Genomic DNA, 115,343 nt, shown 5'->3' on the forward strand with positions numbered 1-115,343 from the left:
AAAGAAACAGTAAGCGGTATTCGTGAGAATCCGCATTATCTCGATGTGAGTATGTTTAATCACATTTTGAGTGGCAGCAGCAGCTTGATGTGGAATTGTAAGTTCGGAGCTAAGTCAGGCGGATATTCCCGATCCGCTTCGTTGCTTGCTCATAACCGGATATCAACCAGATACCAACTGGATGTCAGAAATGCCGCAGGCTTCAAAATGGCTCTGCGGCATTTCTGTATATTTCTATTTGTTTCTGTCTGCTTCTGTAAGTTTCTATATGCTTTTGTTGTTTCTATATGTTTTTCTGTTTACGGGCGGATCACTTTTCCTGCTTTTGTGAGCTTTTCCGCTATGGTATACATATTTGTTACGGTTCCCACTGCCGGTTCCTTCAGTCCGTAGAAGTTCACACAGGTTCCGCAGGTCAGGATCTCGGTTCCCTGCTCCTGTAAGGTCTTAAGGTCTTCGATACATGGTGAATCCTGTGCGGTAAGTCTGGCTCCGCCATTATAAAACAGCATAACTGACGGCGGTGTCTCCAGCTGTGTCAGTGCATACACAAATCCCTTGATCAGGATCCCGCCAAGCTCCGGATCTCCATCTCCCATCTTATCGGAAGTGATGGCAACGGTATAATCTCCCTGCGGAACAGCCGGTGTGCAGACGATCTCAGGCTCTGCCTGACTTCTTGCAGCAGGATCAGATTTTACTGTCATATTGATCTCGTAACCACCTTCTGTTTTTCTGGATACGAAGCTGCATCCGGTACTTCCGGCAAGTCTGCTCAAATTGTTTACTGCTGTTTCATTATCTACCAGGATCAAGATCTCGTCTCCCTGCTCTGCCTTGTCAAGGATCTTCTTGGTCATCACAACCGGGATCGGACACTGTTTCCCCATTGCATCTACTGTGTGCTTCATACTCACTCCTCCTGTATTCTGTGATTTTTTATAATTGCTGTTTTATCATTATTGCTTTTTCGCTGTTTTCTTTTCTTTGATCTTTTATTTCTGCTCCAGCTCATGGGCCTGTTTGAAGATCTCACAGGCGCCTGTGTTTACACATCTTTCATGTGCGCAGTCCATAAAGGTCAGCTTCCTGCTGCTGTCCTCCTGCCGTGTATACTCACAGCAGACGGTTTCGCCCCCGTTCATGGTACGGCAGAAACCGGATATAAATTCCTCTTCGATCTCCATTCCTATCCCTCCGTCGGATTCTCAGTAATCTGGGCAGGTGTGATCTCCTCCAGCATTCCTGTTTCATTGTAGGCTTCAAACTGTTCCTCGATCTTTCCAAGGATATCTGCATACTGACAGAAGGCCTCCGCAAGCTCATCCCTGTGTTCCGGAAGCTTCTTGTAACAGACACGGTGCTCCATGCTTGCCCAGAGATCCATGGTCATCGTCCTCAGCTGGATCTCCACCGGAAAATACTCCATGGTATCCAGATAATACACCGGAACTGCAATGATCACGTGAAAGCTGCGGTATCCGTTAGGCTTGGGATTCTGTATGTAATCCTTTTCCCTGATAAAGATCAGCTCACTCTGCCGCTTCAGCGCATTTACAAGATTGTATATATCATCAATAAAGTAGCAGATCACACGGATCCCGGCGATATCCCGGAGATGATCCTTGGCGTTCTGCACACTGTCCGAATGTCCCAGCTTCTCCAGCTTCTTTTCGATGCTCTTCTTGGATTTGATCCGTTCCTGGATATTGTGGATCGGAGATACGGAAGACTTCTGATACAGGCTTCCGTTGAGCACCTCAAGCTTGGCGCGCATGATCTGACATGCGTTCTGATATGGCTGGATACAATCGTAATACTGTTCGTTTGTCATGAAAACCCCTCTTTCGCGTTTGCTCAGCATATACTTGTATCTTACCGGACAAATGTGAGCAATCTGTAGTGATTTTCTAAGATTTTCCTGACCATTTTATTAAAAATCTATAAAACCTCCGGCATCAGTCTGAAAGCTTATGGATAAAAAGACCACTGCGGAGCTTCGGTTCAAACCAGGTGCTCTTTGGCGGCATAAGCTTACCCTCGTCTGCGATCGTCATCAGCTCCTCCATGGATGTAGGATACATGGCAAAGGCAGCTCCTCCTGTCTCATCTGCAGCTGCTGCCAGATCCTTCAGCCGGTGGTTTCCTCCCATAAAGCGGATCCTCTCATCGGTACGCGGGTCACTGATCCCCAGAACCGGACCCAGGACCTTATCCTGAAGAATAGATACATCCAACTGACCTACGCTGTCTTTACCCGCATAGATATCCGGATATGCCTTCAGATGGAACCATTCTCCGTCTACATACAGCCCGAAGCAGTGTTTCTCCACCGGTTTACATGGAAAGCCCGGCATTGCCATTAGCTCAAAATTAAATTTCATGCTTCCGATAAAGGCTTTGGGTTCCATACCCTTGATATCCTTTACGATCCTGTGATACGGAAGGATGGTCAGCTGGTCATACGGAAATACCACTGACAGGAAAAAGTTAAATTCTTCTTTTCCGGTGTAGTCCGGATGCTCCGCTCTTCTCTTCTGTCCAACCTTTACTGCGGAGGCTGCTCTGTGGTGGCCATCTGCAATATAGATAGAGGAGATCCCGCCAAAAAGACTATGTATAGTCCGGATCTTTTCATCCTCATCTACGATCCATACACGATGTGTGATCTCATCATCGGAAGTAAAATCATACACCGGAGCATGTGCATTTTTCCATTCTTCCATAAGAGTAAGAAGCTCTGCCGGATATCTGCACGCCAGAAAAATAGGACCTGTGTTAGCATCACAGACATCCACATGACGGATGCGGTCCTGCTCCTTATCCTCTCTTGTAAGCTCATGCTTTTTGATCACACCATTCATGTAATCATCAATGGAACTGACACCTACGATCCCGGTCTGGGATCTTCCCTTACGGATCAGTTCATACAGATAATAGTTCGGTTTCTCATCCTGGATCAGGATCCCTTCTTTCTGGAAACGATCCAGATTTTCCCTTGCCTTCTGATAAACCTTCGGATCATAAAGATCGGTTTCCGGATCCAGATCCATCTCTGCACGGTCTATATGGAGAAAAGATTCCGGATTTTTTTCCCCGATCTTTCTCGCTTCCTCTCTGCTGACTACGTCATAGGGAAGTGCAGCCACCTTTTCTGCTTTTTCCGAAGCAGGTCTTACTGCCCGAAATGCCTGAAATAAAGCCATTATATTTTCCTCTCATTCCTGTCCGGCTATACGCCGGCCCTTCTTAAGATTTCTGCTTAGTTTGCAGAAAAATCATCCTGTCCATTCTAACACATATCAAAATTTCCCGCAAACCTTTATCCGGCCCGTCTTATGCCTTACGTTTATTCAGCTCCGGCAGTACCGTCGCCAGCATGGTGAAAAAGCATGCACAGCCGCCTACAAGGTTGGAAACCGGTTCCGCCCAGAACACGCCGTCTGTTCCCAGGCCATTCACATGAGGCAGCAGGACCGTCAGCGGCACTACGATCACTACCTTTCGAAACAGGGAGAAAAAGGTGGCCTTTTTTGCCTTTCCCAGTGCCACGAACACGCTTTGTCCGGTAAACTGCAATGCCATAAAACAGAAGCCGAAAAAGTAAATATGAAGGGCGGGAACTCCCTTTTCCAGAAGCCCGGGATCGCTGTTAAAGATCCGGATAAAAAATTCCGGAAGCAGCTTCAGGATCCCCCAGCCTGCCAGGGTATAGATCACACAGACAGCTGTAATAAATTTAATTGCTTTTTTGACTCTGTCGTATGCTTTTTCTCCATAATTGAAGCTCATGACCGGAGAAGCACCTGTGGTAAGCCCATGGACCGGCATGGTGAAAATGTCACGGACAGAATTTAAAACTGTCATGACACCAACGTAGATATCACCCCCCCAGGTCTGGAGTGTGGCATTGCATACCACCTGCACAAGACTGTTTGTAAATGCCATAAAAAAGCCGGACATACCCAGACTTACGATACTGCCCACTCTTTTCCAGGAGATCCTCATGGCGTTTTTTTTCAGGTTCAGGATCGCCTTTTTTCCTGTAAGGAAGCGTAAGACCCAGATGGCGGAACAGAACTGGGAAATGATAGTCGCCAAAGCCGCTCCCCGGACTCCCATGTGCATTCCAAAGATAAACAGGGGATCCAGAAGAATGTTCAGTACAGCACCGATCAGTATCGTGAGCATCCCTGTGTTTCCAAAGCCCTGGCTGTTGATAAACGGGTTCATTCCCAGAGTGATCATCACAAACAGGGTTCCCAGAAGATAGATCCTTATGTAGTCTGACGCATAGGAAAAGGTTACATCACTGGCGCCAAAGGCATAGAGGATCGGTCTGTAAAAGATAAGGCCAATGGCTGTCAGGATCACTCCTGTGCCGATCAGCATCACAAAGGTGTTTCCCATGAGCATTTCTGCTTCTTCCCGGTTTCCTCTTCCCCGTTCCATAGAGCAAAGCGGTGCTCCTCCATTTCCAAAAAGATAGGTAAATGCGGTGATCAGGGTAATAATAGGAAAACATAGTCCCACTCCTGTCAATGCAGTGGCTCCGATCTCAGGAATCCTTCCGATATAGATCCGGTCTACAATGTTGTAAAGGAGGTTCAGGATCTGTGCAATGATCATCGGCACAGCTACCTCCATAATGTTACGATAGACATTTCCTGTTGAAAAGTCTGTTTGATGTGTCTGCATTTCTTTACACCTTCCTGCTTTTTTACTATTGTAAATAATACTATATCTGATATGCAAAGTAAATATTTCCCTGTAAGGCTGCTGTGGAAATATCAGACGTTACTGTTTGTTCACTGTAATATCCCGCAAACTGTTTTTTGTGAGCGAAGATCACAGAAAACCCGAGACATACCGCGCGAACTTATGCGATCAGCATAAATTCTGTACATCGCGAAGCATGTTGCTGAAAACGGAATGGACAGTAACTATCTGATTATCCGTGTATTTATTTCTTGCTATTTTTGTCTAAAAAAGTTATAATAAAGCCATAAAAACGGTAATGATTCCACGTAAAATCGGTCAAAAAACCACATTACTGGAATCTGTTCCGCATGGAGGTATTTTTATGGATAATAATTATAAGGGCATGGCTGTAGGTGTTTTTGAGCTGGATAACCTGGTTGCCTGTTTTGTTGCTCTTGATGCTGCTTCCAAAGCAGCCAATGTCAGGATCCAGAGTGTTGAACGTAACCGTCTGAAGAGTGGCGCCTGTGTCAAGATGCGTGGTTCTGTTTCTGACGTTAATGCAGCTATGGAGGTTGCGCTGGAGGCAGCCAAACCTCTTGGTAAGGTTGTTTCTCATACTGTGATCGCTTCTCCTTCTGAGGATACTGAGATCGCACTGAAGATGACGATCAATAAATAAAGGGGGGCGACGGATTTATGAATTATGGTGCTTTTGGTTTAGTTGAGGTTGTTGGCAGCAGTAATGCGATCCTGGTGATCGACCAGATGCTGAAGACTTCTGATGTTTCTTTTCTTACCTGGCAGACGAAGTGTGGTGGTCATGCCACTGTTTTTCTGACTGGTGATGTATCTGCTGTTACGGCTGCCGTTGACAGTGTAAAAGGGAACCCGCCTTGTGAGATCATAGCTTCAGCAGTGATCTCCAATCCTTCCGGTGAGACGGTTCGTCTGGCTGAGGAAGAAGCGGCTAAGAATCACTTTATGTAGGAAATATCTATATTATAATAACGAACGTACGCAGGGAACCGCCCTGGCGTAGCGGGAAGGGTTTCGTCGTCCGCTGGCTTCTAAGGTGCTGCGGCTTCTGCTAAAACCATTCCAAAAAGTTCTGAACTCGCGTCAAGCCGCTCAGACAGCAGAACTTTTTGGAATAACGCAGAAACCACACCACCTAAGAATCAGCAGGACTCCTGCAGAACATCCCACTACGCCAGGGCGGTTCCCTGCTGGCTTTTGTATAAGTGAAAATTGTCTCAGACACGGTGATTTCACACATCAGCCGGTGCTTTCATCATCGATGCTCTGCTTCTACAAACTTCACACTTTCACTCTAGCCTATCTCCCCTTTCGCACGTCAGCAACTCTTTTCGCTATATTCTTTAAACTCACGCCTTCACTCTAGCCCTCCACTCCTTCGCACGTCAGCCGGCGAGGTAGCGTCTGGTTTGGGCTGGCTCTGCAGGAGAGGTGCGCTTCTTAGGCGGTGGGAATCTGCGTTGCTGGAAAAAATCCAGCTGTTTGAGCGACGCAGGAGCGAGTTCTGGATTTTTTTCAGCGGTTTTAGCAGATTTCCAGCGCCTTAGAAGCCAGCCCCCGACGAAGCCCCAGCCCAAACCAGACGGTACCTCACCGGCGTCCGTCCGCAAAAACCACATCCACATCCACCATCTCCCGTCCATCTTCCACCTTCATCACAGCCACATCCCCTCGATGTGCCACAACCACCCTCTTCCCTCCAACATCACCGGAAAGCTTCATCAGCTCCCCATAATACTTCTTCGAAAAAACACAGGGATTCCCCGTCTTCCCATCATGCTCCACACAGGCGATCCCCTTCCCCTCTCTCAAAAACACATCCACCAGTCCAAAAACCGTCTCCCACCGCAACCACGGCTGATCTGCCACCGTAAACAAACAAGCATCCATCTCCCGGTTGACCCGCAGCCCAATCTTCAGTGAGGAAGATATCCCCTCATCCGGATGCAGATTATAAAGAAACCACGCGCCAAGCTTCTCTGCTTCCTGCGCGATCTCCTCATACTGTGTGACAACTGTGATCTCACACCTGTGCCCCTGTTCCTCCAGTGCTGCTTTCACTTTTTTCAGTTCCAGGAGAATATGCCTGTACATCGGCATTCCGTCTATCCCGTACAGCAACTTATTGCTTCCAAACCGCCGGCTGTTTCCTGCTGCCAGCATGATCAGTCCCAGCTTCATATCACCGCTCCACTTCCTTTCGATTCTAGTACAGCGAATATTAAGTAACCGCCATATTGACTTGCCTGATTTTTCATCTGCTGCGTTGTCGTCAATCGTCGTAGCCACCGCTACGCCTCATTCCTCCGCCTTGCAGATGAAGAAATCATCCTGCGTCAATATAGCAGAAACTTAATTTTCGCTGTACTAGCTGTTTACACTTCTCTGCAGGCTTCCACAGATCACCATGATCCCAGACTCCTGACCTTGTGCCATAAGCTTCTCCACCACACAAGGATACTCCAGAGTATCTGCCTTGTTCAGATACGCAAGAAATCTTCGCCCGTCCACTCCTTTTTGCAATCCGTCTTCAGACCGGATGATCTTCCACACATCCATCCATGTCACAGGCTCATCTGTACGCTTTCCCAGAAATCCCGCCACATCATCCGGACGGTGTGCCGTATCACAGATCCTTTTACCGATGCAGTCAAGACCGATCACTCCTACTACCATATCTGCAAAAGAAGGGATCACCGGCTCATGAACAGCCGGCACTTTAAGGGGTCGGCGCCTGGATCCGTCAGCTTCCACAAGAAGAAGATCACAAAAGCCGGGCAGCTTTTCCAGGATCTCCTTTTCGGGGCCGGAAATCTTTGGCTGCACGGCCTTGTGATGAGCCGCGATGACGTATCCGTATTGTTCTATAAGCCGGCATGCTCCCGGAATGTCCTCTGCCTCCGCAAAAGGACGTTCCGGTTCCCATGCCATATGCGTGGTTGTGGTCACGATCACACGTTTTCCCTGTCCGGAAAATATTTCTGCCAGTCCAAGGATCAGACTGGTCTTTCCGCCGCCTCCTGTGAATGCCACAGTAAGCGCTTTTTCATTTTTCTTCATGACACACTCCATTTATCTTCTAACTTCTTTCAGGGACACCAGGCTCTGTATCGGTCACAGATTCTCATTCCTCACAGCTTTCTCTGTTCCCGGAAGCACTCCGCAGGAAAGCAGCACCTCCAGTACTCCCCCTGCGATACACCTTGCCTTGTCTGAGATCGTAAAACAGTTTTTCTTCTGTTCTGCCCTTGGGTCGATGTCCGCGATCTTCATTCCCTCAAAAACAGGGTAGCCGTCCCGGATCAGTCCCCGGATCACGCCGGAAATGGTAGCCTTCACCGGCGTATCACCTACCATGGCGATCACCTGGTCTTTTTCAACAAGATCTGCGATCTGACAGATGTTTTTCATGTTACCGGCTGCCGGTGAATGGATCACACGTTCCTTTCCGATCCCTGCGATCAGTCCCGGCACTCCGGTATTCGGCAGGGCACTGCCTTTTTTTATGATCCTTCCCAGCTTATGGCCGCGCATGGTCTCGATCACGTAATCCACATCCTCCCCTGCGGTAAAGCCCGGGCCAAGTCCCACAGTCAGTGGTGCCATATCCCTGCTGGTCCCAAGATTCTTTTTTGCAAGGATGGCATCGATCACTGCCTCCGGCTCCAGTTCGCGGATATGTTTTCCATGGGTATCTGTCAGAAGGGGGATCTCTCCCTGTGTCCAGCATTTCCTGCACTGGGTCCGGATATCGTTCTCCGTGATCCTCCTGCACACAACGCCTTCTACCTCTGCAGTTCCGTCATAAACAGCTTCACAGAAGGCCACATGACGGCGAATGGCACTTGGACGGTCACATTCCAGGATCAGGACCTGATAGCCACTCTGATGAAGCTTGTGGATCACTCCTGTGGCCAGATCTCCGCCACCTCTCACAAGGATCATTTTATCCGTATATGCCGCTGCTTTCATCTTCATACACCTGCTGTCCGTTTCCCGGCATTCCTGCCGCAAGAGTATCATAAAGCTCCGCATAGGTTGCATCCTTATACGGGGATACATAAAAGAGTCCCGCGATCCCGGCCGTAATTGCCGAAAGGACAGACCAGGGAATAAAGGAAAGATCCAGGATAAAGGTATCCATCTTCTGTCCGTTCATCATCTCACGGCTTTTTGCAAACACTTCCTTTGTGCTCATATCCGGATATTCCGCAAGAAGATAAGGGATCATCTTATATTCGTAGGATTTTACCACTCCGGGAATAATAAAAAGCAGCGTCCACAATACAAGATACAGGTCCCGTAAAAACATGGTTTTTACGATATTACCGTAATTTCCGGAACGAAATACACTGAGGAGCTTTCCGGGCCCGGGTACAGAATAAAGGTTCTCAATGTAAAAATCTCTTCCGCCTACCTCCAGAACATTTCCCACAAAGAAATGGAAAAGGACCCCGATCAGAGCCACCGTTACCATGGCACTGGCACTCAGAAGCGCAAAAAGCACTGCCAGTGGGGAACGAAATACATGACTGGCATAAGAGGTAACACCATTGATATCCGTACCCAGATGATACGTTGTAACACCGTAGTCCGGACTTACCGCATTTCCGGCACTGCCTGTGGCCGCACCGCTTCCGCCGGTTGCCATCACAATAGCCAGCACCAGACTTACCAGTACTGCTGACCAGTAATTTTTTTTGAATGCCTGTTTTCCGCGCCATTTCAAGTCACTGCGTTTCCAGCTGATCTTCTGTTCATTCATAACTTAACCCTCCATATATGCTTCACGGACACAGAACTCTCTTCGTCCCTTCTGCCACAGCGCAGGCTCCAACTCTGCCAGATAACCGCCGCCGTTTTTTACATGCCATTCATAAAAAGCCCTGGGTCTGTCCGCATATTCTTCCATAATGTTCATGATCGTACCGCCATGTATCACAAGAGCCGCTGTCTTTATGTTGTTACGGATACACTGTGTGACAGCCTTCTGAAATCCTGTAAGGCTCCGGCACTTAAACGCTTCTCGACTTTCTCCTCCCGGAAAAGGAAGCGTTCCATTGCTGTCGATCCACCTCTGATAATCCTGATTTCCGGAAAGCTCTTTATAATTTTTATTCTCAAACTCTCCAAAATCACACTCGGAAAGCTCTTCGATAATATGAAAGCTTTTTCCCGGAAAAAGGATCCCCGCAGTTTCCACACAGCGGCAGAGCGGACTTACATAAAGGGCCTCCGGCATGGGATAGGTCAGCTTTTCCAGAAATTCCTTTCCCTCCGTGCTCAGCGGTTCATCCGTTGTTCCGATATAACGCTGAAGCTTATTTCCGGGTGTCTGTCCGTGTCGTATCAGATATAATCTAATCATCCTTCAGCACCGTCCCGATCCCGCATACCACTCTTGTGACCCTTCTGCTTTTTGCAGCCAGTGCAGTGCACACCCGGCCAACAGCTTCTCGATACTGCCGTTCAAAAGCATCCGCCGGAACGATCCCGTAGCCTACCTCCTCACTGACAAGGATCACATCCGGATCCTGCTGTGCCAGCTTTTCTGCCAGGCCGGTGAGATCTTCTCCTGCCTTCAGAGCTTTTCTTATGTATTCCTGAAATCCCAGAACACCCGCTGCCTTCAGAAGCTCCTCTTCTGTGATCTCTCCTCCGAATTTCCAGTCCACATCCGGGAACTGTGCTTTTGCATAGGCAGCTTTTCCCTGATATGCGCCTCCGATTATCATTTCCATATCTTTTTTACCTCATCCAAATCTTCATTACAGATTAAACGTGCCACCAAGAGCAAGCACCAGTGCCATCACAACCTCGCAGATGCAAAGGAAAAATCCGGAAAGATCACCTGTGGTCCCTCCAAAATATTTCAAAGCCATATAGTGATACCACCAAAATACCAGAAGTGCGCTGACAGCTGCCAGAACACCCAGGACCGGATCTACCCATATCATCAGCGCTGCAAGGATCACAAACATCGTGATAAGAACATTTCGCACTACGATCTCTGACGCATTTCTGGAAAATTCTGCCACAGTCCCGTCTGTCCTTGCCTTGGGAAATGTGATCACACCGATCCCGGAAAGACATCTGGACATCATAAAGCCCAGGCTCATGATACAGATCCCGTTATAATTTCCAAGGAGCTGATCCCAGGCTCCCAGCCAGAGGATAAAATATACACAGGCTGTGATAATGGCAAATGCACCTGCATGGGAATCCTTCAGGATCTCCAGCCTCCTTGTGCGTTCCTGCCAGGAGCTTAATGCATCTGACGTGTCCAAAAGCCCGTCTACATGAATGCCGCCGGTAATAAATACCGGGATCACAGTAAGGATCACAGCGAGAAAAAATGGCTCCAGAGCTACGTGTACACCGAGGACCCCTCCTGCAAGCCAGGTCAGGATGCCGATGGCAGTCCCCACAAAGGGGAAAAAGCACATCATATATTTTATGTTTTCCTTCTTCCAGTCCACCATGGGCATAGGAATCTTTGAAAACATGGCAAAGGCTGCCTTAAAACTGTTCCATAAGCTTTTCATGCTTCCTTTCCTCCTTTATGCCATACAGGGATCCCGTATACGACTTCCACAACCTCTTCTGCCAGCTCTGCCAGCTTCTGATTGATCTGTCCCAGTTCTTTTTTATACTGTTCTGATTCTTCCTCGTAGAGGATCCCGTCTGAAAAGATCTCGTTGGTGACGATCACCACATGCTTTGCCTGGGAAAGAAGATTTTTCACCCCTTCTGTGATCTTTTCTGCCACCTCCGGGTGGAAGCCGCCTTCCCGGAACATCTCATTTGCAACCAGATTGGACATGCACTCCAGAAGGACCACGCAGTCCTTCGGGATGAGCAGCTCATCCAGCTCTGTATATCTTTCAATTGTCTCGAAGCCTTTTCCTGCACGCATGTGCCGGTGTCTGCGGATGCGCCTGTGGCTTTCTTCGTCAAAAGCCTGCATGGTGGCGATATAGATCCTTCTGGCTTCGCCAAGGGAAAGTACGGTTTCTTCCGCAAAAGCAGATTTTCCGCTTCCGCTGCCTCCTGTTACAACAACCAGCATATTATTTCAACTCCTCGTACTGTTCTACATTGATATCACCAAAGGTACTCATGGAATTATATACTGCACAGGACAGATCCATCATCGGAAACAGTGCCACAGCTCCGGTTCCCTCGCCCAGGCACATGCCTGCGTGGATGATCGCTTCCTTGCCAAGCTCCTTCAAGATCAGCTGTGCTGCAGGCTCTTTGGATACATGAGACGCAAGGATATGATCACTTACCTGCGGGCAGATCTTTATTGCGATCAGTGCAGATACGCAGGAAATAAATCCGTCCATGACAACCGGCATTCCAAGTGCTGCTCCTCCAATGAATACTCCTGCCATTCCTGCAATATCCAGTCCACCTACCTTTGCCAGGACGTCAATGGCATCTGAACGATCCGGATTATTCAGGGCGATCGCCTTTTTGATCGCATTGATCTTCCGGACAAGCCCTTCACTGGTCAATCCGGCACCACGTCCGGTCATATCTTCCACCGGTTTTCCGAGAAGCACAGCTGCTACCGCACTGCTGGTGGTAGTATTTCCGATGCCCATCTCGCCGGTTGCAAGAACCTGATAGCCTTTTTCCTTCAGCTCCTCTGCCATGGCAATTCCGGCTTCGATGCCACGGATCGCCTGATCTCTTGTCATTGCCGGCTCTCTGGTCATATTTCTGGTCCCATAGGCAACCTTAAGATCTGTACGGACCTTTGTATCTGTGACCATTCCCACATCTACAGGAAAAAGCTCTGCTCCACACTGACGGCACATCACACAGCAGGTAGTAGTCCCTTCCAGAAAATTCTCAGCCACAACAGCCGTCACTTCCTGTCCGGTCTGGGTCACCCCCTCTTCTACAACTCCGTTATCCGCGCACATGGCAACCACTGCTTTTTTCTCCACACGTACCTCCGGTGTACCTGTGATACCGGCGATCTGTGTCAGCATATTCTCCAGCTCTCCCAGAGAATGCAGAGGCTTTGCAATACTGTCCCATCTCTTTCTCGCCCCCTCCATAGCCTTTTCATCCAGAGGGCGGACTTTCTTCACTGCCTCATCCAAAGTCATCATTTGCTACCTCCAATCCTTTTACCTGTGGTAAAAATAATAAATTTACTAAAGATATAATTCAACGCCAGCACGATAAATTGTGTGCAGAATTTTGCAAACATATCCCGGAATCCCAGGATCTCCGCCAGAAACCATACGCCACCTACCTCAATGACCATGGTCACCAGACGGGCACTTATAAATTTCAGAAAGGGCCGTATATGATCCCTCCATGTTTCACAGCGGTCATGAAATACAAATCTGGAATTCACAACATAGGCAAACAGGATCGCCAGGATGATCGATATGATGTTGGCACTCATCAGCGGGATTCCCATTGCCCTCATGATATAAAAGCTTAACAGATTTACGAGAGTCGTACAACCACCCCAGAAAATATAACAGATCACATCATTTTCATAGAATTTAAGGATCCACTTTTTCATTGGTATCTCCTCCTCGTATGATCTTTGATACGATATATCTTGGACGACGTTTTACTTCCTCATAGATCCTGGCGATATAATATCCGATGATCCCAAGGCTCATCATCACAGCACTTCCAATAAAAAGCATCACGATCAGAAGTGTAGTATAGCCTTCCACCGCATGCCCGGAAAAATACCGGACCAGAGAATAAACCAGAAGGAGCAGGGAGCACCCAAAGCAGCCCACAGCACCGGCTGTTACAAACTGCAGCGGAAGTGTTGTAAATGCCACGATATTCCGAAACGCATAGCTGATCAGCGTTCCTGCAGACCATTTGGATTCTCCGGCCTCACGCTCCTGCACCTCAAAAGGTACGGAGATGCTTTTGAAGCCTATCCAGGATGATGCCGCCCGGAAAAACATGCTGCGCTCAGGCATGGCGAGAACACTCTCCACCGCTTTCCTGTCCAGCAGCTTGAAGTCGGAAGCGTTTTCCATATCAAAGCCGGTGGCACGGGACATGATCCGATAGAAAAATCTGGCACTTTTTCTGTGAAAAAGAGTTTCTTTTCCCCGGTTTTTCTTGATGCCCTCCACAACCTCGTAGCCCTGCTTCCAGAGCCGGTACATTTCCAAGAGGATTTCCGGCGGATGCTGCAGGTCACAGTCCATCACTGCCACCGCATCTCCGCATGCCTGTGCAAGGCCGGCCACAATTGCTGCTTCTTTCCCGAAATTTCTGGAAAAATGCACACCTGTCACATTTTTATCTTCCCTGGATACTTTTTCTATGGCTGCCCAGGTCCCGTCAGAGGAACCGTCATCTACCAGGACCAGTTCATAACGGATCCCGGCCTGCCCCAGGAGCTCTCTGAGAGTCCGGCAGGTTTTCTCCACCATCGGTTCCTCGTTACAGGCAGGCAAAACTATCGATAATCGGCTCATTTCTCCTGTTTTCCCCTTTCTTTTTGTTTTCCCTGGCGCCGGTAAGATATCACGATTCCGGCAAACAGGATCAGGCCGATCACCGTCAGTATCATTCCGGGCACAATATACGGTGTACAATATCTAAGTGCGATCGTATGCCTGCCCTTTTTTAATTCCAGCCCCATATACATACTGTTTGCCTGCACAAGTTCTGTTTTTTCTCCATCTACATAGGCGGTAAAGCCAGCGCTGTATGGAATGGAAAATACCAGGATCTTATCGGAAGTGGTTGTGATATCTCCACGAATGCAATTTGTCTCCGTTTTGATATTCTGAAGACTTTCTTTTCCAAGCTCCTCTGTCTGTTCTTCAACAGAAGCCATGGGCTGACATACCACATACAGATCATCAAAGGTATATTCTCCCGGCATGGAAAACGTCAGGGTCATGGTTCCGGCAGAATAGTTTTTATATCCCATATTCAGAAGAAAATTATGTCTTCCGCTGTAGCCGTTGTATTTATCTGTAAAGATCCGGATAGTCTTGTCCACGGAGCCCAGCGAAACATCCACTGCTGATTCCTTGCTTTCTTTCCAGTAGCGCCAGTTATTATCTTCATAGCGCACAGTATTCTTCTCATATTCTGTCATGGAATCCCATTTTTTATCACTGACCACTGCACGTGGAGAATAGGCATTAAAATCCAGATTTTTTGCCACAAGATAAACCTCTGCCTCCGGCTCTCCCTGATATCCGATCTGTACGGTTGCTCCTTCTTTGGCCACAATGATCTTTCCGTCTTTGATCTTACAGCCTTTTCCTGCTTCCAGTGTAAAATCTGCTTTCTTATCATCAAAGGTGAGGTCTGTCTCAGGAAGACTGCTGTCCTCAAGGACTGCCCCCTGCAGGAGCGCCTGCTGCTTTTCGGTCACAGAAAGCTTTTCATACTTTTCTCTGGGGATCCAGGAATCATAGGTATAACCAAGAGGAAGGGAATCCTCGTCTTCGTAGATCCTGTATTTTTTTGTGACTTCTGCTTCACTGTCATAGCCGTATGGCAGATACCCATATCCGCTTTTTTTGATGGCAAAATATTTCACCGAGGCAAGACGATCCAGGATACTCCGTCCGTCCAGGCTGCTGTAATGATAATCCCAGGGGGTATTCAGATACATCTCATCAAAGAAACGGCTGATATTTCCATTGGCCACACTGAAATAATAGGAAGTACTGTTGGTTCCCATATACATGGCAGTGTTTACATAAGAGCCCGTTTTGTACTGGTCATATCTGGTAACCGCTGAATCGTCCATTGACCGGATTGCTTTGTCCGGTCCGGACTGAAGCTTCTCCAGTGCCTGATCCTTTTCCTCAAATTCTGACAGATAATCTTTTTCGTAAGAATACTGGTATGAAACATTCAGAAGGATGCTTGTCACAAGCACGGCCACGATCATTCCACAGAGATATTTTCCCTGTGTAAATACGTTTCCGTAGGAAACCACTGTAAACACAGCCAGGACCAGCATCATCAGTGCCATGATATTGCGTTCCGTACGGGCGGATTCTGAAAACAGTGCCAGCACGCCATATATCAGCAGCATCACAAATATCCGTCGTTTTTCCCTGATGCCCAGCGTAAACAGTTCCGGATATGCCTGTACCAGGATATATGCGATCAGCATTCCATACGCCCAGATCCATCGGTTGGACACGTATGAAAATCCATTCAGTACATGACCTGCAAAGGGGATCAGCAAAAACAGATTCAGAAGCACAAATCCCAGCTTCAGTCCCGTATATTTTTTCTTTTTGGAAAAGATCACAAACACGCCTGCCATTGCGACTGCGGAATATCCAGCAACTCCCCACTGGATCATATTTTCGCCGATCAGACAGCCGAGATATTTTTCGTAGTAAATGCGGTCATATAACAGCGGCACATAATTCTGCGCCTGAAAGCGCTCTGTTCCAAACAGAGTCATGACCACAGGTAAAAAGATCAGTGCAGCGATCATAAGTGCGACCAGATAAAAGCCAGCAAATTTCAGGAACCACTGAAATACATCTTTTACTGAACGCTTGCGGAATATTCCAAAATACCGGAAAGCTGCATACAGCACCATAAAGATACTGATCATATAAAAGAAATAAAAATTAGACATTGCCGCTACAGCCGTCGCACAGATAAAAAGGTATGGCTTTTCTTTTTTGTAAATCTTTTCAATTCCCATAAGGACCAGCGGCAGATAGATCATGGGATTGGAAAAATATGGATGCTTCATAGACGCATAAATGGTCCATCCTGCAAAAATATAAACAAGGCTTCCAAGAAATGTGGCCTGTTTGGGATTCTTGCGGTAAAAGCAGTAAATGCTGAATGTGATACCCGCCAGATAAATGCGGAGAAAGATCAGAATCTCATATAAGATCTCTGTGTCTTTTTCCGGTACAAAAACGGACAGTAAGGTCAGCGGATCACCGATCGCATAATAATGAAGTGTTGTAAGGATATCGGAACCGTATCCGATATGCATATCCCACATAGGAAGGGAAAGCTTATGCTCCGTCACCAGCGTCTGCAGAACATTCCGCAGATATTTTCCATAATAGGCCAATGCATTGATGTGCTGCGGAACACCGTCATGACTCCAGATCAGGGATTTTCCATTGAAATAAAAACAACTGTAAATAAACAGCGAGATCGCCGCAAAAACAATCGTATACAGAATATAAAAATCTGCTTTTTTCTCTTTCCGGGATTTCTCCTTCGAAAAAATTCTCTTCATATATGTCTCTCCTGTATATGAAAAAAGGCCTGCGGTGCGCTAAACACCGCAGGCCTGTCACCTAATGCTTAATCAGCAAGCACACTGTATAAACAGTAACTATTGATCAATAATTAGTCTTCTTTCTTATCTGCTCCGTAAAGAGTGATAAGTTTCTGCAGATACTCATATCTAGCCTGAGCCTCAGACTCGTTCTTAGCAAACAGTCTTGCAGCTTTCTCAGGATTCTGACGCTGCAGAGAATTGTAACGAACCTCACCGTTCAGGAAGTCCATATAGTTCTCCATATCCGGTGTCTTGGAATCAAGGCTGAACTTGTTCTCAGCAGCCGGGTTGAATCTGAAGTTGTGCCAGTATCCGCACTTAACTGCCAGCTCTTCCTCTGTCTGAGCTTTGCTCATACCTTTCTTGATACCATGGTTGATACATGGAGCGTAAGCGATGATCAGGGATGGTCCCGGATATGCCTCTGCCTCTGCGATTGCTTTTACAGTCTGGTTGAAGTCAGCACCCATGGAAATCTGTGCTACATATACATAGCCATAGCTCATTGCGATAGATGCCATATCTTTCTTCTTAGTCTCTTTTCCGCCTGCTGCGAACTGAGCGATCGCACCTGTCGGTGTAGATTTGGAAGACTGTCCGCCTGTGTTGGAGTAAACCTCTGTATCGAATACCATAACGTTGATGTCACGTCCGCTTGCAAGAACGTGGTCAACACCACCGAATCCGATATCGTAAGCCCATCCGTCACCACCAAAGATCCACTGGGATTTCTTGGAGAGGAAGTCTTTCTGTGCAAGGATCTCGTTAGCCTTGTCACATCCGCAAGCCTCAAGAGCTGCAACGAGTTTCTCTGTAGCTGCACCATTTGTTGCGCCTACAGCATAAGTATCCAGCCATTCCTGACCAGCTGTCTTAACATCCTCGTTTGTTCCGTTAGCTACAAGGTCTTCGATCTTCTCTTTCAGACCGCCACGGATCGCACGCTGTGCAAGAAGCATACCATAACCGAACTCTGCGTTATCCTCGAACAGAGAGTTTGACCATGCAGGTCCCTGTCCCTTAGCGTTTGTTGTGTATGGTGTAGATGGTGAAGAGTTACCCCAGATAGAGGAACATCCTGTAGCATTTGCAATGTACATTCTGTCACCAAAGAGCTGTGTGATCAGCTTAGCGTATGGTGTCTCACCACAACCTGCACAAGCGCCGGAGAACTCAAGGAGCGGCTGTTTGAACTGGCTGCCTTTTACAGTTGTCTCTTTATATTTAGCGATAACGTCTTCCTTCTGAGGAAGTGTTACACCGTAATCGAAGAATTTCTGCTCTTCTGTGTTAGCTTCAAGCGGAGCCATCTCAAGAGCTTTGTTGCCTTTCTTTCCTGGGCAGACATTTGCGCAGGAACCACATCCTGTACAGTCAAGAGCGGATACAGTCATTGTGAATGTATAGTCTTTCATTCCTGTAAGTGGAAGTGTCTTGATTCCCTCTGGAGCGTTAGCTGTCTCTTCTGCTGTCATAGCAACCGGACGGATTGCAGCATGCGGGCAGACGTATGCACAGCGGTTACACTGGATACAGTTGTCCGGAACCCATACAGGAACGTTAACTGCGATACCACGTTTCTCATATGCAGCTGTTCCGGATGGTGTTGTACCATCTACATAATCCTTGAATGCAGATACTGGGAGGCTGTTACCTTCCTGAGCATTGATCTTGCACTGGATGTTGTTTACGAAGTCCTGAGCTTCCTGAGCACCGTGGGATGCGTGAGACATGAAGAGTCCCTCGTCCTCAGCGTTCTTCCAGCTCTCCGGAACCTGAACCTCTACAATCTGTTTAGCACCGGCATCGATAGCTGCCCAGTTCTTCTTAACAACGTCATCACCTTTACGTCCGTAAGTAGCTTTAGCAGCAGCTTTCATAAGCTCGATAGCCTGCTCCTCAGGAATGATTCCTGTAAGTTTGAAGAATGCGGACTGAAGGATTGTGTTGATACGTGTTGGTCCCATGCCAGTCTCAATACCGATCTTAACACCATCGATGGTGTAGAATTTGATATTGTGGTTAGCGATGAAAGCTTTAACCTGTCCTGGAAGATGTTTCTCAAGTCCTTCCATATCCCAAGCACAGTTCAGAAGGAATGTACCTCCGTCAACAAGCTCCTGTACCATGTTATATTTGTTAACATAGGACGGATTATGACATGCAACGAAGTTTGCTTTGTGGATCAGGTATGTGGATTTGATCGGTTTCTTACCGAAACGAAGGTGAGACATTGTAACACCGCCGGACTTCTTGGAGTCATAATCGAAGTAAGCCTGAGCGTACATGTCTGTGTTATCACCGATGATCTTGATGGAGTTCTTGTTAGCACCTACAGTACCATCAGCTCCAAGTCCCCAGAACTTGCAGTTTGTTGTTCCCTCTGGTGTTGTAACAAGTGGTGCGCCTGTCTCAAGAGAAAGGTTTGTAACATCATCAACGATACCGATTGTGAATTTCTCTTTCTCAGTGTTCTCATATACTGCTACGATCTGTGCAGGTGTTGTATCTTTGGAACCAAGTCCGTAACGTCCTGTAAAGATCTTAACATCGCTGAACTTGCTGTCGCGAAGAGCTGCAACAACATCAAGATACAGAGGCTCGCCAAGAGCTCCTGGCTCTTTTGTTCTGTCAAGAACAGAGATCTGCTTAACTGTATCCGGGATTGCATCGATAAGAGCCTGTGCACAGAATGGTCTGTAAAGACGAACTTTAACAACACCGACTTTCTTGCCAGCTGCCATAAGGTAATCGATGGTCTCCTCGATGGTATCGTTTACGGAACCCATAGCTACGATGATGTGCTCAGCGTCAGCAGCTCCGTAGTAGTTGAACAGTTTGTAATCTGTTCCGATCTTCTCGTTAACTTTGTCCATGTACTCCTGAACAACTGCCGGAAGAGCGTCATAATATGGATTACATGCCTCTCTTGCCTGGAAGAAGATATCCGGGTTCTGAGCGGAACCTCTCTGACATGGATGGTTCGGGTTCAGAGCACGGTTACGGAACTCTGCGATCGCGTCCATATCTGCCATATCTTTCAGATCTTCATAGTCCCATGTCTCGATCTTCTGGATCTCATGAGATGTACGGAATCCGTCGAAGAAGTTGATGAATGGAACTTTTCCTTTGATTGCTGCAAGATGAGCAACCGGTGTAAGGTCCATAACCTCCTGTACAGAAGACTCACAAAGCATTGCACATCCAGTCTGACGACAGGCCATAACGTCGGAATGGTCACCGAAAATACAAAGTGCGTGGGAAGCAAGTGCACGGGCAGATACGTTGATAACTCCCGGAAGCTGCTCACCAGCGATCTTGTAAAGGTTCGGGATCATAAGCAGAAGACCCTGGGAAGCTGTGTAGGTTGTAGTCAGGGCACCTGCTGCCAGAGAACCGTGAACGGCACCTGCTGCACCTGCCTCAGACTGCATCTCTGTAACCTGTACTTCCTGTCCAAAGATGTTCTTTCTTCCCTGAGTTGCCCACTCGTCTGTAGCCTCAGCCATTACAGATGAAGGGGTAATCGGGTAAATAGCAGCTACATCAGAAAAAGCGTATGATGCATGAGCGGCTGCATGGTTACCATCCATGGTTTTCATCTTTCTTGCCATTGTTTTTTCCTCCTTAAAGGTTTGTTAAAAAATATATTATTTAGGCTTATGAAGGCCTAAAATTCCATTGGTTATTATATCATAGATTCCCAGTTATGTCCATTTTCTTTCATTGTTTTTTGTATATTATCCTGTACAAACGCCGTTATCTTTTTCACAAATAAAAAAGAGCTGTTCGGAATTTTTCCTCTCCAAACTGCTCTCCTTATCATCTCATACGCTTATCCCAACTCACATCCGGGAATCACTTCTCCTCTTTTCCGAAAAGATCCTTCATGGATTTCCGACGGAGCATTGTCCACAGCTGATCCTGGATCTCCTGAAGCTCATCATGTGCATGGCAGGGAACTCCGTCCTGTCCGTTCCTTGGACACTGATATGTGCCGTTCAGGCACTCAATGATGGACATATCCGGATCGATCGCACTGTATATCTCATATAATGACAGTTCTTCCGGATCTCTCTTCAGCGCGTAACCGCCATGAACTCCGCGGTATCCTTCCACGAGCCCTGCATTCTGAAGCTTCTTCAGTATCTTGTATGCAAAGGGTGCTGTGATCGATTCCCTCTCACAGATCTCGCTGACGCTCAAACGCGGCTCCCACATCAATGCGCGGATAACCCGCATCGCATAATCGCTTTCTCTGGTGATAAACATTTTTAACCTCTCTTCTGTTCAACTAAGCTGCTGATTTATGATAGTTTCCGCATTCCATCCGATCTGCCACGTTCCTGGGTGTTTCTGATGTGCCAGAGAGCCGGATATCCATATCCCCGGAATACTTCATTACCACATACGACAGTATAACCCATTTTTTTTATATAATAAAAGGTTATTATTTTCCTGTGATTCATAGTAATCCCCTGTTTTTCCTTTATTTAGCCGAAAAAAAGAAAATACAGCTTGCAAATTTTTCAGTTTACGGTACAATAGGAAACGATTGTAATGCTTTCGTATGTAATTGAAACGATATTTATTTAATGAAAAAAGAGGTATGATATGATTTCAGCAAATAACATCACACTGCGCGTTGGAAAAAAAGCGCTGTTTGAAGACGTTAACATCAAATTTACAGAGGGTAACTGTTATGGATTGATCGGCGCCAACGGCGCAGGAAAATCTACATTCCTCAAAATCCTTTCCGGTCAGCTTGAGCCTACCAAGGGCGACATTGTGATCACCCCCGGTCAGAGACTTTCTTTCCTACAGCAGGATCACTTCAAATATGATGCTTATCCGGTTCTGGATACTGTCATCATGGGTAATGAAAGACTCTATCAGATCATGAAAGAGAAAGAAGCCATTTACGCAAAGGAAGATTTCACAGACGAAGATGGCATCCGTGCCAGTGAGCTTGAGGGTGAGTTTGCAGAAATGAACGGATGGGAAGCAGAGTCCGATGCTGCTACTCTTCTCAACGGTCTCGGCGTCGACACCGAGTTCCACTATACACAGATGGCAGACCTTACCGGTAGTATGAAGGTCAAGGTTCTTCTTGCACAGGCTCTTTTCGGAAATCCTGATATCCTTCTTCTTGATGAGCCGACCAACCACCTGGATCTTCCTGCTATCGAATGGCTGGAGGAGTTCCTGATCAATTTTGACAATACAGTTATCGTAGTATCCCATGACCGTTATTTCCTGAACAAGGTCTGCACACATACTGCTGATATCGATTATGGCAAGATCCAGCTTTATGCCGGAAACTACGACTTCTGGTTTGAATCCAGCCAGCTTCTGATCAAGCAGATGAAAGAGGCCAACAAAAAGAAAGAGGAGAAGATCAAAGAGCTCCAGGAGTTCATCTCCCGTTTCAGCGCCAATGCTTCCAAATCCAAGCAGGCGACTTCCAGAAAGCGTGCCCTGGAAAAGATCCAGCTGGATGACATGCGTCCTTCCAGCCGTAAATATCCATACATCGACTTCCGCCCGAACCGTGAGATCGGAAACGAGGTCCTCATGGTGGAAAATCTGTCCAAGACCATTGATGGAGTAAAGGTTCTGGACAACATTTCCTTCACTCTTGGTCGTGAAGATAAGGTTGCCTTTGTGGGCGCCAACGAGCAGGCCATCACAACCTTCTTCAAGATCCTTACAGGTGAAATGGAGCCGGATGAAGGAAATTACAAATGGGGCGTTACCACTTCCCAGGCATATTTCCCGAAGGATAACACACAGGAATTCGATAACGACCTTACTATCACCGACTGGCTGACACAGTACTCCGAGATCAAGGACGCAACCTACGTCCGTGGATTCCTTGGCCGTATGCTTTTCCCTGGTGAGGATGGTGTAAAACGTGTCCGTGTTCTTTCCGGTGGTGAAAAGGTTCGCTGTCTTCTTTCCAAGATGATGATCTCAGGTGCCAATATCCTGATCCTGGATGAGCCAACCAACCATCTGGATATGGAGTCTATCACAGCACTGAACAACGGACTGATCAAATTCCCGGGAGTGATCCTTTTCACTTCACACGATCACCAGTTTGTACAGACAACTGCAAACCGCATCATGGAGATCCTTCCTAACGGCAAGCTGGTAGACAAGATCACCACTTACGACGAGTATCTTGCCAGCGACGAAATGGCCAAGAAGCGTCACGTATTCCAGGTTAACGAAGAGGACGCACAGGATAACTAAATCCCATGCTTCTGTAACAAAAAATCTCCCCTGCTTCCGCCTTTACAGGCAGTCAGGGGAGTTTTTTTATCTGTTTTATATGCGCTTACTCCATGGTGATCGGAGCAAGCTTGCCCTGTGTTACATCCAGAAGATCTTTAAGCGGTACCTTCAGGGTAAGGCCTACTCTTCCACCACTTACATAGATCTCATCAAAGTTTTCGGCAGACTGGTCAAACACCACCGGATAATTTTTTTTCATTCCAAGAGGGCTGCAGCCTCCGCGGATATAGCCCGTGATCTTTGTAAGATCCTTTACATGGATCATATCTACTGTTTTTTCGCCTACAGACTTTGCGGCTGCCTTACGGTCCACCTCTTTCTCGATCGGAACTACAAACACATAGTAGCCGCCGCTTTTCCCTTCCATGACCAGGGTCTTAAAGGACTGATCATGAGGGGCTCCTGTAATGTCTGCACAGTGGATCCCATCTATGAACTCTCCACAGTCATATGTGAGTGCTTCATATTTTACTTTTTTTCGATCCAGCATTCTCATCGCGTTTGTTTTGGCTTCTTTTCCCATTTCTGTCACTCCTCGGATTTTTCTCAGTTGTCTTTCCACTCATCAAGCTCATCCAGATCCTCATCATTCATCAGATCCGGGTCATTCCTGTAATTTCCATATTCTTCCTGCTCATCAAAATCCGCCATATTTTCAATATCCATCCGGCGTCTTTTCTGCTGCAGTTTTTCAAAATCTTCATAGCTGTCCCTGTTTTCCGACTCATCAAAACGATCATAGTCTTCATGATCCTCCGGATCTGCATAGCGGGATCTGCTTCCCGTTCCTGCATTCCTTCGTTCCCTGGTGCTGCTGCTCTGGCTGTATCTGCGGCCTCTTCTGTCATCCGAAGCATAATTTCTGTCGGATGTTCTGTTTCTGCCGGATGTTCCGGAAGTGCTTCTTCTTTCAGTGGAACTGCCTTTGCTGTTTCTTTCGCTTCCGGATCTTTTTCGGCTGTCTGCATAATTTCTTTCTCGTCTGTCAGAGTTGCGTCCTTCTCTGTCAGATGGTCTGCGGGAACGTCTTTCACCCCGGCTTTCCCGGTCATCGTTTGCCCGGTTTTCGTATGTATATCTGTGATCGTCCCTGTTACGGTCAGAGGTGTATTCACGACTGTTTCCTCTACGGTCCCTTCCTGCCGGCTTCCTGGTCTCCTCCGGCAGAGTTCCATCGTCGTCATCCTCTTCTTCGTCATCTTCCTCATCGTATCGGTCTTTGTTGATGGCGAACTGGATCAGCATACCAAGGATCGCAATTCCCGCTGCCATACCGACGCCATATGGAAACTGCGCCAGCCCTGCGATCTTTGCAATGGATAATCCTGCCAGAACACCACCCAGTATACTGGTTCCGACAATGATCACTCCTTTCGCATAACGCATAGCAAGTACTCCCAGTCCCACGCCGATAAGGATGCACAGGAAAAAAGAAAAAGAACTGGTCGGATGGACCAGATAGATACTCAATGTTATTCCGATACCAAATCCCAGTACAAAGATTCCTGCCCTGTAGATCAGAAACGAAACAACAGCCAGTACGATCCCCAGTCCCGCCATGGCACCTGCGATCACCATTTTATCCTGAACACCGGACATATAGGTTACACCAAAGCCGGCGCCTGCTCCGATGATAAATCCAAAGATCATCATCCAGAACCGGAGGATACGATATCCCAGGATACAGTTCAAAAGCCCGAAAACGCAGAGCACTCCATATACGATCACCATCAGCTGGCTGATCTGTTCCATACCTCCTGCTCTCTGCAGTATGTCAAATCCTCTTGACAACATATCCATATTCATAACTTACTCCTCTCTTTCCAAAACCTCCGGAAATCTTCCCGAAGATGTTTCAGAAAATAAAATATATGGTATAAAAATTATCCATCACTCCATAATGATACTCCACCTGACCAAGTCCGTGAAGTTTCATATAATACTGTGCCACATTCTGTACCACGCCATCATCCAGCAGTTCCTGACAGGCTTCGGAAAAAGCTTCCTGACTGCCAAACTTGAAACGCACTACAGCCGCACCATTATCCAGTCTCATCTTACAATAATCATATATGTCCTGCCAGCTGTAATCTTCAAAGTACCCCTGGTTCAGCACATAAAAATCCAGATCCTTCGCAGTACATGCCGGAACTGTCAGTTCTTCCGATGGTGTATAGGTTTTTTCATATTCTTCCGGGAAAGGGCAGAGATAATCGTAAATGATCGTCTTATGTTCTTCCAGCTGTGCGGCATCTCCATTTAAAAAATCCGGCTGATCCCCATTGGTAGCATCTACATAATAATACTCCTGGCCTATTTTTACAATATCCCATGCATGACCCTCTGTACTTCCTTTTGTGCTTCCGTCCACATAAATACAGGGAATATCCAGCCTTTCCAGAAGATACTGGACAGCTCCTGCATATCCGGCACAGACTGCAGATTTTTTCCAGAAAACACCTGCTATGCTCTGATCATCCTCCCCAGTCTGATACTGGGTATGGTCAATAACATACGTATAAACAATGCGTACCTTCTCGTAATCACCGGCATCCTCCGGGATCAGGGCTCTGACCTCCTGAAAGCTCTGCTCCATGGCCGTCTGTATCTCATCGATCTCGCTGTCTGTATAAGTATAGCCCGGAGTAAAAACGCAGTAATCACTGTCTGAATACGTAGTTTTGTAGATTTTTTCACGATTGTGGACCCAGAATATCTCCGGGTGGTCTTTCAATACTGCATGATAGCTTCTGTCAATACTGTCATCATCGGAGATCGTCAGATAAAACTCCTTTTCCCGGGCACGGATTCCTTTCAGCAGCTCCCGATATACTCTCTGCTCTTCTTCCGTAAGCTGTTTGAAATAATATTCCTGATGCCCTTCTTCGCTCTGGGCAACCTCCATCTGACGCAGTTCCTCTACTTCCTTTGGTTCGCCTGAAATAATGCTCTTTGCTATGGAGCGGATCTGACCCAGTGCCCCTGCCGAAGTGCTAAAGGGCTGAAGGATCACTGCAGCTGTAAGCACTGCGGCTGCCATGGGGCAGAAATTTCTTTTTTTCATAATATCATGTCCTATGTCTGAAGCAGCGATTGTAAGAAAGGGCAGCCTCCCGTGGGAGACTGCCCTTATCTTCAATCGCTGTCCCTTAGTTTTCCATTTCCAGTGTTTCTACATCATCATCAAATGTATCCACTGCATCGTCCATGGTCTCCTGATCCAGAGTCAGCGTCTCAACTTCATCTTCTTCCTCATCCTCCTGCAAAGCCTTATTCTTAAAATCTGCAAGAAGGTCACTGGAAACAGTATCACCGGATGCCAGTGCATCCTTCAGTGCATCAGATCTAACCACATCCGTGAGGAGCTTTTCTGCACTCTCCTCTGTCAGAACATCATTCTCTGTAGCTGTGGTCTTATTTTCCTCCGCTGTTGTATCCTGATAGAAGGATGGCTTTCTGATATAACGGAAGCTTGCACTGTATGCCTCACCAACCGTTACACCATTCTTGCTTGAGGAACAATGTACTGCAATCCAGTCGCCGGAATCCGTCTTTCCGCACAGGATACCAACGTGGTTGTTGCTTCCTGCTTCCGGTCCTCTCTGGAATACCAGATCTCCTGGCTGTGCATCTGCTTCGCTGACAACACCGGCCTTCTCCCATTGGTCAGAGGTTCCGTCTCCAACTGCTGCCTGCATTCCCTGATCCTTATATCCATTGATCACTGCCCAGGTAACAAAGCCGCTGCAGTCCAGACCATATGCACGGAGCGTACCGGAGCTTCTGCTACCGTCTGCTGATACCTTCTCAACGGAGCCCCAACTTGGATCTTCTCCGATCACCGTAGATTTGCCGCCCCAGAAATATCCGACCTTACCAACCAGTGAATACGCTGCGGTGATAACATCTACACGATCCTCAGAAACATTGTCTCCCACGCTTTCACGGACAAAGCCTTTGGATGCGGTAACTACCGCACAGAGAAGCTTACAGTCTGTCTCCACATATTTCTTAAGGACGCTTCTGTCTTCCTTTGCAATATTGTTCTTCTTGATGTAGTAGTTGATCTTGCGATTTCCGTAGGATATCTTGGTAATATCCTGCTTGTCCCTGACGATGGGGTTCATCTCCGCAAAAATCCTTGCCAGATCATCCTTACAGGATGCATCCAATGTAAATGACGTTGCTCCTGCTTTGCTCTTTTCGTAAATATAAACAGCAAGAATATCCTGCCAGTTTCTTACCAGAAGTGTGTTCTCCGTATCGGTAAGCTTGTTCTTCTCTTTATATTCTCTTTCGATCTCTTCCATTACAGAAGCAAAATCATCGGAGAAGGACAGATGATAATTGCTCTTAAGACTATCCAGATAAAAATCCTTGCCCGCATGGAGATTGGATACCATATTTGTCACATAAACAGGATCTCCGATCTGTGTTGCTGTGGCGTTATTTCCATCTGTGATCTCTGTATTCTTGTTATCTTCCGTGCTGCTATCATCTTTTTTGTTATCTTTTTTGTTATCACTGTCGTTCTTGTCGACAGCTGCAAGCTTGGCTTCTGCCTCAGTCAGGATCTTATAATTCGTAACCTTGGCCTTTTCTGTATTAGACAGTGCCTCATAAGCTGCACGTACGCTATCTATCTCCGCTTTATCTGCTGCTGTGATCGTTCTGCCTGCCAGTGCTTTGATCTTCCGGATCACCGCCTGTACCTTTGCAGAGTCATCCCTGGCCGGTCTTGCCGTCGGTGCAGGTGTTGCGGTTGGCTCCGGCGTTGCCGTTGGTGCAGGTGTCGCTGTCGGTGCAGGTGTTGCCGTTGGTGCAGGTGTCGCTGTCGGCTCCGGTGTTCCCGTCGGCGCAGGTGTTGCAGTTGGCTCCGGTGTTTCCGTCGGCGCAGGTGCAGGTGTTGCGGTTGGCTCCGGCGCTGTAGTTGGTTCCGGGTCAGGTGCAGCAGTTATTTCCGGTTCCGGTGCAGCTGTCGGCACCGGTTCTGTCGGAACTTCTGGTTCCGGTTCACTTACCTCGCTCCCGTCTCCTGAAACACCTTCCTCAGCAACAACATTATCTGCTTCCTCGGCGGCTTTTACTCCGGTTGGAACTGCCAGTACCATAGCTGATAACATCGTGATGCAAAAAAACTTATTCAGGTACTTGTTCTTCATATTTATTAAGATGCTCCCTTCTTTCCTTGAACATCCCTTTACTTCCCCTATAATAAAGGTCTGCCTTAAACCGTTTGATAACTTAAAGTTTAATTCAATTTATTTTAGCATACGAAAATCGTGAAATCAACTGTTCTGGTAGGATATCTCCTTCAATTCATCTATTTTTCACTTTTTATTCACATTTTTGTAAGATTTTTTAGAGTTTACCATAACGTAAAAAAGCCACAGTGCTCTCACACACTGCGGCTTTTTATATACTGTCAGACAGTCACTGCCGGCTGTCCGCCCATATGAAACTGTTTTCTGACACAGAGCTGAAAAATCCCCTGTACAACCTGATAGCACACCCGAAGGATAAAACGGATGTCATCGGCAATGCACCGCGGGCTTTCCAGATAATATGCATGACGCTCACGGATATATTCCACAAGTTCCTCAAAGCTTTCAAACTGCTTCGCTTCTTCCAGCTGGCTGTCTGCTGCGCCGCTGAGGATACATTCTCTCAGGCGGTTCTTCAGCTCAGCTTCATAAGAATTATGTGCTGCAAGATTTCCTTTGTATGTTTTGTTATGAGGAAAAGTAAAATAATCAGCCATATAATGCATGACCTCACCGAATCTTCTCCAGTATACTCTGGCATTCTCTTCCTCCGGGTTCTTCTCGACAAGCGCCCTCATCTTACTCTGGAGGTGATCGAATGTTCCGAAAAACTCATGTCTGGTGGTGAGAAACGATGGTTTCAGATCAGGCATGATATTGCCCAGGCAAAACGCTTTTCTGTGCTGCTGGAGACTGTACACCTCAGACATCTGGTCAGCCAGGTATCTGCCTAACAGTATATGTGATTTTTTACGCAATTTTTTCCCTCTTCCTTCTTTCCTGATCCAGATCCTGACCGGTCAACAGTAATTTGGTTCCGCCCGGTCCTCTTCTGGGATCCATAAATCATCCGTTTACCGGAACCAACTTTACTATAGCACTGTTTTTTCAAATAATCAAATAAAGATTATGTAAATTTTAATCCAGATCAAAAAGCTGCCGCTGCTTCAGATCAATAGATGCCCAGACGGTACTTGTCTTCGATTCTCCGCAAAGATAAACCGTGCTGGAAACCTGAGCAGCATATATAATTCACTTTTTGTTCCAATCCCTCCGTCAAGTCCAACACTGTTGTGCGCAGCTTCAACCAGGGTCTTTGCCCTATCTTCAGTAACTCCTCTGCCACGCATCTTTTTATCATGCCAGATCTTTCAGATCCCATTTACTCCAAGCGCAATCACATCTTTTGGCAATGGTGCTTTTTCAAGCACTGCCAGGCCGCTTATTGCATCAAATCGTGTATATAATCCCAGATATTCCGGGAAATGTATTGCAAGCCATCTCTGAATCCTGTTTGCAGATATGTTGTGCTGCTTCATGATCCCGTCACGGCTGTATACCAGGTCTCTTATCAGAACTGCAATCTTTTTATTATCAGTCTTAAGTGTCTCTGCCCAAAGGTTGAAAGAATTGAACCCTTCCAGATCGTTATGAAAAGAAAAAATACGTTTTGTAAGTTCGCGTCCTCTGTTATCAAAAGCTCTTGCATAATGTATCTGGCTTCCGATATCAACTCCGACAACCATTGTTGAATCTGTTACTTGCTCAATCTTTTCATTCTGTGTATAATTCATTTGGAACCTCCAGTGCTTGATTGTTTTGTTTACATCCGCCAAGATGCAACTCAATCATACCTTGAGGTTCTTTTTTATTCAATTGGCGCTTTTAATGAATTCCATATACCTCTTTATTATATTTTTCAATCTCGTCATCAATAATTGAATCTACATGAGGGAACAGACAACCGGGACCTCCATAGGTAATACATGGAATGAAATGTCCGTGTGGTGCATACTCCTCACATGCTCTTCTGACCTCCTTGCGGATCTCTTCTTCTGTGGAATCCACTCGGTCTACGATCGAAGCATCGATTCCGCCCATAAGTGTCATTCTTCCGTTCAGCTGTTTCTGGAGCTTCGGAATATCATTCTGCGGAAGTGTTCCCTGCCAGATGTCAATCCCAAGATCAACCATATCCTCTATGATCGGTTCCATGAAGGAATCTGCGTGATGCATGACGATCACTCCATGGTCTTTCATATATTTATAGGATCTTTCATACTGTGGTTTGATAAATTCTCTCCATGTGTCCGGACTGATGAACAGGGACTGCTTGGAACCCCAGTCATCGTGGGAAAGGATGATATCCGGGTGGAGATTATCAACGATCAGCTTTGTAAGCTGGAACCGGTACTCCCCAATGGCATTGCAGAGATCCATCATATCCTCCGGCTCAAGAAGGAAGTTCACCAGCATATCCTCAAATCCCATCAGGAAGTGAAGCCTCTCAAAAACACCTGTAGGCATAAATGCCATGAAAAGGCTTCCTGAATCCTTTATCTCCTGTGCCTTCTGTTTAAATGGTTCCCATAAAGCCGGATCCGAGCACTGACCGACAATATCCGGGATCACCAGCTGCTCTTTCCATTCTGTGATATCATCAATGACCTTGTTGTCCTCTGTTACATGTGGCATTGCAGCCAGCTGTTCCTGGGGCCAGAGGATCTCAGTTCCGAAAAGATCCTTCATAGGCTCCATACCACGGTGACGGTTTCCACGCACATAATTATTTGCCGGGTTCGGCGGGTAAAAGGTCGCACCCTCATACTGTCTCAGAAGTCGTTCCGGCCTGCCGTCCTTTTTTATCGTTTCAAGTAAAATCTCCGATGCTTTCAACATAATGCTTCCTCCTTTATTATCCTGTGATCTTTCAAAATACCCGATCACTTATCTTTATGATCTTGCGTCAATCTCAGCCTGATACTGAAGAACCTTTTCCTTTGTGATCTTAAATCCAAACACGAGAAGCAGAAGACCTGCCAGACAGAAAATAGCTGGAACAAGTGCAAAGGAAATCGTCATTCCCTGACGGGCCGTTCCCTCAAGAACAACTCCGGATTTCCAGCCTACCGCCACAAGACAGGCGCTGAGGATCGTTCCTCTTAAGAATACGGCAATCTTCAGCGGAAGATTCTGTAATCCCATGATCCATCCGGATGCATCTTTTCCGCTCTTCCATGTTGCATACACTACAGTGTCCGCATAAAGTGCAGGTGAAGCTGCAAAAGCCATACCATAGAAGAACTGGGCAAGTGTCATAAGAGCGATCACTGTCATTGCATTTCCATAGAAAATATATACAAGGAACAGTGATACTGCCATTCCTGCATAAGCAATGATCATAGTTGTACGGGACGATATTGCTTTTGCAATGTATCTCATGGAAAAAGCTCCGATGATGGCACCGATGGCAACACAGAGAAGATAAGTGGTCATCAGTCCCGGATTTCCCATTGCATCCCTGAAATAGTAAATAGCAGATGCTGCTGTTACAAATTTCACACACCATTTTGCAAGGTCTGCCAGCATCAGGACCATAAGAGGCGGATTCTGAAACAGGGAAGCAAACATCTCTCTGATCGTGATCTTTGTTTTGTCATTTTTCTTTCCTGCTGTTTCCGTTTCAATCTCTTCATAGCCTTCCGTCATCTTGAAATGGGCAAAATAGGTTACGACCATCAGAATACCCAGGCAGAAAGCTGCTGCTGCAAATTTATTTTTCTCACCGACATATCCGGCAAGAAGTGTTGCAAATGGAAGACCCATATAGGAAAACAACAGACCGCCTATGTTATTCCAGGTTGCCCTGGAGGATGCAAGCGTTGCTTTGTCTTCCGGTGTTTTACCAACAATACTGATCAGGGTTGCATTGGCAACATAGCTAAAATTCCATGCCACATGAGATGCGATGGATGCGGCAATGATCACCACTGCCGAAAGCCATTCATTATCACTGACACGTATGAACATGAATGCGTACAGAAACGGCACCATCCACGGAACCATGATCAGCCAGGAACGATAACGCCCCCATTTCTTTGCTTTTGTGCCATTGATGATTCCTCCGTAAAGCCAGGACAGACAGGCATCAACAATGGTAAATACGGAATTGATCACACCAGCCACACCAGCTGCAAAGCCTGCCAGATCCGTCAGAAATGTCATAAAGTAAAATGTCTCGATATTACTCATAAGAACAAATCCGGCATCACCAACACCAAAGAAATATTTCAGGGCATTTGTAAGACCCTTTTTCTGTTTCGGATCTTGTTTCGGTATTTCATTTTTACTCATTTTCTTTCCCCCTTCGCTGTTTTTTTGTGGGGCCGGCCATTTCCACAACTTCACGTTACCTTTGATGGTTATAGTATAGTTGTTTTTTTCTTGTTCGTAAATCCGCACACTTCTTCATTCTTTCTCCAATGCTTCATACTATTTGTACAGTTATTATTGTAAATATGCACAAATAATTTCCTCTCCGTTTTCTTTTTATTTTCCGTCTAATATGTTATAATTTCCTATAAATACAAGGCTTTTATGAATTGGAGGAAATATTTTGAACAAAAGAGAGCATTTCGTGAATAGCCCGCATACAGGCTTCCATCTTAATCTCCAGATCATTGCTGACGATTTTGCGGAGAAAAAAGAGGATGTTTCCATCCTCTGCCGTGAAGACCCCCTGACGCTGGATGGTCTTCGCATATATCAGGCAGGAGCCCTGCTAAAGCCATGCTACCTTTATCTTGTCTTCGGCAATTCTCTTTCCGAAAGCTTCCTGCGATACCAGAACATCGCATTTGTAGTGGTGGGCTCCGGTGATCTTTCCTGCTTTTCCGAAAGCTGCAGGATCCTTCACATTAAGGGAACCCTTTCTTTTTCTGAGGTCTTCAACCAAATACAGCAGACCTTTGACAGATATTCTGACTGGGACAGTAAACTCCAGCTTGCACTTGGAAGTATCGATCCGCTGAATGAGATGCTGGAAGCCAGTCTGGATATATTTCATAATCCGGTTTTTGCCCACGACACCAACTTTTATATCCTTTCTTCTCCCCGGCACGTAACCGGTATGTCCGAATGGGTCCATGACCAGCGTACAGGTAGACTCATCGCACCTTTAAGCCTGATTCAGGATTTCAAGCTTGATGCCGAATACCAGCGCACACTTATCACCCACGGCGCCAATATTTATTCCGAAGAGCTCCGCGGTTACCGTATCCTCTACATGAATCTCTGGGTCAGCGGCAATTATCAGGGCAGGCTTTGTGTAGATGAGCTCCAGACGGAGATACAGCCCGGACATTTTTCTGCTCTTGAGTATCTTGGCTCCTTTATCGAGCTATGCATCCGTCGGCACAATCTGTTCCAAATCTCAATGGGAAATGACTCCCGGCAGTTCTTCACGGAGTATCTTTCCGGAAAGCTCACAGAACTACAGGCAGTTACCGATCAGATCCAGTATCTGAACTGGAATCGCCATGACCGGTATCTTGTACTTCGTCTGGAAACCCAGCAGCAGGATGACCGTATGCACTCTTCCATCGCCACACTGGGACACATTGAAGCCCAGATCCCGGAAGGTCTGGCTTTTACCTATCAGCAGGGAATCGTTGTGATCGTTAATCTGTCCTTTAAGCACTCTGTATCTTCCGATGTTATCAGTTCACTTGCGATCATCCTGCGCGAAGGGCTTTTTAAAATGGGAGTAAGCTCTGAATTTCGTGATTTTCTCCTGATCCCTCAGGGATATATTCAGGCTGTTTCCGCCTTGCGCCTGGGCAAAAAAAGTCAGAGCATGGCCTGGTGCTATCATTTTGATGCTTATCTTCTGGAATATATGCTTTCCCAGATCAGCCATCAGATCAGTCCCGAGCTTCTGGTCTCTTCACGGCTGGATGCACTGCAGAATTATGACCGAAAAAACAATACTGAGCTGTATCACACACTCAAGGTCTATCTGGAGCATGAACGCAATTCTCTTCAGACAGCCCGTGAGCTTTTTATACATAGAAGTTCCCTGACCTACCGTCTGGAGCGCATCCAGAAACTCACAAAGGTTGATCTGGATAATCCGAAAGACCGGCTTCTTCTGCAGCTCTGCTTTCTTCTGCAGGAAAAGGACCAGACTGTCACCTGACAACCTGGTCCTTTTTTCTGCTTATATCTGTAAAAACTCCAATCCGAAATAATGTTCCATCCATAGCCTGATGGTTTCTTCCGAATCGCTTATTTTCGTTTCAATGGATCCATCTTCCTTCTGGATTGTAAGAACATCCCCGGTCAGCGCAACACTTCCTTCCGGTCTGCAGATGCTCACCACTCTTTTTCTGGTAATTAATACATCTGGAGATTTTGCACAATAGAAATTCAGCAGTTCAAAATCTGCTTCTACTGTAGGAGTCTGTGAAAATCTGAGTATTGGCAGATATTTTTCTTCTTTCCTTCGTTCAACAAGTATCTCTCCGTTTGTATTTCCCGGCTTCATGTTAACACGGTACCATCCGTTTTTTTCTCTGTGGATACCATCCTTCATAAGAACCGGCTTCTTGGGTCCGGGACCTCCGTATCCTACATCACAGTAATAGCTTCCTTCCTCAAAAATAACAAGGGTTGCCCGGTGCAGGACCGGCGGAAGCTCTTCCCGGTTCCACAATATCCTTACCGCCACAGGGATCACACGGAAATCCAAAGCTTTCAGAAGCTCATAAAACAATTTATTCAGCTCAAAGCAATATCCGCCTCGTTTTCTGACAATGATCTTCTCATAAATATCTTCCGACCTCAGAGAAGGAATCCTTCCCTCGTCAAAAACTTCCAGATTTTCAAAGGGAATACTGCAAAGATGAAGGTCCATTATCTTTTCCAGACATTTTTTATCTGTTCTTAATTCACCCTCATATCCGATCCTGTTCAGATATGCCTCCCGTTCTCTGTCATTCATTTTTTCACTCCTGTTCTATTCAAGAAGATAACAGCTGGTATAGGCGATCGTACAGGGACCATAATAGTATTCCAGACCATTTGCCTGGCATACCTGTGTTACCAGCATTCCATAGGCTTCCATCGAAGAAAATGCCTGTTCGGGGAAACGGCATGGAGCATCCGGATATGTACACGTTTTACATTTTGTACAGCACCCAGCCCCTATGGGGAGCATGCCCGGCCATCTTTCTCTGAGCATTTTTTCAAATTCATAAAAATTCTGTTTATGAACCGCTTCGGTCTCCATCATCGTCTCTCCGTCCAAAGGATCCTCCAGTTTCCCCACTGTCTGGACAATAATGCCTTCCCTGTACTTTTCTATCTTTTTTCTGCATACTTCAAGATCTCCGCATCCGGGAGGACAGCTCCAGCGTTTTGCATACATATGGCAGGTATTATTTTTGCACATTTCCCTTACCTCCGGCATAAGCTGGATCGAATCGCTCTTCAGAAGTGCTACATAAGAAAATCCTGCCTTTTTTCCCATCTCTTCCAGTTCTTTTATATTAAGCATATCCATTCTCCTCGCATTACGGAAAGCATAAGCCATCCACAAAACAGTCCTGGAACTCCGGCGAAGCTGCCAGCTCCACAAAATCCATATTTTTGACAGTTCGATCCATTTCTTTTCTTTCCTCTTCATTCAGGAGTGCGATCCTGGCACCTTCGCCTGCCGCATTTCCCACCGGCTGTATCCTGGGCAGCAGCTCAGCCGGGAACATCCCGATCGCCGCCGCACTTTCCGGATTCATGTAATTGCCGAATGCACCGGCAAGATAGACCCGTTTAATATCCTTTTCTGTGATCTCCAGTCTTTTCATAAGAAGAAAAATTCCTGCTGCGATAGCCGCTTTTGCCAGCTGCACCTCTCCGATATCCTTCTGTGTCAGATAAACGCCCCTGTCATTTCCCGACTTTTCCGGAGGTACCAGCACAAACACTCCCGCCTTTTCCTGGCCGCTTTCCAGATGACCACTTTCATCAATAAAGCCAGCCAGGTACAGCTGTGCCACAAGATCGATCAGACCTGAACCGCATAAGCCTGCCGGAGCCTTATTTCCTATAGTCGTGTATTCCCATTTTCCATCTTTGTATACTACATGATCTACTGCTCCTGCTCCTCCGCGCATCCCGCACTCGATCTTTGCACCTTCAAATGCCGGACCGGCAGCTGTTGAACAGCAGGCTAATCTCGTTTTATTTCCAAGGACCATCTCCCCGTTCGTTCCAATATCGATCATAAGGCTGATCTCGTTCTGCTGATCCTGTCTGAGCGCCAAAATGCAGCCACAGGTATCTGCCCCTACATACCCGGCTATATCAGGCAGCATAAGCAGCTGCCCCTTTCTGTGGATATGGAGCCCATATTGCTCTGCATTCAGTGTAAGCCCCTGACTGATCGCCGGATTATACGGTGCATGGACCAGCGATGCCGGAGAAATCCCAAGAAAAAGATGATGCATGCAGGTATTTCCTACCACAGATACCTGACAGATATCTAATGTGCTTCTTCCTGCTTCCTCTGCCAGTTCCTGGAGCATTTCATCAACCGCATTCCGTATGCAGCCGGTCAGCTGCTCTACGCCATGCTCCAGAGCATGATCCGCCCGCATGATCACATCTGCGCCATACTGAGTCTGTGGGTTCATTCTGCTCTTGAGAGCCAGCTGCTTCCCGGTCAATGCATCCATAAGATAGCCGACCACCGTCGTGGTACCTATATCAAAAGCCGCAAAACAGATTTTTTTCTCTTCTCTGCTGATATCCAGGATCTCATTTCCTGCACAGATCACATACCATTCTTCTGCTTCTTTTCTGCAGCCGTAAAGCTTCGATGCAATTTCAGTATCAGGCAGAACAGGTTTTTCCACATCCAGCTGTTCTGTCAGCCGCTCCCATTCAGAGCGGTTGTCTCCTGTCTCCGGTTTCTTAAGAATCACTTTTTTCTGTTTCAGATCAGGCCTGAACGCAACCGGTCTCTGCATTCCTTCTGTAAGGATCTCCTCTTCCTGGCATCCGGACAATGTATCTACTTCAAGGTCACTATGGATTTCCGTCTGACATGCAAGCACCATGTGATCTTCTATTTTAACACGACATTTCCCGCACTTTCCCCGGCCTCCGCAGGGTGCATCAGGAACCAGCTTTGCTTTTCTTTCCGCCTCAAGGATCCTGGTACCCGGTTCCACCAGGATCTCCTTTTCCTCCCTGATAAATTTTATTCGGTACATTTTCATCCCTCCGATGGTCACTGTAAAGCAAAAGCCGCTCTGCCGTCTATGCCATGCACAGACAATACAGAGCGGCCCGTTTTATTTTCCCTTATGCTGCCAAAGCTTTTGCAAGAACTGCTGCGCTTGCTGCATCTTCTGAATATCCATCTGCGCCGATCTCATCTGCAAACTCCTTCGTGATCGGTGCTCCTCCAACCATGATCTTAACATTGCTTCTGAAATCTTCCGCATTAAGTGCTGCAACTGTATCTTTCAGAGCCGGCATTGTAGTTGTGAGCAGCGCTGAAAGTGCAATTACCTTAACATCCGGATTTTCTTTGTAACATTCAATAACCTTCGATGCAGGTACATCAACACCGAGATCAATAACTTCAAAGCCGGCACTTTCGATCATCATCGCAACAAGATTCTTTCCGATATCATGAAGATCTCCTGCTACAGTAGCGATGATAAGTTTTCCCATACTTCCTGTAGCGCCGGATGCAAGATGTGGTTTCAGAACCTCAACACCCTTTTTCATTGCACGGGCTGCTACCAGCATTTCCGGAACAAAGATTTCTCCGTTCTTAAATCTTTCACCTACAACAGCCATTGCATCGATCATGCTGTTAAGAATCTCTGTTGCCTCACAGCCTTCATCAAGAGCTGACTGTACAGCTGCACCTACAAGTTTTGCTTTTCCTTTTTCTACCAATTCTGCTACTTCTGTGATTTTTGACATAATCAAACACCTCCGCTTTTTATCCGCATTCCGCATATGCGTTTTATTTATTTTTTTACAGGTCCGATCAGACCTTCTCTGTATGCTCCGATGTATTCCATACAGTAATCATCCAGACCAAGCAATGCCTCTGTTGCATATACAAGTCCAAGCATATCTCTGTTTGTAGGATCCATGATCGCACTGTCAAGGCCGGCATTCATTGCAAGTACCACAAATCCGAAATTGATAAGCTTACGTACCGGCAGATTGAAGGAAATGTTGCTGATCGCCGCTGTAATGTGGATCATTGGATACTGTTTACGGACACTTGAAATTACTTCCACGTTCATCGCAATACCATCTTCAGATGTACAGAGCATCTCAACCAATGGATCAATATGGATACGATCCGGTGAAATTCCGTACTCTTTCGCTTTTGCCATGATCTTGTCAAATACCTTCAGCCTGTCTTCCGCACTTTTGGGGATACCTGTATCATCGCTTAGAAGTGCGATAACCTGCCACCCTTTATTTTCAGGCTGTGCCATAAGAGGAAAAATCTTATCGATCTTATCCCCTTCACCGGATACAGAGTTAAAAATACCCGGTTTTCTGCAGAATTTGTAAGCTTCTGTAAGAACATCTGCGCTGGGACTGTCTACGGAAATCGGAAGATCTGTCACTTCCTGAATACAGTCGATCATCCATTTCAAGGTTTCTACTTCTTCTGCTTCCGGAACAGATGCGCAACAATCGATATAGCTTGCTCCTGAGTTTGCCTGAGCAAGTGCCCGCTGCTTGATGAATTCTGCATCTCTGTTTGCGATCGCCTCCGCCACAGAGGGGATGGATCCATTGATTTTTTCACCTATGATTATCATACTATTTATCCTCCCGTTAACATATTCTGGCCTGCATCAAGAATTGTTACTGTCCATTCCGTTCTCAGTAACACGCTACGCAGAATATTACCAATGAACAGTAACCAAGAATTCTTATTTCAGTTCCATGTCTTTTATATAATGATTGTATCAAAATAAATGCAAAAGACCAGCCGCATTTCATACCATAAACATTGCATTTATTCCTACATTTTGTAGGAATGTTTTTCAGTGTTAAAGTCCGCTTGAAACAGCCAACCTAAGACCAGCAGAAACAACCAATCTGAGTCCAACAGAAAAAGCCACTCCGAGTCCAATTAGAAAAGCCATTACCATATTAATTCATGTTTTCTTCCTACTACACTATGAGTTGGAAACACTATAATACAGAAACTAAGAAAATCGAGGTTGTAAGAACTCTTGTCGGTGACATGGAGCAATTCGGGGCAATCGTTATGGCGGAAGATACATGGAATGTAATCTTGCAGGTCTCAGAACGTGTGCCATGGAGCAAACAGTCACGCATGAATACATTTGTTGATGATCTTCTTTTGATACTGGAACGCAAAGAAAACGAAACCGGAGATCCTTTTATCAGCAGACCATACAATTATATTATTCACATTGCACTTGATCCTGACGCTCAGAAAGATACTGCTCTTATCAGTGTTCAGAGAAAAAGCACCTATGAGTTTGTATGCAAAGATATCAGCATCCCATTGAAAGAATTATAATCTTCTCTCCTGCTGCCGGGTTCACTCTCTGGCAGCAGGATTTCCAAGGCAATAGAATCTATCAGAAAGGCGGTATCAATTATGAGGAACTACATACTTGCGGAAAACAGACCTTATACAGCTTGTCCCATCTGGAAAAAAGATCTCAGAAAGCTGATGATTGATTTCTGTATACCGGAGCCAACCATTGACCAGATCATTTCTCAGGCTGAACAGGAAGCGAAGCCAACAGAAACAGCTCGACAGGTTTATAACCGTGCATGGCATAAATTCCGTAAACATCTGCTGACAAATTAGTAGTAAAAGTAAGGTAGTATGCAAAAAGTAGTAAAACCATTACCATTTCAGGCTCCAAGGCAGTCTTATTACAGTGTCATTTTAAGGGAGCCTTAAATTTACTACAGGAAGGGAACATCATGAACAGATATTTTGGTTACGCAAGAATCAGCACACCACAGCAAAGCATTGAAAGGCAGATCAGGAATATCCTTGCTGCATATCCACAGTCTGAGATCATCCGAGAAGTTTTTACCGGAACGAAATTTCAGGGACGAAGAGAATTTGAAAAACTCCTGAAAAAGCTCAACGCAGGTGATACCATTATCTTTGATTCGGTTTCCAGAATGTCCCGTGATGCAGAAGAAGGTTTTACCATGTATGAGGATCTTTTCAGCAAAGGAATTAATCTTGTATTCCTGAAGGAACCACACATAAACACAGAGACCTATAAAAGTGCGCTGCAAGGTGGCATCCCAACAACAGGGACCGACATTGACTGTATTCTGGAAGGGATCAATAAATATTTGCTCCTGCTTGCCAAAGAACAGATCCGGCTTGCTTTTGAACAGTCAGAAAAAGAGGTTCAGGATCTCAGGCAACGTACTAAAGAAGGAATGCAGACAGCAAGACTTTCTGGTAAACAGATCGGACAGGCTTCCGGTTCAAAGCTTGTAACGAAGAAATCTATAGCAGCAAAAGAAATCATCCTGAAGCATAACAAAACGTTCGGCGGATCACTCAACGATCTGGAAACCATTACTCAGGCCGGGATTACCAGAAAGACATTCTATAAATATAAGAAGGAACTGCTCTCTGAGATGATAGAGCAAACGAATCAGCGTTGAATGTTTTGCTGCAATCCGTTATAATGAGAACAGGGACATGACTTATTAAGAAGGGAGTGTGAAATATGCCATTACTCAAAGAAAATACTTATACTATAGAAGATATATATGCACTTCCAGAGGGAGAACGTGCCGAACTGATTGACGGACAGATTTATTACATGGCTCCGCCTAGTCGCAAGCATCAACGGATTTCAACAAGGCTCACCAGTATTATTGATCGTTACATTGAAGATCATCAGGGACAGTGCCAAGTTTATGCTGCCCCGTTTGCAGTTTATCTGGATGAATCCACGAACACATATGTTGAACCGGATATCTCTGTTATCTGTGATCCAAACAAGCTGAATGATAAGGGCTGCAATGGTGCTCCTGACTGGATTATAGAGATCGTTTCTCCTGCAAGTAAACGGATGGATTATTATACCAAGCTCTTTAAGTACAGAACGGCAGGTGTAAAAGAATATTGGATTGTTGATCCTGACAAGAGCAGAATTATTGTATACAATTTTGAACAATCAACAATGGACGAGTATTCCTTTACGGATTCTGTTAAGGCTGGAATCTATAATGATCTGCTGATTGATTTTAATGTGTTAAGTTTTTAACATAGTCATGTGCTGACCATGCTCAAAAATTGAAGCTTTTCTGAAGAAGAAAAGTTGGCGTAAACCCTTGCTCTATATAGGGAATCGCCAACTTTTTTATTATATCTCTGATGAAATTTTGAATTGCTACAAGCTGCATATGGGATATTTCTGGATCATACTAATCCGTCCTGATCGTAGAAGGATAATGTGATCCAGTCTGAAAAAGCTTGTATCTGGCAGCAGAAATTACTTACAGTGAGGAATAATACTGTAATCTTCTGCTCAAATGGTAGCTCAAAAAATTGGTTATCGTACTCATATTCTGTGGATGTATACATATGAACACCCGCTCACATGTTAAGAGTTTGTCAATCCCACCGATCCATCACCAACCAGGCACATCTCATTCCGCTCACCTGCCAGATCCAACTCGGCCCCGATTTAACAATATTCATCTTGGATTCTTCTATCTTCCAGTCCTCAGATTTTACTCCAACCATCCAACCCGATCCGTCCTCTCACCACCACAACTCCGTCCCGGCTCCACCGCAGCTCCATCTCACACTTAGTACAGCTATTTCTCCTAGATCTTCCCTGCACTTTCTACAGATCTGACCTTCTTTTCATCCTCTCTGAATCGACCTTACCGGAGCAACAACAGCTGCACGATAACTTAAGCTTAATACAACCTGCTGCCGTTTGCTCTTTCCGGTGATTTTCTGGTCGATTCTGTTCAATTCCAGTGATCGAATTTTACACCACTCAGGACGAATAAACTGAGTGTTTTAACGGATTTTCCGATAGACTAACCGACAAAAATTTTGAGGGTAACAATCGGAATAATCGGTGTGATTGCTGGGAAAATTGGAAATATGTTCACATCATCATTCCTATAATTAAAAAACTTTTTGTTCTTCCATAAGATTCAAATTGTGTTTGAGCATGTAAAAGATATACTTTATGAAATGGGACGGGGTCAAGTTTTTTACATATATCATTTGGTGAAATAATGGTATATATTCTTTTTTCACAATCTGGATTCTCTCGATACAACCTATAACATTCTTCAGCAACACCACCTGTATCAGTTTCATTTGTAATCGTATAATTTTTTAGATTTGTTATTAAAACTCCTGAACGTTCCCATTCTCTCAAATTTATAAAATTTCTCATAATAATAAGATATCCTATATTAGTATCTAAAAATAAATAGTCTTTATCCGAATGCTCAAAGTCACTCATTGCTTTTTTGTACTGCCATATATATTTTTTAACATACTATTTTGTGATGTAATCCTTCTTGTTAATTGGAGAATGTTGAGATCAATCATGTTCTCATAATGTTCTATAGCTTCTATTTTTTTTTGCAAAGTATTCTTTACTTTTTGATGTAATTTTAACAGATTTTTAAACTCTCCATTCTCAACATTTTCCACAGACATATTATCTAACATTTTTATTAGTTTATATTTATTAAGTGAATTCTTTTGAACATCATCCATACATTCATTCGAAACAGTTATATACCAATCTATATAACTATCTTCTTTATGCTTTAAAGATAAATATTCACTGTAATAATCATTACTTTCTTTTTCAATTTTTTTCAGTTCTTCAGTATATATTTCCTCTTGAAGTTCTGTAAATGACATTTTCCCCATATTATTCTCTCCCCTTGTTATATTACTTTTACTTCTTAATGTACTTATTAATGATCCTCTTCTCCAATGTTTTTCCAGAATCCCGGTACCATGGCAAGATCACGCCGCAGTATTCCTGTACTCTCATGGAGTATATCTCGCCACATATCATAAACACAATTAATCCGATTGCAGCAATCAGTCCTCCGTTGGCCACAATACATAATAGCAGACATGGTACAACCCAATACCAGTTATATGAGAAATGACACCATTTCACCAGCCATTCTTCACTCATCATATCAAAACGTCTAATCTCATCCTGAGATAAAGAAGTCTTAGGAGGATTTGCAGCTGCCTTGCGTCTCATTAATTCAGCATAACCAACCGTTGGTTCGTCCGGGCTGGTATATTTCTTAACATCCTCCTGCATCTGCTTTATTCTGCGTTCTTCCTCTTCTTTCTTCCTTCGCAAACTAGGACTGTTCCTATATTTAAACTCCTCATACGTGTTTCTTATTAACTGTTCCATCTGTGGAGGAGTTCCTGATTTAGTACAAATTTGATTATAAATATACTTCATCTCTTCAAGCTCTATATATGCTTTAGGGACGCTGTAACGTTCATAATAATTTTTCATACTTTCCGTTTGGCGTTTTGCTCCTTTTACAGCATCTTTTACATATCGCACATAGTCTTCGTAATGTTCTTTATTTGTTATTATACGATCACCGAACTGAATAATACAATTACATTTTGCATTTGCCTCTTCAGGAGTAAGATTATTAACAATATCCTCACACTTTTTAATCAGGTCGTCCGTAGAATCTGCATACTCCTTATAATTCTGTGCATCTTTAAAACTCATAATCATAAGTGTTTACCTCCCTTCCTTTTGTATTAGTAGTCCTGTATGTGCTTTCTGATTTTAATTTCAAAAATATTCTGAATTTATTTTTTGGTGTAAAAAAAAGATACACTATACCTGTGTATCAAACAATCACTTTATTTTTACTTTTGCTTACCTTAGCAAGCGGTGTTCTTCTATATGACATGGCATAATAATCCTCAACGTGGCATATCCCGCATGGCATATACACTACCTTCTCAACGAGCGCAAAGAAGGAATATACATTTACTAATTATTTTCCAAGACTTTGTAAGGTACGCTTACAGCACATTTCTTCTGTAATCATTTTAACCATAGCACCGTTAGTTGAAGTTGTAAAGAAAATTTATATATTTCAGCAATTAGTCTAAAAACGGATCGTAATTTTCGGTAATTATTACCAGATATCAGTATTGATATTTTTAGTTCATTTTGTTCTATGAGATAAGATTTTATCCTCTTAGTCCTCAAAAAATTCCTCATAGTCTACAGCAAATAATTTCTGCAATGCTTTAAGATCACTGGCTTTTATGTTTCTTCTGCCCGATTCAATATTAGCAAGTGTACTTCTGGACATACTGCTTCCCATCAACTGTAACTGACCTACGACTTCAGCCTGTGTCATGTTCTTTTTCATCCGTATGTTCTGGATATTTCTACCTATTGGAACGTCCTGTAAAATCCACTGCATAAGATATACTCCTGTGACTAATTAGTAACTTTTGTATTGAGTATATCTGGAAAACATGATATTATTGTCACTAGATAGAAACAATCGTATTAGAGAGGAATATAGCATTATGGATATCATAGATCAGCTTTACAACTCACATGTAAGTGCAGCCACACTGGACACCCTGGACAAGTACCGTATACATAAGGATCAGGCTTTACATGGTTATCATGTTCTTAAAGAACAACTCACAGAAGATCAGGCGGCCGCTCTGGATCAGGTCATGAATGAGAACCTTAATCTTCTGACAGACGAGTTGGAGCAGAATTTCAGAAACGGCTTCTGTCTTGGAGTGAAGATGATGTGTGAGGTGTTTGGGAAAGATGTGTAAGTATGCTATAATATATAAAAAGCTGACCTGTCAAATCGACGGTGCAGGTCAATAAGTAAATTTGGTGGCAGGGTACGCAAATTATATAAAACCTTATACCTAATTCAGGTATCTGGTTTTTGTACCCCTTCTTCCACTTCCCAGTGCGAAATCTTTAATCATCCAGAATTCGGAAATCTGCGCTGCATTGAGAAAGATGGAGAACCTTGGTTCGTGGGAAAAGATGTGGCAATGGCGTTGGGATATAGTAATACAAGAGATGCATTAAGTCGTCATGTGGATGTCGAAGATAAGGGCGTCGTGAATCACGACACCCCCTCTGGAATCCAGAAAATGACCATTATCAATGAATCCGGTCTCTATTCTCTCATCCTCAGCAGTAAACTTGAATCTGCAAAACGTTTCAAACGCTGGGTAACATCTGAGGTATTGCCGTGTATCCGGAAACATGGTGGATACTTAGAAAATTATTTTTACCTTGTTCTCCTTCATCATTTGCAGTATTCTTATGATATCAAGAATCATTGAAGGAGGAAACATCTATGAAAAAGAAGCTCAAAAAATCACTTATCATTCTTTTGTCTGTTATCATGATCTTCTCACTCCCGATCTCAGCATCAGCAGCCACCAGAAAAGACGTAACAAAAACATACCGCAAATCGGTTACTAAGATGTTAGAAGGATTTGACAGTTATTTTGCTTACTGTTGTGGTAGAAGGCAATATTTCAAATTCGATGATTACGCCAGAACAACCATGGTAACTATGAAAAATTACAATTTGTGGGAGAAAAATATTTCTTACGTAAAGAAAAAAATTCAGCCACAACTGAAGCTTTACTTCAATACTTCTACCGTAAAATTTACGAAATTTACAAAATATGGTATCCCTAGAAATCCTTCTTACTTGCTTTGTAATAAGAATGGTAAGATTGTTTATACTGGCGGTAACTGGGGCGAAGATTCTCCAAATGGTGTCGTAAAAAAGATCATGAAAACAGGTTCCAAGACATACGAAGTAACATATAATCTTTACTTTTATAATTGGATGACCAAGAAAAACTATGGGTATATGGGAACATACAAAATATATTTAAAAAAAGCCAATAACAAAAACGGCTTCATTATTACCAATATCAAACAAACTGTAAATAAAAAGAACTCTCTTTAGTCTTTTCATAGAGGGGCAGATTCCTAAATCGGGGATCTGCTCTTTTTTCGGCCTTGTAATTCGTCCTATAATCCGTTTTTATTTTTCAAGCGAACAAATCCTCGTCTTAACGCTTTCAATCCCTTTACAGATCAAATACGTACTCACAGGGCAGCTATATATGCAAGTCCCGGTGAAGATGTGAATACTGGATAAATAACAGATAAACGATATGAAAATTTGGCATAAAAGTTCAGAATAAAAAGTAAAAAAAGGCTCATGACTTGTCCGCAAACTGTACCTCTACAGTCTCGACTTATCATGAGCCTTGAAATTCGTCTCTCATATACTACGACAGATGGGTTATTTGCTGAAAAGGTTCCATCGTATATGTAGGATTTTCTCTACGCCATTTTTTCTTGTTCTTTACGCCATTTTTACCCCATTTTTGTAAAAACTTACGTGAAATTACGGTAACTTACGTGAAGTTATTCGCCCTCGGACTTTTTTGTGTCAAATCTCGGGAAATGGCTCAACCATGCGGGTTTCATATTCCTTAAATTTCCCTGAAATCCGGTGTCCCGTACAGGTCATACGGAGTACTCTGGTATACGTAATAATTCAACCAGTTCGTATACAGGTTGTTGGCATGGGCCCTCCAGGTAAGGAGTGGTTTGTTGTTTGGATCGTCATCTTTGTAATAGTTCTTCGGGATTTCAATAGGCAGACCCTTGGCAAGGTCTCTCTTATATTCGCCATCCAAAGTCACGCGGTCGTATTCCGGATGTCCCATAACAAAGATTTTACGTCCTCCCTCTGCCATTGCAAGGAACAGACCAGCCTCTTCGCTTTCCGCCAGGACCGTAAGGTCTTTGCATGCATGGATATCTGCAATAGGAACTTCTGTGTGTCTGGAATGCGGCGCAAGAAATACATCATCAAAGCCCCGGACCAGAGGGATCTTACGGTTCAGTACCCTGTGCTGGAAAAGTCCGAACATTTTCTTATCCAGAGGTTTTTTCTCCAGGCCATAAAAATGATAAAGACTGGCCTGCGCTGCCCAACAGAGAAAGATCGTGGAAGTCACATGCTTCTCAGTCCAATCCATGATCTCAGTCAGCTCATTCCAGTAATCCACTTCCTCAAAAGGCATCTGCTCCACCGGTGCTCCTGTGATGATCATTCCATCAAATTTACGTTTCTTTATATCGGTGAATGTTTCATAAAACTTGTTCAGATGGCTGAGAGATGTATTCTTGGCTTCATGGCTCTCCACAGCCATAAATGTCACATCCACCTGCAGCGGTGTATTGGAAAGAGAACGCAGAAGCTGCAGCTCTGTTTCTTCTTTCAGCGGCATCAGATTCAGGATCAGAATATGGATCGGACGGATATCCTGGTGCATGGCACGTTTTTCGTCCATTACAAATATATTTTCTCTCTCCAGGATCTCCTTTACCGGAAGATCCCCCTGTGTTTTGATCGGCATTGTTTGCCCTCCTTATATATAAAGCGTCTCTTATAAAGGAGCCGCTCGGCTTTTTTCTTCAGATAAAAAGTATCTCCAGTCTGTACGGCCTTTACTGCACTCCGGCAAGTTTCCGAAAATCTTCTTCTGAAAGGATCGGAATCCCCAGTTCTCTTGCCTTTTTGTTTTTGGATGAATTGGACTGGATGTCGTTATTGATCAGATAATTGGTCTTTTTGGTAACTGAACCGGTAACCTTGCCTCCCAGGGATTCGATCAGCTCTTTGGCCTCACTTCGATTTTCAAAGTGCACCAGACTTCCTGTGATCACAAAATTCATTCCTTCAAAGATCTGTTCCTGTTTGGGACTGTCCTCCTGAATATGAAGAAAGCTCATCAGATGATCCAGGCGGCGATCATTATCCTCATCCCTAAAATAAGCTACCAGATTTCCGGCAATGACCGGCCCGATGGTATCAATATCACTGACCTCTTCCAGACTGGCATGACGTATCCTGTCCAGATCATTGTCAAAATGGCGGCAGATCACTTTTGCATTAGCCAGACCGATATTTGCGATCCCAAGACTGTAGATCACTCTTGGAAGTGTAGTCTCTTTCGCCCGTTCCAGACTTTCCATAAGATTATCATAGGATTTCTGCCCAAAGCCTTCCATTTCCACGATCTCATCTTTATACCGGCTGATCTCAAAAATATCGCCAAAGTCATGGATAAATCCCCTGGCAATAAATTTCTCCAGTGTTGCCTCGGAAAGTCCGTCGATATTCATGGCATCCCTGCTTGTAAAAAGCCCAAAGGATTTGATTTTCTTGGCCGGGCACTCCGGATTGACGCAGAAAAGACATTCCACATCGTTTTCTTTCTTCACTACCGTTTCCTGTCCGCAGGCCGGGCAGGTATGCGGGATCGGTGCATTACCGCTTCCGGTCAGATTTTCCGCGATCTGAGGAATGATCATATTTGCTTTGTATACACGAATGGTATCTCCAATCCCCAGCTTCAGTTCCTTCATGATACTGATGTTATGCACACTGGCCCTGCTCACTGTGGTTCCTTCCAGTTCCACCGGCTCAAAAATTGCTACCGGATTGATCAGTCCGGTCCTGGACGGGCTCCACTCAATCTCCAGAAGTCTCGTATCACGCATCTCATCGGCCCATTTAAATGCCATGGCGTTCCTTGGAAACTTGGCCGTAGTTCCCAGAGATTCTCCGTAAGCAATATCATCATACAATGCCACAAGCCCATCTGACGGAAAATCATTGGTCGTAACTGCTTCCGCAAAGTAATCCATCGCTTCATCCAGAGTTTCAGCTGTGACTTTTCGATATTCCACAACCTCAAAGCCCTGTTCATTCAGCCACCGGAACTGCACCTCCCTGGAATTCCGGAAATCTACGCCTTCCGCACTCACTAAAGAAAAAGCATAAAACCGAACGTTTCTCTTCGCTGTAATTTCGTTATTCAGCTGGCGGACAGAACCACTGCAGAGATTTCTGGGATTTTTGTATTTGGCATCTGCATCTCCGATAGTTTCGTTGATCTTTTCAAAATCCGAATAGGTAATGATGGCTTCTCCGCGAAGTACCAGTCTCCCTTTAAAAGAAATTTTCAGAGGTATGTTCTTAAATACTCTGGCATTATTGGTAATAACCTCTCCCACAATACCATTTCCTCTGGTAACTGCCTTTATAAGCTCTCCGTTTTCATAGGTAAGCACGATCGTTAAGCCATCCAGCTTCCAGGATAAAAGTGTAGGATGTTCCCCGATAAACTCTCTCAAAGCTTCTCTCTCTTTGGTCTTATCCAGAGACAGCATCGGTCTCTCATGTTCCTCCTTGGGGAGCTGCTCCACTGCCTCATATCCTACATTAACGGTTGGACTGTCTGCCAGAACGATCCCTGTTTCTTTCTCCAGTGCGCTCAGAGTGTCGTACAGGGCGTCGTACTCCACGTTGGACATGATCTCCCTGTCTTCCTGATAATAGGCCCTGGACGCTTCCCGGAGCTTTTCTCCCAGCTCCTTCATTTTTTTTATGGATGATTCGTTCATGGCTTCCTCCCGTCCTTTTTTCTGATTTTTCGGAGGAAAGCATCTCCTCCAGTTCTTTTCGTTCTTCCGGCCGGATCTCACGATATTTCCCCTCTTCCAGGCCATTAATATACAGATTCATGATCCGAACACGTTTCAGTGTTACGACTTTATATCCGAAATATTCACACATACGACGGATCTGGCGGTTCAGACCCTGGGTAAGGATGATACGAAAACTGTTTTTCCCTGTTTTTGTAACCTTGCAGGGACGTGTGACCGTATCAAGGATCGGCACTCCGCCGCCCATACCACGGATAAATTCTTCTGTCACCGGTTTATTCACGGTCACCTGATATTCCTTTTCATGGTAGTTCCCCGCCTTCATGATACGGTTCACCAGATCTCCTTCATTGGTAAGGAGAAGCAGTCCTTCGGAATCTTTATCCAGCCGTCCTATGGGATAGATCCGCACCGGATAATCCAGATATTCTGTTACTGTCATCTCATTCCGCTGTTGTCTGGTGCTGCAGACAATACCTTTTGGTTTATGAAAAAGAAGCAGGATCTTTTTTTCCTGTTTTTTTACAGGCTTTCCGTCAATACAGATCTCCGCATCCGGAAGGATCTTCATTCCTGTGGAAACCAGTTCTCCATTAGCAGTAACTCTCCCCGCTTCTGTCAGTCGGTCTGCCTCTCTTCTTGAGCAGACTCCTATATCGCTTAAATATTTATTGATTCTGATTTTTTCGTCCATTGTTCTATTATATATTTTTTCCCACGTGTTCGCAACCGGTTATTTTTCTTGTATTTTCTTTCTCATTATTGTATGATAAACAGAAATATACTTAAATATCAGGAGGAAAAACATGTCAGAGCATACTCCACGTATGAACCGGCTGCTGATCTTTGTCGCTGTTTTCCTGTGTCTGATCTGCGGTATTCTCTTTACCCAGTCATCGGCCGGTCCTTTTGAAAGCAGCAGTACTTCCGTAGTTTCCATAAATACCAGCGATATTTCGACTATTGAACCAAGTTCAGATCGCGATCACCATACAGATGCATCGATATCTTCCGGCGCTCCCTCACCTTCCGCCACACCGTCTCCTGTTTCCACAGAGATTCCCGAAACAGAAAAGGTTTCGCCGGAGGCAGAAAACGGAGTCTGGACACCGGATGGCACCAACTGGAAATTTATGGTTGACGGAACCGCCTATACCGGATGGCTTACCGACACAGATGGTCATCGTTATTATTTCAACAAGGACGGAATCATGCAGACCGGCTGGATCACCCTAGGCAAAAAACGTTATTATCTGGACGAAGACGGAATCATGCAGACCGGAACCATCACCGTAAATGGAAAAAAATACTCATTGGCAGCAGACGGTTCACTCAAAAAATGATCTTTCGTTATATCAGGGCAACAAAAATGCAGGTTCTTCCGGAACCTGCATTTTATTAACCCTTATTATTCTAACAGACCACTATAGACATAACCGGTCTGTCCATCATAATCAACCTGTATCCAGTCGCCTTCCTGCCCTTTCTTTTCAACTTCCGTTCCTGCAGAAAAACCACCGATAACCTCACCCTCTGAATCTGCGGAAGCACGAACATTACAATCCTCTGTAACTGTAAGCATTGTTCCTGCATCTGCGGAAGCACTGGCATCTTCACCAAGGCCCTGAAGGAATTCTGCCAGAGAGGGATCACTCTCCTGCGCAACTTCATAGTCCGTCTTTACCTTTGTGATAAGCTCCTGCACATCCTTCTCAGATTCCAGTTTTTTCACATAGGCACTGATATCTGCATCGTCATCAGCACCACCTTTGATCTTCAGATTGCCGTCACTGCCCGTCTCCACATAAAACTGGCTCAGTGCCGGAACCGGAGTCTCAATTCCAGTACAGATATAATTAAAGACTACATAAACGACATACGAATCGTCCGTCAGTCCCTTCTTAGCGTAAACATTCTGTACCTCATACCCATCAATATAATCCCTTGAATTAATCTGCGACTCGTCAGCCGGCGTAAATCCGTCCTCAATCGTCTTAAGTGTTGCAATGTCTTTTTCCCCAAAAGCTTTATAATAGCTCTGAATCAGCTCGGTTACTTCCGTGCTGGCTTTTTCCATGGTTGTCTCCGCATCCGTATCTGCCGCGGAACTGGCGTCTTTCTTCTCGTCTGTCTCCCCATCATTTGCCGGAGAAGAAGGATCATTTTCCTGGTTACTTTGGGCTGTTGTCTGATCTTTATTGGAATTCCCCTTCTTACCTCCAACACAGGCGCGGACGCCAAAGATCAGAACAAGCACGATCACCAGAATGGCTCCGCCTAACATAAAATAGCGAAGGTTATCTGATAACCATTCTCTGAAATCATCCAAGTTCTTGTCCTCCTTATCATAACAACACGCCGGAACAATTCCCACTGTTCCGGGTAACACACCTGAAGGGAATCGAACCCCCGCACATGGTACCGGAAACCACTGCTCTATCCACTGAGCTACAGGTGCATAATGAAAAACATAACTTCTAAATCAGGTATGAAATTATCAAAGTTGGCTTACACTGTCTTTGATTGTAGCACATAAACATAAAATTGTAAAGATTTTTTTAAACAGTGTACATTCATCACACATTTCATATTATTTCCGGTACAGATTCTGAAGTAAACTGTACCAGAAACATATTCATTTATATTTATCACACGAAAATATATAATACGGACTTACCGTATCCAGAACCTGGTAGCCGCCGGCCACCATATCCAGAACAAAATTTTCATCCGGAGGTACCATCACCACATATGTACAGTGAACGGCATCTGCCAGGCTGGAAGTCTTTTTTCCATCGGGGACTTCCGAAGTGATCTGTTTATACAGAACTCTTGCCTTCTTACCTACAGCACCATCCCCTCTGCGTCCGTAGGCCATTTTCAGGGAAGGATCATACACCCGGATATAGGATGCCGTATATTCATCTGCGGCGATCCGCACTTCCTTTCCTTCTCTGTCCTCATTGATCCGGTTACAGATCATTGCGATCTGATCCGGTACCTGCTGGCGGTTATAAACTCTTTCGAAATTTCCTGCTTTTATCATTCCGGTCCCAGAAGCAGCAATAACTCCTGTCAAAACCAGCACCAGGATCACCTGCACGATCCGGTTGCGACTTCTTCGGACAAGCTCTGTAAAACCGCCTGCGATCAGCGGAACCGTAGGTAAAAGCCACAAAACACGCCAGTACACGATTTTTCCTATACATTTCATAATCACCCGTCCGGAAAACGGACAGAAAAACAATACCAGAAGAAAAACGGAATATAAAACCAGACTGAGACTGTTTTTTTTCTTTTTCCCAAAAATCAGTGCACATGCTCCGCCAAGAGCCAGAAGATACGGTATCCAGCCATTTCCCCAGTACATCCTCCACACATTAACTGTCCATGCAATTATTTCTTTCATTATTTTCTCCTATCGGATCATAATATACACAAGTCCAAGAAGCAGCGACGGCAGACAGCACAAAGCCGTACATGCTGCTTTCTGCAGACTGTGAAACCGTACCAGTCCCATGATCAGAAGGATCACCAGCATCATACAGGCCAGAATAATTCCCATGGAAGAAAGGAGGCAGCAAGAAATATCTGCCAGTAAAAGCAGCAGCCATGAATATTCCTGTTCTTTTTCCAGAATGATACCTATGCCAAGATATAGAAGCAGAGGTAGAAAAACCGATGCCAGGCATGCTTTTCCCTGCCAGATACGGATCATCTGAAAATTCTCAGAATTATAAACGGAATATGCCGAAAACCAGATCAGTACCGCACAAAAGATCATAAAGATCCCCCTCGCATGTTCATCCTCCGGAAACCACCGTTTCGCATACTGATACAGAACCAGATATGCCATAAAAATAAAGACTACAGGAAATATCACATGCGCCACAATTGCCGGATGAAGTCCTACAAGAGAACTGATCACTGCAAGAAATATCGGAAACGGCGACAAAACATACCTGCTTGGTAATCGTGTATAGGAATATCCGGTATACGGATTAATGGAAAAAACGGTATCCGTATGGACAGATGTTGTAGCTGTTGCCACATAAAAAGCGTCATCCGCATCCATATGAGCCAAAAATGAAGCAGCCACAAGCTGGAGTAAGATCAGTATTGCAGCTACAACAAAATAAAAAGACATTTTGCCCGTCTTCTCACCATTTCCCGTAAAACCATTCCGTTTTACCAGTGCCAGGACAATCCCCAAAACAGCAGCTGATGCCATTACAGCGGCAAGACTGTATTTCAGGACATGCAATGGCAGTTTAGCCCAGATTGCCGCCAGCGCCAAAATCTCTGCAAAGGAAAACATCATAAGATATCCTGCAAGAAGGTTCATTCCCATCGAACTTTTTTTACTTTTACAGAGAACTACCCCTCCGGCCGCCCACGGAACTGCCAGCAGCCATAAAGCTGCCAGCAGACATTTGATCACCATATTCATTTCTTCTCTCCGGCTTCCTGCTCAAGAATTCCCATCGCAACTTTTTCCGGAGTGATCGGGAGCTCTCTGACACGTACACCTGTTGCATTATAAACCGCATTGGCAATAGCCGGACAAGGTGTATCGATCACAAGTTCACCAATGGATTTTGCACCAAAAGGACCTGTCTTCTCGTAGCTGCTCTCAAACTCGATCCGCACCTTCGGAATATCCATACGGTTGGGGATCTTATACTGCATAAAAGAATTGTTACGGATCTTTCCCTTATCTGTATACTGCACATCCTCATACAGAACCATTCCGATTCCCTGACCGATACCGCCTTCTGCCTGCACTCTGGCAAGATTTGGATTGATCGGAGTTCCACAGTCGATCACGCCCACATAATCAATGACATCGATCTGTCCGGTCTCTTTATCGACCTCCACTTCAGCGGCACCTACCATAAACGGTGGCGGAGAGATCGGAGAAGAATATTCTTTTACAACCTGAAGCTCACTGCAGACTCCACAGGTCGCTTTTCCTGCGATCTGCTGCAGCGTTACCTCTTTTCCGTCTTCTGTGCGGACTTTTTCTCCGTCAAAATCAGAATCCTCTGCAGATACTCCAAGCATCTGTGCGCCAAAAGCGTGGATTCTCTTTCTGAGTTCTCCGCAAGCCTGGATCACGGCATTTCCGGTTGCATAGGTTGTGGAAGATGCATAAGAACCGGAATCATAGGGAGAAATATCTGTATCCACACTGAATACCACGATATTTTTCATATCTGTATCCAGACAGTCTGCTGCCATCTGAGCAAGAATGGTATCACAGCCGGTTCCCATATCAGAACATCCAAGTGCCAGGGTATAGGAACCATCCTCATTTAATTTAATGTCTGCTCCACCGACATCGATCCCTGCAATAGATGAGCCCTGCATGGCCATAGCGATACCGACACCCCGTACTTTGCCGTTACCCATATCACGGAACGGATATTTCTCATCCCATCCGATCATTTCCTTTGCACGGGCGAGGCATTTATCCATGGTACAGCTGCCGTTGATCGGTACATCCGGATATCCCGGAAGTGCCTCTCCCTCCATAGGCATGTTCAGCTCGCGGAATTTTACCGGATCCATCCCCATCTTATGAGCCAGCTCATCTGCTGCGGACTCCACAGCAAAAATACCCTGTGTGGCACCATAGCCACGATAAGCGCCAGCTGCCTGCATATTGGTGTAAACAACATCATAGGCAAAACGGTAGGCTTCCGTATGACGATACAGCGCAATGGATTTATGGCCTGAAAGTCCTACGGTTGTAGGCCCATGCTCTCCATAGGCACCGGTGTTGGAAAGAGTATAAAGATCGATCGCCTTTACAATACCGTTTTCGTCTGCACCCATACGGATATGGACTTCCATCTCATGACGCGGAGAAGACGCGATCATGGATTCCTTTCTGGAAAAAACGATCTTGGACGGACGCCCGGTAACCCATGTTACCAGTGCCGGGAAAACCTCACTGACAGAAGACTGTTTTGCACCAAAGCCCCCGCCGATACGAGGCTTGATCACACGAACTTTGGAAGACGGAATGTTCAGCGCATTTCCTACGATCCTTCGGATATGAAACGGGATCTGGGTGGAAGAAACCACCGTCAGTCTCTGAAAATGGTCCATATAACAGTAGGTACGGAAGGTCTCCATCATGGTCTGCTGATTTGCCTTTGTGTGGTAAACCTGGTCTACTTTATACGCACATTTTTCCAGCATGGCATCCACATCACCCACTTCTTCTACATTGGAGGAACAGAGATTACGCTTATTATCTCCGCCAACCGGGATCGGCATATACCAGTCATCCTCCGGGTGCACCAGAATGGGATTATCCTTGGCTGTGTGGATATCCAGAACTGCTTCCTCCACACGATATTTTACCTTAATGCGTTTCAAGGCTTTATCTACTGCCTCTTCTGTCTCACCGGCTACGATGGCAACCGGATCCCCTACAAAACGCACATGCTTATCTATGATATAGCGATCCCATGGACTGATCTCCGGCGCTGTCTGCCCGGCCAGGGTAAATCTTTTGTGGGAAACATCCTCATAGGTCAGAACACAGGCAATCCCCTCGATCTTCTTTGCAGCATCTGTCTTGATCTCTTCCACCCAGGCATTGGCATGAGGACTTCTTAAGATCTTGACGATCAGGCAGTCAGAAGGTGCGAGATCATCGGTGTAGACCGGTTTTCCGGTTACCAGCGACATTGCATCTGTTTTTGGCACCGGCTTGTTTACGTATTTCATTTTCCTTCCTCCTGTCCTTTTTTATAGTCGAGAAATTTCAGGATACTTCTGGTCTGTCCCACAAATCCCGAGCAACGGCACAGATTTCCGGAAAGATACTCCAGGATATCCTCTTCTGTGGGATCTTCCAGTTCCTTTAACATGGCAAATACATTCATGATAAATCCCGGATTGCAGAAGCCACACTGCTCTGCTCCCTCATTTGCCATAAAAGCGCCGAATTCCTTTGCTTCCTCCTGCATTCCCTCCAGAGTCACGATCCGTTTCCCGTCTGCGCGGGCAGCCAGCATGGAGCAGGACAGTACCGGACGTTCATCCATCAGCACAGTACAGAGACCACAGTTTGCAGTCTCACAGCCACGTTTTACGCTGTAACAGCTGTTTTTCCGCAGGAAATCCAGAAGCAGTTCATCCGGACGTACCTCTGCCTGCCGTTTTACACCATTCAGCCAGAAAGTGATATTCATTCTGCTCTCCCTCCGATCTCTTCCCAGGCTCTTCTTGTAAGGACTTTCACAAGAAGACTTCTGTATTCTTTTGAAGCACGCATGTTCTTGTCTGTAGAAACATGTTCCGCTGCATATGCGGCAAAAGATGCTGCTGCATCCTTTTTCTGCTGTGCATTCATCTGTACAAAATCTTTTAAGATTTCCTCTTCATCTTCCACGATCATTGCTTTTCCGGGTCTGGCCCCAATGACAGTTCTTGCTTTTCCGTCAATAAGAGCGGCCGCACAGGTGAGCACAGGAAAATCTGTGGAATTGTTCCGCTGACTTAAGTACACACTGTTCAGCGGCTGTTTTTTTACAATGATATTTACCAGGATATCGTTATCCTTTTCCATGGATGCAAACTGTGCCAGCGGAATAGTTCCGCCATTGTACAGCTCCACCCAGGTATCCAGTGCCAGAAACATGGTCAGTACATCGGAAAATCCGAATCTTCCGAAAATACTTCCGCCCACTGTGGCACAGTTTCGAAACTGCACACCCACAATGTGCCGTACACTTTCACGGATAGCACTGTTTGTATAGGCATTCAGCTCTTTGTGGGTTTCCAGCGCATGAAGTGGTGTCATACAGCCGATCACAAATGCTTCTTCTGTTTCTGTAATAGTATCCAGCCCAAGACCTGACAGATCAATGGCTGTCATGATGTTCCGGTTTCCCATTTTCAGCCAGACCATACCGCCCAGCACACAGGCTGTTCTTTTCTGGTTCAGTTCATATGCCTGTTCAAGGCTTTCTGCCTTTACGTAATTCTTTATCTTCAGCATACTTTATTCCCTTCTGAATTCTCATTCTCTTTCTTTACGGCTGTTTTTTCAGCCGAACATTTATTTTAACAGACTGTCAGCTAAATAGCTATTGTTTTTTTCTCTGCTGTTCTGACGCCGCATTAGACAGCGGTCTCCAGAACGATAAACTGATACGGTTTCAAAATGATCTCTTTTTCTGTGATCTCCACAGCTTTCTGATTATTCAGAAGCACCTCTTTTACTTCTCCCGGCAAAGATACCTTCTGTGACTGTGCCTGCATATTTCCCAGGATCAGAAGATTTTTCTCACCGTTTCTTGTATATGCGATCAGATTCTTCTGTTCTTCCTGATATGGAGCGAATGTTCCGTATACAAGCGTTTCTTTATATTCCGGAGCTTTTCTCAGTGCAGTCAGCTTTTTGTAGAAAGAAAGGAGGGAATCACTGTCCGTTAACTGGGACTTTACATTGATCTCCTTATAATTGGGATTGACCCCAAGCCACGGCTCTCCTTCTGAAAATCCCGCATTTTTCTCTGCGCTCCACTGTACCGGAGTTCTGGCATTGTCTCTGGAAAATGCGGAAGCAGCATCAAGCGCTTCTTTTTCACTGCATCCGGCACGGAGCGCTACCTGGTATTCATCGATGGTACTGATGTCATCGATCTGATCCATAGAAGTAAACTCCATATTTTCCATACCGATCTCCTGACCCTGATAAATAAACGGAATTCCCTTCAGCAGAAAATAAACACCTGCCAGGAGCTTCCTTGAATCCGGACAGCGGTCTTCCGGAGAAATATAGTGACAGACACCTCTTGGCTCATCATGATTCTCAATAATGTTGGAGATCATGCCGGTATCCCCAATCTTTTTCTGCGTATGGAAAATACACTTCTTGTACTCTTCCGGAGTCAGGTACGGTTTGGATGCATACCAGCCATCCTCGCTCTTTCCGTAACAGGTTTCTTCAAAATCAAACATGGATGAAAAATATCCGTTTTCTCCGATAAAATCTTTGATCTCATCTTCCTTTTCATTGAAGACCTCTCCTACAGTAAAAGCATCATAGGGATGAAAGCACTTCTCAGCCATCTCTCCCAGAAATTCTCCAATCCCTTCTGCCTCCTCCAGCATCCTCCCGACGCTGCAGAGCCCATCTGCACGATCGGCAGGATAATCGGAAAACGGAAGCTTCTTCTTGATATTGATAATGGCATCAATACGGAATCCGCCAAGCCCTTTTTCCATCCACCAGCGGATGTTTTTGTAGACTTCCTCTCTTACTTCAGGATTCTCCCAGTTGAGATCCGGCTGCTTCTTGTGGAATACATGGAGATACTGTTTATCCGGATGTCCCGGAAGCTCTTCCCATACCAGACCACCGAAATAGCTTCTCCAGTTGCAGGGAGCTTTATCATCCTTTTTGTCCCGGATATAAAAGAAATTTCCATACTTTCCGTCCGGATCCTTAATGGCCTGCTGAAACCACTCATGCTCATCGGAGCAGTGATTTACCACCAGATCCATAAGGATGTACATTTCTCTTTTTTTTGCTTCTGCGATCAGACGATCCATATCCTCCATGGTCCCAAACCTCGGATCAATCGCATAATAATCTGCAATGTCATATCCCTGGTCTGCAAGGGGAGATTTATAGATTGGGGAAAGCCAGAGGATATCTGCTCCCAGTTCCTTAAGATAATCAAGCTTGCTGATGATTCCCGGGATGTCTCCGATCCCGTCTCCGTTGGAATCATAAAAGCTCTTGGGGTATATCTGATATACCACTTTGTCATGCCACCATTTTCGTTTCATCGTAATTCCTCCTATGCCTGTTTGATCATGCAGTACTGCTTCAGATCAAATCCTTTTTTCTGTACAATGCCGTATAATTTAAATCCGAATTTCTCATACATGGAAACATTTGCCGGATTATGGGTTTCCAGAGAGATCATCAGCTTATGCCTGTCCGCATAATCGATCACCTCATCCATCAGCTTTTCAGCAAGACCGTGATGCTGCATCTTCGGCGCCACTGCCAGATAGATCACATGAAGCCTTTCTGCTGTATGAAGCTGGGAAGTCCAGCTGGAATTCAGATAGTCTTTTCCCTGGATGAATTTCCGCAGGGTCGCAAGACTTGGATCCTCTTTGATCAGATAGCCATCTGTTTTCAGAAGGGCAAAAAAATCCACCATCAGATTATGTAAGGCTGCTTCATGCTCCGTTCCGTCGGATACTACCAGGATACTGTTCAGCTCACTGCTGTCTGCATAGATCTCGCAGGTCTCAAAAAACTCCGTAAGATCACAGGTAAAAAGCTCCGGCATCAGCCGTTCTCTGGTATCCCTGTCCGGGATCAGTGCATGATACAGAGGATCCTCCGAAAAACATACGGTCAATATCCGGATCAGCTTATCCAGATCTTCTTCTTTCACTCGGTATAAATTATGGCTTTCCATTCTTTCCTCCAGATATGGTTTTATTCTGTTCCTTTTTCAAACATATCACTGACCTCGCAGATCAGATTCCTGAGCTTTTCCACTGCACGGATCAGATATTCAATATCATCCGCATAATAACGCTTCTGTCTTTCCCAGGCTTCCTTGAGGCTCTGCTTTTCTGCCTCCAGACTGTCACCCGGCTTCTTTTCCTTCAGGCTTTCCACAAGATCATAAAGGTTCTCATGATGGATGATCCTGCCCTTTCCCCACATCAGGCGATCCGGGGACTGCTTCAAGATATATTCCGTAAAATGATAAAAGACTTCCCGCTCAAACTGAAAGGCATAACAGTTGTTGTCAATACTGTAAAAAGCCTCCAGCGCAGGGGCGATCTCTCCTTTTTCCAGATATCCCATCGCTTTCTTCAGTGCATAAAGATTGTTCTGCACTGCCTGCTGCGGAAAGATCACATTGTCATCCCAGTCCAGACGTACCAGATAATCCTGGGATTTCCGGAATACACCGAGAAGCTTTTCGGTAATGGCATCGGCTTTTTTCCAGTCACGTTTTTCTTCCGGAAGGCTGTTGAAGTGCCGTACCTGCTCTGCAAGGATGGCAGCCGCTTTTTTTGCCTCTTCTGTTTTTTTCAGAAGGAGTGTACTGTCGGCGCCGGTCTGCATACACAGATCCGTATCCAGGGTCTTAATACTTTGGTCCAGTACCCGCCCGAAATCCATTGGCGGCAGAGCAAGGCTGTCAATAGCCAGAAGAAGTTTCAGATAAAATTCATGATGGAATCTGTATACCTCTTCCTCATAAACATCCTGGTTATCGTATTGGGAATGATAATAATTTTCCATAAAGGGACCACCGCTGAAATCATTGACCATGGACGGGATCCCGGAAATAGCCATGGTAAAATCATCAGACCAGGTTTCAATGGGATACAACGTGGTCATGCCCTCCGGATAAATCCCCTCCGGCATCTGCACAGCATCCACGAAGCTACGCACAAAATCCGCATACTCATAGGTACATCGTACTGCATCTCTGGTACTGTGTGCATGAGCCGGAAGCTCAAAATTCAGATCTGCGATCACGTGCCCCTGCCACTCCGGTCTCGCCTCAAATACCTGGCGGTAAGCACCTGTGGACCAGTCATATTTTGTGTCGGAAATCCCCCATTCTTCTGCTGCAAGAGCACATACCACAATAGTATGGCGAGGTTTATAGCCACCACGGAGCAGCGCCCTGGCAATTCCAATGATCATGGCCACTGCCGCATTATCGTCCTGAAATCCCTCAAAATAGGAATCATAGTGAGCACTTAACAGGATCATGGAATCCGAATCGGTTCCCGGGATTTTGCCAACGATATTGTAGGTATACTGGTCTTTGATCACCTCTGTGTCCGCATCAAATTCCACGGAAAGCTCCGGAACACGATTCCCATTCTCATTTTTTTCCTCCATCAGCTGACGGATCATAAGAAAATCTGCCCGTGACATGGAAAATGCAGGCGCACAGGAAGGTCCTGCGATATCCTGTGCATTCAAAGCCGTATCATCGATCTGTGCGTATCCTCTGCTCTGTACGGCGATCAGAGCTGCTGCACCCTTCAGGTGTGCCTGATACACCGGGTAGTTGATCCACCATTCTTCTCTCTGATTGATCTCGATAAGAACCAGCTTTCCTTTCACATCGATATCCTTATATTCGTCAGCTGTACCCTTTCCAAGATATACCAGATCAAACCTCTGAAAGCCATTGGTCTTAAAATCTGTCTGATATGCGCCAAGCTGGATCTCCCGGCAGGTTCCCTCTCTGTCATGGCAACGCATCACAGCTTTTTTAAATTCCCATGCATCCACACGGATCTTATCTTTTTCTACCTGTGTGAGACCGGCTTTTTTCATTTCTTCCAAAAGCATATCTCCGGTTTTTCGCTCTGCCAGGGAGCCTGCTGTACGGTATCCCAGAACCGGATTTGTTTTTTCCTGTTCCATGCGCCTAGCCAGATCATAAGATTCTTTTATATTCAGGCATGAAACACATTTCTCCACGATGTTCAAATTTACTGTCATCCCTTTCTCGGCAGTTCCCTGCCGGCAGTTCCGTCCTCCCGGCAGAGATATTCCTCTAACTGTTATAGATTATACCTTATCAATGTGCGGATTTCCAGATAAAAAAACGCGATTTGTTCTGATCATCAGAGACATGGTGTTGGTGACACCGAACATGGCTTCCATGATCTCTGACTGATCCACAATGGAAAAAGCGTCTTCGTCCTGCTCAAAGCGTTCCATCAGGAGCTCTGTAAGCGCATTTTCTGCCAGGTCCAGATTACCGGTACTCACAATTGTCTTGGAAAGGTTCCCTTTTTTCGCCTCCGCCGATTGTGTTTTCGCTGCTGTTTTCTGCGCCGGCTTCGTATACGCCACTTTAAAATATCCCACAGTTCCCGCACCTGCCACACAGACAGCCGCCACCGGGATGATCACCATAAGCCTTTTACGCCGTCGTTTCATTTTCCTTAACCTCAAAATATGCTGTGTATGTTCTCTCTGTTTTAAAAATACTTTAAAAGAAAAATGCATAAAGACTTTGTGTGATCTGTGAAAACCCGGTGAAAAAGGCATCCTGTTTTTCATATACAAATACAAATAATTAATTATATTTTCTGTCTGCTGTCATTATTTTTTGTATATATTAAATATTATTTTAAAAATTATATATTATTTTCTGGTATTTTTTACTGAAATATGTTATAAAAGAAGTAAGAAAAACTACCGGAAATCAGATATTCCTGCTTCCGGTCCGAAATAAAGGAGGTATCTTTATGGCAAAACGTATTATCACCATCAATCGTATGTTTGGAAGCAACGGACGCCTTATCGGCAAGACTCTGGCTGAAAACCTGGACATCGGTTTTTATGATAAAGAACTGATCGACATGGCTGCCAAGAAAAACAATATCCCCTTCGACACCCTGGCAAAGGTAGACGAGAAAAAAGCCAGTCAGTGGGTATTTCCCGTTGACAGTGAGCTACAGTTTACAGATAATTTCTCTTTTGTACCAATGAACGATGTGCTCTATGATCTCCAGAGAAAGATCATCCTGTCCCTTCCGCAGAGAGAGGACTGCGTAATTGTCGGCCGCTGTGCGACCAATATCCTGAAGGATAAATCACTTAAACTTTTTATCCATGCACCTTTTGAGGAAAGAATTCAGAATGTGATACGCCGTACCGGCAGAGAAGAAGCCAGCGCACGGAAGCTGGTCAAAAAAATGGATAAAGAGAGAAAGGCTTACTATGAATACTTTACAGACAGCAAATGGCTGGATATGACACAGTATGATCTCTGTATTGACAGCAGCCGGTTTTCTATGGAGCAGATTATTGAGATTGTAAAGAGATGTCTTTAGGATTCTTTTTTTCTGAAAATTTTTTCTGAAAAATGTTTTTACGCTTTGGAAGCGTAAGTGAAACCGCAAGGGAGGGGAAGCACTCGTAGTTGCGAAAGGCCGTTTCCCCTCCCCTGCACCCCTTCCCTCAGGCCCCGCTAGAAATCGTACGTTTTGGTCATGTTACGTTACTGACAGGGCGATGGATTCTGCGTTTGTTTAAAACGCCAGGCTGTGCCGATCTCATCGGCATAACACCTTTCAACAAGAAGACGTATCCTTCCCACCATTCCAACACATTGAACAACACCAAAATATTTATTGACCAGACGCTATCCTTCCCACACCTCCAACTGCGGACGCTCAACTCATCAAAACGTAAGGACAGGACACCACGCGTCCGCTTCCACCTCTCCGGCTGAGACGTCAGCCGGGGAAGTGACAGTCCTCCGGGCTGCTACGGAGGAGGGGTGATGATGGTTAGGTTGCGGGAGACGGCGTTATTGCGGAAGGTCCCAGCTGTTTGAGCCGAAGGCGAGTTCTGGGCCCTTCCGCAATGGTTTTAGCCGGCTCACGGAACCTTAGCAGCATCCCCCGACGGAGTCCGGCCCGGAGGACTGCCACTTCCCTGGCGTCCGTTCACCAATATACTCTTTCAAAAACTCATATATATCCCCCTCCAACGGCGGACACCCCTCCACATAATTCTGAAACTTACAGGTACAGTGTCCCACACCAAGCACTCCCGTCTTACCACGATACCCCTGTCCGATGCAGATCTTTTCATCCAGCTTCTCAAAAAGCCCCTCTTCCTTCAGCATCTCCAATGCCGGGATCAGATACCCGTAGCAGGCACTGCAGGATTCCACTTCCTCCACGGCATCCGCAAGCTCCACAACCTTTCTGGATACCGGCATCCTCTGATCCGCACCATCCTCCAGAAATCTGACATCTGCTTTTGAAATATCTGAACAGCCCACTCCAAGCTCACCTGCCAGCTTCACATAAGGAACCTCAGCTACCTCATAATGCATCATCTGACACACATATGCATCCACAAGAACCGGATCACAGGCAGCAATCACCCGGTTCATCACAACAGGATTTCCGCCATCTTCAAAATCCAGATCCCCGCAGATATTATCCACAACAATAAAGTCCTGCTGTATCCCCATATTCAGATGAGCAATGGGTTTATGAAGCCCCAGAGAATGAAACCGTCTCTTTTCCTTATTTGGGATCAACCCCTTCATATTCTTAAGGGCACAGGTGATCTTTGTCTGACAATGGCCTTTCAAAACCGGCACATTGATCAGAAAATCAATCTCCTTTACCCGCTCACAGACATTCAGCTCCATTCCACCGCAGTCCACAGAAATACCCTTATCCTTCTGCATATCCCAGAACGGCACCTGATACTCTTCCTCAAGCCTGTCAAAGCCACAGGTCTCAAAGGCCTCCCTTGTCTTATCTCCTACCCAAGATCCCTCCAGCATCACCATATCCCGGAAGCCATGCTCCTTCAGATACTCGATAATTCCTGCAACCACTTCCGGATGAGTCGTTGCACCCCAGGAAGCCTCTGAAGGAGAAACCAGATTCGGCTTGATCCCGATTTTTTTCTTTCTGTCCCCGATATGGGACTGAAGATCCGCTTTTTCCAGAAGCTCCTTTGTCATTCTTTTATATTCCGTACCACTGGTAATAAAAATCTGATTTTTATCCATAATTATCAAAATTCCTTTCTTTCTGCAATGTGAATGTTGATCCAGATCCACACCAAAGCCCTGCAAAGCTTTTATCATCAGATGAGCCAGACAAAACAGCCGACAAATACAGCAGTCATCACATGCATCACAATCATAAAAAATACCCTCTCTACCGGTTTCCCGGTAAAAAGGATATTTTATCCGACACAGCAGTCTCGTATTATCTTTCGATCTTTGCCCCGTTCCACCATGGGAATTCTCGGTTCAGCCATTTTCCTGCAAGCTCACTCCATGGTTCACAGGCTCTTGCGATCCCTCTGCCGTTTTCGTTGGCAGTCAGCTCATTTGCCAGGCCGATCCCATGGGGTCCCTGCGGAAAAACATGATACTCCACTGGAATGCCCTTTTTATAGAGTGCCTGAACAAAGAGAAGTGTATTATCCAGCAGCACCGTCTGATCCTCAAAGGTATGCCAGATAAAGGTTCTGGGTGTATCTTCCGTAACCTGAAATTCCAGAGACATCCGATCTTTCAGCTCCTCATAACGATCTCCCAGAAGATTTCGAAAGCTTTCTTCATGACCAACTTCCCCTGAAGTGATCACCGGATAATTCAGGATCATGCCATTGGGACGGATCCTCTCGTTTTCCATTCCCGTGATCCCGGCAAGTTCCTCCGTATTCCAGAATACTCCCAGAGAAGCTGCCAGATGGCCACCTGCCGAAAAACCGGACACAATGATCTTATTCTTTTCAATATGCCACTTATCGCTGTTCTCTCTGAGAAGAGCTACTGTTTTTGCCAGCTGACGGAGGGCCACCGGATATCTGGCAGGTGCCACACTGTAACGAAGCACCACTGCGTGATAGCCCATTCCCATAAACCGGACAGCAATGGCTTCTGCCTCTCTGTCTGAAGTCATGCCATAAGCTCCGCCCGGACAGATCACTATGACCGGACGCTTCTGCCCCGGATAGAGTTCTTCCGACTCCTGCCAGAAATAGGTCTCTATCCATGCCTCATTATAGTCCTTTGTTTTTTCTTCGATCACAATTCTTTCGTTGATCATTCCGACTTTCCCTTCTTCATTTCATTGCTTTCCTGATCGCTGCAAGAAGTTCATCGTACTCTTCGTAAGCAGGAATTTCCGGATGATCTGCACGGATCTGTTCTGTACTGCGGAAGAGGAAGCCTGCTTTGCTTGCCTGGATCATTCCGAGATCATTGTAGGAATCTCCGCTTGCGATAGTCTCAAATCCCATGGACTGCAGTGCCTTCACAGTTGTCAGCTTGGATTTCTCACAGCGCATCTTAAAGCCTGTGATCTCTCCGTTCTCTGCTACTTCCAGGGAATTACAGAAAAGTGTCGGCCGTCCAAGCTTCTCCATCAGCGGAGTTGCAAACTGTGTAAAGGTATCACTGATCAGTATCACCTGGGAAAAAGATCTCAGCTCATCCAGAAATTCCTTTGCTCCCGGAAGGGGATCGATCTTTGCAATAGTCTCCTGGATCTCTTTCAATCCCAGACCATGCTCTTTCAGAATTCCAAGTCTCCAGTTCATCAGCTTATCATAATCCGGCTCATCACGGGTTGTTCTCTTGAGCTCCGGGATTCCGCTTGCCTCTGCAAATGCGATCCAGATCTCCGGTACCAGTACACCTTCTACGTCCAGACATGTAATATACATCTTTCATATCCTCCTCTTGATCCAACTTACCGTTGATATTTCACAGAGTCTGACTCCTTCCGGCTGTCAGAACTCTTTAATCTTTTAGCGCTTTACCCTGATATTACCATATGCTCTCAAGGTCTGTAAACAGTTTTATTTTTTCTTCTTTTCCGCTTCATAGATCTTCAGCTCTTTCAGTGCTTTTTCCCCAAGAGGATACAGCATGAAAATATTAAAGATCGTCATCAGGCCGATTCCTACATCTCCCAGATCCCATACAAATGTGTAAGCCGCGATCCCACCGATAAACAGCATCACCAGTGCCAGCACCTTATATCCTGTCTGTGAACCCCAGTTATCACCAAAAAGATAAGCCACATTGCCTCTTGCATAAAACAGGATTCCCAGGAATGTGGAAAAGCTGAACATAAACAGTGTTGCAGCAATAAAGATCACTCCAAACTGCCCCATATGATAATGCATGGCAGTCTGAAGAAGTTCCATTCCGGAAAGTCCCTGTACCAGATCTTCCGGGGCCAGAAGCATGATCATAGCTGTACAGCTGCAGATCACGATCGTATCCACAAATACACCCAGGGCCTGGACAAATCCGGCTTTTACCGGACTGTCACATTCTGCTGCCGCTGCTGCACAGGGAGCGGAGCCGCTTCCCGCCTCATTGGAAAAAAGGCCTCTTTTTACTCCGTTCATCAGCACGACGCCAAATCCGCCGGCAACAGCCTGACGAAATCCGAAAGCTTCTTCAAAAATCCGTTTAAATACTCCCGGCATACTTCCAAGATTTGTAAATATAATAAACAGCGTGATCACAAAATAAAGCACTGCCATCACCGGCACCAGAAGATCCAGAACTTTAACCGTTGCATTCTTCCGAAGCACGATCACAGCTGCGATCACTACCAGCACGATGGTAGTATACAGCGGCGGAATATCAAAAGCATTTTTGAAAGACGCCGTGACGGAATTGCTGATAACCTGACTGATCCCACACCAGCAGATCAGGCCGGAAATGGCAAACAGAACGGAAAGCAGAACCTTTTTTCGTTTTCTGCCCTGTTTTTCTTCCCAGTAGCGGTGGATATAGTAGGCAGGACCGCCCCTGTAGCCACCATATAGAGGATCCTTTTCTTTATAGAGCTGTGCCAGGGTCGCTTCGATAAAAGCAGTGGAGGAACCGATCAGCGCCGTGATCCACATCCAGAATACCGCTCCTGCACCTCCTGCCGAGATCGCAGCTACCACACCGACCAGGTTTCCCATTCCCACACGGGTAGCTGTAGATACGATCAGCGTCTGAAATGCTGAAAGATTATTTTTGTCACTTTTCTTTTCTGACAGGGCTCGTACCATATCCGGAAAAAGACGGATCGGCAGAAGCTTTGTCCTGATGGTAAAATAGATACCGGTCGGAATCAGAAGCAGGATCAGAAGTGAGATTCCCAGCGTACTTCCTCCCGGAAGCGGAATCTTTACCAGATCTCCCCACAGAAATGTATAGACCTTTTCGATCATTGTTACTATCATGTTACTGTTTCCTTTCCCCAATCACCCCATGTGATCGTTTTGTTCTCTTTTTTCTGCCCGTTGTTTGTATTTATTTCTGCAACGTTTTAAACGGGCAAAGCGTGTCTTTCATTATAATAGCTTTCTGTTTGTATGTAAAGAAAAATCCCGAATCTTTCGATCCGGAATTTTTTTGTATTGGTAACTTTTCTGTTATTCGACAGATTTCTGATATCTGTCTGTTTTTATAAGCATAGCTGCATTTTACTCTCAGCCAGCCAGGTGGAACATCTCGATCAGGAATATCCAGCTCATTCCATAGTATGTTATCACGGCTACAAGGTCATTCATCGTAGTGATCAGAGGACCTGAGGCTACTGCCGGGTCCACACCAACCTTTTTGAAAAACAGCGGTATGCAGGTTCCTACTGCACTGGATACCAGCATGGCCAACAACAGGGATAATCCGATACAGCCGGATACCGCATAGGCAAATACGAGTGTTTTTCCTTTGAATAAGAAAATATACAATCCGATCAGTACAAAAGACAAAATACCGAGCAGACCACCGTTGCAAAGACCGATCCGCATTTCCTTCAGCACAAGCTCTGCTTTCTGTCTGCCCGTCAGCGTCTCATCCATCAGTACACGGATGGTTACAGCCAGGGACTGGGTTCCAACATTTCCTGCCATATCCAGGATCAGAGACTGAAAGCACATGATGATCGGCAGACAGGTAACTACTTTTTCAAACATTCCCACAACAGAAGATACCACCATACCAAGGCCCAGAAGAACGATCAGCCAGGGCATTCTTTTTTTCATGCTTTCAAAAAGAGGTTCTTTCAGATCTTCCTCTGCAGTCAGACCGGCCAGCTTTGCATAATCCTCTCCCATCTCATCGTCTACCAGATCGATGATCCCTGCGGATGTGATCACTCCAAGGAAACGATTGTCATCGTCCAGTACAGGAATGGAATCTTCAGAATAATCCTTCAGCCGTTCCATACAGTCGTCGATCTGCTCAGTACCATACACATATGGATAGGAAGTTACGATCAGCTCTTCCATAGGGTGGTCCTGTCTTGCTGTGATCAGATCCTTCAGATCCAGGGCTCCATAAAACTCCCCTCTGTCCGTCACTGCAAAGATCGTAGAAATATTATCATTATCTGCCGCCTGGGAAACCAGCTCACTCATGGCCTGCTTTACGGTCAGGTTTTCACGGATCACAATGCAGTTCGTTGTCATTCTGCTTCCGATCTCATCCTCATCAAAGGAGCGGATCATTTCGATATCTTTCCGCACCTGTTCATCCAGAAGCTGGATCAGAAGCTTGCGTTTTTCTTTATCGATCTGCTTTAAAACATCTGCCAGGGCATCGGTTTCCATTTTGGAAAGAATGGCTGCCGCTTTTTTTACATCCATCTCTTCCAGATATTGTACAGTTTCTTCTTCCTCCAGATATTCAAAAACATCTGCCAGCATACCGCTTTCCAGGATACGGTATAGTCTGCTGCGCTCCGCAGTGCTTAATTCTCTTAATACTTCCGCCAGATCGTTTTCGTGGAAATCCTGCAGCCTTTCACTTAAAACTGCCGGAGAAACACTGCTTCGGATCAGACTCAGAATATCTTTTGAAAAATCCTGATTTCTTTTTGTCATTTTCTCATCCTCCTCACATAGTTTCGCACAAAACACGCACACCAAAAACAGACATGTTAAAGCATGTCTATGTGCTGTTTGATTTTCGATTGTGTTTCCTTGGGATTTGAGTATAAAGCGAAATGAATTTATACATGATCGCCTTACTGTAAGATTCTCAGAATGAGAAGAATGAAAAATATATCTATTATAATCCTGCTGAAATTATAATGTAATAATACCGTACAGATTCTGATGACACCGATACATCCTGTCAAATATATCCTTCTGATATATAGATATAATATTCCCACAGATATTCCGTACACTTAAAACAGAATGAAACAGCCTCATCTCGCTCTGTTCTTTCCATCTTTCACTCTGAGAGCTACAACTTCGCCCATGAGAATCACAACTGTCCATTCTGTTCACCTGCCTTTTTTTCTTAATTTTTTTTATCAACCCGGCCATTATAACGTTCCCGGCCGGGTTTTGTCAACCGGATTTATGGTTAAATTTATTGTAAATCCGGTTGAAATTTTATGTTTTACAGAGGTGGATGTTTATGCAGCAGCATTTGCGTTGATCGTATCAATGACTTTTTTTATTCCAAGCCAAACACCCATATCTGTAAAGATTTCCGAAATGCTCCCACGATCCGTAAACGGAGATTCCAGCAAAACAGAAAGATCTTTCATCATTCCATTATGAACAATATACTCAATGATCTGATTTACAAAATAAATCTGCCTGCTGTCCAGATTTACATCCTCAAGATACTTTGAAAAAGCTTCCTTTGCTGCATTCATATCAAGACCTACCATTTCTCTGACAAATTCTCCCAATGGCTTTCTGCCAAATTCTGCTTCATAATCCTCTTTTGTACCAAGCTCGCTCCAGAGAATTTTTTCCAGTTCAGCTACATCTTTTTCTGTAAGTGACTGATTCTTTTTCAGCTTAGCTATTACATGGTTATCCTGATGCTGTCGGACATAATATTCTACTCGTACTTTATAATTTTCCAGATCATCGTTTTCCAATTCTGCTTCTTTCCATTCCGTTGAAAGAATTTCGTCTGTAAAATTGGTCATATATTTATTCCTGCTCTTATCCGGAATATACTTCATAAGATCTCTCAGATTTTCCCTGATATTTTCAAATTCATCGATTCCTGCATTTTCCACATAATCTGTGTGCAAAATCTGATCGATCAGCTCTGTCTGTGCCTGAATCTCCGGTATATTTGCCACTCCGGCAATTCCGGAAACCTTTTTTAAAAGATCTTTTCGCGCACTTGTATATTTCTTTCCAACCAGAGATGCAAGTTCTATTCCATACATAAGTGCATCAAAACGTACTGCTGTTACTTCATCACTTTCAGGCAAAATCAAGGGTGCAACCTCTTCCCGTACAAGTAAAGTATCTTCATAAGTAAGCATCTGATAGTTCGACTCTTCTGAATATAATTCTACATATTTCAAATGTTGGCGAACTGTAAAACTATCTCTTGGGAGCTCTTTTACTTTTTCAGTCATGTGCTTTACAAGTGCAGTCCTGTACGCAGTTAATTTATCTGTCTGATATTTAATATCCTGAAGCTTGTACGAAATCTCAAACTGAAGATTAAAAACTGCACTTTGCAACGCCATCAGATTTGCGCTTGCCTTTCCTTTATTCATTCGGAAAAACTCAAAATTCCCACAGAAATCAAAAATGTAAAACTTTTTCTTATCTTCCCCATCCAACAATCCCGGGCATAGTCTTGTTCCTCGTCCGATCATCTGCCAGAATTTTGCTTTACTCATAACTTTCTTAAAGAATACAAGATTAAGAACTTCAGGTACATCAATTCCGGTATCTAACATATCTACAGAAATTGCGATCTGCGGTAGTTTTTTCGGATCTGAAAACTCATCAATTGCACTCTGTGCATATTTCATTCTGTTATCGATCACCATAGCATAATTCTTTAAATGCGGATATTCCTTATTAAAAATCTCAAGAATCTTTTCCGCATGATCATGATTTTTCGCAAAAATAATTGTTTTTCCAATCTTCTGTCCGTATTCAATTTTAATCCCATCTCTCATCAGGACATGAAGAACTTTTTTAATTGTATCTTCGTTAAAAATCCAGGTATTCAATGCAGCCGAATTTATCACTTCCGGAAGCTTTCCATTTTCGTCTTCAAAAGTATTTTCATAAATTTCTTTATCTGCTTCTGAAAGTTCATCATATACAATTCCCTGATCAATAAATTTCACCCTGGATTCCACCGAAAGATAATCAACCAGATATCCATCCTTAACCGCCTGCGCCAGATCATATCCATAAGTGGGATCTCCGCTTGCCAGTTCAAATACTTCATATGTATTTTTATCAATCTCATCTTTCGGTGTTGCGGTAAGTCCTACAAGCAGTGCATCAAAATATGTAAAAATATCTTTATACTTATTATAAATAGATCTGTGCGCTTCATCACAAATGATCAGATCAAAATGACCACAGGTAAAAACTTTTCCTTCTTTGTCATTTATCGTATCAATACAGTTTATCATGGTCTGATATGTGGAGAAAACACATCGCGACATATAATTATTCTTTTCTTCAACCAGATTTGTACAGGAAAAATTCTGCATCCAGTTTACAAAACTTCTTTTCGCCTGTGTTACCAGTGAATTTCTGTCCGCCAGAAAAAGTATATTCTTCACCCAGCCCGCATCAACCAGTACCTTGCACAAAGCCATTACTGTTCTGGTTTTTCCGGAACCTGTGGCCATAACAAGCAGGGCTTTTCTCCGATTCTTTTCATCAAAGCTCTGGCATACTGCTTTTATCGCGGCTTCCTGATAATAGCGGTCTGCAATCTTTTTATCTACAGAAATATTTTGCAGGCTTGTACGCATACTCAAAAGGTTAAACCATTTCTCCAGATCCCGTTTGGAATAAATAACTGAACATTTTCTTTCCGGATATTGTCCGTCTATGATCCGGGTTTCAAAACCATTGGTAAGGAAAATTACCGGACGTCGTTCATATTTCTTTTCCAGCAGATCTGCGTAAAGTTTCGCCTGCTGCCTGCCCTCAGCAATATCCTTGCAGGTACGTTTTGCTTCTATAATTGCCAGAGGTTTATTCATATCATCATAGAGAACATAATCAATACGTCCAATCCCTGATTTATTCGGCATTCCTGTCACAGTCATCTCATTTAACCAGTCTTTTCCCTGTGCCCATCCTGCATCAATAAGCATGGAATCTATGTAAAGTTTTCTGGTTTCATATTCAGACAGATCCAGAGGTTTCGGAACATATGTCTGCTGCTTTTTCTCGTGGCGTGCGGACAGTTCTTCCCTAAGAAAAGTATTTTCTGCCATCAGTTTTTGTAGATCCAGTTCCTGCTGGGCAGTTTTTTCCTGTTCTTTCAGAAGTGTTTCCTTTGCTTTTCTGGCTGTTTCCCGGGATGCCTTTGCCTTCTCAATTCTGCCATCAATAATCGATTTGTCAAATGGATGTTCCTGATACTGTTCTCCATAACAATATGCAACGTAATCTAAAAAAATTGACAGATTTTCAAGGCAGAGCATCGCTGCATCTCTGCCAGGTTTTTTATTGCTATGTGCCACACTGTTTCCACATCTGCGGATATAATCCATCCGTTTCCAAAGATCCGGTCCCACTAACTGTCTGAATTCCTCTGTATTCATCAAAGTATGAAGATTATCCTGGTACGGAATCTGCAAACTGTTTTCCACAGAATACAACCATTTTACAGCAAATTCCATAGCCCGGCGGCTGTTAAGAATACTCGCATCCGGATCTGCTAATATGATCTTCTCCGCAGAGATGGCAACATTCGCAAATGCAGAGAATTTTGATTCATTTTTTAAATAATCAAAGTTTGTTACCATTGTGAAATCTCCCTCTTTAGCGTTTTATTTTATAATTGTACTTATCAACTACAGTTATCAAGGAATCCTTGATAACTGACTTTTATTTTTGTCTCAAGATATGCCAACATCTTTCAACCATTTTGTTTATAGCATTCTGTTTTCCCGATACGATTCAAATATATATGACGGATTTTCGTAATATACACTGCTGTTGTAGTCATCAATCTTTGCACCGATAAAGGAATTGTATACTTTTATTAAAGCATCTATGATTCCGATATTTTCGTCTGTAGCAACCATTTTTATCAGCCGCTTATATACCTTTCCAATATCCCAATGTGATGGAATGCTGTATTTACAATCACCCACATTGTCAAATTTTCCCTCTTGTATTCCTGCTTCTTCGATAAAATCATCGCTGACTCTGTCAATGTTATCACAATGGTAGACATCTGCCAGGTCATAAATTTTATCAATCCTCTGCTTTCCAAGCTTATTTACAACATCTGCCCGTGTATTCTTTGTTTTCCGTGCAATGTAATCAATCAGGCTGCATGTGTAAAATAAATCATTATCTTTTTTGCTTTCACGTCCTTCTCCTGCCATTTATAGCACCTCACAATCTCTATACTTCAGGCATTTCAATGATTCTTTGGAACAAAATGCTATCTGATGAGTTGGATACTTGAACTTTGCCAGAACCCAGAACTGTTCTCTGGTAATCGTACCGTCCATGTAATCAGAAACAAAATTATAAATCTGATCGTCTGCCATTGCACCGATTACAATATCATATTCATGGTCTTTCCCACTCCAACATGCAATTATAAAATCCAACCATTCTTCTGTCATATCTTTGAATTCTTTTATTTTCAGATTCGATTTTAAACGCACATCATAAACAGATACAACCTTCGTGTCATATCTCCTGGACCATCTTTGAGCCTGTTCTTTTATAATCGTACAGTAAAAACCAGTTCCAAAATCTTTTGTATTACGTCCTTTTCGGATTTCCGGTTTCTCCACAGCCTGATATCCACCATGATACACCGTCATTATCGCCATTCAGCTTCTCCCCTTTCTAGCCAAAGTATTGTTGCATCAGACTATCGAATAACTTTTGTGTTTCATTCAGTGCTTTTTGTACTTTAACTTTTGATTTGTTGACTTGTTCTACAAATGATTCAAACTCATTTTGTAACTCAATTGATGGAACAATTATAAGTACAGCTCTTACATCATTTTTAGTAATAGTCTTGGTTACAGCACCTCGTACATATTGTTGAATTTCTCTCTGTCCATACTCTGATGTAAGAAGGTGATACAAAAACTTTACATTAATGCGTTCATCATATCTAAACATAAAGGCATTTCTACCTAATGATGCTGGCATATCTATTTGTGGCATTAAATAAATCTTTCCAGCACTACCAATCTTATTCATGATTATTTCGCCACCATATATCTTTGATTTAGCCAAAAGTTCATAAGCCTCCTCATCAATATACTTAATGGCTGTCATATCTCCAGACTCTAAGTCCGTTGTTCTAACCATCCAAGCATAATTAGGTTCATCATACATTGTTACACCACTATCTAAAGTCTTATAGCTACCATTCGAGCTGAAATCAGTTAGCACTGTCATGTAATCACCCATAGGAGCTTTTATAAAACCTTTCTCATTATTAGCTGGATCACCAAACATCTCGACAAATCGGGCTTTGATGAGATTGTCAAACAACTGTAATTCCTTATTTCTTGAATTTATTACATTTATTAAACATTCCAATTGACTCACAACATCTGTTTGCTCTTCTTTGGGCGGAATCTCCAACTCAATGTTTCCTAAATTTTTCCTAGAAATCCTTTTTCTTGTCGTACCAGTAACACTTCCTAAAAGCTTCGTATAGTATGCATTTGAACGCATGAAATAACACAGGTACTCCTTACTTACAATAGATTCATCTACTCTACATATTGTACAATCAACTGCCGTTATCATTCGCTCTTTCTTTGGAGGAATAATACATGCTCTTCCTACTGGTTCTGGCAATCTTGAAATCAAAATATCTCCCGGATATATTTCCGTACATTTTAAACTTTCAAATATCTCTTCAGATACATACTTAGCTCTTTCTTCTTTTTCTAAGTATAAACCCTCACCAATATTTCCAGTTTGAACCAATCTGATTCCTTTATTAGATTGATCTTTACTTTCAATCCAATCACCGTCTGAAAAAACAGTGCAAACATCTTGTAATCTCATCTACCTCATCCCTACAAATCCGAATTTTCGAATCTGCCATCCTTTCTCTTATAATCTCAACAACCGCTCCAACTCATCCATTTCTTTTCCGATCTCCAGTTCCAACTCCCGGATATTGGCCATGATTTCTGATGTTGGCGGATATTCCACCGGGGTGTATTCAATTTCTTTGTATTTATTGATACTGAGATCATAATCATTCTCTACAATATCTTTTTTCGGTACCATAAATGACTGGTCTGTTCGCTTCCGGTCCGCTTCTTTATCAAGATTTTTGAAGCGCTCTATAATATCCGGAATGTCATTCTCTGTGACCGGAGTACGTTTATCGTCCAGACTGAATCCGTCTGCTTTCATATCGTAGAACCATACCTGATCAGTTCCGCCGTGTTCTGTTTTTGTAAAAATAAGGATTGCTGTGGATACTCCTGCATAGGGTTTAAATACACCGGAAGGCATGGATATTACAGCTTCCAGTCTCTGATTTTCAACAATTTCCTTACGGATGGATTTATGTGCCCGTGATGATCCGAAAAGTACACCATCTGGTACAATACAGGCGCATCTTCCTCCAATTTTCATAATCCTCAGGAACAAAGCAAGAAATAAAAGTTCTGTTTTCTTTGTCTTGCAAACCTTAAGAAGATCTCCAGAAACAGATTCTGCATCCAGGCTTCCTTTAAAAGGAGGATTTGCCAGCACAAGGGAATACTGATCTTTATCTGCATTCTGATCAGATAAGCTGTCCCGATACTCAATATAAGGATTTTCTATTCCGTGAGTCATCATATTCATAGCTCCAATACGAAGCATGGTGCGGTCCATATCATATCCATGGAACATATGATTCATGTAATGATTTTTTTTCTGCTTATCATAAAAAATTTCTTCTTTTCTTTTTTCTTTCAGATATTCTCCTGCTGCAACCAGAAATCCGGAGGTTCCACATGCCGGATCACAGATAATCTCATCACTGGACGGATCCATCATCTCAACCATCATCCGGATAATATGTCTTGGTGTACGGAACTGTCCATTCCGTCCGGACTGAGCTATTTTTGAAAGAAGATATTCATATACATCTCCTCTGACATCTGCTGTCTGGATTTCATTCATAAGTTTGTAAATTTCATCCAGAGAATCCACCACTTTGGATAAAAGGAGTGGTGTCGGAAGCTTAAATATCGCATCGTCCATATATTTGGAATATGCACTGTTTTTATCATTATGAAGATTTTTTATAAACGGAAATACCCATTCCTGCATGATCATATACATTCTGTCTGCCGGAAAATCATGGAATACGGACCATTTCAGCTGACTTCCGTCAATTGTTCTCTCACCTATTTTTACTTCTCCGGAAAAAATACTCTGAAATGACAATCCAAGCATTGCACTTTCTCTTGCCCGCATATTATCGGAATCATCCAGATCATGAATAAACATCAGGTATGTAATCTGTTCGATTACTTCCAGTGGATTGACAAGTCCTCCTGCCGCAAATATATCCCATAAACCATCTATTTTGTTTTTTAATTCACCAGTGATCATTTTTTATCTCCCATCTATCGCTCATTATTCCAGGTATATTTCGTATACCTTCCGCCGCCGATTTTTAAAATTTTTTCTGCTGTCAGTAATTCTGCCAGTGTTCTCTGTATCGTTACCACACTGATATCCGGACACTTTTCTGCGATTTCCTTTTTTGTAATTGTTCCCAGAGTGTTTTTTATAATCTCTTCTATTCGCTCCGGTTTTGATATATTCTGTGTTATCAGCAATTTTATCCTTGAAGAAAACTCTCTGTATGCTCCTACTATAACGCCAAGCATATATTTTATAAATGGTATATAATCATTCTTATTCTCATACCAGTTCTCAGAACTTTCCCTTAAACATTCATAGTATAATTCCTTTGAATTTTCTATCATTCTCTCGATACTGATATATTTTCCCACAATATAGCCGGATCTGTACAAAAGTAACAGTGTAAGTAAACGGCTCATTCTTCCATTGCCGTCATTAAACGGATGTATGCATAGGAAATCCAGAATAAACATCGGAATCAAAAGAAGTGGATCTATTTCTCCTGTTGCCATTGCCTCTTCAAATGCTCTGCATAGTTCTTCCATTGCTTCCGGTGTTTCCCATGCCGGTACTGGTTTAAACCGTATTTTTTTTATTCCCTGAGAATCTTCTTCCTCAATGACATTATCTGCAGTTTTATATTTCCCTCCAATATTGTAACTTTCAAATTTATACAAATCTCTGTGAAGCTGTAAAATAATCGCAGACTTTGGTGGGATATGGTCATGGCTTTCATGAATTGTATTCAATACATCTCTGTATCCGGCAATTTCCTGTTCATTTCTTGTCCTTGGTCTTGTTTTGTCTTTTACCAATTCCCGCAATCTGATGTCTGATGTATAAATACCTTCTATTTTGTTGGAACTTTCCGTACTTTGAATCTTGGCGATTTCAACTAATTGTGTAAGAGTATCTGCTTTGGCCTCAATAAAAAGAGTTTGTTCTCCTTTAAATTCATGTATCTGTGTCAGGTAAGATACAATTTCAGGAGTCAACAGATTTTTCCACTTTTCCCGATAATCAAACTGTCTCATATATTTTTCATCACCTTCTTTATCACTCTTTTGGGATTTTATTTACTTCAAGTATATAAATCAATCTTATCATTGTCAACTTTAATTTGATCATTTTCGCAAGAATGATTAAATTAAAAGCGAAATGATAAAATTAAAAAGCCCAACAATAAATGCTTCTGCACGGATTTTCAGCATTTACTGTCGGACTTTTATCCTTTTTTTATTCCTTTTTGAAATATATCACAATATCACATTTTGGGGCAAAAGATTATTCTGCGTGGTCTTTCAGGTACTCTGCACGCCCCTCTTCGTAGAGGTTATTTCCCTCGCTGTCAATGATGACTACAAGCGGCATATCTTCCACATAAAGCTTGCGGAGTGCTTCTGCTCCGAGGTCTTCGTAAGCGATAAGCTCTGCTTTTTTGATGCATTTTGCAAGAAGTGCACCTGCACCGCCGATGGCTCCGAAATATACGCCGTCATATTTTTTCATTGCATCTACGACTTCCGGAAGGCGGGCACCTTTTCCGATCATTCCTCTGGCGCCTACGGACATCATGGTCGGTGCATAGGCATCCATACGGCCGCTGGTTGTAGGGCCTGCGGAGCCGATGACTTCGCCTGGTTTTGCCGGAGTCGGACCTACATAGTAAATGGTAGCATCTGTAGGGTCAAAAGGAATCTTTTCTCCTTTTGCAAGGGCCTCGCACATTCTCTTGTGACCTGCATCACGGGATGTATAGATGGTTCCTGTCAGTAAAACCTGGTCGCCTGCATGGAGAGTTCTTGCCAGCTCTCTTGTCAGAGGCAGTGTGATCTTTCTTCTTTCCATATTAAAGCACCTCCGTTTTATGACGTGTTACATGGCAGTTGATATTAACTGCACATGGCATACCTGCGATATGAGTAGGCATAGTCTCAATGTTCAGACCGATAGCTGTGGTCTTTCCGCCAAAGCCCTGAGGTCCGATACCAAGCTTGTTGATCTTCTCCAGCATCTCTTTCTCAAGATCTGCATAGTAAGGATCCGGGTTCTCTGTATTCAGAGGACGCATCAGCGCTTTCTTTGCAAGAAGTGCACATTTGTCAAAAGTTCCTCCGATACCAACACCAACTACCATAGGCGGACATGGGTTCGGACCTGCAGTTTCTACAACCTCAAGAATGAAATCCTTGATTCCCTGAAGGCCTGCAGATGGCTTGAACATACGGATCTGGCTCATATTCTCGCTTCCGAAGCCTTTTGGTCCTACAGTTACTTTCACCTGATCTCCAGGAACGATCTCTGTATAGATCATAGCCGGTGTATTGTCACCTGTGTTTCCACGGCGTACCGGATCCTTGACAACGGATTTTCTCAGGTAACCTTTATCGTATCCGCGGCGTACACCTTCATTAATGGCATCATTTAAATCTCCGCCTGTAAAGTGGACATCCTGACCAATTTCAAGGAATACGCATGCCATTCCGGTATCCTGACAGATCGGAACATTCTCACTGTCCGCAATATCAAAATTCTCGATAATGTTATCAAGGACACCTTTTGCGATCTCGCCGTCCTCGCAGGCACGGCAGGTTTTGATAGCATCCTTCACATCTTCCGGGAGATGTTCATTGGCTTCGATACAGAGTTTTTCGATAATCTCTGTAAGTCTGTTTACTTCGATTTCTCTCATAATAGACTCCTTTCGCTTATCTCATATGTTTTTATTATCATAACATATTGTTAACGTTCGTGGCGGGCATATTTCGGCAGAAGCATAGGAGATACGTCTCCTGTATCAACTCCTGCATTTTTCAGTTCCTCTTCATATTTTCTGATATGATCCAGATTCATGGTGCCAAGCTCTACCTCTTTGCATTTGGCAGCTGCTTTTTTACCTGCATTTCTTCCAAATACAATTACGTCAAGAAGAGAATTTCCCATCAGTCGGTTTCTTCCGTGGATTCCGCCTGCTGCCTCTCCTGCAACCAGAAGGTTCGGGATTTCTTTTGTAAAGCCGTCTCCGTTGATCTCAAGTCCGCCGTTCTGATAATGGAGGGTCGGGTAGATCACGATCGGGACTTTTCTCATATCAATGCCATAATTCATGTACATACGGAACATGGCAGGGATCCTCTTTTCGATAGTTCCCTCACCGCCCAGGATCTCGATCATCGGAGTATCCAGCCATACACCTTTTCGTCCACCTGGAACTTCCACGCCACGGCCTTCCTCACACTCACGGATAACACCGGAAGCATTTACGTCACGGGTTTCCAGCGGATGAATATAAGCTTCTCCGTTTGCATTTACAAGCTGTGCACCAACGGAACGAACCTTCTCTGTTACCAGGGCACCAAGGATCTGTGACGGATAGATCGCACCTGTTGGATGATACTGGATAGAATCCTGGTAAAGAAGGGAAGCGCCTGCTCTGTATCCAAGTACGAGTCCGTCAGCAGTTGCTCCGTAGTGATTGGAGGTCGGGAATCCCTGATAATGCATTCTTCCTGCACCACCGGTTGCAATTACAACTGTTTTTGCTCTTGCAACGGAATAATCTCCGGTTTCCATGTTGAGAAGGACTGCACCGGCAGTCTGACCTTTTTCATCCTTCAGAAGTTCTACAGCGGATGTAAATTCCACTACCGGGATCTTAAGATTTAAGACCTCATCACGGATAGTACGCATGATCTCTGATCCGGAATAATCCTTTGCAGCATGCATTCTCTTTCTGGAGGTACCGCCGCCATGTGTAGTGACCATGGTTCCGTCTTCTGCTTTATCAAACTCAACACCAAGGTCGTTGAGCCATTTGATCGCATCCGGGGCTTCCATTACCAGTCTTTTTACCAGCTCTGGTTTTGCTGCAAAATGTCCGCCTCCAAAGCAGTCCAGATAATGCTGTACCGGGGAATCATTTTCTTTATCTGCTGCCTGGATCCCGCCTTCTGCCATCATGGTGTTGGCATCACCGATACGGAGCTTTGTAACGATCATAACGTTGGCACCTGCGTTGTGGGCCTCGATGGCACAGGAAGAGCCTGCTCCGCCACCGCCGATGATCAGTACATCTACATCATAATCGATTTTTGTAAGATCGATTTTTTCGTTGAGCAGACGGCTTTCTGAATGGAGCATTTTTGTCAGTTCCAGTGGTGCTTTCTGTCCCTTGTTCGGTCCTACCTTGATCTCTGCAAATGCATCCGGGTTATAGTCCGGATGGAATTTTTTGAGAAGAGCATCTTTCTCATCTGCACTCAGACGTCTTGGCTCTGTTGCCATACGCTCCGCTCTTGTAGCCTCTACCTTTTTGATGGATTCCATCATATTTTCTGGATATGGTGCATACATGTTTTACGCCCTCCTACTTCTCGATTTCTCTGCTGTTGTAAAGTTCCTGCATCTCTGTGATCGGCTTCTGCATGATCTTCTCGATCATATCGTCAAATTTGCCCTCGTGGATCTCTTCCACACGTTTCTCCAGATGCTCGCTTTTCGGCGCAATATATTTTCCGGTGAGACGTCTTGCCAGAAGGCCTACCATCGGATGGGAAATTCCTGCCGGACATCTTACGGAACAGCAGCCGCAGCTTACACAGTCAAAGGATTCCTCTGCACATTTTTCAAGCTCGCCTCTCTGAGCATATGCAATATACTGCATGACATTTAAGTCCTGTGTACAGGCCTTTGTGCAGGCATTGCATCCGATGCAGCTGTAGATCTCCGGATAAAGCTCCATCATTACCTGCTGGTTCGGCTTAAGATCTTCTATATTATAAAGTCTCTTGTCTGTAGGGAAGAACGGGATACTTGCCACATACATTCCCTCCTGCACCTGTGTCTGACAGGCGAGACAGGTTTTCAGCTCATTCTGTCCCTTGATCCTGTAGATGGTCGCGCAGGCACCGCAGAATCCGTGTCTGCAGCCGCATCCTCTTTTTAATGTATAACCGGCATATTCCATAGCTGTCATAATGGTCAGATCACCGGGAACGCTGTATTTTTTACCGAAAAAATATACGTTTACCATATTATTTTCCATGTTGGTGTCCTTTCTTTTATCCAAATCGTACGCCATGTGGAACAGCCATCTCACACGTGCCCGTCGCAACGCTCTGCTGAACTAAGTACTAACTGTGACTAAGGAGTTCAGGAGAGCCTTCACTCCTAAGTCTTCGTAAGTACTGGATTTCAGCGCCGCTAAAACCGCTCCTAAAATGGGCATCTTAGCGAGATGGCTGTTCCACATGGCTGTGTACTGGCTATAACCAGCGCATATATTTGAAAGTTTCTTAAGGTGCAATCTATAACTTAGTACTCATTAGGTAATTCATCCACCTCATCACATCGGAATACTGGGCCGTCTTTGCAGACGTATTTGTCTCCGATGTTGCAGCGGCCGCATTTTCCGACACCGCATTTCATACGAAGCTCCAGTGTGGTATATACCTGATCTCTGGAGAAGCCCAGCTCTTCCAGTCCTGCCAGAACGAATTTGATCATGATCGGCGGACCGCAGACCAGAGCGGTCTTATTGGTATCAAAACCAATCTCCTTCAGATAATTCGGAACAAATCCTACATGACCGTCCCAGCCTTCCTGCTCGCGGTCAATGGTAAGATATACATTTACACCTTCTGTTTTCATCCATACTTCCTGGATTTCCTTAAGCTGCACCAGATCATCTGCGGAACGGGAACCATAGAGAATATCTACTGTTCCGTAATCCTCACGGTTATCCAGCACATAATTGATCACGGAACGAAGAGGTGCCAGACCGATTCCACCTGCGATGAACAGGAGATTTTTTCCCTTTAACTTATCTTCCACCGGAAAATGATTTCCGTATGGTCCGCGGACTGCAATCTCATCTCCAACCTGAAGGCTGTGGAGATGATCGGTAAGGGATCCGCATTTTTTGATGCTGAATTCCTGATAATCCTTTACAGTCGGAGAAGAAGTAATGGAAAACATACCTTCACTGACGCCTGGTGCACAGACCATGGCACACTGTCCTGGCATATGCTCGAAAAGCTTTCCACCCTCCGGAGCTTCCACACGGAAGGTTTTTACATCCGGTGTCTCCTGACGGATATCTGTGATCACGCCAACCTTGGGGATCAGCGTATCCAGTGTATAATTTTTATGACAGGTACATTCACTCATTCTTTTCACCTCCCTGTTTTTCAAAGGCCTTGATGACTTTTACGATATTTAAAGATTCCGGACATTTCTCCACGCAGCGGCCGCAGCCAACACAGGAGAACATGCCGTCATTATTTAACGGATAATAAACAAGCTTATGCATAAATCTCTGACGGAATCTCTGCATCTGGCTGGTACGGTTGTTTCCGTGAGCCATCATGGTAAAATCAGAGTACATGCAGGAATCCCAGCAGCGGTAACGGTGAACACCGTGCCCTGTGTCGTAATCCTTAATGTCATAGCACTGACAGGTCGGACATACGAAGGTACAGGTTCCGCAGGCAAGACAAGGCTTGTACAGTTTCTCCCATACAGGAGAATTGAAACGGTCCATGTATTCTTCCTGCGCCCATCCTTCCAGTGAAAGATGTGTATATGGAAGAAGCTCGATAATACCACGGATTGCCTTCTTCTCCTCTTCTACCTTTGTCTCATCAGCATCTGCCAAAAGCTCCTTCACAGCTTCTGTCAGAGCATTTCCCTTCTCTGTGAGAGGCTTCCAGAAAAGCTCTCCCTCGATGATCCAGGCTGCAACATCTGCTTCCGGATCTGCAGCATCAATGCCAAATACTTTACAGAAGCAGCTTTCCTCCGGTTCATGACAGGCAAGCGCTACAATAGTTCCATGTTCTCTTCTTGCCTGGTAAAAAGTATCCACCGGATCCCCAAGGAACACCTTGTCGAGAACTTTCACGCCCTGTACATCACAGGCTCTCATTCCGAATACGACAAAATTCTGGTCTTTTAGTGCCTGAGGCTCAATGCTGATATTTTTCCCATCTTTTTTACAGGTATAGAGATTTTCACTCTGCGGAAAGAAAGCATCCTTCGGTGATTTCACGGTTTTCAGTGTTTCAAGGGAAACTTCTGCATCCTCGCTCCATGCCTTGAAGTTCACCTGCTCACTTACCTTTACCGGTAAATATAATTCCTGGTCTGCGGCAATTTTTCGGAATAATGCCGGCAGATTTTCTACTGCGATCTTATACATACATTATCCCCTTTCTGCCACGATCCCTGGCTCTACATCATCAAAGGTAAAGCTGGTAAGCGGACCCTTTGACTCCGCATCCTCGCCTGCCTGATACTCACCGTAAAACGCATCAATATCCTTGATAAACTTACGGTTAAACAGATGAAGGGGAATTCCCTGCGGGCAGACTCTACTGCACTCGCCACAGTCCGTACATCTTCCGGCTACATGGAAGGCACGGATCACATGGAACATCTTTTCCTCAAAGGAATCCACATTTGCCTTCTGGGCGCTGTCGAACTTGTTGCTGTCAAAAACGCATTTGCGGCAGCTGCAGGCCGGACATACATTACGGCAGGCATTACAGCGGATACATTTACTCAGCTCGCTCTGCCAGAATGCAAATTTTTCTTCCGGACTCATTGCCTCGATCCGCTCAACTTCTGCGAAACGGTCAGCGTCCTTTGTCTCCTTTGACTCACCGATCAGTTCATCGTAAATTTTATGCTCTTTTCCTTTACATACATGGCAGCGTTCCAGCATGGCATCTTTGTATGCACAGGTTTTTTCTCCGTAAACAGTATCCACAGTCAATGTCTCTGCATCTCCGGTAATCTCTGCTCCGGAAATTCCCCGGATACCCTTGATCCCCATTTTGCGGATCTTTTCAATATCCAGCTTTCCTTTACAGCCAACACCTACGATATAGGCTTTTTCTCTGTCTACACGATGCTCTTTCAAAAGCTGGTTAAAGCTATATGTATCGCAGGGCTTCAGACAGACCATGGTTTTTCCTTCCAGCTTGGAAGCTTCGATCATATATTTGCTTAAATTGGCACCGCAGAATCCATCATAGACAAAATCCTCCAGAGATTCCGGTGTTTCAAAATAGGCTGGTTCCGGATTAAAGGCAAGATCTCCGGCTTTCCACCCAAGAACCCGGACTACCGTGCCATCTGCAAGCAGTTCTTTTGCACGTTTTATCAGCTCCTGCATCTTATATCCTCCAATCTCACGTTTTTACCAAGTGAATGGATCTTCTCAACAAACTCATTCATAGTCTGTGAAAATTTCACGCCTTCTGCGGCAGATACCCATTCCACACGTGTTCTTCCGTTTTCCACCCCAATATAATCCAGCATTGAAAACAGAAGTGTCATACGTCTTCTTGCATAATAGTTTCCGGTACTGTAATGGCAGTCTCCCGGATGGCATCCGCACATGATCACACCATCGGCTCCTTTTTCAAAGGCACGGAGGATGAACATGGGATTGACACGGCAGGAACATGGAACACGAATGATCTTTACATCCGCCGGATAGCTTAAACGGCTGCTTCCGGCAAGGTCTGCTCCGGCGTAGCTGCACCAGTTACAGCAGAATGCCACGATCTTTGGTCTGAATTCTTCCTTTGTTTCTATCGACATATTGCATCCACCTCCGCGATAATCTGTCTGTTGGAGAAGCCCTGAAGGTCCATGGCTCCTGACGGGCAGGCTACTGTGCAGGCACCGCAGCCCTGGCAAAGTGCTGTATTGACAACCGCAACTCTTCTTGTCTCACGGATACCGTGATCGTTGACCTGTTTCTCCTCATAGGAAATCGCTCCGTAAGGACATACATTTGCACAGGTAGAGCATCCGTTACAGAGAAGCTCGTCGGATCTTGCCGTACATGGATTGGTTGTCAGCTTGTCCTTTGCAAGAAGCCCTATGGCCTTTACAGCCGCAGCTCCTGCCTGGGCAACTGTCTCCGGTATATCCTTTGGTCCCTGGCATACACCGGAAAGGAAAATTCCTGCTGTCGGTGATTCTACAGGACGAAGCTTTGCATGAGCTTCTGTAAGGAAATTGTTGGTGTCAATACTTGCAGTAAGCATAGTAGCGATCTTACGTACATCCGGATTTGGCTCAATAGCTGTTGCAAGAACTACCATATCTGCTTTCTTAAAGATCTGCTTATTATCAAGAAGATCCGAGCCCTGAACAAGAAGTGTTCCATCCGGCTGCGGAATTACTTTTCCTACCTGACCTTTGATGTAGTTTACGTTATACTGCTCAACTGCTCTTCTGTAAAACTCATCGAAGTTTTTACCAGGTGTACGGACATCAATATAAAATACCGTCACATTGGTATCCGGATATTTATCACGGATCAGCATGGCATGCTTAGCTGTGTACATACAGCAGATCTTGGAACAGTATGGCTTCCCGCGGTCATCGCAGCAACGGCTTCCAACACACTGGATAAATACGATCTCCTTCGGTGCTTTTCCATCGGAAAGGCGCTCAAGATGTCCTTTTGTAGGTCCTGCAGCATTCATGATACGCTCCAGCTCCAGAGATGTGATCACATCCTTGCTCTGGCTATATGCGTATTCATCATATTTGTCAAGCTTGATGGTATCAAATCCGGTTGCCACCACGATCGCTCCGTATTTCTGTGTTACGATCTCATCCTGCTGGTCGTAATCAATGGCTCCTGCCTGACATACTTTGGAGCAGACACCACATTTGCCTGTCTTAAATTTCAGGCAATGCTCTCTGTCGATCACAGGAACATTTGGAATCGCCTGTGCAAACGGAGTATAAATAGCTGACCGGTTGTTCAGCCCTCTGTTGAACTCATTTGGAATCTTTTTGGAAGGACATTTTTCCTGGCAGACTCCACAGCCTGTACATTTGTCCATGTTGACACTTCGCGCTTTTTTGCGGATATCAACAGTAAAATCTCCTACAAAACCTGCAACTTTTTCTACTTCACTGTATGTATAGATATTGATCTTTTCGTGAGCTGCAGCCTCCACCATTTTTGGAGTAAGGATACATGCGGAGCAATCCAGAGTAGGGAAGGTTTTGTCAAGCTGTGACATTCTTCCGCCGATACTTGGTGTTTTTTCCACAATATCAACTTCATAGCCTGCATCGGCAATATCAAGAGCCGTCTGGATTCCGGCGATACCGCCTCCGATGATCAGGGCTCTCTTTGTAACCTGGCTTTCTCCCGGCTGAAGAGGAGCATTTAAATTGACTTTTGCTACTGCTGCTCTTGCAAGGATCACGGCCTTCTCCGTAGCCTCCTGCATATCCTTGTGGATCCAGGAACAGTGCTCACGGATATTTGCGATCTCCACCATATATGGATTCAGGCCGGCCTTTTCCGCTGCTTTACGGAAAGTTGCCTCATGCATACGCGGAGAACAGGAACAGACAACCACTCCTGTGAGATTTTTTTCACGGATGGCTTCCTGGATCCTGGACTGTCCTGCTTCAGAACACATATACTGATAATCTTCTGCATGGACAACTCCTGGCTCTTTTGCAATGATCTCCACAACCTTTTTCACGTCTACCGTAGCGGCAATATTACTTCCGCAATGACAGACAAATACACCGATTCTCTGCACTTTCTCACCTCCTGTATCTTCTGAACGCACTTACAAGCAGCTGCTGAGGAAGCTCCGGATCAAGAAGCTCCGGAATTTCATTTGGTGAAAGATAGTCTCCGCCTTTTTCCCGAACAACCAGCTGTCTTGCCCCGTCAATGATCTTTCCGGGTTTTACGTCTCGCGGACAGCGCTCCACACAGGCAAAACAGGAAAGACATTTCCACAGGGATGCTGAATTTACAAGTGCTTCGATATTTTCATTGATCACGTAGGACACAAACTGATGAGGCTTGATATCCATCTCGTCAAAGGATGGGCAGGTAGCAGAGCATTTGCCACACTTCATACATTTCAGAGGATTGGTCCCGCTGATCTCCTTTATTTTTTCCGCAGCAGAATGGTTATCTCTCATTTTGCCACCTCCTCTTTGACGCCAAGGGCTTCTGCCAGAAGCTCTGTAAAATAGTAAACCGGCATTTTATTTCCGGAATTTTTATTCAGATTGTATTTGCAGAGCGGACAGGCAGTGATCAGCATATCTGCGCCAAAGCCTGCTGCGCTTTCTTCAATCTTTTCACACATATTCTGTGACATTTCTTTTTCTTTCAGGGATATATATCCTCCACAGCATTCATTTCTGTAAGGATAGATCACAGGCTCAGCGCCAAGGGCACGGATAAAATCCTCCATGATCCTTGGATTTTCCGGATCATCAAATGCCATGATCTTTCCAGGTCTCAGAAGCAGACATCCGTAATAGGCTCCGATCTTCTTTCCGGTAAAAGGATTTACTACTTTTTCTTTCAGTTTATCAAAACCGACTCTGTCCCGGAGAACCTCCAGATAATGGAGAACGGTTGTCTCTCCTTCATAGGGAGCTTCCAACTGCATATAATTGTTGGCTCTGGTCCGGATATCTTCCACATTTTTCATATCATCATTGACACGCTTGATCACATGATGACAGGCTGAACAGATCGTCACCAGATCCTGGCCTTTTTCTTTTGCCTGGTTTAACGCACGGACGGAAGAAAGCTTTGTGGCGATCTCGTCTGTGCCAAGCGGATAAACACCACCACAACACTGCCAGTCCTCGATCTCCTCAAGCTCAAACCCAAGGGCTGTGGCACTGGCTCTGGCATACTCATCCAGATCTTTGGCCTTTGTTCTCAGGGTGCAACCCGGATAATAACTGTACTTCATACCTTTCATTATCCTTTCTTAGTCTAAAATCTGACGTTTATAGTAGATATTCTTGTTCATATATTGTCTTTTTTTTAACGATATATGAATAAAAAAATGAAATCTCAACTAACACTTATTTGAGTTTTTTTATCAATTTGCACCCAAATAAAAGAGAAAAACACTCTTCCTCCGCAATTAAGAAGTGTATTAGCTCGATTTCCGAAATCATCATATCATGTTATTTCTGTTTCGACAAGGCTTTTTCGATATTTTTTTGTGTTTTTTTTAACGTACTTTTGAAAAACCTTATCATTTACGATCCTGCTTCCATGATAATTTTCATTTTCGGGCATAAAAAAAGCTCCGGATCTCTCCGAAGCTTTTTTGCTCCTATCAGTAAATAATGATCGGATAACCTGCATCAATGGTGTTATAGATCAGTGCTGCCTGATCCTTAGGCAGATTGATGCAGCCGTGGCTTCCGTTGGTTTTATAACGGTTCCCGCCAAAGGATGATTGCCAGGACGCATCATGAAGTCCCTGTCCGTAGACAAAAGGCATCCAGTAATTAACCTTTACATCGTAACCATATTCATTGCTGGTAAGGTTAAAGGGACTCGCCTTGTAGGCGATCGGCCATGCACCACGATATGTTTCACGCCCCTTCACCGGCTTACCGCTGACAATATCTGTTTCCGTCACAAGGCATCCGTCCTTATACAACCACAAATGCTGTGCATCCAGACTGACCTCTATGTAACTGCCTGCCAGATCGTCTGTTCCGTTTCTCTGGTATCCTTTTTTGCTGTAAACAGGCTCTCTTGTTACAGCAGTACCACTTTTCAGGTCTTCCAGAAGCTGAGCATATTCTCCGTCCTGATCGATCCGGTAGCCGTACTCATTTCCCTCAATGGTCACATCCGTTCCCGCAGATGTATGAAAGGTGCGGGGAACATAAATAGTATTGTATTTGTTGGCAAGCTCACTGATGTAGGCTTTAATGGCTTCTTCATCTAAAGTCAGCGTCTCCCCTTCAGCCTTCAGCCAGGATGTGATCGTATCGGAATCCAGAACAGCCGTTTCACTTCCGAATGTATAAGTTACTGTACTGCTGCGGTATTTCTTCAGCTGGCTGTTCAGGTCTGTAATCTTATTTTTCATATCCTCTGTTACAGTGACCGTCGGGCTTACATACACATGCTTGTTGATCGGTACTGTGATGGTATCCCCAAGCAGAGCCGTATCAAATGCTGCGTTCAGATTTGTGTCCACGGTAGTCTCCAGCTTATCCGGATCGATTTCCGTCCCCTGTACCTGTTTCACAAGGGTGAATTCTTTTTTCTCCTTATCGTACTGAATGGCTGCATCAACAGAAGCTTTTCTTTCTTCCGTACCGAAATTTGAAAGATCGAGAGCCTGCTTTTCCTGCTCCTCATCTTCCTCGATCTGACATTCCGGTTCTATATTTTCTTCCTTTGGAAAAAGCTTCCGGCTCTCTTCCCGCTGTTTCTGAATTTCTGTAAGCTTACTCAAAAGGGCTTCTTCATTGAGACTGTAGCCCAGCTCTTTCAAAGTAGTACTGTAAACTTCCTGATCATTTTCCTGAAAGGATACCGGACGATCTGCAAATTCCGCAGCGATCTTTTCTTCTGCCTGCTTTGCATCCAGTCCGGAAACATCCACTCCCCATATGGAAATCTTCCGTCCCAGCGTATTGTGATCTGCCAAGTATGTATAGACAAATAACCCTGCCACTGCCAGGATCGTTACGCCAATGCAGATCCCAAGTATGATCTTCAGTGTCTTTTTACTGATGGTTGATCTTTTCTCCATACCCTTATCCCTCGAGTCTTATGTAATATATGTTATGTTGTCACACTGGCTGTTATTATAATACAATAAATCCCATTTTCTGTAAAAATGATTTATCCCGGATCCTTCTGATCCGGTAAAAAAAGACAGACTGACGCCTCTGCGAAAATCTGTCTTTCTCATACGTTTCTTTATCTGTTTCTGGCAACAGTATTTCTCTCAGGATCTTCTGCTTCTTATTCCGGCATTACGATCTTGCCTGCAACGGCACAGGCTGCTGCTGTTTTCGGAGATGCCAGATAGATCTGAACCTTGGAAGTTCCCATACGTCCCAGGAAATTACGATTGTTGGTTGCCACGACCTTTTCACCGTCTGTCAGGATTCCGCCGGTCCTACCGCAGCAAAGTCCGCAGCCCGGATGTGTAATGATAGCCCCTGCTTCCGCAAGAGTATCCAGAATGCCAAGCTCAATAGCCTGACGGTAAATTTTGCGGCTGGCAGGAGTCACGATCAGCTTTACAAAGTCTGCAACCTTTTTGCCCTTCAGCACCTCTGCTGCCGCCATAAGATCCTCCAGACGTCCGTTGGTACAGGAACCGATGAATACCTGGTCGATGGTCTCACCCTGAAGCTCACTGACATCACGGATCTTGTCCACCTGAGACGGACATGCCATTACCGGCACAAAATCCTCTGCTTTATAAGTTATGGTCTTCATGTAGACAGCATCCTCATCTCCCACAAGACTCTTCTGATAATCATCAAGCTCTACGTTGCAGTAAGCAGCTGTCTTCTCATCCGGTGTGAAAAGTGCACATTTCGCACCGGCCTCAATTGCCATATTCGCCATAGTCATACGGCTTGCCACAGACATATTTTCAATGGTGCTTCCGCAAAATTCCAGAGCACGGTAAGTAGCTCCATCTGCACGAAGGTCACCGATCAGGCGGAGGATGATATCCTTGGACATGACATTCTCCGGAAGTTCTCCGTCGATCACAACCTTTATGGTTTCCGGAACCTTGATCCACATGGTTCCTGTTCCCAAGATGCTGGCCATCTCTGTGTAACCGATGCCGGAAGAAAACGCACCGACACATCCATAAGTCGTGGTATGGCTGTCTGTGCCAAATACAATATTACCGGGTTTAACATAACCTGCCTCAGTCATAAGCTGATGACAGATACCGTCACTTCTGTGTACGTTTTTCATGCCATATTTAGCTGCAAAAGCATCTCCCACATGGAAATGTCTGGTATCATCCTGCTGACTTGCCGGTACAAGATGGTCATAGATCAGAACAACCTTGTCCGGATCCCACAGCTTCTGAAAGCCCATCTCCTCAAATTTTTCCGCTACAAACGGAATAAAGATATCATGGATCATCACTCTGTCCACATTGACCGTCACGATATCACCAGGTTTTACTGCCTTGCCTGTATTATGTCTGATAATTTTTTCAATGATCGTCTCGCCCATTATTTCTCTCCTCTCCGTTTTTTAGTCCAGGCCGTTCAGCTTACGCATGGCTTTTACCAGTCCGCCAGCCTGGATGATATCCATCAGATTCTCCGGAAGAGAAGCGATCGGGTACTGTTTTCCATTGTGCTCTACATGCTCATTCATTACTACCGTAACCTGATCTCCCTCTTTTACATTGTCATGAAGATCCGGCTGCTCAATAAGAAGAAGGCCGTTGTTAATGGAGTTGCGGAAAAAGATCCGGGCAAAAGATTTCGCAATGACACACTGCACACCCAGTGCCTTGATGATCTCCGGTGCCTGCTCTCTGGAGGATCCGCATCCGAAGTTCTTTCCTGCTACAATAATGTCGCCCTTTTGGATCTGTCCGGCCAGCTCCGGACGAAGGGGGCTGAATCCGTACTGTTTCATATCGTCAATGGTTTTCAGTGCAAGGTACTCCGTCGGGATAATGATATCCGTATCAATATCATCACCAAGTACCCACACTTTTCCTGTAAATGCTTCCATATGTATATCTCCTGTTTATTCCGTTCCGTATCATCAGGCAAATGTTTTCTGTCTGCTCTGTTATAAGAACCCACGCCGAAACGGATCATCCTCTGATAATTTCTGAATATATTATTTAAATCTTTTCTGAAACTCTTATACTCTGTCAGCAGTTGCGATCTCACCTGCAACGGCAGATGCAGTAACTGTTGCCGCAGATCCCAGGTAAACCTTGGAGCTCGGATGCCCTGCACGTCCCTTGAAATTACGGGTTCCTGTGCTGATCAGAACCTCATTCTCGCCGATAACACCCTGGCAGCTTCCCCAGCATACACTGCAGTTCGGGTTCATAACAATAGCCCCTGCTTCCATGAAGATATCGATAAGCCCCTCCTTTAATGCCTGACGATAAATGGTCTGGCTTGCAGGAACAACCAGGAAACGAACTCCCTCTGCAACTTTTTTGCCTTTGATCACCTCTGCGCCTACACGGAGGTCTTCAATACGGCCGTTATTGCAGGAGCCAAGGAACGCTTCGTTGATCTTGATGCCGCAGGTTTCCTCAGCCGGAACCACATTGTCAACAAAGTCTGGCTTCGCTACAACCGGACGGACTTTTGAAAGATCAAAGGTATACTCTCTTGCGTAAACAGCATCCGGATCGCTATGATATACCGCTTTTGGCTCACGTCCATGCTCTTTCAGATATTCCAGAGCTTTATCATCAGCCTCAAAGATTCCTGTCTTCGCACCAGCCTCAACAGCCATGTTGCAAAGTGCCATACGGTCGCTGATGCTTAAGGTTCTGGCGCCCTCACCGGTAAACTCCATTGCCTGATAGTTGCAGCCGTTTGCCCCGATCTCACCGATAATGGTAAGGATCAGATCTCTTGCGTAAACACCCTCAGGAAGCTTCCCTGTCAGGTTAAATTTTACGGTTTCCGGAACCATGACCCAGGATGTTCCGGTCACCATTCCGTAAAGGAAATCTGTGCATCCTACACCGGTACCGAAAGCACCAAGTGCTCCGTAGGAACAGGTATGGCTGTCAGCACCGAAGATCAGCTGTCCCGGACGGACATAATTCTCGATCATGATCTGGTGGCAGACACCCTTTCCTTCCCAGAAATCAATATTATTTTCTCTTGCAAAATCTCTCATCTTTTTCTGGGATGCCGCTGTTTTCGGGCTGTCAGGCGGTACGTTATGGTCTACGATTAATACCAGCTTCTTTGTATCTGCAATATGAGGATTTTTTAATTTATTGTTGTACATATCAACAGTCAGATGTGTGGTTCCGTCATTGCTCATCAGATGATCCAGTGAAACCGTATAGATATCTCCGGGTTTTACACTGTCCACTCCAGCCGCTGCCGCGATGATTTTTTCTGCGATCGTCATTCCCATCTCTTATTCCTCCTCACGGTTCAGAGAAGCGATAAGGCCGCCCTGATTCAGTATATTCTGCATGTATTCCGGCAGTTTTGTGCAGGAATAAGTCTTACCATTGGCAACAGCAGTTCCCTCGGACATATGAAGCTCCAGGGTATCTCCTGTCTTCACAGCATCCGGGAGATCCTTACAGACAATTGCCGGAAGTCCGATATTAATGGCATTACGGAAAAAAATACGAGCAAAAGATTTCGCAATAACTGCCTTTACTCCAAGTGCCTTAAGAACACCCGGTGCCTGCTCTCTGGAGGATCCGCATCCGAAGTTCTCTCCTCCAACTACAAAATCTCCCGGTTTAACCTTTTTGGAAAAATCCGGATCCAGTGATTCAAATGTGTGGTCCTTCATTTCATCCAAATTCGGCAGAAGCAGATACTGGGATGCAATGATCTGATCGGTATCAAGGTCATTATGAAATTTAAAAATCGTTCCCTTATCCATAAAACAAGTTCCTTTCTGATCGTTATCCATTTCCGGGTTAACATTCCTCTGTTACCCTTTTCGTCCTATATTCTAACACAAAACGTCATATAATTAAAATGTATATTTTTAATACTTAATATAACTTTAAGTTATAAAGTCATTTCCCTGTGATCAGCGCAAAATATCCCCACTCCCACAGAAGCTCTTCAAAACTGTTCTCAAGATATTCCCGGATATCGTCTTCCTCATATCCGGTCATTCTGGAGATCACTACCATATAATCCCGGAGTGTTTCGTAGGGAAGAGATCCCCGTCCATCTTTCTGCCACCGAAGAAAAACAGCCTGGCGGATGGTGGCATATTCCATACCGATCCACTGCATATGGACCAGGGCATCTTCCAAATCTCCCTCCGGTGTCAGAAGATCTGAATATACTTCGTTGGCAAGAAAGCTCCGGAGAAGGTCTTCATATACACGAAATTTCCGATAAAAATCCTCCCGGGCTTCCACCAGTTCCTCTTCCTCATATTCTTCGGACAATTCCTCCGCAAGTTCCATCACCGGCTCCAGATATTTCCGGTAAAGTCCCTCTTTCCGGTAATTTACAGCCAGGTCCTGCAAAAGTTCATTGCATTCGTCCATGGTATCCAGAACAGGCAGCTCTATTTCATTAATAGCATGTTCCAGTTGGCGAATCGTTTTCTCTGAAAAATAATCTTCCACAAGCTCTGTGGTAAGCGGCATGTTCCAGTGAAGTTCCTTCAGAACATAAAAACTTTCAAGAAGGATTTCCTCCGGTGTTTTTTCAGGATCCATTATAAGATCCATAACCTTCCGGCGCACAAGAAAAAGCGGCTGTTCCTTTTCTTTTGGAGTTTCCGGAAAAGCGATTCTTTTCTTCTCCTTCCAGATGTCCAGGACAGCCGGGCAACAGGGCATCATGGTCGCTTCCTTATGATCCTGAAATTCATGGATCTCCCTTGGAAAAATCTGGCAGGTCTCTGAAAGCATCGAATCCCCATAAGCACTTACCAGATAGCACAGTCTGTTCTTTGCAAGAAAAGGACAGTCGTGCTCTTCCGTCATCTTCATGATCCGGCTGCCGTCCTTTTTCATGGTATAGGCCTGCAGGCAGCTTCTGTGTCCGGGCACCTCTGACGGCGGCTGGATGGTTTTCCAGTTTCTGTAGGTTTCATCATCTATGTTGATCTTCCATTCCCTGCAGCAGCTGATGGTGCATTTGTCTGCAATACAGGTAAATTCGTCGTAATAATCAGGTTTTAATAATTCCATGTTTCCTCCATATTCTTTATTTTCCAGCTCCAATGTCTCCTGTTTGCAAAATGGACATGAGTTGACCTGTTTTATTTTCCCCGTAAACACAGAAAAGCGGAATTCTATCCGCTTTTTCTGATATTCTGTGTATTCGTTTTTATTCTGCAGTCTCTCCCAGAAGCTGCCTGTGAACTTTCCGCCTTACAAACCAGAAACAGGTCACCTGCATGATGATCGTAAGGATCCAGGATGCCGGATAAGAAATAAACAGTACTTTCAGTGATCTGTGAGCCGGGAAAATTCCGAAAATCCACACAATTCGAAGGCCGACCGTTCCGATAATAGACAGGATCATCGGCACACCAGAGCGTCCCATTCCGCGCAGTGCTCCCGGAAACAGATCCATCTGTCCGCAAAGGAAATAGGTAACTGTGGTATAGACAAGAATCTCCATTCCGCATTGGATAACCTTAGGGTCTTCCGTATAGATCTTCAGAAGCTGCGGACCGAAAAAGTATGCACCACAGCCCATGGCAAAGGATACGACAAAGGACAGGATCATACAGTCAACAAGCACCCGGTCCATACGTTTCGGTTTTCGCACACCATAATTCTGACTGGTAAAGCTCATGCAGGCCTGGGTAACCGAATTCACGGACACATACAGAAATCCAAAAATATTATTGGCTGCTGTATATCCTGCCATAGCAATGGAACCAAAGGAGTTTACAGAAGACTGAAGAAGTACATTGGAAAAATTGATCACTGTACTCTGGATCCCGGCAGGCAGTCCCACCTGGAAGATCTGCTTCAGGTACTCTCCCTTTATGGACAGTTTTGAAAAACGCAGCTGATAGCTTCCCTCTGTCTGATACAGACACCGAAGGACAAGAATGCAGGAGATCAGCTGAGAGATCACCGTTCCGATTCCCACACCGGCCACGCTTAAATGACACACGATCACGAAAAACAGATTCAAAAGCGCATTGGCACAGCCGGAAATGATCAGAAAGACCAGCGGCCGCTTGGTATCTCCCACAGCACGCAGGATCGCCGCACCATAGTTATACAGCATAAAAAACGGCATTCCCAGGAAATAAATACGCATATAAAGAGTAGAAAGATCGATCACATCGTCCGGTGTATCCATCAGTTCCAGGCAGATTCTGGCAAAGATCACTCCCAGAACTGCCATGATGATCCCGCTGATCAGAGCCAGCAGGATCGATGTATGTACTGTTTCTGACATTTCTTCATCCTTACCGGCAGCATAAAATCTGGCTGCCAGCACATTGGCACCAAGAGAAATCCCGATAAAAAGGTTGGTAAACACATTGATCAGTGCGGTAGTGGAGCCTACTGCCGCCAGCGCCTCACTTCCGCTGAAACGTCCCACTACCACGATATCCACTGCATTGAACATCAGCTGCAGGATACCGGACAGCATCAGCGGCAGTGAAAACGAAATCAGCTTGTCCATGATCGATCCATTACACATATCGATCTCATACTTGTTTTTTTTCACGATTTCATCCCCCATGTTCATACTTACATAAGAATATTATAGCACCTTTCATCGGAAAGCTACAATGAAATATTTTTATGGAGAATATGCAGCGGCTGCATAAAATACGCAGCCGCACAGTAACGTGTGTTTATCATTTCACTATCTTTCCAGGAGTCCTGCATCACGAAGGTTTGCAAGAAGTGCATTAAAATCCTCCACAATATCATCTACCGTTGTTGCATTTCCAACAGCAGCTGCCGGGGTTACTGTTCCGGCAGGGCCGGTGGCTCCTGTTGCTCCTGTTGGACCTGCTGGACCCGTGGCTCCGATCGCACCAGCCGGACCTGTTACCCCCGTCGTTCCCGCTGGACCCGTGGCTCCTGTTGCTCCTGTCGCTCCCGTTGCTCCCGTCGGACCTGTTACTCCTGCAGGACCGGTGGCTCCTGTTGCTCCCGTCGGACCGATGACTCCCGCTGGACCCGTTGCTCCAGCCGGGCCCGTGGCTCCCGTATATCCCTGTATTCCCGGTTCCCCCTGCGGTCCCTGAGGACCCATAGGACCCGGAACTCCCGGACAGCCTCTGGGACCGGTTGGTCCTGTAGGTCCCACAGGGCCTGGGCAGCCTCTTGTTCCACATCTGTCACATCCACAGGAACTATGATTTCCATAACAGGACATACAGGACAAATCCTCATGACTGTCCTGCTGCATTTCCATTTCCTTACGTTTTCGATGCCTGAACAGCATTCTTCGATCACCTCATAGGAAAATAACTTTCCCTACAGTATATGACAACAGCTTTTACCTGTGCATAGGATCCCCGCAAGCTTGTACCCTGCCAGGAAAAATATAATAAAGATATCTTTTCTTTTATACCAGACCATATTTTTCCCAGAAATATTTCTGGTCATACAATACTCCCGGATCTTCCGGCTTCAGTCCCTTCGCTTTCTTATGAAAAAAGAATGCCTGCTCCGGACATCCCATCTTATCATAACAAACGCAAAGCTGCATATATGGCACAAATCCATGACACTCAGCCATAAAAAATCCACATTTTTTCTTATCTGACGGCACAGTAAGCGCCTGCCCATACCAATAGCCAGCCTGTCTGGGAAGCTCTCTTTCCAGAAAAATCTTTCCGACCTCACAACAGATTTCCGCCCTCGGCACATCCATAGTCAGACTGTACAGAAAAGCTTCCAGTGCGTACTTTTTTTCTCCCATTTTCCGGTAGCACTGTCCAAGTACAAAACAGGCATCGATCTTATTTTCCAGCCATCCGGATGGATTTTTCAGGAACTCCACCAACACAGCCTCTGTCTCCGGATAACGCTGATGATAATACAGTTCTCTCCCATAATAAAGCTGATGTCTGGGTTCCAGCGTTTCTCCTCCTGCCAGCATTTTTTCATAAATGCGAAGATTACGGTCCGGATCACCTTTTCCACATTTCCGGTGCCGGATCACCACATCTGAATAAATGATATTTCCCTCCGGAATCACAGTTTCATGAACTGCCCCATTCCATCTGAAATTTCTGGATGTTTTCATTATCCGCTCCCGAAAATATGAAAATGTTGTTCTCCCGCTCTGGTCAAACCCTGCCGCATATTCCATCATTACAACATCTGTTCCGGGATCCAGAGTTTCTTTAAGACTCTTCAGTTTTTCCAGATTTTCTTCATCCAGGACATCATCCGCATCCAGCCACATCCAGTAATCGGTGCGGACTTTTTCCAGAAGAAAATTACGCGGAGCAGAAAAATCATCACACCAAGGAAAATCAAACACCTGCGACGTATACTGCTCCGCGATCTCTTTTGTTCTGTCTGAAGAACCGGTATCTGCGATCAGGATCGCATCCATCACCTGAGAAACCGGCTTCAAGATCCTATCAAGAACTGCTTCTTCATTTTTTACGATCATACATAGACTGAGGGAAATCATATTTCAGGATCCTTCGGATTTTTATAATATTTATGCCGTTCCCGTCAGTCCTATGCCTTCTGTCAGTGTACAGCTTCTACTTTCGGATAAAGCTGAACTCATCCTCATATCACCAACTGTGGTATATCCTCTATATGTTCTGCAAGACGATCTGCTCCGTTCAGCTCCCCGCTCTCACCATATCCATACAGGCATCCTATAAATGGGCTTTTGCAGGCTCTGGCACATTCCAGATCCTGCCTCCTGTCTCCGACCACCAGATAAGGGCCTGTATATTCCCGGATGATTTCCTGCACAATTTCTGTCTTTGGACGGAATCCATACGATTCGCAGTCATAAAAATGATCGAACCATCGTTCCATCCCAAATTCCTTCCAGTGCGCCTCACGATAGGAAGCTTTACAGTTACTTAAGATCACAAGATGATATCCCCGGTTCTTCAAGGCTGTAAGCATCTCCTCTGCTCCCGGATACCACACTGCCTTATGCTTCCTGATCTGTCTGACCATCAGTTCTCCTACCATCCTGCTCGCCTGCTCTTTATAGCTCTGATCCAGCTCCGGCAAAAATGTATTCCACATCTCCTTACTGTTAAATCCCAGCCAGCCGGCAATTTCCGCCGAGCCTATCTCCCGTTCTTCTGCAGCCTTCTGTTCTGTCAGCCACTGATAGGTTTCACGAAATGCCGGTTCATAGATTCCAATGGTATGATGGATCGTTCCATCATAATCGAATATGATTGTTTTTGTCATCATTTATTTCCCTATCTATTAGAGCTGCTTCATCAGATTGACCATCTCGATCGCAGATAACGCACAGTCATAGCCTTTATTTCCCGCTTTGCTTCCTGCCCGCGCAATAGCCTGCTCGATATTCTCAGTCGTGATCACTCCGAATAAGACCGGGATCCCTGTTGCAAGTTCAACCTGTGCGATCCCCTTGGCAGATTCATTGCACACCAGATCATAATGTGAAGTATCTCCACGAATGACAGCTCCCACGCAGATAACTGCATCATATTTTCCTGACTGTGCCATTTTCTGTGCTGTAAGCGGAATCTCAAATGCTCCCGGCACCCATGCTGCAGTAATATTCTCTTCTTCTACTCCATGTCTTACCAGTCCGTCGACTGCCCCTCCCAATAATTTATTCACAATGATCTCATTGAATCTCGCTGCCACGATACCAACCTTCATTCCCTCCGGTGCTACTACTTTTCCTTCTACTAAATTGATCTGTCTCATTTTTTCTTCCTCCTGCTATTTGCTGTTTTTTATAAATTTATTTCTTTAAAAATATGACCCATCTTTTCCTGCTTCGTCTTCATATACTTCCGGTCATACTTTTGTACCGGAATCTCCAATGGTACTCTCTCATTGATCTTCAACCCGAATTCGCCAAGCCCATAGACTTTATCCGGGTTATTGGTCAGTAATCTTAATGATTTCACACCAAGGTCTGACAGTATCTGTGCCCCAACCCAGTACTCTCTGAGATCCGGTGCAAACCCTAACTTCACATTAGCCTCCACGGTATCATATCCCTGTTCCTGAAGCGCATAGGCTTTGATCTTATTGATCAGTCCGATCCCTCTGCCTTCCTGTCTCATATACAGAATGATCCCTCTGCCTTCCGCCTCTACCTGGCGCATCGCTGTCTGCAGCTGCAGGCCGCAGTCACATCTGAGCGATCCGAATGCATCTCCTGTCAGGCACTCCGAATGTACACGGCAAAGCACATCCTCACCATCTCCTAGATCACCTTTTACCAGTGCCAGATGATGCTCTCCTGTAATGTCATTGATATAGCCATACATTTTAAAATCACCGTACTGCGTTGGGAGGTTTGCAGCTGCTTCCTCCTTTACATGCTTTTCATGTATTCTTATATAATCCTGCAGATCACGGATCGTAATAAATGTAAGGTTATGCTCTTTTGCCATTTCCCATAGCTGTGATGTACGCATCATAGTGCCATCTTCTTTCATAACTTCACAGCACACGCCGCATTCTTTCAGTCCGGCAAGTCTCATAAGATCTGTTGTTGCCTCCGTATGGCCATTTCGTACCAGAACCCCGCCTTTTCTGGAAATAAGCGGAAACACATGTCCCGGTCTTCTGAAATCCTCCGGTTTTGACTGATCATCCACACACTTCATAATGGTATAGGAGCGTTCTGCCGCAGAGATACCGGTGGTTGTATCTGCGTGATCCACTGCCACGGTAAATGCTGTACTGTGATTGTCCGTGTTCTCAGCAACCATCGGCGGAAAATTCAATCTCGCCGCAATTTCTGCACTCATCGGTGTACAGATAAGACCCTTTGCATAAGTCGCCATGAAATTAATATTTTCCCGGGTCGCAAACTCTGCCGCACATATCAGATCTCCCTCATTTTCTCTGTCCGGATCATCTGTGACCAGAACTATTTTTCCTTCCTTAAGATCCCTAAGTGCCTCTTCAATTGTGTTGTACTGATAATTTTGTGACATAGTGTATATCCTCCTGTTCTAAAACCCGAATTCTTCAAGAAACTCCATCGTAATTCCGGATTCTTTTTTCTCTTCTTCATTTTTTCTGATGCCAAGCAGTTTTTCTACATATTTTCCGATCACATCATTTTCCAGATTAACCAGATCCCCCGGCACCTTTTCCAAAAGGGTGGTTTCTTCTCCTGTATGTGGAATGACCGACACCTGAAAACCAGCTTCATCAACCCTTGCAACTGTCAGGCTGATCCCATCAATACAAACGGATCCTTTTTCCACGATCAGATGCAAGATCTGTGGCGATGTCTCAATTGATACCCAGATGGCATTTTCTTCCCGGAGCATGGAACGTATCACTCCAGTCCCATCAATATGGCCGCTTACTATGTGTCCCCCGAACCTGCCATCTGCAGCCATTGCACGTTCCAGGTTTACCTGGCTTCCAGCTTTGCAACTGCCAAGACTGCTTCTTCTGATCGTCTCTGCCATCACATCGGCAGTAAATCCGTCCGGCTGGATCGACGTAACTGTCAGACACACACCATTCACAGCAATACTGTCACCGATTCTTGTCCCTTCCAGGACTTTCCGGGCTTTCACTGCCAGGATCCCTGATTCTCCTGTCAGCTGTATATAACGGACTTTTCCTTTCTCTTCTACGATTCCTGTAAACATGATTCCTCCTGTTTTTTCTCACACACCTGACATCTTATCCGGATGTCCTCACCGATCTGGCAGATATCTATATATTTCAGTTCTACTGCTTCAGACGGGAATTCAACTCCGATACCTTCTACCGGTGTCTTCCCGGCCACACCACCAAACAGCTTTGGTGCCACAAAAGCCTGTACTTCCTTTACAATTCCGGCTCGCAGGGCACTGTCATTTAACGTACCGCCTCCCTCCAGGAGGATGCTGTCAATACCCCTGTTTCCAAGATCTGTCATCAGCTTCTTAAGGTCTATCTGATCCTTTTCATCCGGACAGTAAATGGTCTCAACTCCCATGGTATGTAATATTTTTATTTTTTCTTCTGTATTTTTCTGATCTGCATAAGCCACGATCGTCCGGTACTTTTCCGCACTTTTTACGATCTGACTGTCCGGCGGGATCCTGAGCTTACTGTCGCACACAATCCTGACAGGACTTTTCCAGCCTTCTACCCGGACGTTCAACATCGGATCATCTGCAAGCACAGTTCCAATACCTGCCATGATCCCCATGTACTGATGCCGCATATGCTGTACTTCTTTTCTTGCCGCTTCTCCGGTGATCCATTTTGATGCTCCTGTCTTCGTTGCGATCTTCCCATCCAGTGTCATGGCATACTTCATCACCACGTATGGGGTTTTCGTAGTAATATAATGGAAAAACACCGGATTCAGCTGATCACATTCTTCTCTCATAAAATCTTCAACTACTGTTACACCGGCTTCCCTTAACATCTGTACACCTTTTCCTGCCACTTTCGGATTCGGATCTCGGGAACCGATCACCACTTTTCTGATCTTCTGTTCAATGATCGCTTCCGTACATGGAGGTGTTTTTCCATGATGACAGCAAGGCTCCAGCGTAACATAAATCACCGCACCTTCTGCTGGTTCTGTGAGGGAAGCAATTGCATTACGTTCCGCATGAAGTTCTCCATACTTTTTATGATAGCCTTCCCCGATGATCCTTCCGTCTTTTACGATCACTGCCCCTACCATCGGATTGGGATTCGTCCAGCCTTCTCCTTTTTTGGCCAGCTGAATCGCCCGAAGCATATATTCCTGATCCGTCATTTTTATTCCTTCTTTCTTATTCCTGTTCTTTGTCTAGAGCGTGTTTGAAAAAGGCTTTCTGCAAGATGTGCGTCACAATTTGTGGGAGATTTTGTCCGGATGAGGGCGCCGTAGCGGGCTACGGCAACTGAATTCGGGCAAAATATACCGCAAAGTGGGGCGTGCAGATTGCAGGAATGATTTTTCAAACACGCTCTGGTACGCCGAGGCTTTTAGATCTGTGCAATCGGATTCACAGACAAGTGAGTGGTATATTTATTTCGAAAACGATGTACCAGATACAAAAAAAACCTGCAGAAATATCTGCAGGGTAGAATTGATCTGTTACATATGATCGATAAATGAATGTCTGATTCCCTATATAAAAAGCTCTGAAATGGATCACCATCTCAGAGCTCTGATACTACATTCATTCAAAAAATCAACTGTACTATCATCTTCTTCCATCCAGACTGTACTGTCGGCCCCGGAATCTCACCGGATCATGCCTCTCGGCTCGCGGGCTTTACCGCCGGTAGGGAATCTCACCCTGCCCTGAAGATATCTTTTTGTTTATTTTAATACTTTATCTGTTATTTGTAAAGCGAAATTTTTATTTTACTCATTCCATGCGGAATATTAGTTACTGGCAGGCAATCGTCGTATTACTATTCTCAGGCTTTGGTTGACAAACAGGCACGCAGGCAATGACCGATGGCCAGCACACAGAGCCTGTGCCTTGGAAGATGAATTTTTTTATCTGCAGTTTACTATTGCTTTTTGGGCAGCAGCAAAATCTTTTTCTAGTACATAAATACATGTTGTTTCATTCTTATGATCAATTCCCGATGCAAAAGTATGATAAAAAATCAAGAAAAAAAGATTATTGATAAATGTTCCTTTTTTTAATCTCGTTTCGTAAAGAATATTATTTTCATTCAACGCTTGTGTTAACCGCACGAGATGATCCATATTATCAGTTTCACATAATTTAATTTTTCCATTATCCTGGGTATATTTCATAAAAATCTCCATTCCGCCGCCTTTGGCTGGCGGCACAAATAGTGAGGAATTATAAGCGGAAACAGGCGCAGGCCGTGACATTTAGGCGTTTTGAAAGTATCGATTATCTCTGTCAATGCATGAGCATACTTATTTTGATGTGGCAGGAAGAACCAGAGAATATATTTGACAGAGTGTCCAAGATATTTGGATAAAGAAAACCGATGGCTTTGACTGTTATCAATCTACACCATCGGCTTTCAAGGTTTTTAAATACTTAAATTCAGACTTATTAAAATAATATAATGAAAACTTAAGTTAATGGATTATTTACCCATCTGTTTTGCAACTTCCTCAGCGAAGTTCTCTTCTTTTTTCTCAAGACCATCGCCTGTCTCGTAGCGAACGAAGCCTTTGATCTGGATCTTAGCGCCGTTCTCTTTTGCTACCTGCTCTACGTATTTAGCAACGGACTGTTTTCCGTCCTCTGCTTTTACGTATGTCTGGTCAAGAAGGCAGATCTCTTTAAGCTCTTTCTTGATACGTCCTGTGATCATTCCCTCGATAACCTTAGCCGGTTTCTGGGACTCCTTCGGATCGTTCTGGATCTGAGCCATAAGAATCTCTTTCTCATGCTCGATGTAGTCAGCGCTTACTTCCTTGTCGCTTGTGTACTGCGGTTTCAGAGCTGCGATCTGCATAGCTACGTTCTTAGCCATCTCTTTAACAGCATCGTTAACAACATCTGTCTCAACGTCTACAAGAACGCCGATCTTTCCACCCATATGAGTGTAGGAAGCGATGAATCCGTTCTGCTCCTCAACCTGAGCAAATCTACGAATGTTCATGTTCTCGCCGATTACTGCGATCTGAGCTGCAAGAGCCTCTTTTACAGTCTTAGTTGTATCAAGTGCCCATGCCTCAGCAAGGAAAGCATCGATATCAGCTGCTGTTGTGTTAAGTGCCTGTGCTGCAACATCTGCAACATAGCTCTGGAATTTCTCATTCTTTGCAACGAAGTCTGTCTCAGCATTAACCTCAACAACGACTGCTTTCTTTCCATCCTCTGTTACCAGAGTTTTGCAAAGACCCTCTGCTGCGATACGGCTTGCTTTCTTCTGTGCTGTAGCAAGACCCTTCTCACGCAGGAACTCAACTGCTTTATCCATATCGCCTTCTGTAGCTGTAAGAGCTTTCTTACAATCCATCATTCCGGCGCCGGTCATCTCTCTTAACTCTTTTACCTGTGCTGCTGTAATAGCCATTGTTCGTTTCCTCCTGAAATATTCTGTTTATACGAATAATTCCTCTGTAGCTGCAAACTCCTCAGACTCAGCCTCGATCTCGCCATCTGCCTCAGCAGTTCCCTGCTTAGCCTCGATAACAGCGTCAGCCATCTTGGAAACGATGAGTTTTACTGCACGGATAGCATCGTCATTTCCCGGGATCACATAGTCAAGCTCTTCCGGATCACAGTTAGTATCGCAGATACCGATAAGCGGGATTCCAAGTGTATGAGCCTCCTGTACGCAAATTCTCTCTTTCTTAGGATCTACGATAAAGATAGCATCCGGGATTCTCTTCATCTCTTTGATTCCGCCAAGGTTCTTCTGAAGCTTAACAAGCTCTTTGCGAAGCTCGATAACCTCTTTCTTAGGAAGTACGTCGAATGTTCCGTCAGCTTCCATTGTCTCGATCTCTTTCAGTCTTGCGATACGGCTCTGGATTGTCTTGAAGTTTGTAAGCATACCACCAAGCCATCTCTCATTTACGAAGAACTCTCCACAACGCTCTGCCTCTGTACGGATAGCATCCTGAGCCTGTTTCTTAGTTCCTACGAAAAGGATGTGTCCACCGTTGGCAACAATATCTGCTACTGCATTGTAAGCATCGTCAACCATTCCTACAGACTGCTGAAGATCGATGATATAGATACCATTTCTCTCTGTGTAGATGTACGGAGCCATTTTAGGGTTCCATCTTCTTGTCTGATGTCCGAAATGAACACCTGCCTCTAAAAGCTGCTTCATTGAAATAACGCTCATGTCTTTTCTCCTTTTTGGTTAAATTCTTCCGCACAGGTCGCCTTCTCTCTGGACCCATCCTCACACCGTAGGGCACCATCCTTATAGAATCGCCGTGCGTGCTTATTTTTGCAACTTCTGAATTATAGCATAGGAAATCCCCTTATGTAAAGGGGATTTTTCCAATTTTTTTCTGTTTTTCAGCGGTTTCCGGCAGATTTCAGAAGCTCCAGTTCTTTTTCGGTGAGCGAACGATATTTTCCTGTCGGAAGATCTGAAGGAAGCGCCAGCGGCCCCATGGATAGTCTTTTCAAATAAGTTACTTTTTTTCCCAGTGCCTCCATCATCCGTTTTACCTGATGGAATTTTCCCTCGTGGATGGTAAGTCGGATCTCAGATTCCCAGTTCTTACCGGCTTCTGCAGATTCTGTACCGGACTCCCAGGTAGAAAGGATCTCCAGCCTTGCCGGTCGTGTGAGATCTTTTTCCCCGATATCCACGCCTTCTGCCAGCTTCACGACATCTTCTTCTGTCACTTTCCCGGATACTTTTGCATAGTAGGTCTTATCCACATGCTTTTTCGGAGAAAGAAGCTCGTGTGCCAGAGGACCGTCATCTGTGATCAGAAGAAAGCCTTCTGTATCTTTATCCAGGCGTCCCACCGGAAAAAGCCCCTTTCTTCTGTCTTTCTCTTCAATATAGTCAAGAACCGTTTTATCTCTGAAGTCCTCCGTTGCGCTGACACAGCCTGCCGGCTTGTTAAAAAGATAGTATACATATTCCGGTGCAGCATGGATCTCCTGCCCGTTCATAACCACCTGATCTTCTTCTGTTACTTTCAGCTCCGGTTTCTTTACAGATTTCCCGTTAACCTGCACCTGACCCTTCTGTATGTATTTTTTTACCTCGCTTCTTGTACCTGCGCCGGCATCTGCCAGAAATTTATCCAGCCGGACTGGTTTTTCCATTAATCATTTACCTCCCATTCTGTTACATGGGCTGCCTTTGCATCTGCTCTGATAAAATCCGGGATCTCACCGGCAAATGTCATATAAAGTCCGGAATCCCCGCCGGTGCTCTCTTGTCCTTCCAGAACCACTTCCATTGTGGCATCTGCATTCCAGATAGTCCATCCGTTTACCAGCTGTGATGGACGGATACATTTTTTCAGGGCTTCCAGCTGTTCCTTTTTATCGTAACGGACTTTATAACCGTTATCTGTTTCTTCAAGATCCGAAATGGGCTCAGTGTCGGAAAAAGCTTCATCATCTTCGCCGGCAGCTTCGGAGCTGAAGTAATAAACATCAATATACTCAACAGACAGCTCATCCATAGAAAGAGGATATCCTGTTTCTTCCAAAATTGCAAGTGTTCTCTTATATGACGGATACACCAGAACGGATGTGGACACATTCTCTCCTTCCTGCACAGCCGGTACATTCATTCCCCATTCATCCATGTATCCTTCTGACGGAATTCCCGCATAATCGAACATCAGCATTGCACATGGCTGGTCTTTTACTGTCTGACCGCCGTTTTCCAGAATGTCCTTTCTCAACGCCTCTGCCAGCGCCTGACGCTTCTCTGCATTTTTCTCAAATAATGTTTGAATATCTCCGTCACAGAAAATACCGGTGACCTCTTTCAGATACTGTTTGTCCAGCTGAAAAAATGAATATCTGTCTTCTTTCCATGTCTGCTCATCATACAGGGCTTCCATAAGATTCTGTGCCTGTGCAGAGGATACAATATAGCCTCTGCATACACTGAATCCCTGTTTATTTATGTAGCGCACATACATGCGCCTTCCTGATTTTTTTCCTTTTTCATTCTGAAGCCTGATATCCTTCAGACTGTTATATAATGCTTTACTTTTCATTACCGGCTGATCCAGCAGACCAGAACTATTGTCTGAGGTAGCAGTATACCGGATCTTATAGATTCCGTTTTCTTTTTTTTCCACATTGCAAAGCTGCTCTGCATATGAGAGATTGCTTACATTTATCACAACTCCCTGAAGATTGTCATAAGCCGGAAAATAACTGTCATATCCCAGAAGATCCATTTTCATGGTCAGCGCACAGATTGCCACAACACCTCCAAGGATCATAAGCTGCACTTTTCTGCGGAAAAATCTGCGAAAATCCATTTCATAGATCACTTCCAGAATTCCATGGACCAGGATCGTTCCCAGTATCATTCCGAAGATCCACCATGCTGTTTTGGATGAATCTTCCGGAATCATATAAAAGATCAGACCGATCCCCAGTCCGGATGGTATTGTGATCAGGGCACTTAAGACCGGCTCCATCCAGGTATATACCAGAGCTTTTCCGGTATTCTCTGACCTTCGTCTACAAAATGCCATCCAGGAAAGTGCTGCCATGATAAACAGCGTAAGGATCAGTATCAGCAACTGCTTTCCAAAGCTTCCGCTGCTGTATCTATCTATAAAGCTTACGATCACCATAAGAGGAGATCCCAGATTCCGCACTGCTGCCAGAATTCCGTAACTGCCCTCGTACCAGGTATCAAAAAATAAATGTCCGCTTAACTGCAGCATCACTGCCAGAACGATACTGTAGGTAAACAGCCCTGCCCATGCAAGTGCTCCCATCAACATGGTACCGGTGCAGGCGATCACCAGCACTGTGGAAAAATACACCAGAAGATACATCAGGAGATGGAGCACCAGCAGGATCAGTGCCTTTTTCATAATGGAAAGGCTGTAATATCCTCTGGCTGCCCCGATGCATACCGCAGCAAATTCCATGATCACATATGGCACCAGATAATAAAGAACAGCCAACAATACTCTGTGCAGAAACAGTGCACTTCGCTTTACCGGAAGGCTGTGATAGAAATCCACTTTTCTCGGGGAATACAGATACCAGAAGCCGCTTACTGCTGCAAAAAATGCGGTTACCGCAGCCACAGCTGCTCCCATTGTGAGAAAGTCACTGCTCCACAGGCTGGAATACAGATAGGAAAGCTGACTCTGAGTATAACTGCGCTCATTCCATTTTCCCATCAGAATAAGTTCCGCTACCGGAAATGCAAGGAGAAATGCGATCATGGCAAATGCCGGGATCCATCTTTGTCCTTTAGAAGAGGATTTCATATACTCACTGGAATAAATTTTTGACTTCATAGCCTGCCACCTCCGTTTCGCTGATAAATATTTCTTCCAGAGTCAGTGGGAGCACTTCGCAGAAAAGAGGATTTTTTGCCTGTATCTTCTCCATGATCTCTCTTCTTGTTCCCCTTGCAGTAATAAGCAACAGGGAGCCCTGATGCTCTGTTTTCAAAACATCCAGCTCTTTCTTTAATTCTTCTTCTTTCTTTTTGTCAGTAAGTACACACTGGATCTTATGGATGTGGAATTTCATATCCTCCAGATCTCTGGAAAGGAGAATTCCTCCCTGATGAAGAAGCCCGATGTGATCGCAGATATCTTCCAGCTCACGGAGATTATGGGAAGCGATCACCGGCGTAAATTCACGACTCATGATCTCTGATGCAAAAATACTTTTTACTGCCTGGCGCATTACCGGGTCCAGGCCATCAAAGGTTTCATCACAAAACAGATATTTCGTTCCTGTACTGATTCCCAGGATCACCAGAAGCTGTTTCTTCATTCCCTTGGAAAAAGTGCTGATTTTTCGTTTTCCATCCAGATGAAACTGCTTCATCATTGTCTCAAAACGCGCCTGCTGAAATCCCGGATAAATACAACGGTAAAATTCTGCCATGTCCAGAGCATTGTAATTTGCCGGAATATATGCATCGTCCGGGATGTAGAAAAAATGCTCTTTGATCCTTTCATTTTCAAAAACCGGTTCTTCATCCATCAGCACCTCTCCTCTGTCCTGACGGATGATCCCGGCCATGATACGGAGCAGAGTACTTTTTCCCGCACCGTTGGAGCCGATCAGTCCAAAAACCTCCCGTTCCCCGATATCCATGGTGACCTTATTTACTGCCTGTATCTTACCAAAAGCTTTGCTGCAGTTTTTTATCTCAATCATTGTTTCCCTCCTTATAGCATAAGCGGATCACACCGATCATTTCTTCCTCCCCTACTCCCAGAGCCATTCCCTTTTCTGTGATCTTTTTCAGCTCACTTAAGGTTTCTTCCATACCGATCTGCCTGATCCTGCTGCTGTCTGTGACAAAACTACCTTTTCCCTTCACCGGACAGATCAGCCCCTGCTGCTCCAGTTCCATATATGCCCGCTGGATGGTATTGGGATTGATGGATAATTCCACGGCCAGCTGCCGCACAGACGGCATCTTGGAAGATGGCTCCACAGCTCCTGACAGGATCAGCATCCGGAATTTCTCTACGATCTGCTCGTAAATGGGACGTCTGTCCTGATAGTCCAAGAATAACATACGACGCTCCTTTCTCTGTAATCTGTGTATTAAGTGTATTAATTCTTTTAATACACTTATGATAGCACATGATACAAAGGTACGCAAGAAATGGTCTCTTAAATAAATATAAAATCTATATAAATTTACCGGCAGCAAAAGATTCCGGCATATTTTTATAAAAAAATCTGTAATGGCATCCTTATACTATGATTCCACTACAGATTCTCTGTAAAGCAAATATTCATCTATCACTCTGCCTGATCCAGTAGCAGGCAGACATTCGTGTTCCACATTGGATCAGACAGCCCGGTAGCCACGTTTTTCTCCCCGGCGTGCAAAATACTGATATCCTCCGATCATCGCTGCCGCAAAAACACCATAGATCATCAGAAGGCTTCCTGCTCCGGCTTTTTCCACCAGAGTCTGGGCGTATTCACTGAAAATAAGTATCCAGGTATTGGCTCCGATGTGCATCAGCACACTGGTCCACTTATTACCTCCCATCTCCAGAAACCACGCAAAAATCCCTCCCAGAACAAACGCATACACAGCCTGCAGGACATTTCCGTGATAAATTCCGAAAAACGCCGCAGAGATCACAGCGGAAACCAGCACTGAAAAGTGATCCCGAAGTCGCAGATAGATCAGCCAGCGAAAGATCATTTCTTCTGCAACAGGTGCTATGATCCCCATCCAGAAGATCATCATAAACAAACTCTTTCCTGAGGTGATCTTCGTCATCGTCTCTCCATAGCTGGATGAGATCCAGTTCTGCAGGATCGCCACCAGCACATTGGCATACTGGGCAAATCCGGCTCCAGCAGCAAGAAGAAGCAGCATTTCAGGAATAGATAGCCTTTGTTCCTCAACGGAAGTCAAACCGCCGATCAGTCTTCCTATACGATCCTTCCGGTAAAAATATACTGCCGGAAACATAACCAACACTCCGGTAAGTCCGGTGATCACCAGCGTATAACTATAGTACCTTTCCTGTGCGTTGCCGACATGCCCTGTCAGCCAGAGAAGCACGGCACTTCCGAGGATCTGTCCGATAAGATAATGGATTCCTGCCGGATAAAGCTCCCTCCACACTATTTGAAAAATATTCTGTCTGTGCAGAGGGGTCAGACGAAAAAATTCAGAAGTTCATCTGCGGAAGCTACGATCTGAAGAGGCTGTGCCTTTTCCAGTTCTTCTCTGCTTCCATATCCGTAAGATACAGCCACACACTGGATCCCGCATCGTCTGGCTCCGAGAATGTCATGTTCTCTGTCACCCACCATGATCACCTGGTCACGGTGGTCAGAAAGGCTCATTCTTTCCAGAGCTTCCTCGATCACCTGAGATTTGGTTACTTTCGGTCCATTGAGGTCCGTCCCGGCGATCACCTCAAAGTACCGACTCAGATTAAAATGGTCCATGATCTGTGTTACGTAAAAGGTCGGTTTCGCAGACGCCACAGCCATTCTGTAGCCACGACGTTTCAGTTCTGCCAGAGTGTTTTCCACGCCCGGATAAACGGTATTCTCATACATTCCTTTTTCTGAATACCGCTCTCTGTAATATTCGATTCCCTTCTGCGCTGTCTCTTTATCAAATCCCGCATATTTCATAAACTGTTCCAGAAGCGGCGGACCCACAAAAACCTTCAATGGCTCCAGCTCCGGTGCCGAAACTCCAAGCTTCTCCAGTGCATACTGTACAGATTTCGTAATCCCCTCTCCGGATTCTGTCAGTGTTCCGTCCAGATCAAAAAAGATTGCCTTATACATAAATTCCTCCTGTTGTATAAAATAATCAGTAAGTATGCCTATTGTATCACTGTTTTTCTGGTAAGTCCATGGTTTCATAGTACAGCTTCCCGGATTTCACAAAACCCATGAGTTCTGCTTTCCGGGGATTTCTGCTTTTTTTCGGTAATTCCGCCAGAAGCTTTTTTCCCTGCCAGTAAAAATCACATTCTTTTCCATTGATCCGAAATGAAAGGATCTGGAACGGAATATCCGGACTGATTTCTATCCGGATCCTGTTACCGTCTGTTTTCATTCGGATCACCGGTTTTTGCTCTTTTTCTTTTTTCCTATCCGACGTTCCTGTTGGTTCTGTCCGATAGTAAGATAATGCCGGATTTTGCTTCTTCTCCCTCTTTGATGCATCTACTGCTGACTTTCGAACTGGTTTTTGAGTCAACGTTACAGATGGACTTGCTGTCACTGTCTGTATGGGGATCGGTTGTTCAGTCAGTATTGGCAGTTTTGTTGGTATCGGCGTTTCCGTCAGTTTTTCCACAGGTGTATCAGCTATCTCTACTTCTGCTGCAATATTTCCATTTTCCATAAAGCTTTCTTCCTGAGAACGTACCTCATCTGTCTGAAAATCTAAATTCCATTGTGCAGACTCCTCCTGATCATTCTCTGATTCTGCCCAGGCAGCGGAATACTCCTCAGTATTTCCTTCTTCTCTGTTCCAATTACTATCATCACTTCCTTCTCCTGCATAGCTTTCTTCCCAGTCTTCCGGCAGCTGTCCGGTTCCTTCTCCCACATTCATATCAAATCCGCCGGTATCAAAACTATCCATTCCTGACACATCAAATCCATAGACAGCAATGGAAGGGATCATCCAGCTGCATAAGACCAGCAGAAACAAAACAATAAAACAGGTTTTCCTACTAGGAATTTTCATTTCTTTTGGTTTTTTCTGATCACTTTCTCTTCTTTTTCTCATTGATCTCCTCCCAAAGCTGCAGATTTCTGCTTTCACTGTCATCCAGTAATTCCGCTTTTTCTTTCTCTTTATAATCTTCCCACAGCTTTCTGCTGGCCTCTTTCTGACCGGTCCGAATAAGAAACATCCCATATTCCCCGTAGGCCACAGGATATTCTGCATCATACAGAAGAAGATTTTCATAATATAAAGCCGCTTTTTCCGGTTCACACAAAAGCTCCGCATTCCATGCCAGCAATAGCTCAATACGACGCTGCTGTTCTTTTTCCCCATAATTTCTACTTAACCTCTGGAGTCTCTTTTCCGCTGCCATACAGCACTTTTCCCGATCTTTTGAGTCTTCCGGATACTGTCTGGCTTCGTAATACAAATCTGTTACTTCTGAGATCGCCACAGAAAATTCTTCCGTTTTCAGCAATCCTGCTATCAAGATCAGTGTTCCTATCAGAATCCCTGCAGCTGCCGCTTCCAGAAATCGTTTTCTCCAAGTGATCATCCGATATCTGTTTTCCAGCTTTTGGATTTTCTTCTGAACCACTGACATATCCGAATATCTGTATTTTTCCTGTTTTCTGGTACATCGGAACAGAAGCCCGAAAAAATCCGGATATAAGAACCACTGCCATTTCTTTTTTCCGCAAAGCTTTTCCAGGGTCTTCCCCA

The 115,343-nt window shown here is 44.8% G+C and carries 108 protein-coding genes, 1 tRNA gene, 3 pseudogenes and 1 riboswitch; of the genes and pseudogenes, 14 read left to right on the top strand and 98 right to left on the bottom strand.

The genetic code is table 11. The features are described 5' to 3' along the window. Positions 1–299 precede the first annotated feature (299 nt). The 5 genes from yedF to EAI83_RS07430 form a co-directional block, all read right to left on the bottom strand. Positions 300–911 carry a sulfurtransferase-like selenium metabolism protein YedF gene (gene yedF, locus EAI83_RS07410; protein WP_015524772.1) on the bottom strand — a complete coding sequence of 204 codons (612 nt, stop codon included), beginning with the start codon at positions 909–911 and terminating at the stop codon, positions 300–302. Between the two features lie 84 nt (positions 912–995). Further along, positions 996–1,187, bottom strand: coding sequence for a hypothetical protein (locus tag EAI83_RS07415; RefSeq protein ID WP_015524771.1), 192 nt, complete (start codon positions 1,185–1,187; stop codon positions 996–998). A gap of 2 nt (positions 1,188–1,189) precedes the next feature. Next, positions 1,190–1,834 carry a GTP pyrophosphokinase gene (locus tag EAI83_RS07420; RefSeq protein ID WP_015524770.1) on the bottom strand — a complete coding sequence of 215 codons (645 nt, stop codon included), beginning with the start codon at positions 1,832–1,834 and terminating at the stop codon, positions 1,190–1,192. 124 nt (positions 1,835–1,958) lie between these two features. After that, positions 1,959–3,206 carry a DUF1015 domain-containing protein gene (locus tag EAI83_RS07425; RefSeq protein ID WP_129974931.1) on the bottom strand — a complete coding sequence of 416 codons (1,248 nt, stop codon included), beginning with the start codon at positions 3,204–3,206 and terminating at the stop codon, positions 1,959–1,961. Between the two features lie 130 nt (positions 3,207–3,336). Next, positions 3,337–4,698 (bottom strand): MATE family efflux transporter, encoded by a 1,362-nt coding sequence (locus EAI83_RS07430; RefSeq protein WP_129974933.1) that lies wholly within the window; start codon positions 4,696–4,698, stop codon positions 3,337–3,339. Between the two features lie 385 nt (positions 4,699–5,083). On the opposite strand from EAI83_RS07430, the gene EAI83_RS07435 reads away from it, so the two are divergent. Both EAI83_RS07435 and EAI83_RS07440 read left to right on the top strand, forming a co-directional pair. Continuing rightward, complete coding sequence (locus EAI83_RS07435; protein ID WP_015524766.1) at positions 5,084–5,383, top strand: BMC domain-containing protein; 300 nt, start codon at positions 5,084–5,086, stop codon at positions 5,381–5,383. 17 nt (positions 5,384–5,400) lie between these two features. Beyond that, positions 5,401–5,691 carry a BMC domain-containing protein gene (locus EAI83_RS07440; protein ID WP_129974935.1) on the top strand — a complete coding sequence of 97 codons (291 nt, stop codon included), beginning with the start codon at positions 5,401–5,403 and terminating at the stop codon, positions 5,689–5,691. 639 nt (positions 5,692–6,330) lie between these two features. On the opposite strand, the gene EAI83_RS07445 is transcribed toward EAI83_RS07440, so the two are convergent. From EAI83_RS07445 to EAI83_RS07510, 14 genes are all read right to left on the bottom strand, one after another. Further along, positions 6,331–7,029, bottom strand: a complete 699-nt coding sequence (locus EAI83_RS07445) for a nucleotidyltransferase family protein (RefSeq protein WP_192926476.1) — start codon at positions 7,027–7,029, stop codon at positions 6,331–6,333. Positions 7,030–7,107: 78 nt separating this feature from the next. Next, entirely contained in the window at positions 7,108–7,800 is a 693-nt protein-coding gene (gene yqeC / locus EAI83_RS07450; protein ID WP_161206349.1) for a selenium cofactor biosynthesis protein YqeC, read from the bottom strand. A gap of 54 nt (positions 7,801–7,854) precedes the next feature. After that, positions 7,855–8,718, bottom strand: coding sequence for a selenium-dependent molybdenum cofactor biosynthesis protein YqeB (gene yqeB, locus EAI83_RS07455; RefSeq protein WP_330547773.1), 864 nt, complete (start codon positions 8,716–8,718; stop codon positions 7,855–7,857). Continuing rightward, entirely contained in the window at positions 8,687–9,505 is an 819-nt protein-coding gene (locus EAI83_RS07460) for a DUF975 family protein (RefSeq protein ID WP_129974943.1), read from the bottom strand. The genes yqeB and EAI83_RS07460 overlap by 32 nt, the downstream gene beginning before the upstream one ends. Positions 9,506–9,508: 3 nt before the next feature. Beyond that, positions 9,509–10,108: a histidine phosphatase family protein gene (locus EAI83_RS07465; protein WP_022426465.1), complete on the bottom strand. Its 600-nt coding sequence runs from the start codon at positions 10,106–10,108 to the stop codon at positions 9,509–9,511. Beyond that, entirely contained in the window at positions 10,101–10,481 is a 381-nt protein-coding gene (locus tag EAI83_RS07470; RefSeq protein ID WP_022426466.1) for a bifunctional adenosylcobinamide kinase/adenosylcobinamide-phosphate guanylyltransferase, read from the bottom strand. Before EAI83_RS07470 ends, EAI83_RS07465 begins: the two co-directional genes overlap by 8 nt. Positions 10,482–10,508: 27 nt before the next feature. Further along, the gene (locus EAI83_RS07475; protein WP_022426467.1) at positions 10,509–11,285 is read right to left on the bottom strand and encodes an adenosylcobinamide-GDP ribazoletransferase; all 777 of its coding nucleotides are present in this window, start codon (positions 11,283–11,285) and stop codon (positions 10,509–10,511) included. Next, entirely contained in the window at positions 11,282–11,809 is a 528-nt protein-coding gene (locus EAI83_RS07480) for a bifunctional adenosylcobinamide kinase/adenosylcobinamide-phosphate guanylyltransferase (protein ID WP_015524754.1), read from the bottom strand. Before EAI83_RS07480 ends, EAI83_RS07475 begins: the two co-directional genes overlap by 4 nt. Position 11,810: 1 nt before the next feature. Beyond that, positions 11,811–12,863, bottom strand: a complete 1,053-nt coding sequence (gene cobT, locus EAI83_RS07485; RefSeq protein ID WP_015524753.1) for a nicotinate-nucleotide--dimethylbenzimidazole phosphoribosyltransferase — start codon at positions 12,861–12,863, stop codon at positions 11,811–11,813. Beyond that, positions 12,863–13,291: a GtrA family protein gene (locus EAI83_RS07490; protein ID WP_022426468.1), complete on the bottom strand. Its 429-nt coding sequence runs from the start codon at positions 13,289–13,291 to the stop codon at positions 12,863–12,865. Before EAI83_RS07490 ends, cobT begins: the two co-directional genes overlap by 1 nt. Continuing rightward, a complete protein-coding gene (locus EAI83_RS07495; RefSeq protein ID WP_022426469.1) occupies positions 13,272–14,219 on the bottom strand; it encodes a glycosyltransferase family 2 protein in 948 nt (315 codons plus the stop codon). Before EAI83_RS07495 ends, EAI83_RS07490 begins: the two co-directional genes overlap by 20 nt. After that, positions 14,216–16,990: a YfhO family protein gene (locus EAI83_RS07500; RefSeq protein ID WP_022426470.1), complete on the bottom strand. Its 2,775-nt coding sequence runs from the start codon at positions 16,988–16,990 to the stop codon at positions 14,216–14,218. The genes EAI83_RS07495 and EAI83_RS07500 overlap by 4 nt, the downstream gene beginning before the upstream one ends. Before the next feature lie 113 nt (positions 16,991–17,103). Then, the gene (nifJ, locus tag EAI83_RS07505; protein ID WP_129974945.1) at positions 17,104–20,649 is read right to left on the bottom strand and encodes a pyruvate:ferredoxin (flavodoxin) oxidoreductase; all 3,546 of its coding nucleotides are present in this window, start codon (positions 20,647–20,649) and stop codon (positions 17,104–17,106) included. A 244-nt stretch (positions 20,650–20,893) separates the two neighbouring features. After that, on the bottom strand, positions 20,894–21,307 hold the full coding sequence (locus EAI83_RS07510) for an RrF2 family transcriptional regulator (RefSeq protein ID WP_015524747.1): 414 nt from the start codon (positions 21,305–21,307) through the stop codon (positions 20,894–20,896). Between the two features lie 342 nt (positions 21,308–21,649). Here EAI83_RS07510 and EAI83_RS07515 point away from each other — a divergent pair, with 342 nt between their 5' ends. Next, positions 21,650–23,290 (top strand): ABC-F family ATP-binding cassette domain-containing protein, encoded by a 1,641-nt coding sequence (locus EAI83_RS07515; RefSeq protein WP_021650411.1) that lies wholly within the window; start codon positions 21,650–21,652, stop codon positions 23,288–23,290. Between the two features lie 85 nt (positions 23,291–23,375). On the opposite strand, the gene ybaK is transcribed toward EAI83_RS07515, so the two are convergent. The 8 genes from ybaK to EAI83_RS07555 all read right to left on the bottom strand — a co-directional run bounded on the left by ybaK (position 23,376) and on the right by EAI83_RS07555 (position 32,730). Further along, positions 23,376–23,855, bottom strand: coding sequence for a Cys-tRNA(Pro) deacylase (gene ybaK / locus EAI83_RS07520; RefSeq protein ID WP_129974947.1), 480 nt, complete (start codon positions 23,853–23,855; stop codon positions 23,376–23,378). Between the two features lie 23 nt (positions 23,856–23,878). Then, positions 23,879–25,138 carry a DUF4203 domain-containing protein gene (locus EAI83_RS07525; RefSeq protein WP_059085598.1) on the bottom strand — a complete coding sequence of 420 codons (1,260 nt, stop codon included), beginning with the start codon at positions 25,136–25,138 and terminating at the stop codon, positions 23,879–23,881. Between the two features lie 49 nt (positions 25,139–25,187). Beyond that, positions 25,188–26,396, bottom strand: coding sequence for a transglutaminase domain-containing protein (locus EAI83_RS07530; RefSeq protein ID WP_021650408.1), 1,209 nt, complete (start codon positions 26,394–26,396; stop codon positions 25,188–25,190). A gap of 85 nt (positions 26,397–26,481) precedes the next feature. Continuing rightward, entirely contained in the window at positions 26,482–28,494 is a 2,013-nt protein-coding gene (locus EAI83_RS07535; RefSeq protein ID WP_243113459.1) for a C40 family peptidase, read from the bottom strand. Between the two features lie 263 nt (positions 28,495–28,757). Beyond that, positions 28,758–29,354: a zinc dependent phospholipase C family protein gene (locus EAI83_RS07540; RefSeq protein WP_129974949.1), complete on the bottom strand. Its 597-nt coding sequence runs from the start codon at positions 29,352–29,354 to the stop codon at positions 28,758–28,760. Between the two features lie 393 nt (positions 29,355–29,747). Continuing rightward, positions 29,748–30,170 carry a hypothetical protein gene (locus tag EAI83_RS17225; RefSeq protein WP_192926477.1) on the bottom strand — a complete coding sequence of 141 codons (423 nt, stop codon included), beginning with the start codon at positions 30,168–30,170 and terminating at the stop codon, positions 29,748–29,750. A 91-nt stretch (positions 30,171–30,261) separates the two neighbouring features. Next, complete coding sequence (locus EAI83_RS07550; protein WP_015524736.1) at positions 30,262–31,275, bottom strand: uroporphyrinogen decarboxylase family protein; 1,014 nt, start codon at positions 31,273–31,275, stop codon at positions 30,262–30,264. A 54-nt stretch (positions 31,276–31,329) separates the two neighbouring features. Beyond that, on the bottom strand, positions 31,330–32,730 hold the full coding sequence (locus tag EAI83_RS07555) for an MFS transporter (protein ID WP_022426479.1): 1,401 nt from the start codon (positions 32,728–32,730) through the stop codon (positions 31,330–31,332). Between the two features lie 262 nt (positions 32,731–32,992). Between EAI83_RS07555 and EAI83_RS07560 the strand changes: the two genes are divergently transcribed. Next, the gene (locus EAI83_RS07560) at positions 32,993–34,573 is read left to right on the top strand and encodes a PucR family transcriptional regulator (RefSeq protein WP_022426480.1); all 1,581 of its coding nucleotides are present in this window, start codon (positions 32,993–32,995) and stop codon (positions 34,571–34,573) included. A gap of 21 nt (positions 34,574–34,594) precedes the next feature. Here the strand turns inward: EAI83_RS07560 and EAI83_RS07565 are convergent, their stop codons facing one another. The 5 genes from EAI83_RS07565 to EAI83_RS07585 form a co-directional block, all read right to left on the bottom strand. Next, positions 34,595–35,377 (bottom strand): arylamine N-acetyltransferase family protein, encoded by a 783-nt coding sequence (locus EAI83_RS07565; RefSeq protein ID WP_021650844.1) that lies wholly within the window; start codon positions 35,375–35,377, stop codon positions 34,595–34,597. Positions 35,378–35,392: 15 nt separating this feature from the next. Further along, positions 35,393–35,932 carry a DUF2284 domain-containing protein gene (locus tag EAI83_RS07570; RefSeq protein ID WP_110102179.1) on the bottom strand — a complete coding sequence of 180 codons (540 nt, stop codon included), beginning with the start codon at positions 35,930–35,932 and terminating at the stop codon, positions 35,393–35,395. 16 nt (positions 35,933–35,948) lie between these two features. Further along, on the bottom strand, positions 35,949–37,649 hold the full coding sequence (locus EAI83_RS07575) for an ASKHA domain-containing protein (protein WP_237971280.1): 1,701 nt from the start codon (positions 37,647–37,649) through the stop codon (positions 35,949–35,951). Between the two features lie 91 nt (positions 37,650–37,740). Next, entirely contained in the window at positions 37,741–38,373 is a 633-nt protein-coding gene (locus EAI83_RS07580) for a corrinoid protein (RefSeq protein ID WP_015524728.1), read from the bottom strand. A 47-nt stretch (positions 38,374–38,420) separates the two neighbouring features. Then, positions 38,421–39,236 carry a methyltetrahydrofolate cobalamin methyltransferase gene (locus EAI83_RS07585; protein ID WP_021650848.1) on the bottom strand — a complete coding sequence of 272 codons (816 nt, stop codon included), beginning with the start codon at positions 39,234–39,236 and terminating at the stop codon, positions 38,421–38,423. Positions 39,237–39,760: 524 nt separating this feature from the next. Between EAI83_RS07585 and EAI83_RS07590 the strand changes: the two genes are divergently transcribed. The 4 genes from EAI83_RS07590 to EAI83_RS07605 all read left to right on the top strand — a co-directional run bounded on the left by EAI83_RS07590 (position 39,761) and on the right by EAI83_RS07605 (position 41,702). Next, positions 39,761–39,970, top strand: a complete 210-nt coding sequence (locus EAI83_RS07590) for a hypothetical protein (protein ID WP_129974953.1) — start codon at positions 39,761–39,763, stop codon at positions 39,968–39,970. Between the two features lie 81 nt (positions 39,971–40,051). Next, positions 40,052–40,267, top strand: a complete 216-nt coding sequence (locus tag EAI83_RS07595) for a hypothetical protein (protein ID WP_015525856.1) — start codon at positions 40,052–40,054, stop codon at positions 40,265–40,267. 119 nt (positions 40,268–40,386) lie between these two features. After that, complete coding sequence (locus tag EAI83_RS07600; RefSeq protein ID WP_021650850.1) at positions 40,387–41,094, top strand: recombinase family protein; 708 nt, start codon at positions 40,387–40,389, stop codon at positions 41,092–41,094. A 65-nt stretch (positions 41,095–41,159) separates the two neighbouring features. Then, positions 41,160–41,702: a Uma2 family endonuclease gene (locus tag EAI83_RS07605; RefSeq protein ID WP_015525854.1), complete on the top strand. Its 543-nt coding sequence runs from the start codon at positions 41,160–41,162 to the stop codon at positions 41,700–41,702. 858 nt (positions 41,703–42,560) lie between these two features. Here the strand turns inward: EAI83_RS07605 and EAI83_RS07610 are convergent. The 4 genes from EAI83_RS07610 to EAI83_RS07625 all read right to left on the bottom strand — a co-directional run bounded on the left by EAI83_RS07610 (position 42,561) and on the right by EAI83_RS07625 (position 44,904). Continuing rightward, positions 42,561–42,926 (bottom strand): hypothetical protein, encoded by a 366-nt coding sequence (locus tag EAI83_RS07610; protein WP_021650853.1) that lies wholly within the window; start codon positions 42,924–42,926, stop codon positions 42,561–42,563. Continuing rightward, positions 42,923–43,345, bottom strand: a complete 423-nt coding sequence (locus tag EAI83_RS07615) for a hypothetical protein (RefSeq protein WP_021650854.1) — start codon at positions 43,343–43,345, stop codon at positions 42,923–42,925. Before EAI83_RS07615 ends, EAI83_RS07610 begins: the two co-directional genes overlap by 4 nt. A 28-nt stretch (positions 43,346–43,373) precedes the next feature. Then, positions 43,374–44,198 carry a hypothetical protein gene (locus EAI83_RS07620; protein ID WP_021650855.1) on the bottom strand — a complete coding sequence of 275 codons (825 nt, stop codon included), beginning with the start codon at positions 44,196–44,198 and terminating at the stop codon, positions 43,374–43,376. Positions 44,199–44,673: 475 nt separating this feature from the next. Beyond that, the gene (locus EAI83_RS07625; protein ID WP_021650856.1) at positions 44,674–44,904 is read right to left on the bottom strand and encodes a helix-turn-helix domain-containing protein; all 231 of its coding nucleotides are present in this window, start codon (positions 44,902–44,904) and stop codon (positions 44,674–44,676) included. A 109-nt stretch (positions 44,905–45,013) separates the two neighbouring features. Between EAI83_RS07625 and EAI83_RS07630 the strand changes: the two genes are divergently transcribed. The 3 genes from EAI83_RS07630 (at position 45,014) to EAI83_RS07640 (ending at position 46,446) form a co-directional block, all read left to right on the top strand. Beyond that, positions 45,014–45,277 carry a DUF6809 family protein gene (locus EAI83_RS07630; protein WP_129974955.1) on the top strand — a complete coding sequence of 88 codons (264 nt, stop codon included), beginning with the start codon at positions 45,014–45,016 and terminating at the stop codon, positions 45,275–45,277. A gap of 186 nt (positions 45,278–45,463) precedes the next feature. Then, a complete protein-coding gene (locus EAI83_RS07635) occupies positions 45,464–45,805 on the top strand; it encodes a BRO-N domain-containing protein (protein ID WP_442853634.1) in 342 nt (113 codons plus the stop codon). A gap of 14 nt (positions 45,806–45,819) precedes the next feature. Further along, positions 45,820–46,446, top strand: a complete 627-nt coding sequence (locus EAI83_RS07640) for a hypothetical protein (protein ID WP_022426063.1) — start codon at positions 45,820–45,822, stop codon at positions 46,444–46,446. 535 nt (positions 46,447–46,981) lie between these two features. Here the strand turns inward: EAI83_RS07640 and metA are convergent. From metA to EAI83_RS07655, 3 genes and pseudogenes are all read right to left on the bottom strand, one after another. Further along, positions 46,982–47,914: a homoserine O-acetyltransferase MetA gene (metA, locus tag EAI83_RS07645; RefSeq protein WP_015524726.1), complete on the bottom strand. Its 933-nt coding sequence runs from the start codon at positions 47,912–47,914 to the stop codon at positions 46,982–46,984. A gap of 91 nt (positions 47,915–48,005) precedes the next feature. Next, positions 48,006–49,967 carry an NAD-dependent DNA ligase LigA gene (gene ligA, locus EAI83_RS07650; RefSeq protein ID WP_022426064.1) on the bottom strand — a complete coding sequence of 654 codons (1,962 nt, stop codon included), beginning with the start codon at positions 49,965–49,967 and terminating at the stop codon, positions 48,006–48,008. An 85-nt stretch (positions 49,968–50,052) separates the two neighbouring features. Next, positions 50,053–50,703: pseudogene (locus tag EAI83_RS07655) on the bottom strand (pseudouridine synthase); the annotation flags it as partial. A gap of 112 nt (positions 50,704–50,815) precedes the next feature. Between EAI83_RS07655 and EAI83_RS07660 the strand changes: the two are divergent. Next, positions 50,816–51,352 (top strand): N-acetylmuramoyl-L-alanine amidase family protein, encoded by a 537-nt coding sequence (locus tag EAI83_RS07660; protein WP_044961109.1) that lies wholly within the window; start codon positions 50,816–50,818, stop codon positions 51,350–51,352. Positions 51,353–51,417: 65 nt separating this feature from the next. On the opposite strand, the gene EAI83_RS07665 is transcribed toward EAI83_RS07660, so the two are convergent. The 11 genes from EAI83_RS07665 to EAI83_RS07715 all read right to left on the bottom strand — a co-directional run bounded on the left by EAI83_RS07665 (position 51,418) and on the right by EAI83_RS07715 (position 62,982). Then, positions 51,418–52,338, bottom strand: coding sequence for an SH3 domain-containing protein (locus tag EAI83_RS07665; RefSeq protein ID WP_243113460.1), 921 nt, complete (start codon positions 52,336–52,338; stop codon positions 51,418–51,420). A gap of 57 nt (positions 52,339–52,395) precedes the next feature. Then, positions 52,396–52,467: transfer RNA gene (locus EAI83_RS07670), tRNA-Arg, on the bottom strand. Positions 52,468–52,644: 177 nt separating this feature from the next. After that, entirely contained in the window at positions 52,645–53,418 is a 774-nt protein-coding gene (locus EAI83_RS07675) for a hypothetical protein (protein WP_118064115.1), read from the bottom strand. A gap of 9 nt (positions 53,419–53,427) precedes the next feature. After that, positions 53,428–54,459, bottom strand: coding sequence for a DUF6077 domain-containing protein (locus EAI83_RS07680; protein WP_021978179.1), 1,032 nt, complete (start codon positions 54,457–54,459; stop codon positions 53,428–53,430). Next, positions 54,456–56,750: a xanthine dehydrogenase family protein molybdopterin-binding subunit gene (locus EAI83_RS07685; RefSeq protein WP_129974958.1), complete on the bottom strand. Its 2,295-nt coding sequence runs from the start codon at positions 56,748–56,750 to the stop codon at positions 54,456–54,458. Before EAI83_RS07685 ends, EAI83_RS07680 begins: the two co-directional genes overlap by 4 nt. After that, positions 56,747–57,217: a (2Fe-2S)-binding protein gene (locus EAI83_RS07690; RefSeq protein ID WP_015524717.1), complete on the bottom strand. Its 471-nt coding sequence runs from the start codon at positions 57,215–57,217 to the stop codon at positions 56,747–56,749. Before EAI83_RS07690 ends, EAI83_RS07685 begins: the two co-directional genes overlap by 4 nt. Then, positions 57,214–58,026: an FAD binding domain-containing protein gene (locus EAI83_RS07695; protein WP_022426069.1), complete on the bottom strand. Its 813-nt coding sequence runs from the start codon at positions 58,024–58,026 to the stop codon at positions 57,214–57,216. Before EAI83_RS07695 ends, EAI83_RS07690 begins: the two co-directional genes overlap by 4 nt. A 122-nt stretch (positions 58,027–58,148) precedes the next feature. After that, positions 58,149–59,825, bottom strand: a complete 1,677-nt coding sequence (locus EAI83_RS07700; protein WP_129974960.1) for an alpha-glucosidase — start codon at positions 59,823–59,825, stop codon at positions 58,149–58,151. 11 nt (positions 59,826–59,836) lie between these two features. Further along, positions 59,837–60,472, bottom strand: coding sequence for a GNAT family N-acetyltransferase (locus EAI83_RS07705; RefSeq protein WP_015524714.1), 636 nt, complete (start codon positions 60,470–60,472; stop codon positions 59,837–59,839). A gap of 20 nt (positions 60,473–60,492) precedes the next feature. Next, positions 60,493–62,538: a M28 family peptidase gene (locus EAI83_RS07710; RefSeq protein WP_243113461.1), complete on the bottom strand. Its 2,046-nt coding sequence runs from the start codon at positions 62,536–62,538 to the stop codon at positions 60,493–60,495. Between the two features lie 69 nt (positions 62,539–62,607). Beyond that, positions 62,608–62,982, bottom strand: coding sequence for a hypothetical protein (locus EAI83_RS07715; RefSeq protein WP_129974962.1), 375 nt, complete (start codon positions 62,980–62,982; stop codon positions 62,608–62,610). 311 nt (positions 62,983–63,293) lie between these two features. Here EAI83_RS07715 and EAI83_RS07720 point away from each other — a divergent pair, with 311 nt between their 5' ends. Further along, on the top strand, positions 63,294–63,881 hold the full coding sequence (locus tag EAI83_RS07720) for a cytidylate kinase-like family protein (protein WP_059085584.1): 588 nt from the start codon (positions 63,294–63,296) through the stop codon (positions 63,879–63,881). Positions 63,882–64,441: 560 nt separating this feature from the next. Here the strand turns inward: EAI83_RS07720 and EAI83_RS07725 are convergent. From EAI83_RS07725 to EAI83_RS17840, 37 genes and pseudogenes are all read right to left on the bottom strand, one after another. Continuing rightward, positions 64,442–65,587, bottom strand: a complete 1,146-nt coding sequence (locus EAI83_RS07725) for a DUF362 domain-containing protein (RefSeq protein WP_129974964.1) — start codon at positions 65,585–65,587, stop codon at positions 64,442–64,444. A 202-nt stretch (positions 65,588–65,789) separates the two neighbouring features. Continuing rightward, positions 65,790–66,638 (bottom strand): alpha/beta hydrolase, encoded by an 849-nt coding sequence (locus tag EAI83_RS07730; protein ID WP_114002635.1) that lies wholly within the window; start codon positions 66,636–66,638, stop codon positions 65,790–65,792. 16 nt (positions 66,639–66,654) lie between these two features. Next, complete coding sequence (gene thrH, locus EAI83_RS07735) at positions 66,655–67,257, bottom strand: bifunctional phosphoserine phosphatase/homoserine phosphotransferase ThrH (protein ID WP_114002634.1); 603 nt, start codon at positions 67,255–67,257, stop codon at positions 66,655–66,657. 135 nt (positions 67,258–67,392) lie between these two features. Beyond that, a complete protein-coding gene (locus EAI83_RS07740) occupies positions 67,393–68,784 on the bottom strand; it encodes an alanine/glycine:cation symporter family protein (RefSeq protein ID WP_114002633.1) in 1,392 nt (463 codons plus the stop codon). A gap of 249 nt (positions 68,785–69,033) precedes the next feature. Further along, positions 69,034–70,428 (bottom strand): magnesium transporter, encoded by a 1,395-nt coding sequence (mgtE, locus tag EAI83_RS07745; protein WP_129974966.1) that lies wholly within the window; start codon positions 70,426–70,428, stop codon positions 69,034–69,036. Positions 70,429–70,970: 542 nt separating this feature from the next. Next, positions 70,971–74,318 carry a DEAD/DEAH box helicase family protein gene (locus EAI83_RS07750; RefSeq protein WP_129974968.1) on the bottom strand — a complete coding sequence of 1,116 codons (3,348 nt, stop codon included), beginning with the start codon at positions 74,316–74,318 and terminating at the stop codon, positions 70,971–70,973. A gap of 126 nt (positions 74,319–74,444) precedes the next feature. Further along, positions 74,445–74,906 carry a hypothetical protein gene (locus tag EAI83_RS07755; RefSeq protein WP_092068949.1) on the bottom strand — a complete coding sequence of 154 codons (462 nt, stop codon included), beginning with the start codon at positions 74,904–74,906 and terminating at the stop codon, positions 74,445–74,447. Continuing rightward, positions 74,907–75,365: a DUF3990 domain-containing protein gene (locus EAI83_RS07760; RefSeq protein ID WP_129974970.1), complete on the bottom strand. Its 459-nt coding sequence runs from the start codon at positions 75,363–75,365 to the stop codon at positions 74,907–74,909. It abuts the gene before it with no gap. A gap of 16 nt (positions 75,366–75,381) precedes the next feature. Then, the gene (locus EAI83_RS07765) at positions 75,382–76,566 is read right to left on the bottom strand and encodes a restriction endonuclease subunit S (RefSeq protein ID WP_129974972.1); all 1,185 of its coding nucleotides are present in this window, start codon (positions 76,564–76,566) and stop codon (positions 75,382–75,384) included. A gap of 48 nt (positions 76,567–76,614) precedes the next feature. Beyond that, complete coding sequence (locus tag EAI83_RS07770; protein ID WP_129974974.1) at positions 76,615–78,117, bottom strand: class I SAM-dependent DNA methyltransferase; 1,503 nt, start codon at positions 78,115–78,117, stop codon at positions 76,615–76,617. 14 nt (positions 78,118–78,131) lie between these two features. After that, on the bottom strand, positions 78,132–79,187 hold the full coding sequence (locus EAI83_RS07775) for a Fic family protein (RefSeq protein WP_118608538.1): 1,056 nt from the start codon (positions 79,185–79,187) through the stop codon (positions 78,132–78,134). 250 nt (positions 79,188–79,437) lie between these two features. After that, positions 79,438–80,001: a Fe-S-containing hydro-lyase gene (locus EAI83_RS07780; RefSeq protein ID WP_022426051.1), complete on the bottom strand. Its 564-nt coding sequence runs from the start codon at positions 79,999–80,001 to the stop codon at positions 79,438–79,440. A gap of 1 nt (position 80,002) precedes the next feature. After that, positions 80,003–80,845 (bottom strand): fumarate hydratase, encoded by an 843-nt coding sequence (locus EAI83_RS07785; RefSeq protein WP_015524694.1) that lies wholly within the window; start codon positions 80,843–80,845, stop codon positions 80,003–80,005. A 50-nt stretch (positions 80,846–80,895) separates the two neighbouring features. Then, positions 80,896–82,506, bottom strand: a complete 1,611-nt coding sequence (locus EAI83_RS07790) for an FAD-dependent oxidoreductase (RefSeq protein WP_022426050.1) — start codon at positions 82,504–82,506, stop codon at positions 80,896–80,898. A 13-nt stretch (positions 82,507–82,519) separates the two neighbouring features. After that, positions 82,520–83,197 (bottom strand): 2Fe-2S iron-sulfur cluster-binding protein, encoded by a 678-nt coding sequence (locus EAI83_RS07795; protein ID WP_021652990.1) that lies wholly within the window; start codon positions 83,195–83,197, stop codon positions 82,520–82,522. A 269-nt stretch (positions 83,198–83,466) separates the two neighbouring features. Continuing rightward, on the bottom strand, positions 83,467–84,321 hold the full coding sequence (locus tag EAI83_RS07800; protein WP_114002622.1) for an FAD/NAD(P)-binding protein: 855 nt from the start codon (positions 84,319–84,321) through the stop codon (positions 83,467–83,469). After that, positions 84,314–85,351 (bottom strand): 4Fe-4S dicluster domain-containing protein, encoded by a 1,038-nt coding sequence (locus tag EAI83_RS07805; protein WP_059085576.1) that lies wholly within the window; start codon positions 85,349–85,351, stop codon positions 84,314–84,316. The genes EAI83_RS07800 and EAI83_RS07805 overlap by 8 nt, the downstream gene beginning before the upstream one ends. Positions 85,352–85,354: 3 nt before the next feature. Then, entirely contained in the window at positions 85,355–86,329 is a 975-nt protein-coding gene (locus tag EAI83_RS07810; protein WP_118063564.1) for a 4Fe-4S dicluster domain-containing protein, read from the bottom strand. Beyond that, positions 86,317–86,760 (bottom strand): hydrogenase iron-sulfur subunit, encoded by a 444-nt coding sequence (locus EAI83_RS07815; RefSeq protein ID WP_015524686.1) that lies wholly within the window; start codon positions 86,758–86,760, stop codon positions 86,317–86,319. The genes EAI83_RS07810 and EAI83_RS07815 overlap by 13 nt, the downstream gene beginning before the upstream one ends. After that, positions 86,751–88,739, bottom strand: a complete 1,989-nt coding sequence (locus tag EAI83_RS07820) for a CoB--CoM heterodisulfide reductase iron-sulfur subunit A family protein (protein ID WP_129974976.1) — start codon at positions 88,737–88,739, stop codon at positions 86,751–86,753. Before EAI83_RS07820 ends, EAI83_RS07815 begins: the two co-directional genes overlap by 10 nt. 4 nt (positions 88,740–88,743) lie before the next feature. After that, complete coding sequence (locus EAI83_RS07825; RefSeq protein ID WP_015524685.1) at positions 88,744–89,133, bottom strand: 4Fe-4S dicluster domain-containing protein; 390 nt, start codon at positions 89,131–89,133, stop codon at positions 88,744–88,746. After that, positions 89,130–89,924, bottom strand: a complete 795-nt coding sequence (locus tag EAI83_RS07830; protein WP_022426047.1) for a CoB--CoM heterodisulfide reductase iron-sulfur subunit B family protein — start codon at positions 89,922–89,924, stop codon at positions 89,130–89,132. The genes EAI83_RS07825 and EAI83_RS07830 overlap by 4 nt, the downstream gene beginning before the upstream one ends. Positions 89,925–90,299: 375 nt before the next feature. After that, positions 90,300–91,739 (bottom strand): L,D-transpeptidase family protein, encoded by a 1,440-nt coding sequence (locus EAI83_RS07835; RefSeq protein WP_129974978.1) that lies wholly within the window; start codon positions 91,737–91,739, stop codon positions 90,300–90,302. Positions 91,740–91,954: 215 nt separating this feature from the next. Then, entirely contained in the window at positions 91,955–93,199 is a 1,245-nt protein-coding gene (locus EAI83_RS07840) for a 3-isopropylmalate dehydratase large subunit (protein ID WP_129974980.1), read from the bottom strand. A 21-nt stretch (positions 93,200–93,220) separates the two neighbouring features. Further along, complete coding sequence (locus tag EAI83_RS07845) at positions 93,221–93,712, bottom strand: LeuD/DmdB family oxidoreductase small subunit (protein ID WP_015524680.1); 492 nt, start codon at positions 93,710–93,712, stop codon at positions 93,221–93,223. 135 nt (positions 93,713–93,847) lie between these two features. Beyond that, positions 93,848–95,098: a 3-isopropylmalate dehydratase large subunit gene (locus tag EAI83_RS07850; RefSeq protein ID WP_129974982.1), complete on the bottom strand. Its 1,251-nt coding sequence runs from the start codon at positions 95,096–95,098 to the stop codon at positions 93,848–93,850. 3 nt (positions 95,099–95,101) lie between these two features. Continuing rightward, positions 95,102–95,584, bottom strand: coding sequence for a LeuD/DmdB family oxidoreductase small subunit (locus EAI83_RS07855; protein WP_114002638.1), 483 nt, complete (start codon positions 95,582–95,584; stop codon positions 95,102–95,104). A 139-nt stretch (positions 95,585–95,723) separates the two neighbouring features. Further along, positions 95,724–96,860: a flagellin lysine-N-methylase gene (fliB, locus tag EAI83_RS07860; protein ID WP_059086870.1), complete on the bottom strand. Its 1,137-nt coding sequence runs from the start codon at positions 96,858–96,860 to the stop codon at positions 95,724–95,726. Positions 96,861–96,999: 139 nt separating this feature from the next. Continuing rightward, positions 97,000–98,382: an MATE family efflux transporter gene (locus EAI83_RS07865; RefSeq protein ID WP_334295244.1), complete on the bottom strand. Its 1,383-nt coding sequence runs from the start codon at positions 98,380–98,382 to the stop codon at positions 97,000–97,002. 126 nt (positions 98,383–98,508) lie between these two features. Beyond that, positions 98,509–99,096 carry a collagen-like protein gene (locus tag EAI83_RS18010; RefSeq protein WP_118608532.1) on the bottom strand — a complete coding sequence of 196 codons (588 nt, stop codon included), beginning with the start codon at positions 99,094–99,096 and terminating at the stop codon, positions 98,509–98,511. A gap of 123 nt (positions 99,097–99,219) precedes the next feature. After that, entirely contained in the window at positions 99,220–100,299 is a 1,080-nt protein-coding gene (locus EAI83_RS07875) for a tetratricopeptide repeat-containing glycosyltransferase family 2 protein (RefSeq protein WP_129974984.1), read from the bottom strand. 104 nt (positions 100,300–100,403) lie between these two features. Continuing rightward, positions 100,404–101,054 carry an HAD family hydrolase gene (locus EAI83_RS07880; RefSeq protein WP_021650403.1) on the bottom strand — a complete coding sequence of 217 codons (651 nt, stop codon included), beginning with the start codon at positions 101,052–101,054 and terminating at the stop codon, positions 100,404–100,406. A 15-nt stretch (positions 101,055–101,069) separates the two neighbouring features. Further along, on the bottom strand, positions 101,070–101,543 hold the full coding sequence (ribH, locus tag EAI83_RS07885; protein ID WP_006427673.1) for a 6,7-dimethyl-8-ribityllumazine synthase: 474 nt from the start codon (positions 101,541–101,543) through the stop codon (positions 101,070–101,072). A 29-nt stretch (positions 101,544–101,572) separates the two neighbouring features. Next, positions 101,573–102,790 (bottom strand): bifunctional 3,4-dihydroxy-2-butanone-4-phosphate synthase/GTP cyclohydrolase II, encoded by a 1,218-nt coding sequence (locus tag EAI83_RS07890; RefSeq protein WP_118515669.1) that lies wholly within the window; start codon positions 102,788–102,790, stop codon positions 101,573–101,575. Positions 102,791–102,808: 18 nt separating this feature from the next. Then, complete coding sequence (gene ribE / locus EAI83_RS07895) at positions 102,809–103,462, bottom strand: riboflavin synthase (RefSeq protein ID WP_004844978.1); 654 nt, start codon at positions 103,460–103,462, stop codon at positions 102,809–102,811. After that, complete coding sequence (ribD, locus tag EAI83_RS07900; protein WP_129974986.1) at positions 103,444–104,571, bottom strand: bifunctional diaminohydroxyphosphoribosylaminopyrimidine deaminase/5-amino-6-(5-phosphoribosylamino)uracil reductase RibD; 1,128 nt, start codon at positions 104,569–104,571, stop codon at positions 103,444–103,446. The genes ribE and ribD overlap by 19 nt, the downstream gene beginning before the upstream one ends. Positions 104,572–104,573: 2 nt before the next feature. Then, positions 104,574–104,699 (bottom strand): annotated as a pseudogene (locus EAI83_RS17840) (DUF6783 domain-containing protein); the annotation flags it as partial. Here EAI83_RS17840 and EAI83_RS17845 point away from each other — a divergent pair. Next, a pseudogene (locus EAI83_RS17845) lies at positions 104,649–104,885 on the top strand (DUF6783 domain-containing protein). The pseudogenes EAI83_RS17840 and EAI83_RS17845 sit on opposite strands and share 51 nt — an antisense overlap. A gap of 117 nt (positions 104,886–105,002) precedes the next feature. Continuing rightward, a riboswitch (FMN riboswitch) is annotated at positions 105,003–105,117 on the bottom strand. A gap of 189 nt (positions 105,118–105,306) precedes the next feature. Here EAI83_RS17845 and EAI83_RS07915 read toward each other — a convergent pair. From EAI83_RS07915 to EAI83_RS07970, 11 genes are all read right to left on the bottom strand, one after another. Next, on the bottom strand, positions 105,307–105,573 hold the full coding sequence (locus tag EAI83_RS07915; protein WP_044960682.1) for a hypothetical protein: 267 nt from the start codon (positions 105,571–105,573) through the stop codon (positions 105,307–105,309). Positions 105,574–105,878: 305 nt separating this feature from the next. After that, complete coding sequence (gene tsf, locus EAI83_RS07925; protein ID WP_015524668.1) at positions 105,879–106,817, bottom strand: translation elongation factor Ts; 939 nt, start codon at positions 106,815–106,817, stop codon at positions 105,879–105,881. Between the two features lie 27 nt (positions 106,818–106,844). Next, positions 106,845–107,597, bottom strand: coding sequence for a 30S ribosomal protein S2 (gene rpsB / locus EAI83_RS07930; RefSeq protein WP_129974988.1), 753 nt, complete (start codon positions 107,595–107,597; stop codon positions 106,845–106,847). A 179-nt stretch (positions 107,598–107,776) separates the two neighbouring features. Then, positions 107,777–108,544 (bottom strand): pseudouridine synthase, encoded by a 768-nt coding sequence (locus EAI83_RS07935; RefSeq protein ID WP_021650398.1) that lies wholly within the window; start codon positions 108,542–108,544, stop codon positions 107,777–107,779. Further along, on the bottom strand, positions 108,544–110,727 hold the full coding sequence (locus EAI83_RS07940) for a DUF6449 domain-containing protein (protein WP_129974990.1): 2,184 nt from the start codon (positions 110,725–110,727) through the stop codon (positions 108,544–108,546). Before EAI83_RS07940 ends, EAI83_RS07935 begins: the two co-directional genes overlap by 1 nt. Further along, a complete protein-coding gene (locus tag EAI83_RS07945) occupies positions 110,702–111,604 on the bottom strand; it encodes an ABC transporter ATP-binding protein (protein WP_021650396.1) in 903 nt (300 codons plus the stop codon). The genes EAI83_RS07940 and EAI83_RS07945 overlap by 26 nt, the downstream gene beginning before the upstream one ends. Beyond that, on the bottom strand, positions 111,597–111,971 hold the full coding sequence (locus EAI83_RS07950; RefSeq protein ID WP_015524662.1) for a GntR family transcriptional regulator: 375 nt from the start codon (positions 111,969–111,971) through the stop codon (positions 111,597–111,599). Before EAI83_RS07950 ends, EAI83_RS07945 begins: the two co-directional genes overlap by 8 nt. A 279-nt stretch (positions 111,972–112,250) precedes the next feature. Continuing rightward, positions 112,251–113,045, bottom strand: coding sequence for a CPBP family intramembrane glutamic endopeptidase (locus EAI83_RS07955; RefSeq protein WP_243113462.1), 795 nt, complete (start codon positions 113,043–113,045; stop codon positions 112,251–112,253). 32 nt (positions 113,046–113,077) lie between these two features. After that, complete coding sequence (locus EAI83_RS07960) at positions 113,078–113,725, bottom strand: HAD family hydrolase (protein WP_044960674.1); 648 nt, start codon at positions 113,723–113,725, stop codon at positions 113,078–113,080. A gap of 46 nt (positions 113,726–113,771) precedes the next feature. Then, positions 113,772–114,680, bottom strand: coding sequence for a hypothetical protein (locus EAI83_RS07965; protein WP_129974992.1), 909 nt, complete (start codon positions 114,678–114,680; stop codon positions 113,772–113,774). After that, the gene (locus EAI83_RS07970; RefSeq protein WP_129974994.1) at positions 114,658–115,176 is read right to left on the bottom strand and encodes a hypothetical protein; all 519 of its coding nucleotides are present in this window, start codon (positions 115,174–115,176) and stop codon (positions 114,658–114,660) included. The genes EAI83_RS07965 and EAI83_RS07970 overlap by 23 nt, the downstream gene beginning before the upstream one ends. Positions 115,177–115,343: the final 167 nt, after the last annotated feature.

Source organism: Blautia sp. aa_0143 (genome assembly GCF_004167315.1).
Taxonomy (GTDB): domain Bacteria; phylum Bacillota; class Clostridia; order Lachnospirales; family Lachnospiraceae; genus Blautia_A; species Blautia_A fusiformis.

What these genes read in the sequence shown, in the direction of transcription:
- yedF (WP_015524772.1), bottom strand. Translation starts at nt 911, where the DNA reads ATGAAGCACACAGTAGATGCAATGGGGAAACAGTGTCCGATCCCGGTT.
- EAI83_RS07415 (WP_015524771.1), bottom strand. Translation starts at nt 1,187, where the DNA reads ATGGAGATCGAAGAGGAATTTATATCCGGTTTCTGCCGTACCATGAAC.
- EAI83_RS07420 (WP_015524770.1), bottom strand. Translation starts at nt 1,834, where the DNA reads ATGACAAACGAACAGTATTACGATTGTATCCAGCCATATCAGAACGCA.
- EAI83_RS07425 (WP_129974931.1), bottom strand. Translation starts at nt 3,206, where the DNA reads ATGGCTTTATTTCAGGCATTTCGGGCAGTAAGACCTGCTTCGGAAAAA.
- EAI83_RS07430 (WP_129974933.1), bottom strand. Translation starts at nt 4,698, where the DNA reads ATGCAGACACATCAAACAGACTTTTCAACAGGAAATGTCTATCGTAAC.
- EAI83_RS07435 (WP_015524766.1), top strand. Translation starts at nt 5,084, where the DNA reads ATGGATAATAATTATAAGGGCATGGCTGTAGGTGTTTTTGAGCTGGAT.
- EAI83_RS07440 (WP_129974935.1), top strand. Translation starts at nt 5,401, where the DNA reads ATGAATTATGGTGCTTTTGGTTTAGTTGAGGTTGTTGGCAGCAGTAAT.
- yqeC (WP_161206349.1), bottom strand. Translation starts at nt 7,800, where the DNA reads ATGAAGAAAAATGAAAAAGCGCTTACTGTGGCATTCACAGGAGGCGGC.
- yqeB (WP_330547773.1), bottom strand. Translation starts at nt 8,718, where the DNA reads ATGAAGATGAAAGCAGCGGCATATACGGATAAAATGATCCTTGTGAGA.
- EAI83_RS07460 (WP_129974943.1), bottom strand. Translation starts at nt 9,505, where the DNA reads ATGAATGAACAGAAGATCAGCTGGAAACGCAGTGACTTGAAATGGCGC.
- EAI83_RS07465 (WP_022426465.1), bottom strand. Translation starts at nt 10,108, where the DNA reads ATGATTAGATTATATCTGATACGACACGGACAGACACCCGGAAATAAG.
- EAI83_RS07470 (WP_022426466.1), bottom strand. Translation starts at nt 10,481, where the DNA reads ATGGAAATGATAATCGGAGGCGCATATCAGGGAAAAGCTGCCTATGCA.
- EAI83_RS07475 (WP_022426467.1), bottom strand. Translation starts at nt 11,285, where the DNA reads ATGAAAAGCTTATGGAACAGTTTTAAGGCAGCCTTTGCCATGTTTTCA.
- EAI83_RS07480 (WP_015524754.1), bottom strand. Translation starts at nt 11,809, where the DNA reads ATGCTGGTTGTTGTAACAGGAGGCAGCGGAAGCGGAAAATCTGCTTTT.
- cobT (WP_015524753.1), bottom strand. Translation starts at nt 12,863, where the DNA reads ATGACTTTGGATGAGGCAGTGAAGAAAGTCCGCCCTCTGGATGAAAAG.
- EAI83_RS07490 (WP_022426468.1), bottom strand. Translation starts at nt 13,291, where the DNA reads ATGAAAAAGTGGATCCTTAAATTCTATGAAAATGATGTGATCTGTTAT.
- EAI83_RS07495 (WP_022426469.1), bottom strand. Translation starts at nt 14,219, where the DNA reads ATGAGCCGATTATCGATAGTTTTGCCTGCCTGTAACGAGGAACCGATG.
- EAI83_RS07500 (WP_022426470.1), bottom strand. Translation starts at nt 16,990, where the DNA reads ATGAAGAGAATTTTTTCGAAGGAGAAATCCCGGAAAGAGAAAAAAGCA.
- nifJ (WP_129974945.1), bottom strand. Translation starts at nt 20,649, where the DNA reads ATGGCAAGAAAGATGAAAACCATGGATGGTAACCATGCAGCCGCTCAT.
- EAI83_RS07510 (WP_015524747.1), bottom strand. Translation starts at nt 21,307, where the DNA reads ATGTTTATCACCAGAGAAAGCGATTATGCGATGCGGGTTATCCGCGCA.
- EAI83_RS07515 (WP_021650411.1), top strand. Translation starts at nt 21,650, where the DNA reads ATGATTTCAGCAAATAACATCACACTGCGCGTTGGAAAAAAAGCGCTG.
- ybaK (WP_129974947.1), bottom strand. Translation starts at nt 23,855, where the DNA reads ATGGGAAAAGAAGCCAAAACAAACGCGATGAGAATGCTGGATCGAAAA.
- EAI83_RS07525 (WP_059085598.1), bottom strand. Translation starts at nt 25,138, where the DNA reads ATGAATATGGATATGTTGTCAAGAGGATTTGACATACTGCAGAGAGCA.
- EAI83_RS07530 (WP_021650408.1), bottom strand. Translation starts at nt 26,396, where the DNA reads ATGAAAAAAAGAAATTTCTGCCCCATGGCAGCCGCAGTGCTTACAGCT.
- EAI83_RS07535 (WP_243113459.1), bottom strand. Translation starts at nt 28,494, where the DNA reads ATGAAGAACAAGTACCTGAATAAGTTTTTTTGCATCACGATGTTATCA.
- EAI83_RS17225 (WP_192926477.1), bottom strand. Translation starts at nt 30,170, where the DNA reads ATGAATTATACACAGAATGAAAAGATTGAGCAAGTAACAGATTCAACA.
- EAI83_RS07550 (WP_015524736.1), bottom strand. Translation starts at nt 31,275, where the DNA reads ATGTTGAAAGCATCGGAGATTTTACTTGAAACGATAAAAAAGGACGGC.
- EAI83_RS07555 (WP_022426479.1), bottom strand. Translation starts at nt 32,730, where the DNA reads ATGAGTAAAAATGAAATACCGAAACAAGATCCGAAACAGAAAAAGGGT.
- EAI83_RS07565 (WP_021650844.1), bottom strand. Translation starts at nt 35,377, where the DNA reads ATGAATGACAGAGAACGGGAGGCATATCTGAACAGGATCGGATATGAG.
- EAI83_RS07570 (WP_110102179.1), bottom strand. Translation starts at nt 35,932, where the DNA reads ATGCTTAATATAAAAGAACTGGAAGAGATGGGAAAAAAGGCAGGATTT.
- EAI83_RS07575 (WP_237971280.1), bottom strand. Translation starts at nt 37,649, where the DNA reads ATGTACCGAATAAAATTTATCAGGGAGGAAAAGGAGATCCTGGTGGAA.
- EAI83_RS07580 (WP_015524728.1), bottom strand. Translation starts at nt 38,373, where the DNA reads ATGTCAAAAATCACAGAAGTAGCAGAATTGGTAGAAAAAGGAAAAGCA.
- EAI83_RS07585 (WP_021650848.1), bottom strand. Translation starts at nt 39,236, where the DNA reads ATGATAATCATAGGTGAAAAAATCAATGGATCCATCCCCTCTGTGGCG.
- EAI83_RS07590 (WP_129974953.1), top strand. Translation starts at nt 39,761, where the DNA reads ATGAATACATTTGTTGATGATCTTCTTTTGATACTGGAACGCAAAGAA.
- EAI83_RS07595 (WP_015525856.1), top strand. Translation starts at nt 40,052, where the DNA reads ATGAGGAACTACATACTTGCGGAAAACAGACCTTATACAGCTTGTCCC.
- EAI83_RS07600 (WP_021650850.1), top strand. Translation starts at nt 40,387, where the DNA reads ATGAACAGATATTTTGGTTACGCAAGAATCAGCACACCACAGCAAAGC.
- EAI83_RS07605 (WP_015525854.1), top strand. Translation starts at nt 41,160, where the DNA reads ATGCCATTACTCAAAGAAAATACTTATACTATAGAAGATATATATGCA.
- EAI83_RS07610 (WP_021650853.1), bottom strand. Translation starts at nt 42,926, where the DNA reads ATGAGTGACTTTGAGCATTCGGATAAAGACTATTTATTTTTAGATACT.
- EAI83_RS07615 (WP_021650854.1), bottom strand. Translation starts at nt 43,345, where the DNA reads ATGGGGAAAATGTCATTTACAGAACTTCAAGAGGAAATATATACTGAA.
- EAI83_RS07620 (WP_021650855.1), bottom strand. Translation starts at nt 44,198, where the DNA reads ATGATTATGAGTTTTAAAGATGCACAGAATTATAAGGAGTATGCAGAT.
- EAI83_RS07625 (WP_021650856.1), bottom strand. Translation starts at nt 44,904, where the DNA reads ATGCAGTGGATTTTACAGGACGTTCCAATAGGTAGAAATATCCAGAAC.
- EAI83_RS07630 (WP_129974955.1), top strand. Translation starts at nt 45,014, where the DNA reads ATGGATATCATAGATCAGCTTTACAACTCACATGTAAGTGCAGCCACA.
- EAI83_RS07640 (WP_022426063.1), top strand. Translation starts at nt 45,820, where the DNA reads ATGAAAAAGAAGCTCAAAAAATCACTTATCATTCTTTTGTCTGTTATC.
- metA (WP_015524726.1), bottom strand. Translation starts at nt 47,914, where the DNA reads ATGCCGATCAAAACACAGGGGGATCTTCCGGTAAAGGAGATCCTGGAG.
- ligA (WP_022426064.1), bottom strand. Translation starts at nt 49,967, where the DNA reads ATGAACGAATCATCCATAAAAAAAATGAAGGAGCTGGGAGAAAAGCTC.
- EAI83_RS07660 (WP_044961109.1), top strand. Translation starts at nt 50,816, where the DNA reads ATGTCAGAGCATACTCCACGTATGAACCGGCTGCTGATCTTTGTCGCT.
- EAI83_RS07675 (WP_118064115.1), bottom strand. Translation starts at nt 53,418, where the DNA reads ATGAAAGAAATAATTGCATGGACAGTTAATGTGTGGAGGATGTACTGG.
- EAI83_RS07680 (WP_021978179.1), bottom strand. Translation starts at nt 54,459, where the DNA reads ATGAATATGGTGATCAAATGTCTGCTGGCAGCTTTATGGCTGCTGGCA.
- EAI83_RS07685 (WP_129974958.1), bottom strand. Translation starts at nt 56,750, where the DNA reads ATGAAATACGTAAACAAGCCGGTGCCAAAAACAGATGCAATGTCGCTG.
- EAI83_RS07690 (WP_015524717.1), bottom strand. Translation starts at nt 57,217, where the DNA reads ATGAATATCACTTTCTGGCTGAATGGTGTAAAACGGCAGGCAGAGGTA.
- EAI83_RS07695 (WP_022426069.1), bottom strand. Translation starts at nt 58,026, where the DNA reads ATGCTGAAGATAAAGAATTACGTAAAGGCAGAAAGCCTTGAACAGGCA.
- EAI83_RS07700 (WP_129974960.1), bottom strand. Translation starts at nt 59,825, where the DNA reads ATGAAACGAAAATGGTGGCATGACAAAGTGGTATATCAGATATACCCC.
- EAI83_RS07705 (WP_015524714.1), bottom strand. Translation starts at nt 60,472, where the DNA reads ATGGAAAGCCATAATTTATACCGAGTGAAAGAAGAAGATCTGGATAAG.
- EAI83_RS07710 (WP_243113461.1), bottom strand. Translation starts at nt 62,538, where the DNA reads ATGACAGTAAATTTGAACATCGTGGAGAAATGTGTTTCATGCCTGAAT.
- EAI83_RS07715 (WP_129974962.1), bottom strand. Translation starts at nt 62,982, where the DNA reads ATGAAACGACGGCGTAAAAGGCTTATGGTGATCATCCCGGTGGCGGCT.
- EAI83_RS07720 (WP_059085584.1), top strand. Translation starts at nt 63,294, where the DNA reads ATGGCAAAACGTATTATCACCATCAATCGTATGTTTGGAAGCAACGGA.
- EAI83_RS07725 (WP_129974964.1), bottom strand. Translation starts at nt 65,587, where the DNA reads ATGGATAAAAATCAGATTTTTATTACCAGTGGTACGGAATATAAAAGA.
- EAI83_RS07730 (WP_114002635.1), bottom strand. Translation starts at nt 66,638, where the DNA reads ATGATCAACGAAAGAATTGTGATCGAAGAAAAAACAAAGGACTATAAT.
- thrH (WP_114002634.1), bottom strand. Translation starts at nt 67,257, where the DNA reads ATGTATATTACATGTCTGGACGTAGAAGGTGTACTGGTACCGGAGATC.
- EAI83_RS07740 (WP_114002633.1), bottom strand. Translation starts at nt 68,784, where the DNA reads ATGATAGTAACAATGATCGAAAAGGTCTATACATTTCTGTGGGGAGAT.
- mgtE (WP_129974966.1), bottom strand. Translation starts at nt 70,428, where the DNA reads ATGACAAAAAGAAATCAGGATTTTTCAAAAGATATTCTGAGTCTGATC.
- EAI83_RS07750 (WP_129974968.1), bottom strand. Translation starts at nt 74,318, where the DNA reads ATGGTAACAAACTTTGATTATTTAAAAAATGAATCAAAATTCTCTGCA.
- EAI83_RS07755 (WP_092068949.1), bottom strand. Translation starts at nt 74,906, where the DNA reads ATGGCAGGAGAAGGACGTGAAAGCAAAAAAGATAATGATTTATTTTAC.
- EAI83_RS07760 (WP_129974970.1), bottom strand. Translation starts at nt 75,365, where the DNA reads ATGGCGATAATGACGGTGTATCATGGTGGATATCAGGCTGTGGAGAAA.
- EAI83_RS07765 (WP_129974972.1), bottom strand. Translation starts at nt 76,566, where the DNA reads ATGAGATTACAAGATGTTTGCACTGTTTTTTCAGACGGTGATTGGATT.
- EAI83_RS07770 (WP_129974974.1), bottom strand. Translation starts at nt 78,117, where the DNA reads ATGATCACTGGTGAATTAAAAAACAAAATAGATGGTTTATGGGATATA.
- EAI83_RS07775 (WP_118608538.1), bottom strand. Translation starts at nt 79,187, where the DNA reads ATGAGACAGTTTGATTATCGGGAAAAGTGGAAAAATCTGTTGACTCCT.
- EAI83_RS07780 (WP_022426051.1), bottom strand. Translation starts at nt 80,001, where the DNA reads ATGGAAAGAAGAAAGATCACACTGCCTCTGACAAGAGAGCTGGCAAGA.
- EAI83_RS07785 (WP_015524694.1), bottom strand. Translation starts at nt 80,845, where the DNA reads ATGAGAGAAATCGAAGTAAACAGACTTACAGAGATTATCGAAAAACTC.
- EAI83_RS07790 (WP_022426050.1), bottom strand. Translation starts at nt 82,506, where the DNA reads ATGTATGCACCATATCCAGAAAATATGATGGAATCCATCAAAAAGGTA.
- EAI83_RS07795 (WP_021652990.1), bottom strand. Translation starts at nt 83,197, where the DNA reads ATGGAAAATAATATGGTAAACGTATATTTTTTCGGTAAAAAATACAGC.
- EAI83_RS07800 (WP_114002622.1), bottom strand. Translation starts at nt 84,321, where the DNA reads ATGAGTGAATGTACCTGTCATAAAAATTATACACTGGATACGCTGATC.
- EAI83_RS07805 (WP_059085576.1), bottom strand. Translation starts at nt 85,351, where the DNA reads ATGTATAAGATCGCAGTAGAAAATCTGCCGGCATTATTCCGAAAAATT.
- EAI83_RS07810 (WP_118063564.1), bottom strand. Translation starts at nt 86,329, where the DNA reads ATGCAGGAGCTGATAAAACGTGCAAAAGAACTGCTTGCAGATGGCACG.
- EAI83_RS07815 (WP_015524686.1), bottom strand. Translation starts at nt 86,760, where the DNA reads ATGTCGATAGAAACAAAGGAAGAATTCAGACCAAAGATCGTGGCATTC.
- EAI83_RS07825 (WP_015524685.1), bottom strand. Translation starts at nt 89,133, where the DNA reads ATGAGAGATAACCATTCTGCTGCGGAAAAAATAAAGGAGATCAGCGGG.
- EAI83_RS07830 (WP_022426047.1), bottom strand. Translation starts at nt 89,924, where the DNA reads ATGAAGTACAGTTATTATCCGGGTTGCACCCTGAGAACAAAGGCCAAA.
- EAI83_RS07835 (WP_129974978.1), bottom strand. Translation starts at nt 91,739, where the DNA reads ATGGAGAAAAGATCAACCATCAGTAAAAAGACACTGAAGATCATACTT.
- EAI83_RS07840 (WP_129974980.1), bottom strand. Translation starts at nt 93,199, where the DNA reads ATGGGCGAGACGATCATTGAAAAAATTATCAGACATAATACAGGCAAG.
- EAI83_RS07845 (WP_015524680.1), bottom strand. Translation starts at nt 93,712, where the DNA reads ATGGAAGCATTTACAGGAAAAGTGTGGGTACTTGGTGATGATATTGAT.
- EAI83_RS07850 (WP_129974982.1), bottom strand. Translation starts at nt 95,098, where the DNA reads ATGGGAATGACGATCGCAGAAAAAATCATCGCGGCAGCGGCTGGAGTG.
- EAI83_RS07855 (WP_114002638.1), bottom strand. Translation starts at nt 95,584, where the DNA reads ATGGATAAGGGAACGATTTTTAAATTTCATAATGACCTTGATACCGAT.
- fliB (WP_059086870.1), bottom strand. Translation starts at nt 96,860, where the DNA reads ATGGAATTATTAAAACCTGATTATTACGACGAATTTACCTGTATTGCA.
- EAI83_RS07865 (WP_334295244.1), bottom strand. Translation starts at nt 98,382, where the DNA reads ATGGGGGATGAAATCGTGAAAAAAAACAAGTATGAGATCGATATGTGT.
- EAI83_RS18010 (WP_118608532.1), bottom strand. Translation starts at nt 99,096, where the DNA reads ATGCTGTTCAGGCATCGAAAACGTAAGGAAATGGAAATGCAGCAGGAC.
- EAI83_RS07875 (WP_129974984.1), bottom strand. Translation starts at nt 100,299, where the DNA reads ATGATTTCCCTCAGTCTATGTATGATCGTAAAAAATGAAGAAGCAGTT.
- EAI83_RS07880 (WP_021650403.1), bottom strand. Translation starts at nt 101,054, where the DNA reads ATGATGACAAAAACAATCATATTCGATTATGATGGAACGATCCATCAT.
- ribH (WP_006427673.1), bottom strand. Translation starts at nt 101,543, where the DNA reads ATGAGACAGATCAATTTAGTAGAAGGAAAAGTAGTAGCACCGGAGGGA.
- EAI83_RS07890 (WP_118515669.1), bottom strand. Translation starts at nt 102,790, where the DNA reads ATGTCACAAAATTATCAGTACAACACAATTGAAGAGGCACTTAGGGAT.
- ribE (WP_004844978.1), bottom strand. Translation starts at nt 103,462, where the DNA reads ATGTTTACAGGAATCGTAGAAGAGAAAGGAAAAGTCCGTTATATACAG.
- ribD (WP_129974986.1), bottom strand. Translation starts at nt 104,571, where the DNA reads ATGACGGATCAGGAATATATGCTTCGGGCGATTCAGCTGGCCAAAAAA.
- EAI83_RS07915 (WP_044960682.1), bottom strand. Translation starts at nt 105,573, where the DNA reads ATGAAATATACCCAGGATAATGGAAAAATTAAATTATGTGAAACTGAT.
- tsf (WP_015524668.1), bottom strand. Translation starts at nt 106,817, where the DNA reads ATGGCTATTACAGCAGCACAGGTAAAAGAGTTAAGAGAGATGACCGGC.
- rpsB (WP_129974988.1), bottom strand. Translation starts at nt 107,597, where the DNA reads ATGAGCGTTATTTCAATGAAGCAGCTTTTAGAGGCAGGTGTTCATTTC.
- EAI83_RS07935 (WP_021650398.1), bottom strand. Translation starts at nt 108,544, where the DNA reads ATGGAAAAACCAGTCCGGCTGGATAAATTTCTGGCAGATGCCGGCGCA.
- EAI83_RS07940 (WP_129974990.1), bottom strand. Translation starts at nt 110,727, where the DNA reads ATGAAGTCAAAAATTTATTCCAGTGAGTATATGAAATCCTCTTCTAAA.
- EAI83_RS07945 (WP_021650396.1), bottom strand. Translation starts at nt 111,604, where the DNA reads ATGATTGAGATAAAAAACTGCAGCAAAGCTTTTGGTAAGATACAGGCA.
- EAI83_RS07950 (WP_015524662.1), bottom strand. Translation starts at nt 111,971, where the DNA reads ATGTTATTCTTGGACTATCAGGACAGACGTCCCATTTACGAGCAGATC.
- EAI83_RS07960 (WP_044960674.1), bottom strand. Translation starts at nt 113,725, where the DNA reads ATGTATAAGGCAATCTTTTTTGATCTGGACGGAACACTGACAGAATCC.
- EAI83_RS07965 (WP_129974992.1), bottom strand. Translation starts at nt 114,680, where the DNA reads ATGAGAAAAAGAAGAGAAAGTGATCAGAAAAAACCAAAAGAAATGAAA.
- EAI83_RS07970 (WP_129974994.1), bottom strand. Translation starts at nt 115,176, where the DNA reads ATGATCACTTGGAGAAAACGATTTCTGGAAGCGGCAGCTGCAGGGATT.